Source organism: Synechococcus sp. W55.1 (genome assembly GCF_047461655.1).
Classification (GTDB): domain Bacteria; phylum Cyanobacteriota; class Cyanobacteriia; order Thermostichales; family Thermostichaceae; genus Thermostichus.
In genome coordinates this window covers 1-102,500 of the sequence record NZ_JANSHN010000010.1, presented here as the reverse complement: position 1 = coordinate 102,500, position 102,500 = coordinate 1, and the positions used below count along the sequence as shown (strand labels likewise).

General features: G+C 59.1%; 89 protein-coding genes, 1 tRNA gene and 2 pseudogenes (1 of these 92 running past the window's edge). 41 read left to right on the top strand and 51 right to left on the bottom strand.

Annotated elements, in window-relative coordinates; translation table 11 throughout:
* Together serA and NW816_RS06915 are read right to left on the bottom strand one after the other, a co-directional pair.
* On the bottom strand, positions 1-1,501 hold the 5' portion of the coding sequence (gene serA, locus NW816_RS06920) for a phosphoglycerate dehydrogenase (protein ID WP_414332254.1). It extends 80 nt beyond the left edge of the window; the window shows 1,501 of its 1,581 coding nt (coding positions 1-1,501); it begins with the start codon at positions 1,499-1,501; its stop codon lies off the left edge, out of view.
* Positions 1,502-1,733: 232 nt separating this feature from the next.
* Entirely contained in the window at positions 1,734-1,970 is a 237-nt protein-coding gene (locus NW816_RS06915; protein WP_011429589.1) for a DUF3148 domain-containing protein, read from the bottom strand.
* A gap of 717 nt (positions 1,971-2,687) precedes the next feature.
* On the opposite strand from NW816_RS06915, the gene NW816_RS06910 reads away from it, so the two are divergent.
* The 5 genes from NW816_RS06910 to NW816_RS06890 all read left to right on the top strand — a co-directional run bounded on the left by NW816_RS06910 (position 2,688) and on the right by NW816_RS06890 (position 6,799).
* The gene (locus NW816_RS06910; RefSeq protein ID WP_414332365.1) at positions 2,688-2,909 is read left to right on the top strand and encodes a DUF2949 domain-containing protein; all 222 of its coding nucleotides are present in this window, start codon (positions 2,688-2,690) and stop codon (positions 2,907-2,909) included.
* On the top strand, positions 2,890-3,972 hold the full coding sequence (gene mazG, locus NW816_RS06905) for a nucleoside triphosphate pyrophosphohydrolase (RefSeq protein WP_414374718.1): 1,083 nt from the start codon (positions 2,890-2,892) through the stop codon (positions 3,970-3,972). The genes NW816_RS06910 and mazG overlap by 20 nt, the downstream gene beginning before the upstream one ends.
* A gap of 123 nt (positions 3,973-4,095) precedes the next feature.
* A complete protein-coding gene (locus NW816_RS06900; protein WP_414408676.1) occupies positions 4,096-5,133 on the top strand; it encodes an isopenicillin N synthase family dioxygenase in 1,038 nt (345 codons plus the stop codon).
* A 125-nt stretch (positions 5,134-5,258) separates the two neighbouring features.
* Positions 5,259-6,200 carry a transglutaminase family protein gene (locus NW816_RS06895; protein ID WP_414408675.1) on the top strand — a complete coding sequence of 314 codons (942 nt, stop codon included), beginning with the start codon at positions 5,259-5,261 and terminating at the stop codon, positions 6,198-6,200.
* Between the two features lie 92 nt (positions 6,201-6,292).
* Positions 6,293-6,799 carry a hypothetical protein gene (locus tag NW816_RS06890; RefSeq protein WP_011434437.1) on the top strand — a complete coding sequence of 169 codons (507 nt, stop codon included), beginning with the start codon at positions 6,293-6,295 and terminating at the stop codon, positions 6,797-6,799.
* Positions 6,800-6,808: 9 nt separating this feature from the next.
* On the opposite strand, the gene NW816_RS06885 is transcribed toward NW816_RS06890, so the two are convergent.
* Both NW816_RS06885 and frr read right to left on the bottom strand, forming a co-directional pair.
* Positions 6,809-9,526, bottom strand: a complete 2,718-nt coding sequence (locus tag NW816_RS06885) for a CBS domain-containing protein (protein ID WP_414408674.1) — start codon at positions 9,524-9,526, stop codon at positions 6,809-6,811.
* Positions 9,527-9,757: 231 nt separating this feature from the next.
* Positions 9,758-10,306 carry a ribosome recycling factor gene (frr, locus tag NW816_RS06880; RefSeq protein WP_011434435.1) on the bottom strand — a complete coding sequence of 183 codons (549 nt, stop codon included), beginning with the start codon at positions 10,304-10,306 and terminating at the stop codon, positions 9,758-9,760.
* A 238-nt stretch (positions 10,307-10,544) separates the two neighbouring features.
* On the opposite strand from frr, the gene NW816_RS06875 reads away from it, so the two are divergent.
* Positions 10,545-11,123, top strand: coding sequence for a hypothetical protein (locus tag NW816_RS06875; RefSeq protein WP_414408673.1), 579 nt, complete (start codon positions 10,545-10,547; stop codon positions 11,121-11,123).
* A 13-nt stretch (positions 11,124-11,136) separates the two neighbouring features.
* On the opposite strand, the gene recR is transcribed toward NW816_RS06875, so the two are convergent.
* Both recR and NW816_RS06865 read right to left on the bottom strand, forming a co-directional pair.
* Positions 11,137-11,736 (bottom strand): recombination mediator RecR, encoded by a 600-nt coding sequence (gene recR, locus NW816_RS06870; protein ID WP_414344525.1) that lies wholly within the window; start codon positions 11,734-11,736, stop codon positions 11,137-11,139.
* A 35-nt stretch (positions 11,737-11,771) separates the two neighbouring features.
* The gene (locus tag NW816_RS06865) at positions 11,772-12,107 is read right to left on the bottom strand and encodes a YbaB/EbfC family nucleoid-associated protein (RefSeq protein ID WP_011434432.1); all 336 of its coding nucleotides are present in this window, start codon (positions 12,105-12,107) and stop codon (positions 11,772-11,774) included.
* 219 nt (positions 12,108-12,326) lie between these two features.
* On the opposite strand from NW816_RS06865, the gene NW816_RS06860 reads away from it, so the two are divergent.
* Both NW816_RS06860 and NW816_RS06855 read left to right on the top strand, forming a co-directional pair.
* The gene (locus tag NW816_RS06860) at positions 12,327-13,223 is read left to right on the top strand and encodes a carbohydrate ABC transporter permease (RefSeq protein ID WP_414408672.1); all 897 of its coding nucleotides are present in this window, start codon (positions 12,327-12,329) and stop codon (positions 13,221-13,223) included.
* 18 nt (positions 13,224-13,241) lie between these two features.
* The gene (locus NW816_RS06855) at positions 13,242-14,750 is read left to right on the top strand and encodes a UbiD family decarboxylase (RefSeq protein WP_414408671.1); all 1,509 of its coding nucleotides are present in this window, start codon (positions 13,242-13,244) and stop codon (positions 14,748-14,750) included.
* Here NW816_RS06855 and NW816_RS06850 read toward each other — a convergent pair.
* A complete protein-coding gene (locus NW816_RS06850) occupies positions 14,747-15,958 on the bottom strand; it encodes an ABC transporter permease (protein ID WP_414408670.1) in 1,212 nt (403 codons plus the stop codon). The genes NW816_RS06855 and NW816_RS06850 overlap by 4 nt on opposite strands.
* Positions 15,955-17,328 (bottom strand): efflux RND transporter periplasmic adaptor subunit, encoded by a 1,374-nt coding sequence (locus tag NW816_RS06845; RefSeq protein ID WP_414329040.1) that lies wholly within the window; start codon positions 17,326-17,328, stop codon positions 15,955-15,957. The genes NW816_RS06850 and NW816_RS06845 overlap by 4 nt, the downstream gene beginning before the upstream one ends.
* Positions 17,329-17,506: 178 nt before the next feature.
* On the opposite strand from NW816_RS06845, the gene rplS reads away from it, so the two are divergent.
* The 4 genes from rplS (at position 17,507) to NW816_RS06825 (ending at position 19,728) form a co-directional block, all read left to right on the top strand.
* Positions 17,507-17,872: a 50S ribosomal protein L19 gene (rplS, locus tag NW816_RS06840; RefSeq protein ID WP_041437725.1), complete on the top strand. Its 366-nt coding sequence runs from the start codon at positions 17,507-17,509 to the stop codon at positions 17,870-17,872.
* A gap of 67 nt (positions 17,873-17,939) precedes the next feature.
* Positions 17,940-18,012 (top strand) — tRNA-Trp (locus NW816_RS06835).
* A 72-nt stretch (positions 18,013-18,084) separates the two neighbouring features.
* Entirely contained in the window at positions 18,085-18,903 is an 819-nt protein-coding gene (locus NW816_RS06830; RefSeq protein WP_414408669.1) for a tetratricopeptide repeat protein, read from the top strand.
* 402 nt (positions 18,904-19,305) lie between these two features.
* Positions 19,306-19,728, top strand: coding sequence for a hypothetical protein (locus NW816_RS06825; protein WP_414344534.1), 423 nt, complete (start codon positions 19,306-19,308; stop codon positions 19,726-19,728).
* A 151-nt stretch (positions 19,729-19,879) separates the two neighbouring features.
* Here the strand turns inward: NW816_RS06825 and pgl are convergent, their stop codons facing one another.
* The gene (gene pgl / locus NW816_RS06820; RefSeq protein ID WP_414408668.1) at positions 19,880-20,611 is read right to left on the bottom strand and encodes a 6-phosphogluconolactonase; all 732 of its coding nucleotides are present in this window, start codon (positions 20,609-20,611) and stop codon (positions 19,880-19,882) included.
* 86 nt (positions 20,612-20,697) lie between these two features.
* A complete protein-coding gene (locus tag NW816_RS06815) occupies positions 20,698-21,705 on the bottom strand; it encodes a phosphoribulokinase (protein ID WP_414330815.1) in 1,008 nt (335 codons plus the stop codon).
* A gap of 351 nt (positions 21,706-22,056) precedes the next feature.
* Between NW816_RS06815 and NW816_RS06810 the strand changes: the two genes are divergently transcribed.
* From NW816_RS06810 to NW816_RS06800, 3 genes are all read left to right on the top strand, one after another.
* On the top strand, positions 22,057-22,947 hold the full coding sequence (locus tag NW816_RS06810) for a ferredoxin--NADP(+) reductase (protein ID WP_011434421.1): 891 nt from the start codon (positions 22,057-22,059) through the stop codon (positions 22,945-22,947).
* 140 nt (positions 22,948-23,087) lie between these two features.
* Positions 23,088-25,736, top strand: a complete 2,649-nt coding sequence (leuS, locus tag NW816_RS06805; protein ID WP_414408667.1) for a leucine--tRNA ligase — start codon at positions 23,088-23,090, stop codon at positions 25,734-25,736.
* Positions 25,737-25,868: 132 nt separating this feature from the next.
* Complete coding sequence (locus NW816_RS06800; RefSeq protein ID WP_414357839.1) at positions 25,869-27,260, top strand: TldD/PmbA family protein; 1,392 nt, start codon at positions 25,869-25,871, stop codon at positions 27,258-27,260.
* 234 nt (positions 27,261-27,494) lie between these two features.
* On the opposite strand, the gene NW816_RS06795 is transcribed toward NW816_RS06800, so the two are convergent.
* The 9 genes from NW816_RS06795 to NW816_RS06755 all read right to left on the bottom strand — a co-directional run bounded on the left by NW816_RS06795 (position 27,495) and on the right by NW816_RS06755 (position 36,331).
* Complete coding sequence (locus NW816_RS06795) at positions 27,495-28,061, bottom strand: CHRD domain-containing protein (RefSeq protein WP_414408666.1); 567 nt, start codon at positions 28,059-28,061, stop codon at positions 27,495-27,497.
* 251 nt (positions 28,062-28,312) lie between these two features.
* Complete coding sequence (locus NW816_RS06790; protein ID WP_414408665.1) at positions 28,313-28,771, bottom strand: fasciclin domain-containing protein; 459 nt, start codon at positions 28,769-28,771, stop codon at positions 28,313-28,315.
* Between the two features lie 81 nt (positions 28,772-28,852).
* Positions 28,853-30,163: a CO2 hydration protein gene (locus tag NW816_RS06785; RefSeq protein ID WP_414408664.1), complete on the bottom strand. Its 1,311-nt coding sequence runs from the start codon at positions 30,161-30,163 to the stop codon at positions 28,853-28,855.
* 58 nt (positions 30,164-30,221) lie between these two features.
* Entirely contained in the window at positions 30,222-31,757 is a 1,536-nt protein-coding gene (locus tag NW816_RS06780) for an NADH-quinone oxidoreductase subunit M (RefSeq protein ID WP_414408663.1), read from the bottom strand.
* Between the two features lie 48 nt (positions 31,758-31,805).
* Positions 31,806-33,641, bottom strand: a complete 1,836-nt coding sequence (locus tag NW816_RS06775) for an NAD(P)H-quinone oxidoreductase subunit F (RefSeq protein ID WP_414408662.1) — start codon at positions 33,639-33,641, stop codon at positions 31,806-31,808.
* Positions 33,642-34,163: 522 nt separating this feature from the next.
* Positions 34,164-35,120: an NAD(P)H-binding protein gene (locus NW816_RS06770; RefSeq protein ID WP_414408661.1), complete on the bottom strand. Its 957-nt coding sequence runs from the start codon at positions 35,118-35,120 to the stop codon at positions 34,164-34,166.
* 144 nt (positions 35,121-35,264) lie between these two features.
* The gene (locus NW816_RS06765) at positions 35,265-35,555 is read right to left on the bottom strand and encodes a 4a-hydroxytetrahydrobiopterin dehydratase (protein WP_414389177.1); all 291 of its coding nucleotides are present in this window, start codon (positions 35,553-35,555) and stop codon (positions 35,265-35,267) included.
* 78 nt (positions 35,556-35,633) lie between these two features.
* Positions 35,634-36,170 carry a GNAT family N-acetyltransferase gene (locus NW816_RS06760; RefSeq protein WP_414331519.1) on the bottom strand — a complete coding sequence of 179 codons (537 nt, stop codon included), beginning with the start codon at positions 36,168-36,170 and terminating at the stop codon, positions 35,634-35,636.
* Between the two features lie 2 nt (positions 36,171-36,172).
* Positions 36,173-36,331, bottom strand: a complete 159-nt coding sequence (locus tag NW816_RS06755; RefSeq protein WP_011434410.1) for a hypothetical protein — start codon at positions 36,329-36,331, stop codon at positions 36,173-36,175.
* A 273-nt stretch (positions 36,332-36,604) separates the two neighbouring features.
* Here NW816_RS06755 and NW816_RS06750 point away from each other — a divergent pair, with 273 nt between their 5' ends.
* From NW816_RS06750 to NW816_RS06725, 6 genes are all read left to right on the top strand, one after another.
* The gene (locus NW816_RS06750) at positions 36,605-37,384 is read left to right on the top strand and encodes a cysteine hydrolase family protein (protein WP_414408660.1); all 780 of its coding nucleotides are present in this window, start codon (positions 36,605-36,607) and stop codon (positions 37,382-37,384) included.
* A gap of 45 nt (positions 37,385-37,429) precedes the next feature.
* Positions 37,430-37,894, top strand: a complete 465-nt coding sequence (locus NW816_RS06745; protein ID WP_011434408.1) for a cupin domain-containing protein — start codon at positions 37,430-37,432, stop codon at positions 37,892-37,894.
* Positions 37,895-38,143: 249 nt separating this feature from the next.
* Positions 38,144-39,817: a CocE/NonD family hydrolase gene (locus NW816_RS06740; protein ID WP_414408659.1), complete on the top strand. Its 1,674-nt coding sequence runs from the start codon at positions 38,144-38,146 to the stop codon at positions 39,815-39,817.
* 98 nt (positions 39,818-39,915) lie between these two features.
* The gene (locus NW816_RS06735) at positions 39,916-40,176 is read left to right on the top strand and encodes a DUF6761 family protein (protein WP_011434405.1); all 261 of its coding nucleotides are present in this window, start codon (positions 39,916-39,918) and stop codon (positions 40,174-40,176) included.
* A gap of 216 nt (positions 40,177-40,392) precedes the next feature.
* Positions 40,393-42,195 carry a glycosyltransferase family 39 protein gene (locus tag NW816_RS06730; RefSeq protein ID WP_414408658.1) on the top strand — a complete coding sequence of 601 codons (1,803 nt, stop codon included), beginning with the start codon at positions 40,393-40,395 and terminating at the stop codon, positions 42,193-42,195.
* 168 nt (positions 42,196-42,363) lie between these two features.
* Positions 42,364-43,824, top strand: coding sequence for a circularly permuted type 2 ATP-grasp protein (locus NW816_RS06725; RefSeq protein WP_414408657.1), 1,461 nt, complete (start codon positions 42,364-42,366; stop codon positions 43,822-43,824).
* Positions 43,825-43,845: 21 nt separating this feature from the next.
* Here the strand turns inward: NW816_RS06725 and NW816_RS06720 are convergent, their stop codons facing one another.
* From NW816_RS06720 to NW816_RS06700, 5 genes are all read right to left on the bottom strand, one after another.
* Positions 43,846-44,406: a gamma carbonic anhydrase family protein gene (locus NW816_RS06720; protein ID WP_414408656.1), complete on the bottom strand. Its 561-nt coding sequence runs from the start codon at positions 44,404-44,406 to the stop codon at positions 43,846-43,848.
* Between the two features lie 265 nt (positions 44,407-44,671).
* Complete coding sequence (locus NW816_RS06715) at positions 44,672-45,667, bottom strand: alpha-E domain-containing protein (protein WP_414408655.1); 996 nt, start codon at positions 45,665-45,667, stop codon at positions 44,672-44,674.
* Complete coding sequence (locus NW816_RS06710) at positions 45,661-47,520, bottom strand: hypothetical protein (protein ID WP_414408680.1); 1,860 nt, start codon at positions 47,518-47,520, stop codon at positions 45,661-45,663. The genes NW816_RS06715 and NW816_RS06710 overlap by 7 nt, the downstream gene beginning before the upstream one ends.
* A gap of 44 nt (positions 47,521-47,564) precedes the next feature.
* Positions 47,565-48,116 carry a cyclic pyranopterin monophosphate synthase MoaC gene (moaC, locus tag NW816_RS06705; protein ID WP_414355561.1) on the bottom strand — a complete coding sequence of 184 codons (552 nt, stop codon included), beginning with the start codon at positions 48,114-48,116 and terminating at the stop codon, positions 47,565-47,567.
* 92 nt (positions 48,117-48,208) lie between these two features.
* A complete protein-coding gene (locus NW816_RS06700) occupies positions 48,209-48,700 on the bottom strand; it encodes a Tic20 family protein (RefSeq protein WP_414408654.1) in 492 nt (163 codons plus the stop codon).
* A 311-nt stretch (positions 48,701-49,011) separates the two neighbouring features.
* Here NW816_RS06700 and NW816_RS06695 point away from each other — a divergent pair, with 311 nt between their 5' ends.
* The 3 genes from NW816_RS06695 to NW816_RS06685 all read left to right on the top strand — a co-directional run bounded on the left by NW816_RS06695 (position 49,012) and on the right by NW816_RS06685 (position 52,384).
* Positions 49,012-49,479: a hypothetical protein gene (locus tag NW816_RS06695; protein WP_414408653.1), complete on the top strand. Its 468-nt coding sequence runs from the start codon at positions 49,012-49,014 to the stop codon at positions 49,477-49,479.
* Positions 49,480-49,746: 267 nt separating this feature from the next.
* Complete coding sequence (hemH, locus tag NW816_RS06690) at positions 49,747-50,781, top strand: ferrochelatase (RefSeq protein ID WP_414408652.1); 1,035 nt, start codon at positions 49,747-49,749, stop codon at positions 50,779-50,781.
* Between the two features lie 244 nt (positions 50,782-51,025).
* On the top strand, positions 51,026-52,384 hold the full coding sequence (locus NW816_RS06685; protein WP_414408651.1) for a CCA tRNA nucleotidyltransferase: 1,359 nt from the start codon (positions 51,026-51,028) through the stop codon (positions 52,382-52,384).
* Here NW816_RS06685 and NW816_RS06680 read toward each other — a convergent pair.
* Positions 52,381-53,106, bottom strand: a complete 726-nt coding sequence (locus NW816_RS06680) for a response regulator (RefSeq protein WP_414355565.1) — start codon at positions 53,104-53,106, stop codon at positions 52,381-52,383. The genes NW816_RS06685 and NW816_RS06680 overlap by 4 nt on opposite strands.
* Before the next feature lie 392 nt (positions 53,107-53,498).
* Between NW816_RS06680 and NW816_RS06675 the strand changes: the two genes are divergently transcribed.
* The 4 genes from NW816_RS06675 to purH all read left to right on the top strand — a co-directional run bounded on the left by NW816_RS06675 (position 53,499) and on the right by purH (position 58,898).
* Positions 53,499-54,401, top strand: coding sequence for a 4-hydroxybenzoate solanesyltransferase (locus NW816_RS06675; protein ID WP_414399646.1), 903 nt, complete (start codon positions 53,499-53,501; stop codon positions 54,399-54,401).
* A gap of 189 nt (positions 54,402-54,590) precedes the next feature.
* Positions 54,591-56,084 (top strand): hypothetical protein, encoded by a 1,494-nt coding sequence (locus NW816_RS06670; protein WP_414408650.1) that lies wholly within the window; start codon positions 54,591-54,593, stop codon positions 56,082-56,084.
* Between the two features lie 136 nt (positions 56,085-56,220).
* Positions 56,221-57,012: a serine O-acetyltransferase gene (gene cysE, locus NW816_RS06665; protein ID WP_414331426.1), complete on the top strand. Its 792-nt coding sequence runs from the start codon at positions 56,221-56,223 to the stop codon at positions 57,010-57,012.
* A 152-nt stretch (positions 57,013-57,164) separates the two neighbouring features.
* On the top strand, positions 57,165-58,898 hold the full coding sequence (purH, locus tag NW816_RS06660; RefSeq protein ID WP_414408649.1) for a bifunctional phosphoribosylaminoimidazolecarboxamide formyltransferase/IMP cyclohydrolase: 1,734 nt from the start codon (positions 57,165-57,167) through the stop codon (positions 58,896-58,898).
* A 66-nt stretch (positions 58,899-58,964) separates the two neighbouring features.
* On the opposite strand, the gene NW816_RS06655 is transcribed toward purH, so the two are convergent.
* The 4 genes from NW816_RS06655 to NW816_RS06640 all read right to left on the bottom strand — a co-directional run bounded on the left by NW816_RS06655 (position 58,965) and on the right by NW816_RS06640 (position 61,953).
* A complete protein-coding gene (locus tag NW816_RS06655) occupies positions 58,965-59,795 on the bottom strand; it encodes a transporter substrate-binding domain-containing protein (RefSeq protein ID WP_414408648.1) in 831 nt (276 codons plus the stop codon).
* 103 nt (positions 59,796-59,898) lie between these two features.
* Entirely contained in the window at positions 59,899-60,255 is a 357-nt protein-coding gene (gene rplT, locus NW816_RS06650; RefSeq protein WP_414408647.1) for a 50S ribosomal protein L20, read from the bottom strand.
* 134 nt (positions 60,256-60,389) lie between these two features.
* Entirely contained in the window at positions 60,390-60,590 is a 201-nt protein-coding gene (gene rpmI / locus NW816_RS06645; RefSeq protein WP_414408646.1) for a 50S ribosomal protein L35, read from the bottom strand.
* A gap of 130 nt (positions 60,591-60,720) precedes the next feature.
* Positions 60,721-61,953, bottom strand: coding sequence for a class I SAM-dependent methyltransferase (locus NW816_RS06640; RefSeq protein WP_414408645.1), 1,233 nt, complete (start codon positions 61,951-61,953; stop codon positions 60,721-60,723).
* A gap of 144 nt (positions 61,954-62,097) precedes the next feature.
* Here NW816_RS06640 and NW816_RS06635 point away from each other — a divergent pair, with 144 nt between their 5' ends.
* From NW816_RS06635 to NW816_RS06625, 3 genes are all read left to right on the top strand, one after another.
* Complete coding sequence (locus NW816_RS06635) at positions 62,098-63,360, top strand: RNA-guided endonuclease InsQ/TnpB family protein (protein ID WP_414408644.1); 1,263 nt, start codon at positions 62,098-62,100, stop codon at positions 63,358-63,360.
* Between the two features lie 53 nt (positions 63,361-63,413).
* Positions 63,414-64,925, top strand: coding sequence for a glycolate oxidase subunit GlcD (gene glcD, locus NW816_RS06630; protein ID WP_414408643.1), 1,512 nt, complete (start codon positions 63,414-63,416; stop codon positions 64,923-64,925).
* A gap of 259 nt (positions 64,926-65,184) precedes the next feature.
* Positions 65,185-66,072: a hypothetical protein gene (locus NW816_RS06625; RefSeq protein WP_414355573.1), complete on the top strand. Its 888-nt coding sequence runs from the start codon at positions 65,185-65,187 to the stop codon at positions 66,070-66,072.
* Between the two features lie 13 nt (positions 66,073-66,085).
* On the opposite strand, the gene NW816_RS06620 is transcribed toward NW816_RS06625, so the two are convergent.
* The 4 genes from NW816_RS06620 to NW816_RS06605 form a co-directional block, all read right to left on the bottom strand.
* Positions 66,086-67,312: a DUF3326 domain-containing protein gene (locus NW816_RS06620; protein ID WP_414355574.1), complete on the bottom strand. Its 1,227-nt coding sequence runs from the start codon at positions 67,310-67,312 to the stop codon at positions 66,086-66,088.
* Positions 67,313-67,398: 86 nt separating this feature from the next.
* Entirely contained in the window at positions 67,399-68,934 is a 1,536-nt protein-coding gene (gene hemG / locus NW816_RS06615) for a protoporphyrinogen oxidase (protein WP_414408642.1), read from the bottom strand.
* Positions 68,935-69,052: 118 nt separating this feature from the next.
* Positions 69,053-70,441 carry a homoserine dehydrogenase gene (locus NW816_RS06610; RefSeq protein ID WP_414408641.1) on the bottom strand — a complete coding sequence of 463 codons (1,389 nt, stop codon included), beginning with the start codon at positions 70,439-70,441 and terminating at the stop codon, positions 69,053-69,055.
* A 218-nt stretch (positions 70,442-70,659) separates the two neighbouring features.
* Complete coding sequence (locus NW816_RS06605) at positions 70,660-71,475, bottom strand: GvpL/GvpF family gas vesicle protein (RefSeq protein WP_414355577.1); 816 nt, start codon at positions 71,473-71,475, stop codon at positions 70,660-70,662.
* Positions 71,476-71,708: 233 nt separating this feature from the next.
* Here NW816_RS06605 and NW816_RS06600 point away from each other — a divergent pair, with 233 nt between their 5' ends.
* On the top strand, positions 71,709-72,326 hold the full coding sequence (locus tag NW816_RS06600; protein ID WP_414355578.1) for a DUF3318 domain-containing protein: 618 nt from the start codon (positions 71,709-71,711) through the stop codon (positions 72,324-72,326).
* Here the strand turns inward: NW816_RS06600 and surE are convergent.
* Positions 72,258-73,040: a 5'/3'-nucleotidase SurE gene (gene surE / locus NW816_RS06595; RefSeq protein ID WP_414330243.1), complete on the bottom strand. Its 783-nt coding sequence runs from the start codon at positions 73,038-73,040 to the stop codon at positions 72,258-72,260. The genes NW816_RS06600 and surE overlap by 69 nt on opposite strands.
* Before the next feature lie 174 nt (positions 73,041-73,214).
* On the opposite strand from surE, the gene gap reads away from it, so the two are divergent.
* Entirely contained in the window at positions 73,215-74,231 is a 1,017-nt protein-coding gene (gap, locus tag NW816_RS06590) for a type I glyceraldehyde-3-phosphate dehydrogenase (protein WP_414355579.1), read from the top strand.
* A 59-nt stretch (positions 74,232-74,290) separates the two neighbouring features.
* Here gap and NW816_RS06585 read toward each other — a convergent pair whose 3' ends face one another.
* From NW816_RS06585 to NW816_RS06575, 3 genes are all read right to left on the bottom strand, one after another.
* Positions 74,291-75,577, bottom strand: coding sequence for an AmpG family muropeptide MFS transporter (locus tag NW816_RS06585; protein ID WP_414355580.1), 1,287 nt, complete (start codon positions 75,575-75,577; stop codon positions 74,291-74,293).
* A 190-nt stretch (positions 75,578-75,767) separates the two neighbouring features.
* On the bottom strand, positions 75,768-76,025 hold the full coding sequence (locus NW816_RS06580; protein WP_414334803.1) for a DUF3146 family protein: 258 nt from the start codon (positions 76,023-76,025) through the stop codon (positions 75,768-75,770).
* Positions 76,026-76,246: 221 nt separating this feature from the next.
* A complete protein-coding gene (locus NW816_RS06575; RefSeq protein ID WP_414355581.1) occupies positions 76,247-76,588 on the bottom strand; it encodes a DUF3155 domain-containing protein in 342 nt (113 codons plus the stop codon).
* Between the two features lie 829 nt (positions 76,589-77,417).
* Here NW816_RS06575 and NW816_RS06570 point away from each other — a divergent pair.
* On the top strand, positions 77,418-77,909 hold the full coding sequence (locus tag NW816_RS06570) for a DUF4168 domain-containing protein (protein ID WP_414355582.1): 492 nt from the start codon (positions 77,418-77,420) through the stop codon (positions 77,907-77,909).
* On the opposite strand, the gene NW816_RS06565 is transcribed toward NW816_RS06570, so the two are convergent.
* Positions 77,899-79,713, bottom strand: coding sequence for a response regulator (locus tag NW816_RS06565; protein WP_414408640.1), 1,815 nt, complete (start codon positions 79,711-79,713; stop codon positions 77,899-77,901). The two genes, NW816_RS06570 and NW816_RS06565, sit on opposite strands and share 11 nt — an antisense overlap.
* A 190-nt stretch (positions 79,714-79,903) precedes the next feature.
* Between NW816_RS06565 and NW816_RS06560 the strand changes: the two genes are divergently transcribed.
* The gene (locus NW816_RS06560) at positions 79,904-80,656 is read left to right on the top strand and encodes a hypothetical protein (RefSeq protein WP_414355584.1); all 753 of its coding nucleotides are present in this window, start codon (positions 79,904-79,906) and stop codon (positions 80,654-80,656) included.
* Positions 80,653-80,814, top strand: a complete 162-nt coding sequence (locus NW816_RS06555) for a hypothetical protein (protein ID WP_414355585.1) — start codon at positions 80,653-80,655, stop codon at positions 80,812-80,814. Before NW816_RS06560 ends, NW816_RS06555 begins: the two co-directional genes overlap by 4 nt.
* On the opposite strand, the gene lpxB is transcribed toward NW816_RS06555, so the two are convergent.
* The 9 genes and pseudogenes from lpxB to NW816_RS06510 form a co-directional block, all read right to left on the bottom strand.
* Positions 80,811-82,049: a lipid-A-disaccharide synthase gene (lpxB, locus tag NW816_RS06550; protein ID WP_414408639.1), complete on the bottom strand. Its 1,239-nt coding sequence runs from the start codon at positions 82,047-82,049 to the stop codon at positions 80,811-80,813. The genes NW816_RS06555 and lpxB overlap by 4 nt on opposite strands.
* On the bottom strand, positions 82,046-83,032 hold the full coding sequence (gene lpxA, locus NW816_RS06545) for an acyl-ACP--UDP-N-acetylglucosamine O-acyltransferase (RefSeq protein ID WP_414355587.1): 987 nt from the start codon (positions 83,030-83,032) through the stop codon (positions 82,046-82,048). Before lpxA ends, lpxB begins: the two co-directional genes overlap by 4 nt.
* A 259-nt stretch (positions 83,033-83,291) precedes the next feature.
* Positions 83,292-83,792 carry a 3-hydroxyacyl-ACP dehydratase FabZ gene (gene fabZ / locus NW816_RS06540; protein ID WP_011434327.1) on the bottom strand — a complete coding sequence of 167 codons (501 nt, stop codon included), beginning with the start codon at positions 83,790-83,792 and terminating at the stop codon, positions 83,292-83,294.
* Between the two features lie 182 nt (positions 83,793-83,974).
* The gene (gene lpxC, locus NW816_RS06535; RefSeq protein WP_414408679.1) at positions 83,975-84,856 is read right to left on the bottom strand and encodes a UDP-3-O-acyl-N-acetylglucosamine deacetylase; all 882 of its coding nucleotides are present in this window, start codon (positions 84,854-84,856) and stop codon (positions 83,975-83,977) included.
* 14 nt (positions 84,857-84,870) lie between these two features.
* Entirely contained in the window at positions 84,871-85,452 is a 582-nt protein-coding gene (locus NW816_RS06530) for a hypothetical protein (protein WP_414355589.1), read from the bottom strand.
* 235 nt (positions 85,453-85,687) lie between these two features.
* Positions 85,688-86,695 (bottom strand): annotated as a pseudogene (locus tag NW816_RS06525) (RRXRR domain-containing protein).
* Between the two features lie 190 nt (positions 86,696-86,885).
* Positions 86,886-87,968, bottom strand: coding sequence for an electron transfer flavoprotein subunit alpha/FixB family protein (locus NW816_RS06520; RefSeq protein ID WP_414408638.1), 1,083 nt, complete (start codon positions 87,966-87,968; stop codon positions 86,886-86,888).
* A 172-nt stretch (positions 87,969-88,140) separates the two neighbouring features.
* Entirely contained in the window at positions 88,141-88,965 is an 825-nt protein-coding gene (locus NW816_RS06515) for an electron transfer flavoprotein subunit beta/FixA family protein (protein ID WP_011433536.1), read from the bottom strand.
* 421 nt (positions 88,966-89,386) lie between these two features.
* Positions 89,387-90,301: an ABC transporter substrate-binding protein gene (locus tag NW816_RS06510; RefSeq protein ID WP_414408637.1), complete on the bottom strand. Its 915-nt coding sequence runs from the start codon at positions 90,299-90,301 to the stop codon at positions 89,387-89,389.
* A 495-nt stretch (positions 90,302-90,796) separates the two neighbouring features.
* On the opposite strand from NW816_RS06510, the gene argS reads away from it, so the two are divergent.
* Positions 90,797-92,593: an arginine--tRNA ligase gene (argS, locus tag NW816_RS06505; RefSeq protein WP_414408636.1), complete on the top strand. Its 1,797-nt coding sequence runs from the start codon at positions 90,797-90,799 to the stop codon at positions 92,591-92,593.
* 45 nt (positions 92,594-92,638) lie between these two features.
* Here the strand turns inward: argS and NW816_RS06500 are convergent, their stop codons facing one another.
* Positions 92,639-93,004: a hypothetical protein gene (locus NW816_RS06500; RefSeq protein WP_414408635.1), complete on the bottom strand. Its 366-nt coding sequence runs from the start codon at positions 93,002-93,004 to the stop codon at positions 92,639-92,641.
* 495 nt (positions 93,005-93,499) lie between these two features.
* On the bottom strand, positions 93,500-95,137 hold the full coding sequence (locus tag NW816_RS06495; RefSeq protein ID WP_414408634.1) for a hypothetical protein: 1,638 nt from the start codon (positions 95,135-95,137) through the stop codon (positions 93,500-93,502).
* Positions 95,138-95,444: 307 nt separating this feature from the next.
* Here NW816_RS06495 and NW816_RS06490 point away from each other — a divergent pair, with 307 nt between their 5' ends.
* Positions 95,445-96,473 (top strand): LysR substrate-binding domain-containing protein, encoded by a 1,029-nt coding sequence (locus NW816_RS06490; protein WP_414408678.1) that lies wholly within the window; start codon positions 95,445-95,447, stop codon positions 96,471-96,473.
* Here the strand turns inward: NW816_RS06490 and NW816_RS06485 are convergent.
* Positions 96,355-98,778, bottom strand: coding sequence for a hypothetical protein (locus NW816_RS06485; protein WP_414408633.1), 2,424 nt, complete (start codon positions 98,776-98,778; stop codon positions 96,355-96,357). The two genes, NW816_RS06490 and NW816_RS06485, sit on opposite strands and share 119 nt — an antisense overlap.
* A gap of 136 nt (positions 98,779-98,914) precedes the next feature.
* On the opposite strand from NW816_RS06485, the gene NW816_RS06480 reads away from it, so the two are divergent.
* From NW816_RS06480 to NW816_RS06470, 3 genes are all read left to right on the top strand, one after another.
* Positions 98,915-100,492, top strand: coding sequence for a cryptochrome/photolyase family protein (locus NW816_RS06480; protein WP_414408632.1), 1,578 nt, complete (start codon positions 98,915-98,917; stop codon positions 100,490-100,492).
* A 75-nt stretch (positions 100,493-100,567) separates the two neighbouring features.
* On the top strand, positions 100,568-101,110 hold the full coding sequence (gene nrdR / locus NW816_RS06475) for a transcriptional regulator NrdR (RefSeq protein WP_414408631.1): 543 nt from the start codon (positions 100,568-100,570) through the stop codon (positions 101,108-101,110).
* Between the two features lie 263 nt (positions 101,111-101,373).
* On the top strand, positions 101,374-102,189 hold the full coding sequence (locus NW816_RS06470; RefSeq protein ID WP_414408630.1) for a hypothetical protein: 816 nt from the start codon (positions 101,374-101,376) through the stop codon (positions 102,187-102,189).
* A gap of 29 nt (positions 102,190-102,218) precedes the next feature.
* Here the strand turns inward: NW816_RS06470 and NW816_RS06465 are convergent.
* Positions 102,219-102,398 (bottom strand): annotated as a pseudogene (locus NW816_RS06465) (hypothetical protein); the annotation flags it as partial.
* Positions 102,399-102,500 lie beyond the last annotated feature (102 nt).

Sequence of the window (102,500 nt, the reverse complement as noted above, 5' to 3'; positions counted from 1 at the left end):
CCAAGCTGAGCACCATCACTGCATCGCCGCGGATGATCTTGCGGCCCACTTGCATGCTGGCGATGTTGACATTGTAGGCTCCCAGCAAGGTGCCAATCCGCCCGATGATCCCCGGCATATCCCGGTGCAGGGTCATCAGCATGTTGGCGGAAGGGGGCACATTCACCGGGAACTCGTCGATCTGGGTGATCCGCACCTCTCGCTCCCCAATCAACGCCCCCGAAACCGAGCGGATCCCATTGGGGCCATGGGCAATCAACGTCAGGGATCCGGAATAATCTTTCAAAGAGGGATCTCGAGTTTCCACCACCCGGATGCCCCGTTCTTTGGCCTCAATGGAGGCGTTGACGTAGTTGACCCGCTCCCGCAGCGCCAGCGTCAAAAGCCCTTTGAGGGCGGCAATGACGATCGGCTGACCATCTTTTTCTGCCAGATCTCCCTGCAGGCGGATCTCCAACTGGTTGACGCGATCCCCCGCCAATTGGCCAACCAAGTTGCCCAGGGTTTCGGCCAAGTCCAGGTAGGGTCTGAGGTTTTGCAGCACCTCTGCCTGTAAGCCGGGGATGTTCACAGCAGAGCGGGCCGGCAGCCCCAGCAACACATCGCGGATCTGCTCGGCCACATCGATGGCCACGTTCACCTGGGCTTCTTCGGTGGAGGCCCCCAAGTGGGGAGTGAGCAGGACTTCCTTGCCCAGAGAAAACAGCGGAGAGTCCTTCAGGGGCTCGTTGGCAAATACATCCAAAGCCGCTCCGGCAATTTGACCGGATTTCAGGGCTTCATACAGGGCTTGTTCATCCACCAAACCGCCACGGGCGCAGTTGATCAGGCGGGCGGTCGGCTTCATCATGCGGAAGGTTTCGGCGTTGAACAGGTTGGTGGTTTCAGGGGTTTTGGGAACGTGCAAGGTGATGTAGTCCGATTCCTGCACCAAAGTTGTGAAGTCCACCAGGCGCACCCCCAGTTGCTCTGCCCGCTCCACGGACAGATAGGGGTCATAGGCCAGCAGCTTCATCCCCATCGCCTTGGCAATCTGGGCCACATGGGATCCAATCCGACCCAATCCGACAATCCCCAGCGTTTTTTTGTAGACTTCTACGCCGACAAACTCTTGCCGATTCCACAGGCCCGATTTCAGAGAGGCATTGGCATCAGGTATGTGGCGGGAGAGGGCCATCATTAAGGCAATGGCGTGCTCGGCAGCGGCAATGGTGTTGCCCTCTGGGGAGTTGACCACTAGGATCCCGGCTTTGGTTGCGGCAGGCACATCGATGTTGTCAACGCCAACGCCCGCCCGCCCGATGATCTTCAAGTTCGTCCCCGCCTCGATCACCTCTCGGGTAACCCGTGTACCGGAGCGCACCATGATGGCATCGTAGTTGGGGATGACCGCGATCAACTGCTCTGGGGTGAGCTGAGTTTGCACATCCACCTGAGCGACTTGGGAGAGAATGTCGATCCCCGCCTGATCGATGGGATCTGTGACGATGACTCTGGGCATAAGCAGCGCTGGTCTAGTGGGATGGAGGGCAGTAAGAAGCAGGGATTAGCGCAAGTTGAGGTGGATCTCACCGGCTGAGCCAAACTTTGACCCAACCCCAACCGGCACACCTTAATCTACCGCGAAAGTCCGCCGGTCAGTCGAAGGCTCGCTTCTGTGGAAAGCTGCCAGCTCCCAAAGGTTCTGAAGGCCGACAAACCCATCGAGCTGGCTCGGAGGAGAAATGGGCGCACTAGGACAGGGATCCCACCGGGGCAAGATATTTTCCGTCTATGAGAAAGATGCCATTGGCAAACTGCACGCTGTAGGTGCCCAACAGCCGTCGCTGCAGGATCACCCCTTGCTCGTGCAAGCGGATCAAATGGGCCGGGCGCAACATCGGCATTGGGTCAGCCGTTTTTAGGTAAGGAGGCATCTCCACCACTTGAACCGTTGCCCCCACCGGCAGTAAACCTTGGGCTTCAGACATAATGGGAGTCCATCCTGCAGCCGTTTCTAGCTTAGGTGACATACTCCTGCACTCATGCTGATGCAAAGCGCTCCGCGCCGCTAAAGCGAAAGAGTGCGAGCTTCAAGGACTCCGTCCCGCTGACGCGAACAGTGACTCCTGTTAAGGACATTTCCTGAGCTTTAAGAACGGGATGCCCCACCGCTCTCTGCTTATCATAGCGCAGGAATCTCCGCCTCTCATCCCGACTCCCATGCTGATACATAGAGGGCGGGACTTCTCGGCGGTCTAGCTAACCCGAGCAGGATGGCAGCCCCAGGGCGGATCCCAGAGGAGCCGAACAGATTGGATCCCTGAGCAGTTATTGTAAGATTTTTATCTAAATACCAGAATTAGTCAGATAAAAAAGTAACATCTTGCCAAGGCAAGTTGGTTTCTCCAAACAAAGAAGAAGCAGCCAGCCTTTCAGGGTACTGCCAACTGATCGCCAATCTGCTATCATACCATGACCTCTCGCTACCCATTTTTTGTGTCCTTGGATACAGAAACCTCATTTGCTGAGGCAATTTAGGGGTTTTCTTGCCGTGGAGCTGTGGGCACAGGGCTTGGTAAGCTCACCTGTGGCCTATTTGCCAGCCGGATCTTTGCCGAAACTCTGTAGGAGTGTTAAGAATAGTTACGTTAGTTTACTATCTTCTCAGTTTCATATTTGTCCTTCTTCAGCGCTGCGAAACGACCATGCTAGATCCCATTCCCCCCCCAGCCCTTGAGGAATATCTCTTGCAAACGGGCATCATCGACCGTTCTCAACTGAGCCTGGCCAAGAAGCTGCAACATCGCCAGCAAGGGCCGTTGCTGATGATTCTTTTGGAGTTGAGTTTCATCGATCTGGAGCAGCTCAGCCGCCTTTTGGATTTGGGCCGCACCTACCCTTTTGACCATGCTGCAAACGCTGGATAGTCTTCAGCCCGACTGGCAACAAGCTCTGGCTCGGTGGTCTACTGCGGAGCAGGGATCCCTACTGCTGAAAAGCTGTGGGGGAAAGGATCCGGCGGAGCTGCGCAGTGTTTTGCAACAGGTCTGTGCTCCTGTCCAGCCTGTTACGTTGTTAACGGAGGGCTTAGAGGTGGTGGCCGGCCCACTGACGCTGCAAAGCTGGGATCCCCAAGCAACGGGGCATTTTGCCCACCTCTATCTGGAGCGTTCCGCCTCTACCTCGCACCTGAGTCGTTTGGCGGCTGTTGTTGCTCGGTTGCGTGCCCCCGATGGATGTCCCTGGGATCGGGCCCAAACTCCGGAGTCTCTGACCCCCTACATTCTCGAAGAAGCGTATGAGACGGTAGCTGCCATTCGAGCCGGGGATCCGGCGGCGATTGCCGAAGAGCTGGGGGATTTGTTGTTGCAGGTGGTGTTGCAGTCTCAGATCTTTGCCGAGCAGAACCACTTTGATCTGGAAGCTGTGGCTGCGCGAATTGCCGATAAACTGATCCGCCGTCACCCCCATGTGTTTGGGGATGCTGTGATGGCAGATCTTCCGGAGTTGCACCGCTCTTGGGAACAGATCAAGCAAGGGGAGCGACCGGATCAAAGCCTTGGCCAAAAACTGCTGCACTATGCCCAAAGTTTGCCTCCCCTAATGGCTGCCCTGAAAATTTCCTGCAAAGTGGTGGGGGCAGGGTTTGAGTGGCCAACGGTGGAGGGGATCTGGGCCAAGATCCGCGAGGAAGAAGCCGAGCTGCGTCGAGAATTGGAGAGGGATCCCCCCGATCCAACTCGCCAGGAAGCCGAACTGGGGGATCTGCTTTTTGCTCTGGTCAACTTGGGCCGTTGGTACGGTTTGGATGCTGCCCAAGCTCTGGCCCAAACCAATCTGCGCTTTGCCCGTCGTTTTTTGCGCATGGAAGAGCTGGCTCAGGAACTGCTGGGATCCACGCCCGGCGGTGGCAAAAGCTCCCTTCTGAAAGGGCGCAGTCTCCAGGAGCTGGAAGTCCTCTGGCAACAGGCCAAGCAAGAGTATCCCTAGTTTCGTTTCTGGATGTGGGGTTGAGCCGGTGCCAGCTCTGAGGGGGTATCCGCCCACACAGTCTTGGGGCAGGTTTTCTTCGTAGGGTAGGAGCTGTTCTGAGCGCCTGTCTCTACGTCGGCCATGTCTCCAGTTTCTTCCTTTGAGCAAGCTGGGATCCCTTGTCTGGATTTGACCCCCTTTCGGGAGGGCACGGATCCGCTAGGGGTTGCAAAGGCTTTTGGGGCAGCCTTGGAGGAGGTGGGGTTTGTGGTGATCACAGGGCATGGGATCCCGGAGGCCATCATACAAACAGCCTACGAGAGAGCGAGGGCTTTCTTCGACCTGCCGCTGGAACAAAAAATGGAGGTGGTGACTCCGGATCGCGTCAAAAACCAGGGATACCTGCCGATTGGCATCGAAAGTGTAGCCGCTACCCGTGGGGCAGAGGTTCCCTACGATCTCTGTGAGGCGCTGGTGTTCAATGACCTGTTTCGGGAAGATCCACAACGGCCCCAAGCAGGGGTGGATCCGGATTCGGGCAACCTTTGGCCCACCCATCCAGCAGGACTGCGGGCTGCTCTTCTGGCTTATGATGCGGCTCTGCTTCAGCTCACCCAAACCTTGATGCGCATGGGCGCGTTGGCTTTGGATCTGCCGGAAACCTATTTTCTGCCTTTTATGGAGGGGAAAGGGGGAGTGCTGCGGGCTGTGCATTATCCTGAACAGGAGGTGGAGCCCATCCCGGGACAGCTACGCTATGGGGCTCACTCCGACTACGGTGGCTTCACGATTCTGCGACAGGATGGGGCGCCGGGAGGGCTGCAGGTGTACTCCAAAGCAGGAGAGTGGATTGATGTGCAGGCTGTTCCCAACGCCTTTGTCATCAACGTTGGCGATCTGCTATCCCGTTGGACCAATGACCGTTGGCGCTCCACGTTGCACCGCGTGGTCAATCCACCCCGATCGGCTTTCGGTTCCAGTCGCCGCCTGTCTTTGGTTTACTTTACAGCTCCTCGGGACGATGCTTGGATCGAATGCCTGCCCACATGCCAGAATGCAGCAAATCCCCCTCGCTATGCTCCTGTACAGGCTGGGGAGTACATCCGCTCTAAGCTGGAGGTTTCGATGATTGGGAAGGCAGGGCAAAGCTCTCCGAGATCTCAAACTCGGGATCCCTGAAGTCTAGAGATCTCGGGCAGACGATGCAACCGCTTCTTGGCTTTGATCTGGGAGCAGTTTGGGTTGCCTGATCTCGGTGCTCCTTTGCCTGTGATAAAACTCCTTGCCCGTCATTTGGCCAACCTGTGCAAATTCAGATCCGCCATCTCATCGAATATCGCTACAGTCGTCCAGTCCAACTGGAGCCCCATACGGTGCGATTGCGACCGCGCTGCGACGGGATCCAGACTCTCCTGGCTTTTGAGTTGCAGGTGGATCCGCAGCCGGTGGGCCAATCGGCGCTGGTGGAGCTGGAGGGCAACGCAGCAGTTCGGCTTTGGTTTGAGGATCCCACCGAGCATTTGCGCATTCAAACTCAGGCCACGGTGCTCACCCTGCGGGAGAATCCCTTCGACTATCTCCTCTGCGATTGGGCCACCCATCTCCCCATCGACTATCCCAGCACGCTGGCAGCTCAACTACAGCCTTATCTGACGGCTCAGGCGGATCCCGGCATCCAGGCCTTGGCCTGGGAGCTATGGGATCACGTGCAGGGGGAAACGACAGCTTTTCTGCCGGCGCTGAACCAGCGCATCTATTCAGAATGCCGCCACATCTTGCGGGAAAAGGGGGATCCCTGGCCTGCCGGCTTGACCTGGCATCGCAAAACCGGAGCCTGCCGCGATTTGGCCCTGGTGTTCATGGAGGTCTGCCGTACGGTAGGCTTGGCCGCGCGCTTTGTCAGTGGCTACCAGGTCAGCCCCTCACGGCCTTCGGGGGAGAGCAGGGGTGGAGAACCCCCAGAGCCTGTGCGCCGTCATTTGCACGCTTGGGCGGAGGTGTACTTGCCGGGGGCCGGTTGGCGGGGCTTTGATCCCACCCAAGGGTTGGCCGTGGCCGACGGTCATGTGGCTTTGGCGGCCAGCGCTTACCCCAGAGATGCCGCTCCCATTTACGGCCATTGGCTGGGCAAGGGCGTTCACAGCAGTATGAGCTACACCATCCACATCCAGGCGGGATCTTCTGCGCAAAGCCAAGCCCAGCTTGCTGCAGACAGCCTTAGCACTTCACCAAAAGTTTGGGGCTGAAGCCGTAGAGCTTCAACTTGGCCGGATCCCAAAGCGAAAATTTGAGATAGCATAGCCTAGCCAAGATCTAGAGAATCTGCCGAGGGATCCCGTTGACCCAGTCTATTGATGTCCCCACCAGCGTTGATACGTTTTTGCAGGAGTTGGCCGCCATTCAGCAAGTTGGGCCGAAGCGAGTGGCCATCCTGGGCAGTCGTCATGTGCCCATTACCCACCAGTATTTGATCGAGACCCTCAGCTATGCTTTGGCCCTCACGGGCAATCAGATCCTCACATCCGGGGCTATTGGCACCAACTTGGCCGTCATTCGGGGGGCGATGCGGGCGGACATGAAGTCCTTGACGGTGATCTTGCCGCAGAGTTTGGAGCGACAGCCGGCAGAGTCGCGGGCCAGCCTGGAGCAGGTGCTGCATCTGGTGGAGCATCCGGAAAACGACCATCTTCCCTTGGCGGAGGCCAGCCGCCTGTGCAACCTGGAGATCATCAGCAAGTGCCAGCAGTTGATCTGCTTTGTCTTCCACGACAGCGTCACGCTGCTGGATGCCTGCAAGCACGCCGAGGAGCAACACAAGTTGGTGACTCTCTTCTATTTCGACTGATTCGACCTTCTACTTTGGCCCAGCCTGTGGCAGGGGGAAGTGTTCTTGCAGCCAAGCTTCGGCTTCTGCCGGGGTGAGGAGTTCGCCGTTTAGGGTGAGATGGCGCAGTTGCTCCAAAATGGCTTGGAAGGGGCGACCTGGCTTGTAACCCAGACGACGCAGATCGTGGCCGTTGAGGAGCGGCTTCACCCAGTACCACTCCTGCAAATAGCGCCAGATCAGCCGCCGGGCCGGCTTGGGGGCGATCCCAGCCAACAAAATCACCGCCGGGATCCGCAGCCCCTGCAGCAGTTGCACCACCTGGGCCGGAGAGAGGGTGCCGGGATCCAATTGGGCCAACAGGGTTTGGTAATAGGAGGAATGGCTGAGGCGTTCGATGCCTGCTTGGGTGAGGTGGAGTTGGCTGGCCACCTGGGGGGCTTGGGGTAGGGTGAGGAGGAGAGCCTCTAGGCGCAGTTGCCAGATCTCCTGGGATCCCAGCTCAGGATAGCGGCGGCGAAAGTGATAAGCCCAGCGGCCCACCCGTTGCAACCGCCGGCACAGGGAGGGATCCCACTCCAGGTCGGGGTGAATACAGCGCAAAGCTCCCCATTCTGCCAGCCGCTCAAAGGCTTGGGGCCAATCGCGGGCTCCGAGAATATAGGCCAGCTCCTGCTTGAGGCGATCCCCGCCGACGGCATCGTGCAGACCACTGGCCACAGCAGCGCGGATCCATTTTTCTGTGGTCGAGTCCAGGGCGAAGCCCAGGCGCACCGCAAAGCGCACCGCTCGATAAATGCGGGTGGGATCCTCGATGAAGCTGTTGGGGTGTAATGCCCGGATGATCCCCTGTTGCAGATCCGCTTGTCCGCCGAAAAAATCCAGCACCTGTCCTCGCTGGGGGCCGTTGAGGCGCAAGGCCAAGGCGTTGATGGAAAAATCCCGCCGATAGAGGTCTTGCTGAATGGATCCCATGGCCACTTCGGGGGGAGAGGCCGGGTAGGGATAAAACTCCGTGCGGGCGCTGGCGATATCCACACAAAAGCCGCCTGGCCAGATCAAGGCCGCCGTTTGGAATTTGCCGTGGATCTCCAGCCGCGCTTCCGGGAAGCGTTGTTTGAGCGCTTGTCCCAAAATCAAGCCCCAGCCCGGGGGATCCTTCCCATCCAGGGCCGGAGAGTAGGGCCCATCCACCACCAAGTCCAGATCCAGCCGCTCCAGGTTGGGTGAGGGCTGCCGTCCCCACCGATGCAGCAGCAGATCCCGCACCGTTCCCCCTACCAGATACAACCTCAGGCCCTTTTCATCGGCGAGGCGGGCGGCCTGCTCCAGCAACTGTCGATGCCGTTCCGAAAGAGCGGCGAAGGTGAGATCCAAGGGGCAGGAAAGGGTGGGCAGAGCCAACTGGGGTGAGAGGGCCGGCAACTCGTGTAGGTGCCGCAACACATCGGTGCGAGTTACAATGCCCACCAACTGTCCATCCTGGAGAACCGGCAGGCGGCCAATATCCCACTGCACCATCAACCGCTGAATCTCCGCCAAGGGGGTGTCGGGGGAGAGGGTTTTCACATCGGTGGTCATGTAGCCCTTGACGGGGGCATGGCCAAACCCGTGATGCAGGGCGATATCGATATCCCGCCGCGAGATCACCCCCACCAGGCGACCTTGAGCGTCCACCACCACCAGGCCGGAATGGCCGTAGCGCAGCAGCACCCGCTGGGCCTCGTCGATGGTGATCTCCGGTCGGATGGTGCGCACCGGAGCCGACATCAAATCTTTGGCCGTCACCGGGGGCGGGATCCGCTCTTGGACAGCCTGCCTGAGAGCCGCCATGACTTGGGCCGGGTCGGGCAAAGGCTGCTCTGGGCTGGCTTTTAACGTGGCTGCTGCAGCACAATCGTGTCCACCGCCGCCGTAGAGGGCCATCACCCTGCCCAACTGGGCAAACTCCTGCCGCGCCCGCCCGATCAGGCTGAGCCGCTCCCCCTGCCGCGCCACCAAGAGCAGCACATCCACTCCCGTCAGATCCATCAGCCGCATCACCAGGCCGGCCAAGCCGGGCACAAACTCCGGCAGCTCCAGCAGCCATTCTCCCAGGCGATACTCCCCCACCTGCTGCACCTGCATCTGGGCCAACCCCTGGCTGAGCAGCTCGCGCATCTCTGGGGTGAGGCCATCCCCCAAAAAGCGCCGCAACAAGACCAGGTTCACCCCCTGATCCAACAGCCAGCTCAGGGCAGCAGCATCGCGGGCGGTGGTCTCCGGGAAGGTCAGGGATCCCGTATCCATGTGAATGCCCAAAGCCAGCGCCAGCCGCTCAAAAGGGCTGAGAGGGATCCCAGCAGCCTGCAGCCGCTCCACCAGCAAGGTACAGGTGGCCCCCACGGCCTCGATATGACAGTTCACCTGCTGCTGCGGCCAAAAGCCATCCGGTGGGGTTTCCGGATCCCTGAGGTGATGGTCGAAAATCTCGATTTGGGTGCCGGGGACGCTCAACCAAGCGGCAGCTTTTCCCAAGCGATCCGGATCGTGACAATCCACCACAATCCACCGCTGCACCTGTCCCGGATCCACAGAGCGCAGCTCGATGAGGGGAAATTCATCTCGGTACAAGGCCAAAAACTCCTGCACCCCCGGCAGGGATCCCCCGGTCAAGGCGATGCGGGCACCCGGATACAGGCGGGCCGCTCCCACCGCCGCCCCCAGGGTGTCGAAATCCGCCGATTGATGGCACAGGATCAGATCCATTGCGGCAAGAGTTGTCGTTTTCCCCCCTTCCATCCTGGCCTAAGCCGGGATCCCTCTTGTTGGAATTGGACGAGGAGAAACGAACGGCTGCCCGACTTCGAGGGGCAAGTGGAAACCTTGAAGTTTCGGGATGAGTGTCGAGTTTTGATCAAAAAATGGGGTCTTTAACCCCGTCCTACGGCTATGCAGAAGCAGGCCAGTAGCGTGGGGAGTTATGTCCACAAGGAGCTTTTACAGCGTCGTCAGCTCCTTTTCTTTTTCTGCCAGCAGCTCATCGATCTTTTTGATATAGCGGTCGGTCAGCTTCTGGATGTCATCCTGCAAGCTTTTGGACTCATCTTCAGACAGCTCGCCGTTTTTCTCCCGCTTGCGCACCGAGTCGATGCCATCCCGCCGGATGTTGCGGATTGAGACTCGCCCCTCTTCGGCTAGCTTGGCCACCTGTTTGCTCAACTCTTTGCGGCGCTCTTCCGTCAGGGGGGGAATGGTGAGCCGCACCACCTTGCCGTCGTTGCTGGGGGTTAGACCTAGGTCAGAGGCAACAATGGCCCGCTCAATGGCCGCCAGGGTCGAGGGATCAAAGGGCTGGATCAAGAGAGTGCTGGAGTCTGGCGTGGTGAGGCTGGCCAGGGCCTTCAGGGGAGTGGGCACGCCGTAGTACTCCACCTGAATCCGATCCAGCAGGCTGGAATTGGCCCGCCCGGTGCGTACCGTATTAAAGGAGCGCTGTGTGGCTTGCACAGCTTTGTTCATCAACTCCTCAATCTCAGCTAGCTCCACGGGGTTTTCCTCGCTTTCAAAATCAGTTTCCAGATATCAGGCTCTGGCAGCAAACCTGGCACCTCTACGGTGAGCCTGACCTCAATTCTACCGCCTTGTCTTAGGATCCCGTTCCTCAGAGCTGCACCTGCAGTCGGCGAATTTCTCGCCAGATGCCCCCCAGTGGGATGGTACGAGCTCAAAGCTTCCCCTAAACTGCTCTGCAGTTTACTGCACAACACAGGCACAACAAAGTTTTATGCTCTCTCGCCAAATTGGTTCTTCAACGGCCCTAACCTGGCTGATCGGCAGCTTGAGTCTCCTGGGTTTTGGAGCGGCTGCGGCAGCCTTGGAGTTGCAGATTGTGTCCCCCAACGCCTATAAAGTGCCCTACCTGGGAATTGATGGCGTCTTTACCCTGGATACGTCCCTGGAACAATCGGCCAACGATCCGCGCAATCCGAAGCGGGTGAAGTTCGAGAAGATGGAGTTTTTCTCCTTTTATGCCGACCTGGAAGGGAAAAAGCCCCTGGCGGAAAAATGTCGCTACGCCTATCGGGGGGCTGCGCCGGATCCCTTCTACTACCCCGATCGTTCCCTCAGTTCCATCTGGGATCTGTTTCAGTTGCAGCCTGGAGCAGACGCCAGTTGCGAGACCTTCACCTACGTGATTCTGCGGGCGCCCCACGGGGATCCGGTGCATATGCACCTGCGCTACGGAGGCCGCAACAGCAGCTTCCAGGAACTTCTGAATATCAGCACTCTGCCCGAGGATCCTGCCAACTTCAACCCCTGGTGGAGCACCTACTGCGCGGAGGGGGTAACCGGCTGCGATTGAGGGGCTGAGCGGCTCACAACTCCTGCCGCGCTTCCAAGGCACGGGCCAGGGTAACCTCGTCGGCATATTCCAGCTCGGATCCCATGGGCAGGCCGAAGGCCAGGCGGGTCATGCGCAAGGTGGGGGCAACTGGCTTCAGGTAATCCTTGACCACGTGCATGGTCACCTCTCCCTCTACACTGGGGCTGAGGGCGAAGATCAGCTCCTGCGGTTTTTCCCGTGCCACCCGGGCCACCAGCTCGCGGATGTGCAGTTGGTCGGCCCCGATCCCGTTCATGGGGGAGATGAGGCCGCCCAAAACGTGGTAGAGCCCCTTGAACTCGCGGGTGCGCTCCATCGCAATCAAGTCTTTGACGTCGGCCACCACGCACCACAGCAAGGGATCCCGCTGTGGCGAACGGCAAATCTCACAGGGATCCTCCGCTGACCAGTTGAAGCAGATGGAACAGTGCCGAACCGTCTGCTTGGCTTCCAGCAGGGCTTTGGCCAGGGCCTCGATCTCGCCGGCAGGCCGGTTGATCAAGTGGAGAGCTAGGCGCTGAGCGGTTTTGGAGCCAATGCCGGGCAGCCGTTGCAGCTCTTCGATGAGGCGAGCCAAGGGGCGAGTGTACATACAGAGTTAAGCAAGCGGGGTTAAGCAAGTGGGGCTCAACCCAGTCCCAACCCCGGCAGACTGATGTTTCCGGTCAGCTCTTCCATGCGTTTGCGCATCGTCTCAGCAGATTGGGTGTAGGCGTTCACCATTGCTGTCAGGAGCAAGTCTTCTACCACATCCACCGACTCCTGGAGCACTTGGGGATCCAGAGAGACTTTGAGAGGTTCTTGGTTGCCGTTGACCGTCACTTTCACCAGCCCATTGCCGGCTTCGCCGACGATCTCCATCTCTTCCAGCTCTTTTTGCAGCCTTTGGGCGCCATCGCGCACCTCTTGGGCTTTCTTGAGCGCTTCTTGGATTTTGCCGAAGGGGCCAAAGCCTCGAGTCATGGGATCCTCTCTTGGGTTATCCAGATACTGCTGTTCTACTCTACCCGTTTCCCCATCGCCGGTGAAAGCACTCGCAAGTCTGGGCAGAGGTGCTTGCACCGCTAACGCGACCGGTCTTCCTTAGGTTGCCCTTAACTCTGGCGGATTATCCTCTCAAGAGAAGCCAAAGATCGACTCAAAAGCCCATCTGCTCATCGGTGTTCGCCGTCTGGAGGTGCTATGGCTCAATTGTTGCAGGATCCCCGCTCTCAAGTGGCCCAGCCCAATTCAACTTGGGTAGAGCCTTCTCCCTGGCGTTGGCGGCGCTGGATCCCGGAGCGTTGGTATGTGCATTTGGGCCTGGTGCTGGCCTGCTTGGTTCTGGGATTTCCGGTGTTGTACGCCCTGCTCGTGAGCACCCAGAACAATGCCGAGGTGTTCCGCTATCAATTGACCTTTGGCTCCTCTTTTGCCTTCAACTGGCATCAGGTGATGGTGGCGCGGCACTTGGGCCACTACATGGTCAACAGCACCATCGTGGCGGTGGCGATCACCGTGGGCAAGACGGTTTTGTCGCTGCTAGCCGGGCTGGCCTTTGTGTACTTCCGCTTTCCCGGCAAAGGGCTGGCCTTTGGCTTTGTGCTGATCACGCTGATGATGCCCACAGAAATCTTGATCATTGCCCTGCTGCGGTTGGTCACCAACTTGGGCTGGGGATCCACCTACTACGCTTTAATCGTGCCCTTTCTGGCCAGCGCCACGGCCACGTTTTTGTTCCGCCAGCATTTTTCCAACATTCCCCGCGAGCTGGCGGAGGCGGCCCAACTGGACGGGGCCAACCCGCTGCAATTTCTCACCCAGGTGCTGATCCCCTTGAGCTGGAACGCCATCGGGGCGCAGGCGGTGATTCACTTCGTTTACGCTTGGAATATGTACCTGTGGCCCCGCTTGATCGTGCAAGGCCGAGAGCGACAAGTGGTGCAGGTGGGGCTGCAATCCCTGCTCAATCTGGATAGCTCGGCCTCCTATGGCCCCATGATGCTGGGAGCGATCATCGCCAGTATCCCGCCGCTGCTGGTGTTTATTGCGCTGCAGAAGCCCTTCATGAGCGGGTTAGCCCTCAATCGCGACAAGTAAGCCCTTAGGTTCCCTTTCATGCCCAGAGATCTACGCCGTTTTATTGCTCTGCTGGAATCCCGTGGTCAGCTCCGCCGCATTTCGGCAGAAGTGGATCCGGATCTGGAAATTGCCGAGATTGCCGATCGCCTCTTGGCCTGCGGGGGGCCGGCGCTGCTGTTTGAGCGGGTGAAGGGATCCTCAATGCCGCTGCTCATCAACACCCTGGGCACGGTGGAGCGCATTTGCTGGGCTTTGGGAATGGAGCAGCCTCAGGATCTGGAGGAACTGGGGAAAAAGCTGGCCCTGCTTTACCAGCCGCGGCCACCGCGGAGCTTTGCCCAGGCGGTGGAGTTGGGACAGGCGCTGCTTAGCGTCTTCAAAGCGAGACCCAGCCGGGATCTGATCCCTCCCTGTCAGCAGGTGGTGCGGCGGGGAGAGGAAGTGGATCTCACCCAATTGCCCCTGTTGCGGGTCTACCCCGGCGATGCCGGACGGGTGCTGACCTTGGGCCTGATGGTAACCAAAGACCCGGAAAACGGGATCCCCAACGTGGGGGTGTACCGCCTGCAGTTGCAAAGCCGCACCACCATGACGGTGCAATGGCTGTCGGTGCGGGGGGCAACTCGGCATCTGCGCAAGGCGGCAGCCCTGGGCCAAAAGCTGGAGGTGGCAGTGGCGGTGGGGGTGGATCCGGTGGTGATTTTGGCGGCGGCCACACCTCTGCCGGTGGATCTGTCCGAGTGGCTGTTTGCCGGTCTCTACGCCGGAGAAGGGTTGCACCTGGCCCAGTGTAAAACGGTGGATCTGCAGGTGCCGGCTCATGCTGAGATCGTTTTGGAGGGCACCATCACCCCTGGGGAAGTGGCCCCCGACGGGCCTGCCGGGGATCACATCGGCTACTATGGCCCCCGCAACGAGCAGGCCCCTCTGATTCGCTTCCACTGCTTGACCCACCGCCGGGATCCCATCTACCTCACCACCTTCAGCGGCAAGCCCCCCAAAGAGAACGACATGATGGCGCTGGCCCTGAACCGCATCTACACCCCCATCCTCAGGCAGCAGGTGCCGGAGATTGTAGATTTCTTTTTGCCGATGGAGGCGCTGGGCTACAAAGCAGCCATCCTCTCCATCGACAAGGCCTACCCTGGCCAGGCGCGGCGGGCGGCTTTGGCTTTTTGGAGCGCCCTGCCCCAATTTAGCTACACCAAGTTTGTGATCGTGGTGGACAAAGACATCAACGTCCGGGATCCACGGCAGGTGCTCTGGTGCCTGTGCTCGCGGGTGGATCCGCAGCGGGATGTGTTTATTCTGGCGGACAACCCCTTTGACACCTTGGACTTTGCCACCGAAAAACGGGGTCTGGGGGGCAAGATGGGCATTGATGCCACCACCAAAATTCCCCCGGAAACCGATGCTCCCTGGCGGGAGCCCCTCACTCCGGATCCAGAAGTAGCCCGCCTGGTGGATCGCCGCTGGGCAGAATATGGCCTGGCGGATCTCGATGGGCAGCCGGCAGATCCCCGCCTGTTTGGATACGAGCTCTAAGCCCGCAGGGCCTCAATGGGATCCAGTTGCGCCGCTTTGCGGGCCGGGAAAATGCCAAAGACTAGCCCAATCCCAGTGGACAGGGAGAACGCCACTCCCACTGCCACCCCATCGACTTGGGTGGCCAAGGGGGTGAACACCTGCACCGCCACCAGCAGGCCGCTGCTGAGGAGGATCCCGAGCACCCCCCCGGTCACGGCAATGAAAATCGCTTCGGCGGCAAACTGCTGCAAAATCTGCCGGCTATCGGCCCCGATCGCCTTGCGCAGCCCGATTTCATGGGTGCGTTCCGCAACCGAGATAAGCATCACATTCATGATCCCCACCCCTCCCACCAGCAGGGAGAGGGCCGCCGTGCCCGTCAGCAGCACCCGCAGCAGGCTCAAAATCCTGGCCGACCCATCCAGGAGCACTTTCTGGTTGCGGATGATGAAGTCATCTTCTCCCACCAATTGGTGCCGCTGGCGCAGCAGGTTGCGGATTTGGAACTCGGCAGCAGGCAGATCGGCTTCAGAGCGGGCCGAGACGAAAATCGCCGTCAGCTCTGTGCCGTAGGGGGAACGCCGCCCGACCAACCGATTGGCCACCACGTCCACCGGCAGAAACACTCCGGCATCGCTGTTGCCAAACACCGTCGGCTTCGAGCGCAAAGTGCCGATCACCTCGAAGGGCAAGTTGTTCAGCAGGACGGTCTCCCCAATAGCAGCGGCGGGATCCAGGCCGAACAACTGGCTGGCGGCATCGCTGCCCAGCACCACCACCGGGCGCTGTTCCTCGATATCCGAGGGCAAGAGGAAGCGGCCTGCCTCGATCTCTAAGTTCAACACCGACAAATACTCCGGCCAAGTGCCGGTGGCCTCATAGCGGCGATCCACTCCACCTCGCACAGCGCGCACATTGGTGCCCAGGCTGGGGACGGCTGCTGACACGGCAGGCACTTCCGCCGCAATAGCCCGTACATCCTCCAAGGTGAGGGGGCGGATGTTGCCGGCATCAGCTAGGCCCAAGTTGGCCGAAAAGACGATCAGCAAGTTGGTGCCCAGAGAGCGAAATTGATCCACTGCCATCTCTTGGGCAGCATAGCCAAATCCGGCAATGGCCACCACCGCCGCATTGCCGATGAGGATCCCGAGCATGCTCAGCCCGGTGCGCAGGCGATGCCGTCGCACCATTTGCCAGGCCATTTTGGCCGACGTTGCCAGGCTCATGGCTGTTGCTCCGCTCTTTTAATCAAAGTCTCTAGGTTCACCCCAGGAGGCAGGGCAGTAAAGACCCGATCCCCTGCCTGCAGACCAGAGAGGATTTGGGTAACTCCACCCTGAGTGATGCCCGTTTCCACGCGGCGATAGACAGGTTGCCGGCTTTGGGGATCCAGCAGGAGCACGCCTTCCTGGCTTTCCTCCCGGAGGATAGCCACTGAGGGCACCGTCAGAGCCTGAGGCTGGGGATCCCCAATGAAATCCACCGAAACAGTCATGCCGGTGCGCAAAAAGTCGGCCCCAGGCTCCGGTTCAACGAAGACCCGAAAGACGGTTACCTCTCGCACCACCACCGTAGCGGGTGCAATCCGCTTCACCCGCCCCTGCACCAGGCGGTCGGGGTAGGCCAGGGAGCGGATCTCCACCGGCTGACCCACCCGCACCTGGGCAATCTGGGCTTCTGGCACTTCTGCCCGCACCTCAATTCCCTGAGCCAGCGCCAAAATGGAACTGGAAGAAGCTGCGGTGGCATCGGAAGCTGCTGTTGTGGGAGCTACAAAGGATCCCACCTCGGCAAAGCGCTGCACCACCACACCGGAAAAGGGGGCGCGGACTTCGGTGTCAGCCAACCGGGATTGCCGTTGGGCCAGCTCGGCTTGTGCCTGGGCAATTTGGGCTTGAATTTGCTGTAGGGTTTCCGGGCGGCTCCCCAGTTGCAATCGCTCCAACTCCTGTTGAGCAGCTCGCAAATCCGCTTGCGCTTGTTCCAGGCGGGCCGAGCGTTGATCCAGCTCGCTGCGGGCTACCACCCCCGCCTGCACCAGGGCCTGGATGCGCTCTAACTCCCTCTGAGCCAAGTCCACCTGCGACCGGGCAGCATCCACCCTGGCCTGGGCCGCCGCGATCACCTGGGGGCGCTCTCCGGCCTGTTGCTCCGCTAGACGGGCTTGCAGCTCTTGAATGCGGGCTTGGGCTTGGCGAATGCCACTGGCGAGATCGCCGTAGTCCATCCGGGCCAATAACTGCCCTGCCACCACTTCATCTCCCTGATCCACCAACAGTTCCGCCAGGCGACCCGACTCGCGAGGGCTGACATTCACCTGGCGGAGCGGCTGCACCTGGCCGCTCACCCGCAGGCGTTGGGTCAGATCCACCACTTGAACCGGTACCGTCAATCTTTCCAGCCGTTCTGCCCTCTGCTGCTGCAGCTGACGCTGGATCAGGAGACCGCTGCCCCCTAGGCCGGCCAACAGCAAGCCCAGGAGCATCCAACCGAAGGGAAATCTCTTGGGGCGGGGTTTGCTTTGCGGCAGAGGCTGATCTGCAGGCCTGGGAGTAGACAGGGATCCCGTCTTGGGCTCATCGGTGTGCAGGATCACAAAAGTCTCCCGTTTGTAACAAAAGCTTTATCTTTGTCTAGCCTATTGGAAAAATGGGGGAAGCGTAAACACAGTCTCCCACCTCTTGAGCTCTATGTCGGCCAGCTCTGTACAAAAAACAGCGACGATTGTTACCATGGTTAACTGCCGGTAGTGCGGGAAGGCCATGAACGTTCGCATCAACGCTGAGGAGATCATCCGCTCCATTGAAGCTGCCCAGATGAAGCCGGATCTGCCGGAGATTCGGGTTGGGGATCAGGTACGGGTGGGAGTTCGCATTCAAGAGGGGGGCAAGGAGCGGGTACAAGCCTTTGAGGGCACGGTCATTGCCATGCGCCACTCCGGTATCAACCGCACCATTACGGTGCGCAAGGTTTTCCAAGGGATCGGTGTGGAGCGGGTTTTCCTCATTCACTCCCCGCGCATCGAGTCGATTCAGGTGCTGCGGCGGGGTAAAGTGCGTCGGGCCAAGCTGTTCTATTTGCGGGATCGGGTGGGCAAAGCCACTCGCATCAAGGCTAAGGCAGAGAGCCCAGATAGTTGAGGAACAGCTCCTCTGAAAATTAGGTGTACCTGCTACACTGGGTAAGCGGGTGTAACCTTTGGCCAATGCGTCCTTAGTTCAGTTGGTAGAACGTCGGTCTCCAAAACCGGATGTCGGGGGTTCGAGTCCTCCAGGGCGCGCTAACCATCAGACCCCCTTCTGTGGCGATGGCTTAAGGTGGAAACACCCCATCTGAGGTGGTTTTGGCGGCCATGAAGTCTGTCTCCAATGTCCTCTCGGCTCTGTTGCTGGGGCTGCTGCTTTGGTTGGGGATCCCTATCTGGCCTGGATCGGGTGTGGTGGCAACGGCAGCGAGCAACAGGGTAGATCACGAGATCGATCGACTGTTTGAGGAAGCCTTTGCTGCAACTCAGAGGGGAGATTTTGCCCAGGCGGAAGCCCTGTGGACTCAACTGTTGCAGATCCAGCCTGATAATCCAGCCCTGTGGAGCAACCGGGGCAACGCCCGTGTCAGCTTGCACCAACTGCAGGCAGCTCTGGAGGATTATGCTGAGGCCATTCGTTTGGCCCCTGAGGCACCGGATCCCTATCTCAACCGAGGGGCTGCTTTGGAGGGGTTGGGGCGGTGGCAGGAGGCGATTGCAGACTACGAACGAGTGTTGCAGTTGGATCCCAACGATGCGGCAGCCTACAACAACCGCGGCAATGCGGAAGCAGGGCTGGGCCAATGGCAACAGGCTTTGGCCGACTACCGCCGCGCTACAGAACTGGCTCCCGACTACGCCTTCGCTCAGGCCAACTATGCTCTGAGCCTCTACCAGGTGGGCGAAACAGAAGCTGCCCTGCGCTTGATGCGGGCTCTGGTGCGCAAGTACCCGAAGTTTCCAGATATGCGGGCTGCTCTCAGCGCCATTCTTTGGGCGCAGGGTCGCCAGGGAGAGGCTGAAAGTCACTGGGTGGCTGTGCAAGGACTGGATCCCCGCTACGCCGACCTGGAATGGGTGAAAACCGTCCGCCGTTGGCCACCGGCAATGGTGGCAGCTCTGGAGCGTTTCCTTTCTCTCAAGTAGTGAGGATCGGGATCGCGTCGGAGATACCCTGGGCCTTGGCTCTGCGCATTGGCGAAACGGTTGCTGGGGATCCCCGCAGCCAGAGTCTCAGGTTACATCCTGGCTGGGGGGATGGAGATTGCTAGATTGGGATCAAGCCGAGGGAGGATTCCGGCAGCAGGCTCAACCCAGAGCCAAGAGAGCGCAGAGGGATCCCAAAGGCTTTCAGCGAGCTGTGAAAAAAACTGTGTAAGGGATTGCTTCCTGCGACACCTTTTCGCCTTCTTCTTCGTCTGTTTCAGTCCTATCGCGGCGCGTGGTATCAACGTGAGTGCAATGGCTTGTTTCTCTCGCTCTTCTTCCTTCTTCCCTGATGGGAGAGGGAGGCTGCGAAATCACTGGAGCTGGGCAGGGCTGTTGCTCATGGTTCTGCAGCTTGGGCAACCCGCCGTGGCTCAGACGGAAACCCGAGTTTGGAGCGGAACCGGCCAAATTTTGAGCGGCCAGGGGCAGGGGGCGACGGTGCAATTGATCTTGGAAACGGGTGGCGGGCGTATCTGGAGCCAATCGGGGCCGGCTTTGGATGCACCCTTTTCCGGCGGCCATATTTCGGTAACCAGCGGTGATGGCACCTGGCAAATTCAATCGCAAGGGGATCAGTTGTTGGTCACCTTTTACCGCGGCGAGCAGATCATCCGCTGGCAACTGCGGCCCATGGGCGAGATCCCCAGCTCTTCTCCTTCTGCGCCATCCAGCTCCCTGAGCAGTGACTCCGCCCAGCCCGTAGCGCTGCCCGTCCAAGAGCTGGTGATTCCAGTACTGAAGAATTTGCCCGGCAACCCCTGAGGGATCCCTGCCCCGCCGGTTCTCGACCCATGAAACCTGGTGCGTTGGCCGCTGGGGCTATCAAACCTGTGGCCACTGGAATGGGCTGGGATGATTTTGGGGGCGGTGGGCCTGGGGATCCTATCCCATCGGCAGTTAGCCCGCCTGTTGTTTAGCTGAGCAGCGGGACACAGGGCAGGGGCAGTTGAGCCGCTGCCGCCGCATCCAGCAACCACAGCAGCCGTCCTCTGGGGTTTATGCGCTGGCAGGGTAGGTGGGCCTCGGTGGTCAGCGCCTCTTTCACGATGGGGGCTTTGTTCGCTCCGGTTACCAGGAACACCACCTGGGCTGCTTGGTTCAGAACAGGATAGGTCAAGGTTAGACGCGGCTCCTGCCCTTTTTGCCCCACTGTCACCCAGCGGTGCTGCACCTGCAGAGCGGCTGTGTCGGGAAACAAGGAAGCTGTGTGGCCGTCTTCCCCCACCCCCAGCCATACCAGGTCGAGAGAAGGGCACTCTGCACCGAAAATCTGCCGCAGGGTGGCCTCGTATTCGGCAGCATCGCGAAGGGGATCCCCCGCTTGGGTGGGCATAGGGAAAACTTGAGCCGCCGGGATCCCGATCTGCTGCAGCAGGGTTTCTCGTACCATGCGGTAGTTGCTTTCAGGGTGATCCGGGGGAACATAGCGCTCGTCTCCCCAGAACAGCCAGGTTTGTTGCCAAGGGATCCCTGGGGTTTGGGCCAGGGCAGCATACAGCTTCTTGGGGGTGCTTCCCCCGGCCAAGACCACCGTAAAGCGTCCCCGCTCGCGAATGGCAGCGGCTGACCGACCTTGCCAAATCTCGATGGCCCGTTGGATTAAGACGGGGCCCTCCGGAAAGATCTCCAACTGGAATCCCTGCATACACCGAAGCTCTACTGCCGACCTATGCTGAGTCAGCCGACCTGCACCAACACTTTACCGAAGGGATCCCCTAAGCGGGGCAAACACTAGGAAGCCACCGCCAGCTCTTTGGCTTCTGCCCGAATTTGCTCGTAAAGGGCGCGCAGCTTCAGGCCCACGATGACCTGGATCAGGCCAGAGCCATTGCGGGATCCCGGGTATTCCGGGTGCTTGCGCAACAGTTCCGTCAGCTCGCCATAGTAGCGGGTGGACAAGTTGCTCAGGTGGTTCTCGATGTAGATGACCTCTTCCAGCTTGTCGAAGGTGCCGTCGATCTCCAGAATCGAAACCGGGTGCTCGAAGTAGGTGGAAGGGCCATAGTGGAGGCGGATCCCTGGATAGGAACAAGTCAGCTTTTTGCCGCAGGGGATCCAATCAATGGTGGAGCCTTCGTCAAAGAGATAAACATGGTCGAAGTACTTCACCCCTTCCCGCTGGATCAGCCGCACCCGCAGTACTTTGTGCTCTGGATCCAGCTCCGGCAACAACTGGGTAGGCAAAACCTCAATGACGGCATCGGCGTACTGCTTCTGCACATCGACATAGGCTTCAAAGTCCGGGCGGCGAGCCTCGATTGAGCGCAACACATCTTCGTAGGTGTGGCCCCGCTCCGCCATGTCCCGCTTCACTTTCCAAGCAATCTTGATCTCTGGGGCCAGATCCAAGTACACCTTGAAGTCCAGCAGCTGGCGCACCCGCTCGTCATACATGGGATGCAGCCCCTCCAGGACGATGATGCGGTTGGGCTCCACCAGCTCCGGTGGGTCAATCAGCCCCGTCTCGTGGTTGTAGATGGGCTTCATCACACTTTGGCCGTTCTTAAGCGCCTTGGCCTGCTCGTACATCAGGTCGAAGTTGTTGGCGCGGGGATCCAGCGCCGTGATGCCCTTCTCTTTGCGCTGGTAGCGATCCAAGGAGTGATAGTCATCCAGACAGATGGTGGTAATCAGATCCCGGCCAAATAGATCCCCCAGCCGGCGTAAAAAGGTGGACTTGCCACAGCCAGAATCTCCGGCGACACCAATCATCACAACACGATCAGGACTGCTTGCCATGGGAACTCCTTGGGGACGGGCAGGGCAAAACTGAGAAAAAGGCTCTAGAAAGTTACCAACTGTTACGGTCTTGCATGATACCAAATAAAGCCGTTACATCACAAGCCGCTGGCAGGCCAGAGCTGTGGGCACCACAAGCAACAATTTAACAAAAAATCCATATTTTTGGCCGATGAGCTTGGCCGGGATTATTTTTCCGGGGTTGCCGCTCTCAGGACGGCCTGGGGGGCTGGCGAAGGTCGTCTGCTTCTCCTCTGACAAGTTCCATTTGAGCAGCCGGGCTGCTGTGGTGTTTGCTATTTTGCTATATGTAAACTCATTTCCTCCCAGTGCCAGGAGCAGATCGCAGGTATGGTTGCCAGCGCAGAAAAGCGAGAGGTTGTCGTCAATCTGTATCGTCCCAACGCACCGTTGATCGGCCACTGCGTGGAGACCTACTCCATTGTCGGTGAAGGAGCACCCGGACTGACTAAGCACATTGTGCTCAGCTTGCCGGATCCCAACTACCGCTACCTAGAAGGGCAAAGCGTTGGCATTATCCCTCCTGGCGAAGATGCCAAGGGCAAGCCCCACAAGCCCCGCCTCTACTCGATTGCTTCCACCCGCTTTGGCGATGATGGCGAGGGGCGCACCGTCTCTTTGAGCGTGAAGCGGGCTGAATATGTCGATAGAGAGACAGGCCAGCCGGGGGTGGGGGTCTGCTCCGGCTTCCTCACCGATTTGAAGGCGGGCGATGAGGTGATGATTACGGGGCCATCGGGGAAAACCTTCCTACTGCCCGAAGATGAGAACGCCAACCTGATTTTGATCGCCACCGGCACTGGCATTGCTCCTTTTCGCGCTTTCATCAAGCACCTGTTTGAGGAGGATCCCAACTATCAGGGCAAGATCTGGCTGTTCTTTGGGGTGCCCACCACTTCCACCTTGCTCTACCACGGGGATCTGGAGGCCTGGAAAGCCCAGTACGGGGATCGCTTCCGCGTCGATTACGCCATCAGCCGCGAGCAACAAACCCCTGATGGCAAGAAAATGTACGTGCAAAACCGCATGGCCGAGTACGGCGCCGAGCTGTGGGAGATGCTGCAACAGCCCAACACCTACACCTACATCTGCGGCCTCAAGGGGATGGAGGACGGGATCAACAACGTCATGGGGCCTTTGGCCGAACAAGCCGGTCAGGATTGGAGCAAGTTCCAGAAGGAACTGAAGAAAGCAGACAGGTGGCACGAAGAAACCTACTGATCCCTGCTTGTGATCCCTGCTTGTCGGTTTGTCAGCGCCAATAGGGATCCCGTTCCTTGCTTGAGAGCACTGGCGTGGGGAGTATGTCAAAATGCTTCTATCTCCCAGCGTGAGCGCTTTTTTCCCAGGAGCATCGAACCGTGGACGCGCGCTACAATCCCCAGGCCATCGAGAGCAAGTGGCAAGCCCACTGGCGTGAAATTGGGCTGGATCGCACCCCAGAGCTGAAGGACGGGAGCCGCAAATTTTATGCCCTGTCTATGTTCCCCTACCCCAGCGGCAACCTGCACATGGGGCATGTGCGCAATTACACCATCACCGATGTAATTGCCCGCTACAAGCGAATGCAGGGGTACGCAGTGCTGCACCCGATGGGCTGGGATGCCTTTGGCCTGCCGGCGGAGAATGCCGCCATCGACCGGGGGATCCCACCGGCCAAGTGGACCTACCAAAACATTGCCCAGATGCGGGATCAGTTGCAGCGGTTGGGCCTGTCCTACGACTGGGAGCGGGAGATTACCAGTTGTTCGCCGGACTACTACAAGTGGACGCAGTGGATCTTCCTGCAATTTTTGCAGGCGGGCTTGGCCTACCAGAAAGAGGCGGCGGTGAACTGGGATCCGGTGGATCAGACGGTGCTGGCCAACGAGCAGGTGGATGCGGAGGGGCGCTCCTGGAGATCCGGTGCCCTGGTGGAAAAGCGCATGCTCAAGCAGTGGTTTTTCAAAATCACCGCCTATGCCGACCAACTGCTGGCGGATCTGGAAAAGCTCTCCGGCTGGCCGGAGCGGGTGCGCACCATGCAGGAGAACTGGATCGGCCAATCGGTAGGGGCCAAGGTGATTTTCAAAACCGAGGCAGGGGACGAGCTGGCAGTATTCACCACCCGGCCTGATACCCTCTGGGGGGCCACCTTCATGGTGCTGGCGCCAGAGCACCCCTTGGTGGACAAGCTCACCACCGCCGAGCAACTGCAGGCCGTCAGAGCCTATCAAGCCCAGGCCGCTGCCCGCAGCGAGATCGAGCGCAGCGCCGAAGACCGGGAAAAGACAGGGGTTTGGACGGGATCCTACGCCATCAACCCCGTCAACCAAGAGCGAATCCCCATCTGGATTGCCGACTATGTGTTGATGGGCTACGGGACGGGGGCCATCATGGCTGTGCCTGCCCACGACCAGCGGGATTTCGAGTTTGCCCGCAAGTTCGGCCTGCCCATCAAGCGGGTGGTGCAGCCGCCGGAGGGTTCTCCGGCCTCAGCGGATCGCGCCAGCGGGACGGAGTCCTCAGAACTGCAGGCTGCCTGGACGGGGGAAGGGGTGATGATCAACTCTGGCCCCCTAGACGGGATCCCGGTGGGCAAAGGCCCAGGGCAAAGTGTGGAAAGGGCCATCGCCTGGCTGGAAGCCCAGGGGCTGGGGGAAAAGCAGATCAACTACCGCCTGCGGGATTGGCTGATCTCGCGGCAGCGCTACTGGGGTTGTCCCATCCCGGTGATCCATTGTCCCCACTGTGGCATTGTGCCGGTGCCGGAGAAGGATCTGCCGGTGCTCTTGCCGGAGGATGTGGAGCTGACGGGGCGAGGGGGATCCCCGTTGGCCCAGTTGGAGGACTGGGTGAAGGTGAAGTGCCCCACCTGTGGCGCGGAGGCTCGCCGGGAAACCGATACCATGGACACCTTCATCTGCTCGTCGTGGTACTTCCTGCGCTTCAGCGATGCCCGCAACGACCGAGAGATCTTCCGCAAAGACCGGGTGAACGCCTGGCTGCCGGTGGATCAGTATGTGGGTGGCATTGAGCACGCCATCCTGCACCTGCTCTACTCCCGCTTTTTTACCAAGGTGTTGCGGGATCGGGGGCTGCTGGATTTTGACGAGCCGTTCTCGCGTCTGCTCACCCAGGGGATGGTGCAAGGGCGCACCTACTACAACCCCAACAAGTCCGGCAAGGATCGCTGGATCCCGGCAGCTCTGGTGAAGGATCCCGACAACCCCACAGATCCGGAGACCGGCGAACCCCTGGAAGTGATCTATGCCACCATGTCCAAGTCCAAGGGCAACGGCGTGGATCCCGAGGAGGTGCTGGCCCACTACGGGGCGGATACGGCCCGCATGTTTATCCTCTTCAAGGCCCCGCCGGAGAAGGATCTGGAGTGGGACGATGCCGATGTGGAGGGGCAATTTCGCTTTCTCAACCGCGTCTGGCGGCAGGTGTACGAGTTTGTCGTTCGCGGTAGCGGGACGGAGTCCTTGCAGAGCGGGGCCCCAGAGCTGTTGCCGGCCAAGGTCGAGGTGGGATCCCTGACCAAGGCGGAAAAAGATCTGCGCCGGGCCATCCACACCGCCATCAAGGAAGTCAGCGAAGATCTGGAAAACGATTATCAATTCAACACCGCCATTGCCGAGCTGATGAAGCTGAGCAATGCTCTGGGGGAGGCCGGGATCCCGGATTCGCCGGTCTATGCAGAGGGGATCCGCACGCTGGTGTTGCTGATGGCGCCTTTTGCCCCCCATATTGCGGAGGAGCTGTGGCAGGCGCTGGGGGGCGCAGACTCGGTGCATCGGCAGTCTTGGCCCAGCTATGACCCGGCAGCGCTGGTGGCCGACACGGTGACCATTGTGATTCAGGTGAACGGCAAATTGCGCGGCTCGTTTGAGGCCCCTGCCGAGGTAACGCCGGAGGAGCAGGAACAGTTGGCCCTTCGGTCAGAAGCAGCGCAGAAATACCTGGAGGGGGCAACACCCAAAAAAGTGGTGGTGGTGCCGAAAAAGCTGGTTAACTTTGTCCTCTAACGGCGGGCCTGGCCAAAATGTTCCGCACTGCTGACACGAACGGGATCGGGGCTTTCACTCGGCGTGGCAGCTCATCGACTTTCCAGGATCGGGCTATGCTGGACTGAGGACTACACCCATCTCCCTGTTGCTATGCGAGACCTTCTGCGCGACATCCTTCGGGACTGCTCTGGCTTTGTGGAACTGCGCTACCACAGCAAGGTGTTCCGCAGCGTCACTGCCGAGAAGGGCCGCCTTGAGCGCACCGCGGTTCGTCGCCGTTCCGGAGTGGGGGTGCGGGTGTTGGAGGCCGGCACTTGGGGCTTTGCTGCCACCGGGGATCCCTCGCCGGCTGCCATTCGGGAGGCCATCGCTGAAGCTCGCCGTGCCGCCCAAGCCAGCGCCGACTACCGCAAGCAAAAACTGGGATCCCTGCCCAGTGTGCGGCTGGCCCAAGGGGAGTTCTGCGAGCCCGGTGTGGAGGAGGTGTTGAACAAACCGCTGGAGGCGAAGATCCAGTTGGCTTTGGAAACCGAGGCGCAGGCCCGGCAGGCCTCTCGCCAAATTAGCTCCGCCAGTTGCACCTACAACGAGATCTACGAGGAAAAAGCCATTGTCACCACCGATGGGGCGGATGTGGCCTTTCGTCTGGTGCGCCCCGAGCTGCGAGTTCAGGCGGTGGCCGAAGCTGCCGGCCAGCTCAGCAGTGGCTCCGAGGCCATTGGGGTAACAGGGGGATGGGATTGCCTGTTCCGCTCGCATCCCTTGCAGATGGCGGAAAAGGCGGCTGCTACCGCGGTTGATTTATTGTCCGCAGGCTACGCAGAAGGGGGATGGGCCACGGTTATTCTGTCGCCTTCCATCGTGGGGCTGTTGGTGCACGAGGCCATTGGCCACACGGTCGAGGCGGATTTTGTTCTGGCGGGTTCTGTGGCTGCCGGCAAGCTGGGGCAGCGGGTGGCCAGCGACTGGGTTACCCTCAAAGACTCCGGCCATTCAGAGTTTATGCCAGGGGCAGGGGGAACCCTTCCTGTGGACGACGAGGGCGTTCCTACCCAAAGCACCACCATCATCCAAAACGGCATTCTGGTCAGCTATCTCCACAACCGCGAAACTGCCGCCCACTTTGGGGTGGAGCCCACCGGCAATGCCCGCGCCTGGGAATACGCCGATGAGCCTTTGATCCGCATGCGCAACACCTTCATCGAGCCCGGATCCCAAACGCTAGAAGAAATCATCGCCAGCACTCCCGATGGCTACTTCCTGGATGGGGCCAGGAACGGGCAGGCGGACTCCACCGGCGAGTTTATGTTTGGCGTGGAGCGGGCCTACCGCATTCGCGATGGCAAGCTGGCGGAGTTGCTGCGCGGTGTCACCATCACCGGCAATGCTTTTGAGGTGCTGCAATCGGTGGATGCCGTCTCGCGGGACTTCCTGTGGGATTTGGGATCCGGCCATTGCGGCAAGGGTCAACCGGCCAAGGTGGATGCAGGCGGCCCCTACATTCGCTGTCGGGCCATTGTAGGTGGGCAACAACCTGTGTAGTTATTCCCTTGGCGCTCCACAGCTAGCCCAGAGGTGAAGCCTACAGCTCGCTCTGTAAAGGGGACTGGCAGGCCAGCTCCAGGACTACCGAAAGCTGCTGGCCAGGAGCTACACAGAAACTCTGTCCTGCCGGCACGACTGACCGTGGGGGAGTTCACAGAACAGCCAATCCGTCCGCAAAAATTAGGGATCCCCTCACCTGCGGGGATCCCAGATGGGGTACTGGATCAAACCTTAGCGAGGGAAAACCACCTGGGCTCGCAACTCGCCCGGCGGGTTGGCCTGCGTGTGAATGTTGATGTAGTAAGCTCCGGCCAAAAAGCTGGAGACTTGCTCAGGGGTGAGGTTGGCTTCCAGTCGGAAATTCCCCGACTGATTGCCTGGATTCGGCAACATGTTCAAGACAAAGGCCACCGGCCCTGTGGCCTGGGCGAAAGATTGTCCTGGCTGCGGCTGAGCAATGTGAATGTGCCCAGGGCCAAAATCAGCAATGGGTAGAAGTGGGGTTGTGAGATTTGTAAAGCTCCCCTGAACGGACAAGGTACGGGTGGTCTGATTCAAAGTGACAACGGCACTGCCGCTGGCGGAGCTGGGCACTGCTACTGGGGGAACCTCAGCACCTGGAGAAAGAGTCAAGGCGGCAGTGGACACCACGGCTCCCGGCGGAGCAGGAGGAGGGAGAACGGTAACTGAATCGCTGCCACCACCACAACCGCTGAGAAACAAGACAGCAACCAGGCAAAAGCCGCAAAAAGCCTCGAAAATTGAACGAGGCCGAAGGGCAAAACCGATCAACAACATGGAAAAAAGCTCCTCGGTCAGAGAACAGGCTAAATAAGGTACGTATCAGGCCAAGCTTCGGATTCATCTCCGGGTTTAAAAGACGGCGACATCACTGCTACCGAGAGACAAAAATCCCCACCCTGTGGGGGGCGGGGGATGGTGTAGACTGCACGCGGAGCAGAAATCTCTGACCGTACCCATTGGAAGGCATAGCCGGGGAGAGTGTTCACCAAGGCACTTTCCCCAACCTCCGTTCAGGATGGATCCGTTTATCCTCTGGCCGAGGCGGCCAAAGCAGAGTTCATGATCGGCCAGAACCAGTGGGGCCGCATCAGGATGACGGTGTCAATGACGTGGATGATGCCGTTATCGGCTTCGATGTCCGCTTGGATAACGGTGGCGTTGTTCACCTCGAACACATCCCCTTCAATGGTGAGATCGATGGGGGATCCCTCTACCGAGCCCACACTTTGGTACTTGGCCAAATCCGCCTTTTTCAGGCGACCGGGCACCACGTGGTAACACAAGATGCGGGTCAGTTGGGGGATGTTTTGCACCAGAGTGGTGATGGTGCCAGGGGGCAGCTTGGCAAAAGCCGCATCGGTGGGGGCAAAAACGGTAAAGGGGCCGGGGCTTTTCAAAGTATCCACCAGGTTTGCCGCTTTAACGGCAGTTACCAAGGTGGAAAAACCCTCAGCAGAGACCGCAATATCAACAATATCGGGCATGGCTGGGATCCTTTGGCTGGGAAGTTGCTGCTAACAAAGTTGCTGCTCGAAATGTTTTGGGATGGTTAAAGTTGCCATAGGCTAGCGATAATTCTGATCTTGGATGTAGGAAAGACGGGCGGCTTCTCGGATCCCGTATTCCGGTCGAGTGAAGCGATTGAGTTGGCCCTCAAAATAACGGCGATTCATCATCAAGTGCCGTGGATTTGGATCATCAAGGGGATACAAGAAAGCGGCCCTTCCCGCCTGAATCACGGCTGAGGTGACGTTGTACATGGAGCGCTGGAAGCTAACCCCCAATTGAATCAGCATGTCCTCTTCGCCGCGGCAATGCTTGCGATAATACTCCACCAAATACTGGGGCAAAAAGTGGTACATATCCTGGTGCAAGAGCGTGGGCGGGATCCCGGCGGTGCCCACCGGAAACTTATCGGCGTAGAGGATCCCGTAGTGAAAGTCCAACTGGTTGGTGGGAACTTCGTTGGCCTGGGCGTTGTAGGACTTAGTGCCGCGGAAAGGAGAGGTGCGATAAAACACGGCCTCTACATAGGGGAAGGCAGCCTCATATAGCCAGGTGAATCCTTTGGATTTGGGCACAATATCGTACCATTCTCCCCGAATACGCACGCGGTGGTAGATGGGTCGTCCGGCAATGGCGAAGATCCCGTTGACCAGAAAGTTCATCGCCTCCGGCACGCTGGTAATTTTGCCTTCATCGTAGAGATCGCTCATCTCAAAAAAGACCGGAGCCATCACCTCCCAAAACAGGCCCAACACCGAGTACATGGTGGCCTGGCGGCACAGCTCCAAAAACATATCGGGGAAGAGCTTGTATAGCCCCATCAACAAGGGGTTGCCCTGGCAATAGGCGCGGATGGCGCGGTCGGCATTTTGCTTGTATTCTTCGGAATCCATGTAGGGATCCAGCAAGCCCCCCATATCCCGGTGCCAGAGCATGGCCCGCATACATTCTTCGGCAAATTCCATGTTGATGCGGTCATGCCAGAGGTGATGCAAAATCCTGGGCAGCTTGCGCTTCAGCTCCCCCTTTTCCATAAACTCCAGCAGCTCGGGATGGGCCGTAGCCTGGCCTCGCCAAATGCGCAAATCCGCGTTATCCCCCGCGTAGTGGTTGGCCAGCTTCAGATACTCTTCAGGAATGATGAACTTGAAAAAAGGCAAGGGATCCACAAACACCTGCTCGGCAATGTAGAGCAGATCCCGCCAGTAGAAATCCATTGGCACGGCATAGGCTTTGTAGAGGCCGATAATTTGCATCAGGTTTTCCGGCGTATCCGGCAACATGGATCCCCCAGCCTCCAAGCGGTGGACTACATCCGCAAAAGGGTGGGTAGAAGGGGGCAGCTTGCGGGTTGTAAGGGTTGTCGTCATGGAAGAAGTCTCCAACTCTTCAAAAGTCCTGGCTCCATAGGGGGCATCTGCTGGGATCTCAATTCCTGGGAGTTTCCCGCTTGCCTGGATCGGCTCCAGAGAGGGTGATGGGGGCAAGGTCACCGGCTGATGCCAAGATAAGCGTTTGGGCCTGAGCCACCTGGGTGGATAGGGTAAAGGCCAAGGGTTGTGGCCATTTCACCAGGTTCATGGGCTGGATCCCAAACCAAACGATCAAGGCCGTCAAAATAAGCCCTGGGATCCGCTCCCAGCCATGCACGCGCGGGTAGTAGGCGGTGCGGTTGTCCAACCTGCCAAAGCAGGTGCGGTTCAGCAAAATCACAAAGTACACCGCCGTCAAGCCGGTGCCACAGATGCTGATCAAAGTGGGCAGAGGAAAATCTTGGTAGCTGCCCTGGAAGATCAAGAACTCCGCCACAAAGCCCACCAGGCCAGGGATCCCGGCGCTGGCCATCCCCCCCAAGATGAGCAGGGCGCTCACTGTGGGCAAGCCTCGCAAGGGGTTGAGCAGGCCGTTGAGTACGTTCAGATCCCGCGTTCCCACTTTGCGCTCCACCAAGCCCACCAGATCAAACAGCAGCGCCAAGATGAGACCATGGGAGACCATCTGCACCATCGCCCCGGTCAGGCTAATGGGGGTGGCTGCCGCCATGCCCAGCAAGATGTAGCCCATGTGGCCAATGGAGCTGTAGGCCACCATGCGCTTGATGTCTTTTTGGGCGATGGCTGCCAAAGCCCCGGACAACACGGCAATGGCTCCCCACCAGGCTAGGATCCCGCCCAGGTCGGCCCAAGCTTGGGGAAACAACTGCAGCCCAAAGCGAAACAGACCGTACGTGCCTAACTTGGAGAGGATCCCTCCCAGGAGGATGGCCACTGGCGGCGACGACTCCCCGTATGCATCAGGCAACCAGGTGTGGAAGGGGATCAGCGGCATCTTAATGCCGAAAGCCACGATCAAGGCCAACAGCGTCAAGGTCTGGGCAACAGGGCTGAGAGAGGTGATGCGGATCTCCAGCAGCTCAAAGCTATGGGGATCCCCCAGCCAGTAGAGGGCCAAAAACGCCCCCAACAGAAAGATGGCGGAGACGGCGGTATAAATCAAAAACTTGATGGCAGCATAATCCCGTTTGCCGCTGCCCCAGATGGAGATCAGCAGATAGATCGGGATCAGCACCAGCTCGTAAAACAAGAAGAACAAGAGCAGGTTCTGGGCGACAAAAGCGCCGTTGACCGACCCGCTCATGAGCAAAATGCAGCCGTAAAAGAGGTTGGGCCGCTTCACCTCTGGCTCAGCCGTCAGCACCGCAATCAGCGTGAGCAACCCGTTCAAAGCCACCATCAGCAAGGACAACCCGTCCAGGCCCAGGGAATAGCTCAGCCCGATTGACGGGATCCAATCCCACCGCTGCACCCATTGCAGCCCTCCCGCTTGCAGGTCAAAGTTGGCAAACAGCAGCAGCGAGATCCCCAGCAGGATCCCGGCCAAGGCCACCGCCAGCTTTCGCCCCCCCAAGCCCAGGAACAGGAGCAGGGATCCCAGGATCGGCAACACAATCAAGGCACTCAGCATGGTCTCTTTCCTCTTTATTCAAGGACTCCGTCCCGCTATCGCCCAAGCCTAGAGAATCAGCCAGCCCAGCAGGGCCACCCCCACGACAATCGTCAGCACATAGGCTTGCAACTGGCCAGAGGTGGTGTATTTCAAAACCTGTCCACCCGCCAATACCGCCAAGCTGGTTAAATTCACCAAGCCGTCCACCACATAGCGATCGAACAGGGCCGTGATCTCAGAGATGATGCGCACCACAAACACCACACTGGCCCGGTAGAGCTTGGGGGTGTAGAAGTCGTTGGCCAACAGATCCTGCCAGTCGGCCAAGAAGGCCCAGTCCACCGGTCGTCGCTGCGGACGCAGGTATAGCCAGGCTCCCAAGGCAATCCCCGTCAGGCTGGATCCCGTCATCATCCCGGTAGGGATCCCTTCCAGAGCGGGAATCAGACCCAGCGTCGCCAGGATCATGGGCATGTGCAGCGCCACCCCCATCGTGACCGTCATGGGCAGCATCATCGGCCAATGCACCTCCGGCGAACGCTCGCTCATCTGCTGCGGCTTGCCCCCCCAGATCAGGCCAAACACCCGTGTCAGCCCTAGGGCCGTTACAGCATTGGTGACCAGCACGACTGCCGCCCACAACCCCTGCCCCGATTGCACCAACTGCTGCCACAGATCCGTCAGCACCCAAAAGGAACCGAAAGGCGGCAAAGCGATGATTCCGGCCATTCCGGTCAAGAAGCACAGCCCTGAGATAGGACGCCGCGACCACAGCCCGCCCAGGTAGCGCAAATCCTGGGTAATGCTGTTCCAGATCACCGTGCCCGGAGCCATCACCAACAGAGCCATGGCCGGAGCATAGGTGAGCAGCAGTTGGTAGGCTTGCTGGGGATGACCGGTGCCCACCGCCACAAAAATCAAGCCCATGTAGGCACTCACCAGATAAGACAAAGCTCGCTTGGCGTCGACCTGGGCCAAAGCCACCAGGGATCCCCCCACCGCCGTCAAGCTGCCGATAGTCAGCATCACCTTCAGCACCGTTGGGGAAAGCTCATAGAGGGGTTGCAGGCGAATCAACACCCAGGCCCCCGTGCCCACCACCACTGCGTTCCGCAAAATCGAGGCCGGGATCGGCCCTTCCATCGCCTCATCTAGCCACAGGTGCAATGGGAACTGGGCACACTTGCCCACCGGGCCAGCCAGCAACCCCAGCCCCACCAGCGCAATCAAGGTCGGATCCACAGTGGCAGACCCCGCCTGCACCGCCTCAGCCCAAGCCGCCAAATCCTCAAACTCCCAGGATCCCGTCAGGGGATAGATGGCGATCACTCCCATCAAAAGCAACAAGTCACCGATGCGCTTGGTTAAAAAGGCGTCCCGCGCCCCTGTCACCACCAGCGACTGGTTAAACCAAAAGCCCACCAACAGGTAGGTGCCCAGGGTCAAAATCTCCAGGATCACGTAGCTGAAAAAGAGGGAGTCGCACAAAGCCAAGGCACACATCCCCCCCTCAAACAGGCCCAGCAGGGAGAAAAACCGCGCCCAGCCCCAGTCCATTTCCATGTAGCCAAAGCCGTAGATCTGGGCCACCAGGTTCAGCCCCGTCACCACAGCGCAGGCCCCCAGAGTTACCGATGACACCTGCAGCGGCAGCTCTAACATCAGATCCCCCACCTGTAGCCAGGGCAACCGAATGACCTGCGCCGGCTGATCCCAAATCGCCACCAGCGCTCCCACACTGTGAAGGAAAGCCACTAAGGTCAGCAGGGCATTCAAATAACCTGCCGGACGTGGTCCCGTGCGCCGGGTGATTCCTGGGGACCAGATCAGCGCTCCCGCCCACGCCACCAAAGCGTAGAGGGGAATCAGCCATGCAGTTGTGACCAGCCCGTTCAAGCTCATAATCCTCCTTCGGCCAGGGATCTTGGCCAAACTGGAACACTTGCTGAGATCCTGTAAAAAATCTTAAAAGGCATCTTAGCGGCGAACCGAGATAGATAAAAATTGAACTTTCCGATAAAAACTATAGACAAAAATCTATAGTTCAAGCAGGGGGAGCAGAATAACCTCTGTCGTTGTCACCCCCTCACTCTCTAAAGCGTAGATGGAAATGAACCCCTTGGGAACCTAAGGATTTGCGATTGTTTGGACACAGGGAATGATCAAGAAAACTGGGTTTAGCGCTCCGCACCGCCAAAGCGAAGGCCTACGGCCCGCTGTCGCGACAGAGCGGCTTTGTGTTATGGTACGGGTTGATCTCCGCCAACTTGAATATGGCGCAGTGTCAATAAAAAGTGTCTGGGAGTTCATCCCAGTAGTTGGGGCTATGGCATCCGCTAACGCAAACACGACCCCGTCCACCCCTTCTCCCAAGGTTGCTGCTCAAGCTGCTGTGAAATTGCCGAGAAGACTGAGAACAACGACTTAGAAGGGCGTCTTGACTTTGGGTTGCTTGACCTTCAGCTCGCGAATCCGTTTCAACATCTTCTGGAAATACTCCGCTAGGTAGTCCTCAAGAGAGGTCAGAGAGGCCAGTTCAATCCCCAGGGTTTCGCATACAGGCGTCATATCGGCGTGCATGGGTTCTTTGGCCGCGATCACCTCCACAAACGCCAGCCGGTCGGCAATGTTCCAGCTCCACTGAAAAAACTGCGCCACCTTGCGCGCCCCTCTCAGCAGTCCCAGCGGCATGGTGCTGACTTTGGCCTTTTTGCCGGAGAGCTGCTCGCACAAGGCAATGACTTCTCGAGCCGTCCAAGCCTTGGGCCCCACCAAGGGAAAGATTTGCTGCTTGGCAGCTTCTACAGTGAGAGCTCGCACCGCAAACCGGGCTGCATCTAGGGTGTCTAGGTAGGCCGTTGGCATGCCCTCGCCGGTTACCCAGACGATTTGTTCTTCCAAGATGGGGATGGCGTACTGGCCGATCAACCCCTGCATAAAGCCCGCCGGACGAAAAATCGTGTAGGGCATCTGGGATCCAACCAAATACTTCTCAATGTGATGCTTGAAATTCATCAGGGGCACGTTGGGATACTCGTGGTGGGCGCCCATGATGGAGAAAAAGATAAAATGCCCTACCTGGGCAGCCCGTGCCGCATTGATCAGGGCAACCTTGCCATCCCAGTCCACCTGACGGGCGCTGAGGGTGTCGGTCACCCGCACCGTAGCACAGTCGAGCACCGCCTCGATGCCTTCCATCGCGGAGTTGAGGGTGCTGGGCTGAAGCAGGTTTCCCACCTTCAGGTGAGCGCCCCATTCACTTAAGAAAGCAGCCTTTGCCGGATTTCGCACCAGACAGGTAACTTGGTGTCCCTCTTCGATGGCTCGGCGTACCACTTGACGGCCCAGCGTTCCCGTCGCCCCCACAACCAGCACGTTCATAAAATTATCATTTCTTAACCTTAGGCTTAGTCTATCAGACCAGCGCAACTCCCGACACAACCTTAGAGGCAGCAACAAACCAATGGGGATCCCTTGCCAAACCGGCTCTGAAGGGATCCCTAGAGTTAGGTACTGAGAAAGCGTTCAGCCGGCCAGCTCGTTCATGCGTTGCGCCAAGGTGAAGTCCAATTCCGTAATGCCCCCGGCATCGTGGGTGGTGAGATCCACCCGCACGCGGTTGTAGACATTGCTCCATTCGGGGTGGTGCCCCATGCTTTCGGCCACCAAGGCCACACTGCTCATCCAGCCAAAGGCTTCGACAAAGGAACCAAACTGAAATTGGCGATGCAGCTTTCCCTCCCGCAAAGACCAGCCGGGCAGTTTCTCCAGCTTGGCCTGGATCTCGGCTTCACTTAGCTTGACGGGTCTGGACATGGGCGTTCCCTCCGGTCGATGCCATCGTTTTCATCACGCTTTCATCAAAGGAGCAACTGAGAGCGGATCCCGGCTTATTCACAAAACTTCATGACCTTTGTATTCATGCTCTTCTACATGCGCGTCTATGGGCGCGGGGCTGAGCGGCTTGTACAACCAGTAGCCTTGTACAGCAAAGTGGGCCTGCTGATAGAAATGGAGGGCGGCTTGGTTGTGATGGTAAACCTGCAGGGTAATGGCAGCTAGCTGCTGCTGGGATCCCCATCGTTCCACCTGCTGAATGAGGGCCTTGCCCAGGCCCTGCCGACGATGGGCGGGATCCACCCAGAGCAGAAAAATGTAGGCTACCCGCCGATGGGTGGCTTGATCTGTGGAGATGCCGGCCCAAACACAGCCCACCGGCTCTGCAGTTTCTTCTTTCAAGATCCACCAGCAGGGGGTGCGGGGTGGGTCGAAGAGGCGATCCAGCGTCTCTTCTAGGTGATCCCAGTTGCTTTGCTCTGGAAAAGATTCCTGCAACGTGGCCTGCAATCCTCGTCTCACCCAGGGCCGATCCCAGGCTGAACCAATGCGCCAACGGTAACCGGCGGGCAAAGGGATCCCTTGTTCAGCCATCCTCAGGCATTTGCAGAAAGGGCCACAGGCGTCGCTTCTTCTAGAGGGGCAGGCTGGGCCATATCCTCCGGCAGAAACGAGCGAATGCTCACCACCACCAGGGTAAACAGAAACACCAGCAGGATGAGAGCGGGAAAGATATATTGCCGCAGGATGCTCATGCTTCTACATAATCATTTCAAGTTTCTACAGCATAGCGTGCAGGGAGGGATCCCTGGGCAGCTTTTCGGAAATCTCCTCGGTTTTTCTTCTCCTGATCTCCATCTCAGCCCCTATCGACTGACCCTGGGGGATCCCATGCGTTAATAAGGTGAGAAAGTGTAGCCTATGATTCCAAAGTGAGGTTGGCTGTGCATTAAGGTCGAGCGTAGTTGTGGGTCATCACTCAACTGCCCAACCTGATCCCACTGCTGCGCGACGCGAGCGGAGAATCCATGAGCACTCCCAATCGCCCCTTGAAGACCCTTGGGATCCCTCCCAATGCCTGGGCTGTGAATGCCGAAATGGCCGACCTCACCCGTCCGCCCTTGGATCCCCGGCCCATCCTGCTACCCACCTCCAGCAAAACCCTGCGCTTGGATCTGGCCAAGGCGGCGTTGTTGGTGATCGACATGCAAAACGACTTTTGTCATCCCGACGGTTGGCTGGCCAGCATTGGCGTCGATGTTACACCTGCACGGGCTCCCATCGGCCCTCTAAAAGCCCTGCTGCCCCGCCTGCGACAAGCTCAAGTGCCGATTGTGTGGGTGAACTGGGGCAATCGCCCTGACTTGCTCAACATCAGCGCCGGCTTGCGACATGTGTACAACCCCACCGGAGAGGGAGTAGGGCTGGGGGATCCCTTGCCTAAGAACGGGTCTTTGGTCCTCACGCGGGGCAGTTGGGGCGCTGCTGTGGTGGAGGAGTTGGAAGTCAAACCCGAGGATATCTGGGTGGACAAGTTCCGCATGAGCGGCTTTTGGGATACGCCTCTCGATAGCATTCTCAAAAACCTGGGGCGCACCACCCTCTTCTTTGCCGGTGTGAACATCGACCAGTGCGTCATGACCACCCTGCAAGACGCCAATTTCCTCGGCTACGACTGCATTTTGCTGGAAGACTGCGCCGCCACCACCTCTCCTGAATACTGTTTGCTAGCTACCCTCTACAACGTCAAGCAGTGCTTTGGCTTTGTCGCCTCCTCCTCAGATTTGCTCGCGGCTCTCCCCTGTTAGCACTTGCCCACTATTCACCCCTCATCTCTTGAGCGGAGGATCCGGATGCAAACGCTTTCCCGCTGCGTGATTCCAATTGTTAAAACCCCTGCCGATTATCAGGCTTTTCGCATCAGCCCCCACGATACCAATCGCCTGGCCATCGTGTTCGATCCTTCTCATGCTCAGATTTCTCTAACCTTTTGTGTGGAGATCTTCGATGAGGGAGGCAAAACCCCTCCAAATCGCCATCAAATGGCTGTGGAAATGTTTTTTGTTCTCAAGGGGGAAGGCCTGGCCATTTGCGATGGAAAAGCGGCCCCCATCAAAACTGGAGATAGCATTCTGGTACCGCCGACCGGTGTACATGAAATCCACAATACCGGCCCAGGCCGCCTCTACGCCCTCTGCTTCATGGTGCCCAACGAAGATTTTGCCGAGCTCATCCGCTCCGGCACTCCTGCGGACTTGGATGAGGAGGATTTGCAGGTGCTGTCGGGGGGCTGGAGAAGGGCATTTGCTGAGGCTTAGGCCTCAATGGCTCTGGGAGCTGTAGAGGTTGGAAGTCAGGGGTACTCCGACAAATCTTTTCCCAGGGTCTCTGTTTCCATAAATCCATAAAAGCCATAAAAGAGGGGTCTGGAGGGGGCTGCGTTTGCGCCAGCAGGCCGGAGATCAAGGGCAATACCAGGGAAGGGGCTCAAACTCTGGTGGGAGTTTCTCCCTCTCATAAGGGCTTCTGTTTTATCTTAGGAAGAATCCACCCAGGGATCCCTTAGGTTGTCCTTGGTTGGTATCCCTTTGGCAAGATCCGCTAGCCCAACCCAGGCCATGTTGCCCGTTCGCCCCCGCGAAACTGTTTCCATGTTCACCCGCGACGGGATCCAACTGGACGCGGATGTCTATCGCCCGCAAGGGGAGGGGAGCTACCCGGTTTTGCTGATGCGGCAGCCCTATGGGCGGGCCATTGCCTCGACGGTGGTGTATGCCCATCCCAGGTGGTATGCGGCCCAGGGGTACATTGTGGTCATCCAGGATGTGCGCGGACGGGGAACTTCCAAGGGATCCTTCTACCCTTTCCGCCATGAGGTGGAAGACGGGTTTGACGCCGTCAATTGGGCGGCTGCCTTGCCGGGGAGCAACGGCGTAGTGGGCATGTACGGCTTCTCTTATCAGGGCATGACCCAGCTGTATGCGGCTTCTACCCGTCCCAGCGCCTTGAAGGCCATCTGCCCGGCGATGCTGCCTTACGATCTCTATGCCGATGCCGCTTACCCAGGGGGGGCCTTTGCCTTCTACAACAACCTCAGTTGGGCCTTGCAACTGGAGACCGAAGGGGCGCGTCTCAGGGGGGATGCCAATGCCTACCAAGCGCTTTTGAAAGCTGCCCGCAATCTCCCCCTCTACGACCCTATCCCCCTCAAGCCGGGGGTGTTGCAGCAGTATGCCCCCCAATCCTATTACTTCGACTGGCTGGAGCACAGCGAGCCGGATGAATACTGGCGCAAGCTCTCTCCCCGTCTAGAGGTGGTGGATCTGCCGATGCTACACATTGCCGGCTGGTTTGACAGCTACCTGAGTGGTAGCCTGCGCCTCTACAAGGAAATGAGCGCCCGCAGCCAGAACCCTCAATACCTGATCATCGGCCCTTGGATCCATCTCCCTTGGGGGCGCAAAGTGGGGGCGTTGGACTTTGGCCCAGAGGCTGTCAGCCCCATCGATCGCCTGCAGGTGCGCTGGTTTGACCAGTTCCTCAAAGGCAAAGATACAGGGATCCTCCAGGAGCCGCCGGTACGCCTGTTCGAGATGGGATCCAACCGCTGGCGCGGCTTTGATGCTTGGCCTACCCCTGAGCCAAAAGCTTTTTACCTACACAGCACCGGCTTGGCTGCCCTTTCAGAAGCAGAGGGATCCCTTCGCCCTGAACCCTCGCCGACGCAACAATCGGATACCTTTGTTCACGATCCCTGGCGACCGGTGCCAGCCCTGGGAGGCCACCTGGCTCATCCTGCCGGGCCACAGGAGCGCTCTGCCCTCGACTGCCGCGCCGATGTTCTCACCTATACCACTCCGCCGCTGCAAGCCGAGCTGGTTCTGGTCGGGGACATTGCTGTGGAGGTGTACGCGGAGGCCGACAGCCCCAGTTTCGATCTTTGCGCTGTGCTCTCGGTGGTAAGGCCCGATGGGCAGGTGTATAACTTTTCCCAAGGCTATTGTCGCCTACGGGATCCCCAGCCCAGTACCCCCATTCTGATTCCCTGTCAGCCCACCTGTATTCGCATTCCTTGCGGTCATGCTCTGCGCCTCAGCCTTAGCGCGGCTTGTTTTCCGGCCTATCCTGTCAACACAGGCACGGGAATGCGGGAAGAGCGGCTGATTGAGGCCCGCATTCTCACCATCACTCTCCGCAGCGGTGGCGAGACGCCTTCGCGGCTGCACCTGCCCATGGCTTGAAGCCAAGAAGAGACCAAGCTTCGGGATCCCGTTCGCAATCCCCGCTTACAAAGAGACACCAAACGTTAGGATAGAAACAGGCAGGGCAAGGGAACACCATGTTGCAAGACCCAAAGTTGATCCGGCACTATCAGGCTTTGACCGATGCTCTGGTGGATACCTGGCAGCGGGGCTACCGGCGCACTGATGAGCTACGTCTGCTGGTGGATGGCTACCTGCTGGCCTTGCGAACTGGCAAACAATTGGAGCCCTTCGAGATCTATCGCATTGAGGACGAGGTCAACCGCTTCCTCTACGATCCGTCCAACTTCATAGATCCGGAATTGGAGCCAGAGGCGGAGCCGATGCGGGGTTATTGATTTTGTGAATCCCTGTTGGCGATCCCTAGAACAGGTGGGGCAAAGTTTTGATTCCAACCTTTTCTGATCTCCCCTCGCCCCTTGGGAGAAAGACTAGGGGGGAGGGCGCTGACTGAGTTCTGGTTTTGTCGAGCATCTTGCGCCTGGTAGGCTGAGAGGGATCGATTCGTTCCTGATTCCAGTCGTATCGGTTCTATGGCGGTTTGGGATAGGGTGATGACCTCCCGGCATCTGCCCCTGCTGGGATCCGGCTTGGGCTTGGGGGTAGCCCTGATCCTCTGGTACGGGGTGTTTGGCTACCACGTGCTGCAGATTGGCCTCTGGCTGCTGAGCATCCTGCTGGTGGGGTTGTATTGGGCGCAGTTTTCCCCGGCTCAACCCCCTTGGGATCCGACGCGGCTGCGCTGGCAACAGGAGCTGTTGCACCTGGGGCTGTTGGTGTTGGTCTTTGCCCCGATCTACCTCTACGACCTGCCCAACATCCCTTTTCAGATCAATACTGACGAGATTGTGATCACCTCCATGGCCCGTCGCGCCTCAGGGGTGCGCTATCCCGATATCTTTGGGCTGATGCCGGAGTATTTCTATTTCCCCCGCTTCATGTTCAGCCTCTTCGGCGGCCTGACGCGGCTGATGGGGGGGGTCACGCTGGTGAATGTGCGCACTGTGCATGCCGCCTTCGGGGTGATCACCATTTTGGTGGCCTATGGGTTCTTTCGCGCTTTTTGGGGATCCCGGCTGGCTTTGGCGGGGGCGGCCCTCTTGGGATCCAACCACGCCTTGCTGGGCATCAGCCGCATGGCCATGCGGGAAAACCTGATTGTGCTGGTGGAGTGTGCGGCCCTGGCCTTGCTCCTCAAGGGCGTGCGGGAAAAAAATCCCCTGTTGCTCTATCTGGGGGGAGGAGCGGCGGCTTTCTCCCTCTACGGCTATTTGCCGGGGCGGGTGGTGATCCTGCTGGGGTTGCTGTTTGGAGTTCTGTACCTGCTCCTGGGCCGGGAGGATCTCCGAGGAGAAAACAAGCAAGCTAATCCCCTCTGGGTCCTGGCCAAGCTGACAGTGCCGGCGGCGTTGGGTTTTTTTCTGGTGGCTGGGCCCATTCTGGTGGCTACGGTCACAGCACCCGCGGTGAGCGCGGAGTACTCTCGCCAACAATTTCTCTTTTTCCCGGAGGGGCGGGCCCTACAGCAGATGTGGGTGAATGCGGCTACCCCGGAGGAGGCGGTCTGGCGCAACATCTTCAACGGCCTGAGTATGTTCAACGACCCCGGCCAGCACGACCGCGGCTACATCTATCCCAACTACGGCCATGCTTTTGTGGATCCCTTGACGGGGGCTTTGATCTGGCTGGGGCTGGGATCCGGCCTCTACCGCCTTTTCAAGAAGCGCAGCCAGCCCCACGACTGGCTCTGTATCGGCAGCTTCCTATTTCTCTACCTGCTGTTTAGCTTGGCCATCACCAAAGCCCCCAACTACACCCGCCTGCTGGTGATCCTGCCCTTTGTAGCCTATCTAACCTTGGAAGGGATCCAAGTGCTGGCAGGTCTCCTGGAACGCTGGGGATCCCGGGCCGGGAGTTGGCTGCCGGCGGCGGCGATGGCGGGGGCAATCCTGCTGATTGGGGGGTGGAACCTGGCCATTTTTGGAGACTTTGTCCACAAAGGCTGGACGCAGGGCAACGATGTGGGGGCCACCGGGCGCTATGTGGCAGCTCGCCAAATGGATCCCGACTACCGCTTCTATCTGGCGGCTAGCACTGCCTACCCCTATTTCAGCTGGGGAGAGCCTATCTACTGGCAAAGTTGGATTCAATTTTTTGCTGGGCCGGAGCAGGAGGTGAAGGTTTTTTCCCCAGAGACGTTGCCCGGCCAAGACCTAGAACCGCCGTTTACCCTGTTCACGAATGAGGCAGTATGGGATCAGCAGGGGGCAGAGCTGCAACGGCGCTTTCCCAAGGGGCAGTTGCATCGGATCCCTGCCGAGCGGGGGCTATGGGCCTTTGAGGTGGCGGATCCCTAGAGCTCCCCCCCTGGTTTGGCCAACCCACTGTTCGCGGGACGGAGTCCTTTCGCGTCAGCGGGACGGAGTCCTTTCTTTTTACCAGGCTAAAAGTAGCTGAAAGCACACTATGCAGATCCAGAGCCGCCAACAGTAGAAGAAGATGATAGCGTTCCAGGGATCCCAGACGTGCGTTTTGATGCCTACGACCCGGGCGAGGGGTTTTACGACGAGCTGTTTTTGGGGCGTAACCAGCCCCGTCCTGAGGCGATCCCGCTGATTGAGCGCATTCATTCTCTGGAAGAAGGGGAACTGCAGCAGCGGCAAGCGGCGGCGCAGGCGGCCCTCTTTCAAATGGGGGTGACCTTCAACGTCTATGGCGATAGCCAGGGCACGGAGCGAATTTTCCCCTTTGACATCATTCCCCGCATCGTCTCGGCTTCCGAGTGGCAGCGGCTGGAGAAGGGCCTTAAGCAGCGCATCCACGCCCTCAACCTGTTCATCGACGATGTCTATCACGACCAGAAGATCCTTAAGGATGGGGTGATCCCTGCCGAGCTGATCGAAACGGCCAAGGGATTTCTGCGGCCCTGTGTGGGGCTCAACCCGCCGGGGAGAATTTGGTGCCACGTCACCGGCACCGACCTGGTGCGGGATCGGGACGGGACTTGGTACGTGTTGGAAGATAACCTGCGCTGTCCGTCGGGAATCTCTTATGTGCTGGAAAATCGGCGGGTGATGAAAAGCACCTTTCCCTCCCTGTTCAACACCATGGGGATCCGCCCGGTGGACGACTACCCTAGCCATTTGTTGGATACTCTGCTCTACCTGGCGCCGCCGCAACTGGCCAATCCAACGGTGGTGGTGCTCACCCCCGGCATCTACAACTCCGCCTACTTCGAGCATTCTTTCCTCGCCCAGCAGATGGGGGTGGAGCTGGTGGAAGGACGGGATCTGGTGGTGGCAGATGGCTATTTGCAAATGCGCACCACCAAGGGGCTGCAGCGGGTGGATGTGATCTACCGCCGCATCGACGATGACTTCATCGATCCCCTTGCTTTTCGCCCTGATTCCCTCTTGGGGGTACCCGGCCTGTTTGAGGTCTACCGGTCGGGGCGGCTGGCGATCGCCAACGCTTTGGGAACGGGGGTGGCGGACGACAAGGTGATCTACGCCTATGTGCCGCAGATGATCCGCTACTACCTGGGAGAAGAGGCCATTTTGCCCAACGTGCCCACCTACCTCTGCTGGGATCCTAAGGATCAGGCGTACGTACTGGAAAACCTCGACAAGCTGGTGGTGAAGGCAGCCAACGAGTCGGGTGGCTACGGCATGTTGATGGGATCCCAGGCTACACCGGCAGAGCGGTCTGCTTTTGCTGAGAAAATCCGCGCCCAGCCGCGCAACTACATCGCCCAACCCACCCTGTGCCTTTCTCGCGTGCCCACCTTGGTGGATCGGGGAGAAGGCCCCCGTCTAGAACCCTGTCATGTGGACTTGCGGCCCTATATCCTCTACGGCAAAGAGATCTACGTTCACCCAGGGGGGCTGACCCGCGTCGCCCTCAAGAAGGGATCCCTGGTGGTGAACTCCTCCCAGGGGGGCGGCAGCAAAGATACCTGGGTGCTCTGCGCGGATCCCGGCTGTTGAGAGACGGCTTGCAAAATAGGTTCAGAGCCGCTCGCCCGAACATCTGCTCCACTGACCAAGGCAGCTGGCATGCTGAAGCGCCAAATCCACGTAGTGCTGGGCGTGAAGGCGCAGTTGCTTGACCTCTTCCTCGGTGAGGGTGCGGATAACCTTAGCCGGGATCCCCGCCGCCAAAGAGTGGGGTGGCACAGACCGGGTGACCACTGCTCCAGCTCCCACCATGCTGCCTGCCCCGATGGTGACCCCGCTCAAGAGAACGGCCCCAATCCCGATCAGACATCCCCCCTCGATGTGGGCACTGTGGATGACCGCTCGATGGCCTACGGTCACTTCCTCGCCAACCAGGGTCGGCTGTCCGGGATCCCCGTGCAGGATGGCTCCATCTTGGATATTGCTGCGGCGGCCAATGACAATGGGCGAGAGATCCCCCCGCAGGATAGCCCCGTACCAGATGCTCACCGCTTCCGCAAGTTGGACATCGCCGATCAGTGTGGCATTGGCGGCAATAAAGGCTGCCTGGTCGATCCCTCTCGGCTGCTGCTCTAACCCCACTTTCCAAACGCCCTTGGCAACGGCTTCCATTTCCCCAATCCTACTGCTACCGGGGGTGCGGCAATTCCAGACCTGCCCCAGCGCTCCGCGCCGCCTCCAGTCCCAGAAAAAGAGAGGAGCCAGGGATCCAGAAAATCAACCCGTCCCTTTGCTCCTGTTTCACCATTGTCAATCCATTGCACAATAGCAATGAGATATAAGCAACACATTTGGCTCATTGTCGATAGCTGTGGAAGCGTTCGTTAGATTAATTTCTAACTCTTGTAGGAGAGGGGCTAGGGGTGAGGGATTTTAGCTAAGCCTGCCGTTGCAGCAGGGGAGAGGATTCAGACGGTTGCAAGGGGCGAATGGCAAAGAAAGTTTCGTAGATGCAATCGCCAACGTGGTTCATTTGTAGCTGCAATTTGTCGAGAAACTCATGTAAGCCCTGCTCCATAATGTCGTCGATGGTTAGGTAGTCCAGCTCAGAACGCAGGCGGCCCAAAGCTCGCTCGCTGGGATCCCGCCAGGTATCGGCTGGGGTGCCGGTGATTTGGTGCAGGGATCGATCCGCATGAATAAGACAAAACTGAATGGAGCGGGGAAATTGCCGATCCAAAATCAGGAAAGAGGCCACCTCTCTGGGATTGATGCGGTGCTGGCGGCTGTATTTCCGGTACATTTCATAAGCACTGGCCGACTTCAGCAAAGCAATCCACTGCAACTCATCCAAAGCCGTGCCCACGTACTGCAGAGAGGGCAGCAAGATAAAATACTTAACGTCCAAAATGCGCGCCGTTTTGTCTGCCCGCTCCAAAAGACGGCCAATCTGGCCAAAGTGCCAACCTTCCCCGTGGGTCATGGTGGCATCCATCACCCCGGCGAATAGGTGACTGGCCAGCTTCACTTCCGTGAAAAAATCATGGAGCTGACTCAGGTGGGGGCCTTGCTGAGCCGCTTCTTTGACCATCAAATAAAAGCGGTTGACCCGCTCCCACATTTCTGAAGAAATGACCTCCCGCACAGAGCGGGCATTTTCCCGCGCCAGCCGCAAACAGGAAAGGATGGAGTTGGGGTAATCCCTATCAAAAGCCAGGAACTGGATGACTGTTTCTTGAGTTGCCTGGCCATAGCGTTGGTAAAACAGCTCCTGATCCCCAGTGGTGTAGACAATGGGATCCCACTGCTGAGCGGTGCCGCTGGGCGAGTCGAGAATCAGGTTTAGGTTGACATCGATAAAGCGGGCGATGTTCTCGGCGCGCTCCACGTAGCGGTTGAGCCAGTAGATGGAATCGGCCACGCGACTCAGCATGCTGTTGCCTCCTCTGGAGTGTCTTGTCTCTGTGCTCCGTTCAAACCCAGCAGGCGGAGCAGCCGCCGCACCTTCACCAGCAGCACCCCCGTTAGGCCAGTCAGGATCCATCCTATCCAGTCGGCTGGGGTGCCCAGATAGCGCACCTCCACGCGATGATCCCCCGGTGGGATCCGCACCTGCAACAGTCCCACTCCGCTGTGCTCAGCAGACGTGAGGCGACCATCCACCTGTACCCGCCAAGCGGGGTAGTAAAACGTGCGCAGGACTACCCATTGATCCTGAGCAGTGGGGTTAACGGCCCGAAAACGACGGTAGCCATAGCGCCACTGCTCCACTTCCAACAGTGGCTCCAGATCGCTTTGTTCTCGTCCAAAGTTCACCATGTCGCCTTGCCACCGCAGCAGCGGATCCACCTCTGGGGGCGGCATGGGCAGGGTTGCTTGGCGAGGCCGGTATTCCAGCACATCCACCAGCGCCAGCCCATCGGGAAAGATCCAGTGCCAGTGAAGAAAAGCGATGCCCGGTCGCTGCTGGGGCTCATTGGGAAATGGCTTGGCTGCAGACAGCTCTTGAAAAGTTTGGATGGTCTGGGGGTCAAACCTGGCTCTGGACAAGACCTGCCAGCCCTGCCAGCTTTGTATCCCCATGGCCAGACCTATCCCCACAATCAAGAGGATCCTCAAGCCCTTTTGTCCCCACCCCCAGGCGGCCAGGGATCCCAACAGCCAGGGCACGGTTACCGCCGTCACCGCCATCCAGCGCCAAGAAAACTGAATGCGCCGCAGGGGCAAAATCCACTCGTAGAGCCAACCCAGCAGATCCGTCATCATCAGCAAGGCCACCAAGCTGGCCCCCAAGCTGTAGAGCAGGATCGCTTTGGCCAGGGGAGCATGGGATCCCAAGGCATCAAAGGACTCCGTCTCGTTAGCGCGAACGGAATGGATCGGGGTCATCCCCCTTGTCCTGCGGGCCAGCCATTCCCAGAAAACCAGGATCCCAGCACCCAAGACAACGGCTACCATCCAGAGCCAGTACCCTACCAGGCCGCTTTCAAACCAGTGCTGCGTCAGTTGTGGCTGGAGCCGGGTTAGCCCACTCAGCATCAGGCGATGTTGGGGCATGTACTCTTCGACAAAATTCACCAACTCCACCTGGATGAGGCGCTGATCCCAAAAGGCTGGCAGCAGATAAAACGCCGTCCACCCCAGCCCCAGCCCAAACCCCAAGTAGCAGCGCCCCACCCTGGGCCAGAGGGGATCCCAGCGGCCCAGCACCCAAGGCAGAGGCAGCCAAGTTAGCGTAAAGACCAGCAAAGTGGGCAAGTGAGATAGGGCCAACAGGCCGTAGCTAATGGCTAAGGCCACAATCGGCCAAAGGGACTGGGGCCGGCAGATCACCTGGACTGAGGCCCAGAAAATCCAGGGAGAGACAGCAATGGCCCACACTTCCCCCATTGCCCCCCGTTGGTAAATATCCACCAGCCAATAGGGGCCGGCCATACCCGCCAGAGCCAAAACCAGGGCCAGAGCCCAGGGGATGAGTTGCCGGAGAAGGGCATACAGCCCTGTCCCGAAGACCGCCATTGCCAAGCCCATGCTGGCCACCAAAGAGGTGGGCATGTCCAGCCCCAGCAGGCGAAACGGCAGAGGGGCCACCATGCACAGAGGGGGATAAAAAGCAAAGGTGGGATTGCCGTAGCCGAAGTTGGAATACTCTAGCCAGCGGGGGTAGAACTGCCCGCTGAAAAACTGTCGCTGATACTGAAAGGCCCAACTGAGGTTGAAGTGGGTGGAATGAGTGATGGGATATCCCTGGTGCAGCATGGGCCAGAGCAGCACCACGACTCCCACCAGCAACCCTATCCCAACACCCCTCTCCGGTTGGCACAACGCTTTTAGCATTTCTCGGCGTTGTCCCCATCCTCTACCTCGAAGGGCCCAGACTTCCCCCCATACTTGCGCAACAGCCGGATGTTTTCGATCACCATCGTCTTTTCCAGGGCCTTGGCCATGTCGTACAGGGTGAGGGCGGCCACGGAAACAGCCGTCAGAGCCTCCATCTCCACCCCTGTTTGGGCGTTGGTTTTTACTGTAGCGGTGATCAGAAAGCCGGGCAGATGGGGATCCGGATCCAGATCCACAGTGACGCTGCTCAAGGGGAGAGGATGACACAGCGGGATCAGATCGGCGGTGCGCTTAGCAGCCATGATCCCGGCCAGCCGGGCTGTTTCCACCACATTCCCTTTGGGCCCTTGACCGGCCAAGATGGTCTGCAAAGTCGTTTCTGACATGCGTACCTGTCCTTGGGCAGTGGCCAAGCGGGCAACCATGGGCTTGTGTCCCACTTCCACCATTTGTGCTCGGCCAGAGGCGTCCAGGTGGGTGAGGGCTTGCCCAACAAAGGACTCTGTCCTGCTGGCGCGACTAGAACTCGAATCCGATGGCACCCCGGCCTCCCACAATCCTTGAGAGCTGAAGAGTTGGCTTAGGCTCCGATGAGGTCGGCAAATCGGCAACCAGACCCGCAGGGACTTGACAACTAGTAGCGAATCCAGGCATAGGCGGCATCAGAGAGCACCGGCACCTCGGCATAGTGGCCGCGAATATTTTGCACCCAGGCGTAGACGGTGATGGCAATCACCCCCAAGAGAGCCGTGGTGGCCAAAATGCTGACCATCGCTGCCAGGCCAAGGTTGCTGAAGAGTATGCCAAACGCCTGCATCAGCACCTGCACCAAGAACAAGGCAATGTTGAGCAAGAGCGCCTGGATGGTGTTGAAGCGAACAAAATGGGCTACGCGGGTGTTGCGGATCACCAGGAACAGGAGAGCCAAAAACACCCCCATTCCCAGCCAGCCCGTGGCCAGGGGCACCAGACGAAACAGAGGCGCAAAAATGGGGATCAGCCCTGGCAGAGATTGAAACAACCCAGAGGGCAAAAAGCCCAAGGGCAGAGCCGATACCAAAGGCAGAAGGTAGGGAAGGGAACCCCACAGCCGATTGATGGGAGTGATGTCGCCGCGCCAGGTCATAATCCGTCGATCCCTATTAGGTGCAGTGGTCATTGAAGTGAAGTTTGCTTGTCGGTGCGCTTCCAGGATCCCCACCAGCTAAAGATTCAGAGAGAGAAAGCAACACCCAAGCCTTGGGCCTATTGTAGTCGATGGATTTGGGTGGCTCAACGCGCTTGGCCGCAAGCCGGCTTCTGCTTTCCAGTGAGCAGAAAAACTCGAGGCCAAAAGGTTCAGGGTGAGCGCTCCGATGAATCCAGGCTGATATAATCAACGGCAAATTCTGGCTGCATACCGGTTTTTCAGGTTCTCTACATTTTTCAGCTTCCACCATGAAGATTTCATCGTCTCCCGCTGCTCGCATCGTCGGAGCTTTTGTCTGGCAAGTTTGGTCTGGGCTCATTGGTTTTCTCAACGACCGTTTGTTGCCGGAGCGCTATCACATTCGGCCTGAAGCTTTGCCGGAGTGGATTACTCAGGTGTGGGCTGGCTATCTGCGCTATCGGGAAGCCTCTCGTCCGGGGGCGATCCAGTTTCGCGGCTTGACGGTGGATCCCAGCCGAGATCTGCGCTCAGCTCACCTCGGATCCCGTCCGCTCCGCTACCGCGGCTGCCCTGTGGAGACGGTTGCCCGCTCTGGGGATCCTTCTCCTACCGCCCAACCCATCCCTGAAAAGGCTTTTGTGCCCCCCTACTGGAGACTTCTTAATGCGCTGCGCTTGAAGTTGAGCCTGGCCGATATTGATCGCTACCCCGTCACTCCGGCCCTGCAGCGGGTTTACCGCGGTCAAGAGTTCTGACAGCGCTCTGCTCCTTAGCGGCAATGGGGTGTTGATGCCGGGGATCTCCTTGTGGGTGGGGATCCCTTTTTGGACTTTGTTCGCGACAGCGGGACGGAGTCTCCGGATTGGACTTGTAGGTTTGGGTGCGGGTGGTTTCTCCTGAGGGGAAAGCTGAGAAAGACTGCAAAAAAACTTAAGGTCACTTTCCCGCTGGGGGATAAGAGCCCCTACAGTGGATAAAGAAGAACATGGTGCTCCGCACCGCCAACGCGAATGAGCTTTGTTATGTCCAAAAGCGGCGTGCTCCTGCTGAACTTGGGGGGGCCAGAGACCCAGGCTGATGTGCAGCCCTTTCTTTACAATCTGTTCGCCGATCCTGAGCTGATCCGCCTGCCATTTCCCTTCTTGCAGCGGGCCTTTGCCTGGGCCATCTCCATGCTGCGGGCCGAGAAATCCCGTCGCAACTATGCGGCCATTGGGGGGGGATCCCCCTTGCGGCGCATTACTGCTGAGCAAGCGCGAGAACTGCAGGCCCACCTGGTGGCTGAGGGCTATGACGTGCCGGTGTATGTTGCCATGCGCTACTGGCATCCGTTGATCGAGTCGGTGGTGCAGCAGATCAAGTCGGATGGGATCACCCGCTTGGTGGTGCTGCCGCTTTACCCGCAGTATTCCATCAGCACGACGGGATCCAGCTTTAAGCTGCTGGATCGGCTCTGGGCTGAGGATCCGGAGCTGGCCCACATCGAGCGCTGCCAGATCTGCTCTTGGTACGATCAGCCCCAGTATGTGCAGGCGATGGCCAGAGGGATTCGGGAACAGTTGGATGGGTTTGCCGCTCCCGAGGGGGTGCATGTGCTGTTCAGCGCCCATGGCATTCCCGAAAGCTATGTCACCGAGGCCGGGGATCCCTACCAACAGGAAATGGAAGCCTGCGTGCGGCTGATCTGGCAGCAGGTGGGACGCCCCAATGACCACACCCTCTCCTATCAAAGCCGGGTGGGTTCGGTGCGGTGGCTCCAGCCTTACACCGAACGGGTCATCCCGGAGTTGGGATCCCGAGGTGTGAAGCAGTTGCTGGTGGTGCCGATTAGCTTTGTGTCGGAGCACATCGAGACCCTGCAGGAGATCGACATCGAGTATCGGGAGCTGGCCCATCGAGCTGGGATTGCCGATTTTCGCCGTGTGCCCGCCTTAAATACCGACCCTCTGTTCATTGCCGGCTTGGCGGCGCTGGTGCGGCCTCATCTGCTCACTCCGGGCTTGGCAGCTCCTGCCTTTGTCCCTGCTGCTGTGGGCGGCTCGCTGCTGGAGCGGTAGGGAAAAACTCCGGGCATTTTATGAACGCTGACGCGACCAGACGAGGGCGCTGCCTGCACATCCATAAGCAATCCCCCCTCAAGAGAGAAAAGAGCAGAGAGCAAAGAGAAGAGAGCAAAGAGAGCGTATCCTCACTTCTCACCTCTCACTTCTCAATCCTCACTTCTCACTCCTCTCGTTGCTCCGCACCGCTGACGCGAACAGGAAGTCTTGATTAGGAATGACCCTAGGCCCGAGGAAAGCCTTGCTGACGAAGTGGCTGCTGACCTATTTCTACCAATGGCTGCCTTTCCCCCAAGAGTGGCTGCCGCAGGAAAGCTATTGGGTAGGGGGATCCCTGCGGGATGCTTACCTGGCTTGGCTGCAGGGCCGTGCTGCTGGGGATCCCGCTCGCGACGGTGGGATGGAGTCCTCAGCGTCGGTGGATTTGGACCTGATGTGCGCTGTGGATCCCGTGGGCTGGGCAGCGGCAGTGGCACGGCGGTTGGGGGCGGGCTTTGTGGTGTTGGATCCCGAACGGCAGATTGCCCGCATTGTGTTGGCAAAGTTGACCGTGGACGTGGGGCTGCAGGTGGGATCCACCCCTGAGGCGGATCTGGAGCAGCGGGACTTCACCTGCAATGCCCTGGCCTTGGATCTGCAACGGGAGCAACTGCTGGATCCCACGGGCGGACAAGCCGATATTCGCCAGGGCCGGATGCGCATGATCCACCCCGACAACCTCAGCGCCGATCCGGTGCGGCTGTTGCGGGGTTATCGACAGGCAGCTCAACTGGGGTTTGTGCTGGATCCGGCTACGCAAGAGGCAATCCGGGAGCGGGCCCCCCTTTTGGCCAACGTGGCGGCAGAACGAGTGCGGGCAGAGGTAGTGGCCCTCTTGGAGGCAGGGATCCCCGGGCTGGCTCACCTACAGGGGGCGGTGGCGGCGGGGTTGCTGCAGGCTTGGCTGCCCCACCTGAAACCGGAAAGTCCGGGCTTCCCTCAAGCTCAGGCGGTGTGGGAGTGGGCCGAACGCTGGCGACCGCTGTATCCCCGCACGCTGGCAGAGCTGGCTCAACCTTTGGCGTCCTCACGCGAGCGGCGCGGCAAGCTGTTGACAGTGGTGCTGGCGGCTTTATTGTGGGATCCGGCAGGAACCAAGGCCTCCGTCCCACTGACACAAACGGCAGAAGGGGTGGAAGCCGAACTGGAACGGCTGCGCTTCAGCCGGGCGGAAATGCGGGCCATCCAAAAGCTGCACCATCTCCTGCCTCAGCTCCAGCTCCTCCTAACGGACTCCCCCACCCCTGCCCAACAGTGGCGGCTTTATCAACAGGCGGGATCCCTGTTCGGTGGCCTGGCGCTGTTGGCGGTGGCTACGGGCGGCGACCCTCAAAAGCTGGAGTCTTGGCTCAAACGCTACGAAGACCCCCAGGATCCCCTGGCCCATCTGGTGCCCCTGCTGGATGGCCGCGATCTGCTGCACAGCTTGGGGGCCAAACCCGGCCCCTGGGTAGGCCAGTTGCTGCAAGACCTCCAGGAGGCGCAGGCTTGGGGGCAGATTCAAACTCGTGCCGAGGCGCTCTCTTTTGCCCGCCGGTGGCGTGGCCAGCAAAAAGACTAGCCGAAGCGATAGCCGAAGCCGCGCACCGTCACCAAATACTCTGGGTTGCTGGGATCCAGCTCCAATTTTTCCCGCAGCCAGCGGATATGTACATCGACGGTCTTGCTGTCGCCCATGAAGTCGGATCCCCAGATGCGCTCCAGAAGCTGTTCCCGCGTCCAAACGCGGCGGGGATTGGACATAAACAGCTCCAACAGGCGAAACTCTTTGGGGGAAAAACTCACCTCAACGCCCCGCACCAACACGCGGCACTCCTGGGTAAACATACACAGATCCCCGTAGCGGAGCACCGTGGCATCGCTGGCTTGGGCCAGTTGTTGCCGACGCAACACCGAACGACAGCGGGCGATCAGCTCCCGCATGCCGAAGGGCTTGGTCAGATAATCGTCGGCCCCCAGTTCCAAGCCCACCACGCGGTCGGTTTCGCTACTTTTGGCCGTCAACATCAAGATGGGAATCGTGTTGCCCTCCCTGCGCAGCAGCCTGCATAGATCCAAACCGTTCAAGCTGGGCAACATCAAATCCAGGATCATCAAATCCAGCCGCTCAGCCGTATGTACCACCTCAAGGGCTTGCCGACCATCGGCGGCCTGTAAAACTTGATATCCCTGTTCTTCTAAAGCCAGGGCAACCGTTTCCCGAATGGCATCCTCGTCATCCACCACCAGCAGGGTCTCCAGATGGGAAGCAGCTTCCTTGGCTTGAGGAAGTGGACCGGTCATGGAGAGGGTTGCTTCCATACAGAACTCCGTTGCGCCTGCACGCAAGTGCTCCGCACCGCCGTCACGAACGCGGAAGCGTCACGTAGCGATAACAGCCTCACAGGGTGAGAAGGGCAAGTGCCGCCACCGTCAACAGCAGCCCCCCGATAGGATATCAAACTTCCAGGGCAGGCCAATAAAGAGAACAGGGGCGGACTGACTTGCACAGGGCCTTGAGACGGCGAATGGAACCGAAAGGATTCCAAAAACCTGCAATTCAGGATGATTGATTTAAGATCTCTAATGTGGAGCCGCCCCTACCCACGCCTCATGGTGCTCTGCACCCCTCCCGCGAACGGCAACTCACGCTTTAAGGACTCCGTCCCGCTGTCGCGATTGGCCGGAAACCGGCTATGTCTGCTTCCCCTTCTGCACTCTGGGCCACTGGCGGAGCCATTCTGCGGCTGTTGCGCTGGCACAAGCCGGCAGGGCGACTGATTTTGATGATCCCGGCGCTGTGGGGAGCTTTTTTGGCCGGACGGGGAACGCCCCCTTGGCCGTTGGTCGGGATCCTGATTCTGGGCAGTTTGGCCGCCAGCGGAGCGGGCTGTGTCATCAACGATCTTTGGGATCGGGACTTAGATCCATTGGTGGAGCGCACCCGCCATCGCCCGTTGGCCAGCCGGGAGTTGACCGTTGGCGTCGGGATCCTGATGGCGGTGGTGAGTTTGGCCTGTGCGGCAGGGCTGGCGCTGTTTCTCAACCCGGTTAGCTTTGCCCTCTGTGTGGCGGCGGTGCCGGTGATCCTGCTCTATCCGGGGGCCAAGCGGGTGTTTCCGGTGCCGCAGTTGGTGCTGGCTCTGGCGTGGGGATTTGCCGTGCTCATCAGTTGGACGGCGGTGAGCGGCCAAGATGCCAACACACCCCTGTGGGAAGAGGGGCTGGGCTGGCTGTGGCTGGCCACGGTGTTGTGGACACTGGGATTTGATACCGTCTATGCTCTTGCGGATCGGGAGGACGATGAGCGGGCCGGGATCCATTCCAGCGCCCGTTTTTTCGGGCAGCGGACGCCGACGGCGGTAGGGCTATTTTTTTTGGGCACTGCCATCGCGCTGTTGGGGGTAGGCCTCAGCCTACGGTTGCATGGAGTTTATTTTGTCAGCTTGGCCATCGTCACTGTCCTCTGGGGCCGGCAAACCTGGCAGCTCCACCAAAGGAATGCCTCTCCCACCTTGTACCTGGCCATCTTCGGCCAAAATGTGGTGCAAGGGTTTATTCTGCTGGCGGGGATGATCGGCGGGTCCCTGCTGGCCTGAGGGATCCCCTGGCCTCTCGCATGGCCAGATGCCTCTCTGAAGAACGCCTTGCCCCTCAGCCGACGCTGGGGCTGCCTCTTTGGGAAGGGATCCCGACAAATCTCCGGACTGGCAGGGATCGGCCCAGGGCCAAAGGCAAACGGTAGAATGGGTCGATAATTAAAGGAAATTAAAGAATCCTAGCCTCCGATGGCCCCACTAAGCGGCGGTGAGCCTCCCTATGACATCCTTATCCTCTCAAACGGCCCTGGAGAGCTGACCACCTGGGTGCGTCCGGTGGTGATGGAATTGCGCCAGCAACTGCCTCAGGCACGCCTCTCCCTGGTGCTGTCCCCCTGCCCTCATGCTTCCGGGCAGGAGATGAAGATAGCCCAAGCGTTCATCGATGTGGATCGGGTGCAGGATCCCGATTTTTTTCTGGCTTTTTTGCTTACCGGCCAAACCGAAGAAGCCTGGGATTGGGCCAAGCGAGGGGTGGTGCTGTTCCTGGGGGGAGATCAGTTTTTTGCCGTCTGGATTGCTCGCCGCTTGCGCTATCGGCTGGTGGTCTATGCTGAGCATCAACCCCGTTGGCGGCCTTGGGTACATGCTTTCGCCGTGCGAACCGAGGCAATCAAACGCCGCTACGATGGCGGACGGCTGCTGGGCCACCCTTGGGCCCACAAAATGCACGTTGTCGGGGATTTGATGGCGGATGGCGTAGCCAGCGCTGTCTATTTGCCGGGGGTGCCCCTTTCCGGCTGGCTTGGCAGCAGATCTCCTGCCGCTGCCTCCAAACCCACGGCAGGCTTTTCTTCCCCAACCCAAGCCTTTGGCCTGCTCCAAGATGCATCTCCCAGCTCCATCGGCGAGGGGGAGCCTGTAAGAACTGCGCCAGAGAGAGTGGGGAACCGCTTCACCGATGAAGAATTGCTACCGCGCGGCTGGCAGCGTCTGAGCGATGAGAACCGCACCCACTATCAGGTGGGGCTGCTCCCAGGCTCCAAGCCAGCCAAGCTCTCCTTGGGGGTGCCATTGGTGTTGGCTGTGGCCGATGAGCTGCGACAGATGCTGCCGAATGTCCGCTTTGTGATCCCGGTGGCCCCAGGACAAACCCCCCAGTCGTTGGCAGCCTATGCCCATCCCAAGCTCAATCCCGATATGGCTTTGATCTATGGCACCTCAGCCATTCTGGAGCAGACCAATCTGGGATCCCAGTTTGTTACCCCCTTTGGCAGCACGGTGCAATTGTGGACAAGCTTCCCTGCCTATTCTGTGCTGGCCAACTGTGATCTCTGTCTGACCACCATTGGCGCCAACACCGCCGAGCTGGCCTATTTGGGGGTGCCGATGGTTGTGGTGATCCCTACCAACAAGCTGGAGGCAATGCGCGCCTGGGATGGGATTCTTGGCCTGTTGACCCGCCTTCCAGGCTTGGGCACTTGGCTGGCCCGCGCCGTCAACAGAATTGCTCTGCGTTGGCTAGGTCACTTGGCTTGGCCGAACATCTGGGCAGGGCGAGAGGTGGTACCGGAGTTGCGGGGCCACTTGCGCCCGGTGGCCGTGGCCGCACAAATGCGAGTTCTGTTGGAAGATCCCCAGCGCCGTCAGCAAATGCAGACAGAACTGCAGCGGCTGGGGGGAAGGCCGGGAGCCGCGCAAGCCATTGGAGAACTGGTGGCTCAGCAGTTGAGTAAAGGCTAGGGCAGAAGGCAATTTGCTTGAGCTCGACCCAGTGGAGAGTTGCGCGAGGAGCTCCCTTGGCGCGATTGGAGATCTCTCCTTGCTGCCGGCAAAAAGTGCTAAAAGGGGAGTGGAGGTTCCTAAACGGAGACCATTCATGCTGACGGAGGCCGAGCAGTCGGCGGTGGAAAGCCCCAAAACGGGGGAGGGCAATTCTCTCCCTGCTGGCAAGCCGGAGCCAAAACTGGGGTTCTGGCAGCAATTTTGGGAGGATGTTGATTGTGTCTTCGATCGGGATCCGGCAGCACGCAATCGCTGGGAGGTCATCTTCACTTATCCCGGTGTGCATGCTCTGTTTTTGCACCGCATCGCCCACTGGCTGTGGAAACGGCGCTGGTTTTTCCTAGCGCGGCTGCTCAGCTTCTTGGCTCGTTCTTTCACATTGATTGAAATCCACCCGGCAGCCAAGATTGGGCGGCGCTTTTTCATTGACCACGGCTGTGGGGTGGTGATCGGTGAGACGGCAGAAATTGGCGATGATGTTACCCTCTACCACGGGGTCACCTTGGGGGGTACCTCTTGGAACAAGGGCAAACGTCATCCCACCCTGGAAAATGGGGTGATTGTCGGCACGGGGGCAAAGATTCTGGGGCCGGTTCGCATTGGGGAAAAAGCTCGTATCGGAGCCAACGCGGTCGTGATTCAGGATGTAGCTCCCGGCATGACGGTGGTTGGGATCCCAGGCCGTGCGGTCATCCCGCCCCATCAGCGCCGCATCCCCGCCCATGGCATTGACCTGGATCACCATCTCATGCCTGACCCAGTGGGACGGGCTATCGAACAGTTGCTGCACCGTATCCAAGATCTGGAAGCCCAGGTGGCCCGCCTTAACCGGGAGCGGGAACAGGTCCGGCAGGATCAGGTGCGAGGCGAAGCAGAATATTCCTGATCCGTCCTGCTGATGCGAACGATCTGAAGATTTGTCTGAACCAGGTGGCTGGACAAGAGGGTCCAGCTTTCGGGGTATGCTGTGAGAGCGCTGGGCTGGGTATCCCGGCCAGCTTTTTCCTCTGGGCCCTTCTCTACTGGATAACGCCTCCAATGCCCCTTGCTACTGCGCAACGCTGTCGCGAACAGGATTCTGTACCGTTGGCTTTGTTGAGTGTATCCGACAAAACCGGACTGATCCCGCTGGCCCAGTCCCTCGTGCAAGAGCATGGCTTTCAACTGCTCAGCAGTGGGGGAACCGCCAAGGCGCTCTCAGAAGCTGGGATCCCGGTCACCCCTGTCTCTGCCTATACCGGCGCACCGGAGATCCTGGGAGGAAGGGTGAAAACGCTGCACCCCCGCATTCACGCCGGCATTTTGGCCCGCCTGGAATGCAGCGAAGACCGGGCAGACCTAGAGGCGCTGGGGATCCCTCCCATTTCCCTGGTGGTGGTCAATTTCTACCCCTTTGAGCAGACGGTGGCACAGGCGGGGGTATCTCTGGCGGCAGCTTTTGAGCAAATTGATATCGGCGGGCCCACTTTGGCGCGGGCGGCAGCCAAAAATTATCCCCACGTCACGGTGCTGACGGATCCCAGCCAGTACCCCCAGTATTTGCAACTGCTCTCCGGGGCCTATGGGGAAACAGAGCGGCTGGCGTTTCGCTTCCAGTGTGCTCGTCGGGCCTTTGAGCAGGTGCTGGCCTACGACCGCGCCATCGTCACCTACCTGGCTCGCCTGGAGCTAGCAGGTCCCTCCCAGTCCTCCGCAGCTGCCGCTGAAGACAGGTTTCAACTGCAAGGGATCCTGTGGCAACGCCTGCGCTACGGGGAAAATCCCCATCAAGCTGCCACTTGGTATGTGACGGATCCGGCTGCCCCCGGCTGGCACCGGGCTAAGCAGTTGCAGGGGAAGGAGCTGAGCTACAACAACCTGCTGGATCTGGAGGCGGCCCGTGCCCTGGCGGCAGAGTTAACCTTGTTACTCCGCAATGCTGATGCGACGTGGCCCACTGACGGGAAGGGCTCTGTGTCTTCTGGCTCTGCTCGGAGGGAGTTCTTGCAACCTGAACAAGCGGTGGCGGTGGTGGTTAAGCACAACAACCCCTGCGGGGTGGCCATTCGCCCATCGCCGGCTGCCGCCCTCGAGGCTGCCCTGGCTGCTGATCCAGTTTCGGCCTTTGGGGGCATCGTCGCCCTCAACCAACCCTTGGACGCAGAGACCGCCCGACGGCTGGTGGAGCCTTTTTTGGAGTGTGTGGTGGCTCCCGATTGCACTCCAGAAGCGGCTGAGCTACTGTCAGTCAAAAAGAACTTGCGGGTCTTGATCTTGCCGGACTTGTGTGTGGGGCCTGCCCAAACAATCCGCACCCTGGCCGGGGGCTTTCTGGTGCAAGACGCCGATTCACCTGTTGCTCTGCAACGCTGTCGCGACCAGGAACCGACGCAAACCGACAGCCCCCCTTCTTGGCAAGTGGTCACCCAGCGCCAGCCCACACCGGAGGAGTGGGCGGATCTGGAATTTGCCTGGATAGTCTGCAAACATGTGAAATCCAACGCCATTGTCGTCGCCAAGCAGAGGCAGACGCTCGGCGTCGGAGCCGGGCAGATGAATCGGGTGGGGGCAGTGGAGATCGCCCTCAAGCAGGCGGGATCCCAGGCGGCAGGGGCTGTTTTGGCCAGCGATGGCTTTTTCCCCTTTGCCGACAGTGTGGAGATGGCTGCCCAAGCAGGGATCCGCGCCATCATCCAGCCGGGGGGGAGCATCCGCGATGCCGATTCCATTGCTGCTGCCAACGCTGCCGGTATTGCCATGGTTTGCACCGGCATACGTCACTTTCTGCACTGAGCCCGCCTTTCTGCTCAAGAGAGAAATCTTCCCAAGAGAGACAAAGAGTAGGGAGTATCCTCAACTTTAGGGCAACCCCCAGGCTCTGGCCCGCTCTGCCAGCCAGCCCTCAGCCCGCAAATTCTCCAGTTCTCGGCGCACCCGCAGCCGCAATTCGGCGTGCTGCAGCCCCTTGGGCATGGCAATGCCCAGCCCCACCGTTGCCAAGGGGGATCCCAGAAATTGAAACTGTTGCTCCGCAGCGCTTTCGCGACGGGGATGCTCTGCTAGCCACCCTGCCAGCACCGAGCGATCTGCTGCCCACCCCTGCACCGCCCCTTTCAGGAGCAGTTCCGCCCCTTCTCGGTAGGAATCGACAGGCACCAACTCCACCCCTGGCAGGTATCGATTCAGCAGGGGAATGGCGCTGGAACCGCGCAAGACTGCAACGCGACCGCCCCGCAAGTCCGACCAGCTTTCCCAGTTGTGGGAACGAGCCACAACCAAGCTGGGGCCATCCTGATAGTAAGCAGAAGTGAACTCCACCTGGCGCGCCCGATCCGGGGTAATGCCGATCTGAGCAATGGCCAAATCCACCTGGCCGTCAGCCAGCACCTGCAGCCGCTCTACATTCGAGACCGGCACCAACTCCACAGCCTCTGCCGACCCCAATAACCGGGATCCCAGCTCTCGAGCCAGGTCGATCTCAAACCCCTGCAGCTCCCCTTGGGGAGTGCGAAACCCCAGCGGCCTCAGGTTGTCTTTTACGGCAACGCGCAGCCGCCCAGAATCCACAATCTCCGACCAAGGGCGGGCTTCCGCAGGGATCCCCGCCCCTAGGCAACCCAAAACCAGGCTGAATGCCAATAAAGGCTTCAGGAGCAAGAAGAGAGAAGAGGGAGGCCACACAGCACCCACTGGGGACTCCGTCCCGTTAACACGACACGATTGGAACCGCACCGCTGTTGCGAACGCCGATGCAAGCAGAAAACCCACTGGGGCAGGCAGGGATCCCATTGGCTCAGGCAGTGCGGGACTGCCGGGCTGCAGCAACCACTTGAGCGAAGGCTTCCGGATCCAGCATGGCCAAGCGAGCCAACATTTTGCGGTTGAGCTGAATGTCAGCTTTTTTTAGGCCATCGATGAACTCGTGGTAACGCAGCCCCTGGGCGCGGGTAGCCGCGTTGATGCGGGCAATCCATAGGCGGCGGAAATCCCGCTTCTTGCGGCGGCGATCCCGGTAGGCGCTGCGCAGAGCCTTCATCACCTGCTGGTTGGCGGTGCGGAACAGCTTTGAGCCAGCTCCCCGAAAGCCTTTGGCCAGCTTGAGGATCTTTTTGCGGCGCTTGCGGGCGACATTACCCCGTTTGACTCTCATGGCGGTAACTCAATACGAACTTAGACAAACTCAAACTGAAGGGTATCAAGGACTCCATCCCGCTAGGGCGAACAAAATCGCTGCCGTAAATGCCAGCCCCTGAAATCTTCTTGCCGGCGCGAGCAGGATCCCGGCTAGTGGGTGTTGGGCAACATCAGGCGCACATTGACGACATCCCGTTTGTCCACCAGGGCCACACCGGCCAATTTGCGTTTGCGCTTGGTGGTTTTGTGCTCCAGCAAGTGGTTGTGCCCGGCTCTGCGACGCATAAACTTGCCGCTGCCGGTCAGGCGGAAGCGCTTGGCTGCTGCCTTGCGGGTTTTGATTTTGGGCATGATGGTAACCCCAGAATACGCGGGGCCAGAGCTAAAGGTCACAGCCTTCTAGCATAAGCCATAGAAGAACAAGAGGGCAAATGCCGAGGACTCCGTTCCGCCGAGGCAAATGACAGCAGTCGAGAAACTCTCAAGAGACCGAGTTTTGCGGCTCCAGCAGCAGCACTTGCCAGCGCAGCAGGCGTTGCAGTTGCTCGAAGCTCAGGGGGCACTCTAGGCCAGCCTGGATCTCTTGGACGGTGCGGATCCCGTCCACCTGTTGGAGAAAGGCGAAGGCTTCTTCGCTCAGGGAGATGGCTTCGTAGGCGTAGTTGAAAATGCTCCGCCCCGGCCACAAGCCCAGGCAGGGGCTAAGGTGGGCGATGGCCGATGCTACACTTTCTGGGCTTGTCCATTCCCAGCGGCGGATGGGGGGCTTACCGAGAAACAGCTCGTAGTGGGCCACCACCGGATCCAGCAGCTCGATCAAGCGATAGCGTTCCGGCTCTGGCAGTTGAGCAGCTTGCGCCAACAGCGCTTCATCCTGGCCCAACACCCGCTCCAGCCGCCAAAACTCTGGGTTGGAAAAGCGTAAAAACTGCAGTCCAGAAGCCCGGATTAATTCAAACAGAGTCTCGATGGTGTAATTCACTTCCTGGGGGTGCAGGTACATATCGGCGAAGCATTCATCGTCCACGTTCTCAATGGCCCAGCGGGCACGTTCTTGCTGCTGGATGCGGTTGGTTTCCGGCAAGATCTCGAAAAGGCGACGGCCCACCTGGAGACCCCTCTGCAATTGCTCCGCCGAGGCGAGGGTTTGGTGTTCAGAACCTGTTACCAGCAGGCGGATGGCCTTTTGCATGAGGCGGATTTCGTGGCGGCCCAGCTCGCCGTATACAAACAGGTGCAGGATCCCGCCGGGAGCCAATTTGCCGGCCAAAGCCTGCAGCCCCGCCACGGGATCGGGCAGGTGGTGGAGCATGCCCACGCAGTTGATGAAGTCAAACTGCCCCGGCAGTTGGTCGATGTCGTAAACGTTGAGCTGGCGAAACTGCACCGGCGGTGCCTGGGAAGCTCGACAACGGGCCTCGGCAATCTCCAGGGCGCGGCTACTTAGATCAAAGGCCCAAATTTCTGCGTTGGGGTTTTGGTGGGCGATGTATTCCGTTCCCACTCCCGATCCACAGCCGGCATCCAGAATGCGCACCTTGCGCCGACCCGGATGGGATCCCGTACAAAAGGCATGGGCCTGGGGCCAGCTCCAGCGCCAATTCCACCCTGGCGGGGGAACAGTGCCGACGGGCTGCGGGGGGAAGGGGTAGAGCTCGTAGAGCTGCCGCACTTGGTTGAGGACTTGTTCGGCGCTGGGGGAGTTGGGCTGCATGGGCTATCCGTCGGGTTCGGGCCAGTCGCTAGCAAGACTATAGTGACCAAGAAAACTGGGTTTCAAGCCCTGCTCTAAGGCCTACGGCCCGCTGACGCGACTAGGGCGGCTTTTATCTCGTTAGACCTTTGCTAAGATGCACTCATGCGCGTCCTCGAAGCCAAGCTCCTCAACGGCACAGCAGCACAGTACCAAGCCCTGGACGAGGCCATCCGGACTGCTCAGTTTGTCCGCAACAAATGCCTGCGACACTGGATGGATAACCAGGGGGTGAACAGGGCCACGTTGTACTCCCTCTGCAAAGACTTGGCCAGAGAGTTCCCCTTCGCTCAGAAGCTCAACTCCTCTGCCCGACAAGCCAGCGCGGAGCGAGCCTGGTCTGCCATCTCTAACTTCTACCGCCGCTGTAAGAACCAGGAAGCCCGGAAGGGTTACCCCAAGTTCCAGAAACACTGTCGCTCCGTGGAGTACAAAGTCTCCGGCTGGAAGCTCTCACAGGATGGGATGTCCCTCACCTTCACAGACGGCTGCAATGCGGGTACTTTTGCCCTCTACTGCAACGGTGAGGCACGGCGGGACATTCTCACCCTGAAAATCAACCGGGTGCGGGTCATACGCAGGGCTGATGGCTACTACGCCCAGTTTTGCCTGGACGTGGAGCGCCGAGAGGAGGTGGAGTCCACCGGCCAGGCGGTGGGGCTGGATGTGGGCTTGATGCACTTCTACGCCGATAGCGATGGGAACAAGGTAGAGTGCCCCAAATTCTTGCGTCGTGCCGAAAGGAGGTTGAAGCGACAGCAAAGGAGACTGAGCAGAAAGTTTCGGAGAGGGGCCAAACCCCAATCCAAGAACTACCACAAGCAGCGGAAGCGGCTGGGCAAGGTGCATCTCAAAGTCCAACGCCAGCGTAGAGACTGGGCTGTGAAGCTGGCCCGGTGCGTGGTGGCATCTAACGATGTCGTGGTTTATGAGGACTTGCAGGTGCGGAACTTGGTGAGGAATCACCACTTGGCCAAGTCAATTCACGATGCCAGTTGGAGTTTGTTCACCGGGTGGCTGGACTACTACGGGAAGGTGTTTGGCAAGGTGGTGGTGGCAGTGCCACCGGAGTACACCTCGCAGGACTGTTCTCATTGTGGCCATCGGGTGAAGAAGACGCTCTCTACTCGCACTCACCAATGTCCGCGGTGTGGGGTGGTGATTGACCGGGATGTCAACGCGGCTATCAACATCCTGCGCCGAGGGCTGGAGCTGTTGGGTGAGGAGTGGAACAACGGTACCCAAGGGCATTGGGGAACCGCCTCGGAAGAGGGAACGCCTGGGGAGATGAGCACCGCTGTCGTGGAGGGGCAACCCAACATGGTAAGTGCTGTCGCAGAACCAGGAACCAGAATCCTCTGCCTCTAGGCAGGGGAGTATGTCAAAATATCCCTCCTAAAGCTCCTGCTGGGCCCACTGTCATGAAAGTGCTCCGCACCGCTAGCGCGAACGCTTCTGCTCATCCTCTACAGACCGGCCTCACCTTCGACTGGATCAGGCTGACGGCTGAGCTCAAAAAGATTCTGGATCCCCAGCGGGTGATCAGCAAGCCGGAGGAGCTGCTGGTTTACGAATGCGATGGGCTGGTCAGCTACCGGCAAAGGCCGGCGCTGGTGGTGTTGCCTCGCACAACAGAAGAGGTGGCGCAGGTGGTGAAGCTGTGCAGCCGCTACGGGGTGCCTTTTGTGGCGCGGGGATCCGGTACGGGCCTCTCAGGGGGAGCCCTGCCGGTGGAAAATAGCGTCGTCATCGCCACGACCCTGATGAAGCAGATCCTGGAAATCGACCTGGACAACCGCTGCATGGTGGTGCAGCCGGGCGTTATTAACACTTGGATTACCCAGGCCGTGGCCGCCCAAGGCTACTTTTATGCGCCGGATCCCTCTAGCCAGTCGGTTTGCTCCATCGGAGGTAATGTGGCGGAGAACTCCGGCGGTGTCCACTGCCTCAAGTACGGCGTAACAGCCAACCACATTCTCGGCCTGACGGTGGTGCTGCCGGATGGGGAGGTGGTGTGCTGGGGAGGCAAGATCCCGGAGATGCCCGGCTACGACTGGGTGGGGCTGTTTGTGGGATCCGAGGGCACCCTGGGCATTGCCACCGAGATTACCCTGCGCTTGGTCAAGGCCCCGGCTCAGGTTCAGGTTTTGCTGGCGGATTTTGACAGCGTAGAAGCGGCGGGAGCCACCGTCTCCGACATCATCGCTGCCGGGATCATCCCCGCCGGCCTGGAGATCATGGATAACTTCAGCATCAATGCCGTGGAAGATGTGGTTCAGTTGGGCTACTACCCGCGGGATGCGGCGGCCATTTTGTTGGTGGAGGTGGATGGGCTGGAACTGGAGGTGGAAGAAGCCAGCCAACAGGTGAGGGCGCTGTGCTTCAAAAATGGGGCGCGACAGGTGCAAGTCGCATCCGACCCAGAAGAGCGGGCGCGGGTGTGGAAAGGGCGTAAGGCAGCGTTTGCGGCCATGGGCAAGCTCAGCCCCAACTACTATGTCCAGGATGGGGTGATCCCCCGCAGCCGACTAGCCTTTGTCTTGAAGGAAATCGAGCGCCTCAGCCGCGAGTACGGCTATCCGGTGGCCAATGTGTTTCACGCCGGCGATGGCAATCTGCATCCCCTGATCCTCTACGACGAGTCAGTGCCGGGATCCCTGGAACAGGTGGAGAAACTGGGGGGCGAAATCCTCAAGCTCTGCGTGCGCCTGGGGGGCAGCATCTCCGGCGAACATGGCATCGGGGCAGACAAACGCTGCTACATGCCGGAAATGTTTACGCCTGCGGATTTGGAGAGCATGCAATGGGTGCGGCAGGTGCTTGATCCCCAGCACATCGCCAACCCCGGCAAGATCTTCCCTACCCCCCGCACTTGTGGTGAGTCAGCTCACGCCCACAGCCGACCGGAATGGCAAGAGATCCCAGTCTTTTGATTTTGAACGTGATATGCAGTCGTTTCAGGCTAGAGTGAGACGCCTGGGCTACTGCTCGCGCCAGCGGGACGGAGTCCTATCGCGCCAGCGGGACGGAGCGAGACAGAACTTTTCTACTCCTGCTGCTCGCAGCCTCGTCGCGACAGCGTTAGCGTTGCCCTACCGTAGGCACAGCAACAACTCCGGCAGAGGCAGGACAGAGTAGGATGCTACCTTGGCAAAGATTCTTTGGAGAGCAAGGATGAGGCAGCAGAGAGGAATGGCTCAGCACAAGAGGTGGGCGGTGGGCCTGCTGGCAATCTGGGTTTGGCTGAGCTGGGGGGTGGGGGCCTGGTCTGCTCCCCTTTGTCGGGATCCCCTCTTGCTGCGGCAGATCTTGGCAGCTCTGGGCCGCCCGGAGGTGAAGGTAGAGGAGGTGGCCCTTTTTGATTCGGATCAGTGCCTTGTCCAACTGGTGCTGGATCGTCAGGGGTTGAGCGGATCCCTGCCGCCCGAAATAGGCCAATTTCGCCGGTTGCGAGCCTTGTCCCTCAGCCACAACCAACTTTCCGGCCCCATTCCACCCGAGCTGGGGCAACTCGGCCAGTTGGAAAACCTGTTTCTCGATTACAACGAATTCTCCGGCTCCATTCCAGCCGAGCTGGGGCAGTTGCGAAACCTGCGCGGCCTGTTTTTGGATCACAACCAGCTCTCTGGGCCTATTCCCCCCCAACTGGGGCAACTGCACCATCTGGAAAACCTCATCCTGCAAAACAACCGCCTCAGCAGCACCCTTCCCGGCCAACTGGGCCAGATGAGCTCTCTCAAGGGCCTGTTTTTGGATCGCAATCAGCTCTCTGGGCCTATCCCCCCTCAACTGGGGCAACTGCACCATCTGGAAAACCTCTACTTGTCGGACAATCGCCTCAGCGGATCCCTGCCCCCCGAACTGGCCCAACTGAGTCAGTTGCGGGATCTGCGCTTGGCACGTAACCAGTTCACGGGAGAATTGCCGACCTTTTTGGCAGAACTGCCCCGACTGGAGCGGCTGCACATCGAGGGAAACCCCGGCCTCTGCTTGCCGGCTGCCCTATCCGAGTGGTTTGCCGGCCTAAACCCAGCGGATCCCCTGCCGGCTCCCATCTGCTCATGGACTCCGTCCCGCTAACGCGACCGGTAGCCTACTGGGACTCCGTCCCGCTATCGCGAAAGGACTCTGTCCCACTATTGTGCTCTGCACCGCTGTCACGAACGCAACAGCGTCGCGTAGCAATAACGGCGCAAGTGTGGGATCCCAGCTTGTCCCGGGTGGAGGAGGAGAGCCGTAGCGACGACCAGGCCACTCCTGCTCGGTGGGCCACCACCACTCCAACCGCCTCCAGATAGGAGGTTACCGACACATGAGGGATCCCCAACTGGCGGGGGTGCACCTGCATCACGGTGGTGTTTTCCTCGACGGCAATGAAAAGCGGAGGACGGGCAAGGACTCCGTCCGTTCGCGTCAGCGGCGGAGCATTGTGGTGGGGTTGCGACAGCATTGCGGAGCCATAACGGCTGGCCAGGTGCAGCAAGCCAGGCCCCCCAAAGGCAGTGGCCGGGGCGATGACGCTGTCCACCTGCTCTGCTGTCAGGTCACCCGGTTGGACGGGATCCCCGCTCTTGACAAATTGGGGAGCATAGCTGAGGCCCACCAAAACCGAAGGCAGGAAGGTAAACCCCACCTCTTCTGCGGCAGCGCGGGGGTGAACCGGCTTGGGGAAAGTCTCAGGGTAGAAAGCGGGGGCGTGGGCACAAGGGATCCGCAACTCCCGCACCACCAGGTGGCTGATCAGGGCTTCGACGCCGGCCAAGGGATCCACCCCCATTCCTTGCTCGTATTGGCTGAAGTCCAAGTCATCCGGAAAGCGGGCCACCACAGCAATGGCTTCTGCCCCCAGGCGAACCAGCTCCTGGGCAGTCTCCAAGAGAGCATCGGGCCGGGCTAGGGATCCCTGGCTGGCCCCGGAGGGGGAGAAGCTGACGGAAACGCCCAAGGGTTGGCGGGTCAAGCGCCAGGGGCCGATGTTGAGCCCCAAGGTGGCCTGAGCGGCTTGCATCACCTGCAGGTGGCGTTGTTGCAGATCAGGGGGGATCCCGGCATCCAGCACCACCCCAACACAGTTTTGGCGCACTGGCCGCAAATTCCACACTCCCGCACAGAACTGATCCAGGCCGTACCCTTCCACATACAACACATTCCCCATCGGCCAAAACAAACTGGCTCCGTTTAACACGTTGGGATGGGTGATGACCCGCTCTGCGGCTGCTGCCAGAGTGCGGGCAATGGGCAAGGCATCCCCGGCAAAGCCGCCAATGCGGGCACCAATGCCGGTGGGGATGAGCAGGAGGCTGGTGTAGGGGTGGCTCATAGTGCTCCGCACCACTGTCGTGAAAGTGCTCCGCACCACCATCGTGTTCGCGAAAGCGTCGCGTAGCGATAAAGTGCCCTGCACCGCTAACGCCGGACAGACAGGATCTGCTGGGCTAGGGCCTCGGCCCGCCGCACACAATCTCCCAAGGCCACGCCATCCAGGTAGTTGGCGCACACCCACACCCCTGGGGTTTGGTCGGCCAGGCTGGCCTGCAATTGGGCAATCCGCTGCCGATGGCCAAGCGTGTATTGCGGGATAGCTTGGGGCCACAGGCGCTCTCCCAGGCGGATGGGCTCGACAGGGCGGGTGAGCAGGATCTGGCTGAGTTCTGCATGCACAATTTGGGCCCGCTCGTCAGGGGAGAGCGCCGTAATGGGCGGGATCCCTTTCTGGCGGGCAAAAGCCGCATCGGTAGCTCCCCCGATGAAGCTGATCAGGCAGTGATAGCCCTGAGGAGCCCGCTCTGGGAAGAGGGAGGAGGCCCAGATGGTGCCCAGGGTGCGCAGGCCCTGAGAGCGAGGGATCAGATGGCCAAACCCTCGCAGCGGTTGGGGGAGGGCTTCTTCTGGATAGGCCAAAGCCACCACCGCCACAGGCGGGTAGGGAATTTCGGCCAGCAGCCGACTGGCTTGGGGGTTGAGATCCTGCAGGAGGGTGGCAGCGGCGTAGGCAGGGAGGGTGAGCACCACCTGTTGAGCCGCCACCCAGTGGATTTCTTCTGGGGCGTTGTGCTCCGCGCTGCTGTGGTGTATGGCAAAGCCCACCCGGTAGCCGGTTTCATCCCGCTTGAGATGCACAGCCCGCCAGCCCAGCCGCAGCGCACTGCCCAGTTTCTGGGCAATCGCCTCAGGTAGCTGCTGCAACCCCTGCCGCAGGTTACCCAGTTGGCCCCGCTTGGGAGGAGGCTGGATAGGGGAGTTGCCGCTGTCCTGGTGACGGGTTCGCGGGAGCGTCGCGTAGCGATAACGGCTGCGCAAAGCCTGCACAGCACCGGCAAAGAGGCTGCCGTAGCGTTCTTCCAAGCCGGCAATGCGGGGGAAGGCTGCCAAGGCGCTGAGCTGATCCGGATCCCCGGCATACACCCCTGAGGTGAAAGGTTCGACCAGCCGCTCTACCACCTCGGATCCCAGTTGCCGCCGGAAGAATTGCCGCACCGTTTCCTCTTTGCCCGGCGGTGGCGCGACAAACCCCAACAACCCACGTAAGGCCCGCAACTTGCCGCCCACGCTCAACAGCCGCGAGCCAATTGCCGCAGAAGGGCTCAGGGGCACCGGCAGCAGCTCTTTTTCCCAGTAGATGTAGCGGGGCAACTGGGCATCGGCCAGCACCAGGTGCTCCGCCAAGCCCACCTCGGCAATGAGGTTAAGCAGGGCGGGGACGGGGGTAAAGCTGTTGGGGCCCTCTTCCCAGCGATAGCTGTCTTTGGATTGGGTGGAGATACAGCCCCCCACGCGGGAGCTGGCCTCGGCCAGGAGCACCGGCTGGGTGGAGTCATCCCTGGAGGATAGGCCCTGTTGCAGTCGCAAGGCTAACGTTAGGCCGCTGATGCCCGCCCCGACCACCACCACCTCGGCCTGCGAGGGCTGCGTCCCGCTAAAGTGCTCAACAGAAGAGTTCATCTTTTGGGTTCCAACGGGGTTTTCAATCCTCAAGAGTCAAACAATTATGCTCTGAGCCGCTCCCCGTCCCACCAGCGCGTTCGCGTCAGCGGTGCGGAGCATTTTGGATCTATAGCAGCTAGCGCAGCACCCGAAATAGGCTGGGGATCCCGGCCACCTGGGGCAGTTGTTGGATCTCGGCCAGCGCCTGTCGGCAATCGGCCTCGCGGACGGTGTGGGTGAGGATGACGATCTCCGCCTGCTCTTGGTGACATTCCTTTTGGGTAATGCTCTCCAGGCTAACCCGGTGGCGGCCAAAGCAGGTGCCAATCGCCCCCATCACCCCCGGCTGATCCTGGGCCAATACCCGCACGTAAAACTCCGACTCCAATTCCGAGAGAGGGATCAAAGAGGCGGCAGCAGGAAAGCAGGGGAATCCCCACAGCGGATTGGGGGTATGAGCCCCCGTTTGCCGGTGGGCAATCAGGGTCAGCAGATCGCCGACAACGGCGCTGGCAGTCGGCCCCCGCCCCGCCCCCGGCCCCGACAGCACCACCTGACCCAAGGGATCCCCCTGCACCAGGACGGCATTGTCCACGCCGTTGATGTTGGCCAAGGGGTGGGTAGAGGGCAGAAGGGTGGGGTGAACTCGGATGTCCAAGGCCATCGTGTTGCTCCGCAACGCTGTCGCGACCGCCCCTTCCCCGTCATCCAAGGGCTCCGCCCCGCTAGCGCGAACAGGATGGGCCCTTGCTGCTCCGCAATGCTGACGCAACTGGGCGATGGCCAAGAGCTTGAAGGTGTAGCCCCACTCGCGAGCATAGCGAATGTCGGTAGGGCTGATGCCGCGGATCCCTTCGCAGGGGATGGCTGCCCGCTCCACAGACACCCCGAAAGCAAGGCTGGCCAAAATGGCGATCTTGTCGGCGGCATCCCACCCTTCCACATCGGCACTGGGATCCGCTTCGGCGTAGCCGCGGGCTTGGGCCAGAGCAAGGGCTTCCTCAAACGAGCTGGCCGCCTGGGTCATCTGGCTGAGGATGAAGTTGGTGGTGCCGTTCACAATGCCCCAGACCGCCTGGATGTGGCTGGCCTGCAGGGACTGTTGCAAGGGCTGCAGAATCGGGATCCCGCCCCCGACTGCCGCTTCCAAGAGCACCGAGACTTTGGCTTGGGCTGCCGCCTGAAAGATCTCCTCCCCGTGGCGGGCGATCACCGCTTTGTTGGCTGTGATCACCGGTTTGCCGTGGTCAAGGGCTTTTAAGATCAAGGTGCGGGCCGGCTCCAAGCCCCCCATCAGCTCGATGACCACGTCGATTTCCGGATCCGACACGATTTGCTCCAGATTGGTGGTCAGGCGCTCAGGCGGGATCCGCACTTGCCGTGGCTTGTCCAAAGAGCGCACCCCCACCGCCGCAATCTCAACCGACTGCAAGAGAGGATGCCGGGGTTGCTGCAGAATTTGCACAACACCCGTGCCAACCGTGCCCAGCCCCAATAGCCCAACTCGTTCGCGGTAGCGGCGCATAGCGCTTTAGACCACAACTCTTCCTTTTGCCTGCTGTTCCCGTTAGCGGGACGGAGTCCTTTGCCCTGTGAGGGCTCCGCCTCGCCAATGCAAACAGGAAGCGGACGGGATCCCCTCACCATTATCACGCTTGGATCCACGCTCTGCTAACGCGACCATGATCCGCATGCAGAGCACTTTGTTCGCGCTAGCGGGACGGCGTCCTTAGTTGGGATCTATCACCTGTCGGCCAGGGGATCCCGCAGGGCACGGACAAAGTGATAAGGGGGCAAAGGGGCGCTCCAATCCAGTTGCCAATGGGGGTGCTGAGCCAGCCAGGTTTGGGTGAGCTGAAGGGCGGCTTCCCACTCGGCAGGAGTGAGCAAAAAGTAGAGCCGCAAGGCCTCTCCCGGTTGGGGATCCACCCTTTGCACAGGCCAGGTGGAAGGCCAAAGCTGCTGTAGGGCTTGCTGCTCCTGCTCTTGCTGCTCTTGGGCTTGTCGTTGCTGGAGATAAGCTTGCTTGCGGGCCAAAAGATAGGCTGTTCCGCTCAGGGAGGACTGTGGCTCCGGTTGGGGCTGAGGTCGAACCCTTCCTTTGAGACAATACTCGGCCCGCCCCCCAATGGCTGCCAGGGCTTGTTCGTATTCCGCTTGCCGGGACAGCAGGTGGGATCCCAGCTTTTCTGCTGAGAGGAAGCAGGTGCCGAAGCGCAGGGGCAGCACCGGCATCTGGGCGAACAGTCGGCAGATCACCTGGTCGTGGCGCAGGGCAGAGCGCACCAACACCTCATCCGAGACTTGCAGCGACTCTGGATCCTGCATCGGCTCCACAGCAGCGGCAATTCGGCTGCCTGTCGGGGAGAACACCTGCACCGACCGATGGATCCCCTCGGTTTGCCGGATGAAGGGCAAAAGCTCTGGCGCTGGCTGCAGGAAGAAGGCGTACGTGTAAAGGGGGCTAAAGGATTCCGTCCCGCTACCGCGAACGGCACTCTGCTCATTCCCGTCAGCAGTACGGAGCACTTGGGGTTCTGGCTGAGCTGGGAAAGTCATGGCCTCAGATTTGAGACAGATAGGCTCGCCTTCCCAGTCTACGCAACCTAGGATTGGGATCTAAGGACTCCGTCCCGCTACCGCGAACAGAAACCCATGGAGTTCTACGGCCAGCCTGGAGATGCGATAGACTAACCTCGCATTGGTTCTACACAGGGCTGTGGTGTCGGGGGCCGGAACAGCGCCCGTGTTCAGGCGGGCTCCCCGCCTCAATGCCCCTAACAGGTGAGGCCATGAACAGCCGCCCAGATTTCAAATCCTTTGAAAAAGAAGAAACCGAACGGCTGCGAGATCTACTCCCCGCTTCCTTCCGACCCTTGATCAGCGTCGTTCCCCACTTCGGGGGTGAAGCCCTGCTCATCTCCCGCCGCAAAGCCCCTTGGCAGCCCCAGGGCACCATCGCCATCGATTTTCGCCGTTGGCAAGGGATCCCTCAGCCACAGCGGGATCTGTTGTTTCTGCGGGAGGTGGGCTGGCTGGACAATCGCAACTGGCTGCAGCCGGGGTTTTACCAGTCGCTGGCCTTGTTCGGGGGCATCACCACCGTGGCGGAGCTCTCTTTGCAGCACCCCTTTTCCGCTCTGTTGGCAGGTGGCATTACGGCTCTCTCCGTCCGGCAGATCTGGCAAAACCTGAACCGGGAGAGCGCCCATTTCGACGCCGATGAATTTGCCCTGCGCCGTGCTCAGTTTCGCGGCTACACCCGACAGGAGGCCGCTCAACACCTGGCAGATGCCATAGAACAGGTTCTGAAGCTGGATCCCACCGATATCCTGACGGCGCTACGGCTGCAACGGCTGAGAACCATTGCCCGCAACCTGGCTTCTACCCCCCCCAGCGGAAACGCCTGAGGCCAGTTGCACTTGGGTGATGGCCACCCGACCGGAGAAGCAGATGTCGGTATCGGTTTGGGGATCCCGAGCGCGCTCCGCATAGCGGCCCTGATAGCGAAACCACAGCGACTCTGCCCCATTTCCCTCGGCTTCCACCGCATAATCGAGCGGCAGGGGTTGGGTGCAGAGGGGACAATAGACCCGCTCCGGCAGAGGGGATCCGGCGGGCAAGTGAGGCAGGTTCACATTCCAAAACGCCCCCCTGGGCAGGGGTTGTTCCATCAGCTCCGCCAAGATTTCCCGCGTCCACCGCTGGGCTTGCTCCCAGTCGATGGGTTGGCCCCCTGCTCGGTATTGGGAAATGGCAATTCCCGGGATCCCCCGCATCGCCGCTTCCCGTACCGCTGCCACCGTTCCCGACAGGTACACATCCGATCCGAGGTTTCCCCCTTCGTTGATACCGGAAAGCACCCAATCCACCGCTGGGGCCAGCTTGAATAGGGCCACCCGCACACAGTCGGCAGGGGATCCCTCGACGGCAAAGGTGCGCTCGCCGCGGGCCAAGGCCCGAAAAGGTCGCCCCGTTGTCACCTGGTGGCTGCAGCCGGAAATCGGTTGGTGGGGGGCCACAATCCAACAGTGTTCTTCCGGGATGAGGGCGCTGAGGGCCAACTTGAGGTTGGCCAGCCCGGCAGCCTCGATGCCGTCATCGTTGGTCAGCAATACCTTCATTCCTACTTTTCCCTTCTGCCGGCAACTTCTTGGGTGAGTCCCAGTGGCAAATCTGGAGATCTTGGGTGCAAAAGCGATGGGGATCCCGTTCTTCTTCTACCCTATCCATAGGGGGTAGCGTCTCCCATGCCGCGTCCCTCGACCCACGGTATGAACTGACACTGGAGGATTGCGATGACCACACGGGTAGCCATCAACGGATTTGGTCGCATTGGGCGGGCCTTCTTGCGGGTGCTGCTGTCTCAGCCAGCTCGGGAGCTGGAGGTGGTAGCAGTCAATGACCTGACCGAACCCGACAACTTGGCCTATCTGCTCCAGTTCGACTCGGCCTATGGGCGCCTTCCCCAAACCGTGAGCGCGGTGGACGGGCATCTGCAAATCGGCAACCACCTGAAAGTCCGGGTTTTGGCAGAGCGGGATCCGGCGCAACTGCCCTGGAAAGATCTAGGGGTTGACCTGGTGGTGGAATCAACCGGCTTGTTCACCAAACGAGAGGGGGCGGCCAAACACCTGGAAGCCGGGGCCAAAAAGGTGATCATCTCTGCTCCCGCCAAAGGCCCCGACTTGACGGTGGTGATGGGGGTCAACGACGACCAATACGACCCGGAGCGGCATCACATCGTCTCCAATGCTTCCTGCACCACCAATTGCTTGGCGCCGCTGGCTAAGGTCTTGTTGGATCGCTTCGGCATCGAGACCGGCTTTCTCACCACTTGCCATGCCTATACCGCCACCCAGGCGATTGTGGATCGCCCGGATCCCAAAGATTACCGGCGGGGCCGCTCGGCAGCGGTGTCGATTGTGCCTTCCACCACTGGGGCTGCCACGGCAGTGGCCGAGGTTTTGCCCGCCCTGAGAGGAAAGATGGATGGCCTGGCGTTGCGGGTACCCACCCTGACGGGCTCGATCGTGGACTTTGTGGTGCGTACCGAGCAGCCCATCACCAGAGAAGCCGTCAACCAAGCCTTTGTCGAGGCTGCAGAAGGCCCGATGCGCGGCATCCTGGCCATTGCTCCACCGGAGATCGTCTCGGCGGATATCGTCGGGGATCCCCACTCTTCCATTGTGGATTTGGGATCCACCATGACCTTAGGGGATCGCACGGTGAAGGTGCTCTCCTGGTATGACAACGAGTACGGCTATGCGGCGCGGCTGGTGGATCTGGCGGCCAAAATCGGGGCTGCGCTGTAGGCGGCCATCCTTGTTGCGTTCAAGGCAAGGCTATTAGAACCGGATTTGCGGTGGGGCAGTTACGGTTCAGATGCGGTTGTGGCCGGGGTTGCAGGCGATGAAGGGGGGCCGAGCCACAGCAGGATCACCATTGCCGGAGCGGCTGTCATCGCCGTGATCAGATAAAACAAAGGCCAATTGACCGCAGCCGCCAAATAGCCTGACACAGCCCCGGCCAAGGTTCCCCCCACGGCAAACACACTGGTGAGCAAAGCATACTGAGTGGCACTAAATTGCCGGTCGCAGAGGCTCATCAAAAAAGCCAGAAAAGCAGCCGTGCCCATGCCCCCGGCCATGTTGTCGAAAATGGTTGCCCCCACCAGCAGCGGATAGTTTTGCCCCACCAACCCAATCGCTCCCAGGCCCAAATTGCCGATCCCTTGCAATGCCGCGAAGATGAACAGGCAGCGGTAGGTGCCGATGCGGCTGACCCACTCCCCCCCCACAAAAGCCCCCGCCAAGGTGGCCAACAAGCCTATCCAACTGCGGATAATGCCCAGATCGCTGGTGCTAAATCCCGTCTGCAACAAAAATGTAGGGGTCATTTGCCCTGCCAAGCTGTCCGGCAACTTGAAGCAGACCACAAACAGCAGGATTGCCCAGGCCAGGCGATGCCGCCAGAAAGATTGAAATGGCTCGAGGATAGCCGCCCGCAAAGAGGTAGGCTTGAGGGCGCTGTTTTCCGGCTCGGGAGCCAAAAACGAGGTGACCACCCCGATTGACATCAGCAGTGCCATGATCCCGTACACCTGCCACCAGGGCAAATAGTCCGCCAAGATCAAACTCACGCCACTGCTGACCAGCAGCGCGATGCGGTAGCCGAATACAAAAATCGCTACCCCTGCCCCCATCTCCCGCTCTGCCAAGATATCGGTACGGTAGGCATCCACCGCGATGTCCTGAGAGGCGCTCAAAAAAGCCACCAGCAACCCCACCAGAAAGATCGGGCGGGTGAAAACCGTGATTCCCGGCCAAGTCTGGGCCAGCTCTTCCCATCCCAGAGCTTCCAGCCAGGTTTGGGTCGGATCCTGAAAACCCAGTAGCCCTATGCTGAGCAGCAACAGCACTTGGGTCAGGGCCATCCACCCCCGCCGCCGACTGCCCCGCAGGGATCCCGGTGCCGGCAACAGAAATCGATCCAGAACAGGCGACCACAGGAACTTGAAGGAGTAGGGCAAATTGAGCAGGTTAAACAAGCCGATGGCAATGGTGGTCAAGCCCGCTTGGGTCAGCCAAGCATTCAAGGTGGTGTTGATCAACAGCAGCGGCAAACCCGAAGAAAATCCCAACAGCAGCAGGACGCCCATCTTGGAGCTGCCGTAGACCCCCAACATCCGCCTCAAGACGCTTGTCCCTGCCTCAATCATGACCAGCCTTCCCCACCATCCTGTCCATTCTCAGGGATCCCTGTATTCCCAGTCACCCTAACAGGTGCCTTCCAATGCTCAGCCCCGGTCTTCGGTGCTGGGCAAAAGCTCTGTGCAGCTTGAGAGGAGTTCACAAGCTGCTGCGAATTACAAACGAATAGTTGCTGCCCGGTTCCAGCAGATAGTCCGATTTTTCCAGAAAACGGCTCAAGGGCTCGCAAATCAAAGCCCGCCCCACAGAGGGTTCCACCTTGAGCTCCCCGGCCCGAAAGCACCAGCAAAAGCGCCAAACCCAACCGTTGGCGTTGACTTCCCCCTCAATGGCCCCCTCTTGCCAAGAGCGGCGGGTAATTTGGACATGGGCAGTGGTTTGAGGCAGTCGGCTCATCCGGCATCTCCCGACGAGATCCCTTGTAGGGTAGCGCGTGGTGCCCTTGCTGCCGCCAGCAGGTCGAGTATGGCGAGTGAGGCAGCAGGAGCTCAACCCGTGGGGAGGGATCCCGTACACAGGGTCAGTTCTTTCGATCTTCTGAGAGCGGCTGCAACAAACCCCCCAGGGTAGGGGGGCTGTTTCCTGAGCTCCTGCTAATAGGAAAAGCTGGTCAGAGGCTAGCGAGCGGCAGTTGCAAGAACCTTCGAGGATTTTTTCTCCGGCTTCTCAGCCGCAACCTCCGCTAGCAAAGCTCGCAGGCTGGGAAAAAGGAAGTGGTTTTCCTCGACATATTGCGCGCCGAACAACCCCTTCTCCGCCCAAAAAAACCGATCAACGGTATGCTCATTTCGCCGCACCAAAATCAGCGCGGGGGGCTGAATAGACTTTTCCTGAATATACTTTCGAGCAGCGGTTACAGACTTCTCTTCACCACTGTCCAGATTAAATTGAGGAATGTGATCTAAAATTTTGCGCCCTTCCAGACGACGGCGACTCTTACGCTTTCTTCTCCTAACCAATGTAAGCCTCCTGTAGAAGGATGACCGAACAACCGCAACCGCAAAGAATATATCAGCGCTGCTTAAGAAAAGCAATAACTTTTACCCATTTTTGTTATCATCTTTTACAAAGGCAATAAAGACAGCAGTCGCCCTCAAAGCCCTTGAAGGGTTACTTATGGACGCGCCCAAAAAAATCTAATCGGGAACCTTTCTCCGAACAAAAAACCCTCCAACAATCGCCTGCAAAGAGAGCTGGCGATTGGGCGTTTGCTAGGTTGACTGCTGATATTGATAGGGGATCCACGGGCTCTGACACCTGCGAAGAAAGTCAGATGCCGATGTGGGAGATCCGCATCAAATCTGGCCCCTAGCCTAACATTAACAAAAACGATACTCAACAGAACATATACCTAAGCTCAGCTTCAAGACAACCCCCTTTGGGCTGAAGTGCTAAGTCAATTGCCAATGCTGCAAGTCTGGAGCTGCTCAACCGAGGAGAGAAAGGGGCACTCCGGTGCCGGGCTACCGTTGAACAGCGCATGTAAGACTGTACAACCAACTTCTTGTTTCTACAAGAGATCCACTGCAGATCCCCAGCATGTCCACACAGCCCTTTCGCGAGTTCATCCTGGGAGCCCTGGAGTGAGGAGTTCTGGTACCGTAGGGATTGGATAGATCCCGCGCCAGGTGACCGGCAAGCTGGAATGGGCTTGATGGGCTGCCAGGACTGCGCTGAACCGATTAGACGGAATTCAGGCATCTTGCTAGCCTTACTTCAGGCTTGGCTGCGCCTCAAGGACTTAAGTCTATTTGGGTTTATCTTGTCTGGGTCTAGGGAGTTTTGGGCATGATGAAATTTGGATTGCTGATGGGTCTGGGACTCAGCCTGGGATCCCTGCCGGTTTGGGCACAGGGAGCAACCCCGCTGCCTAGCCCTGCTGCCACTGCTTCTCCAACTTCGGGGGAGGCTCCGGCCACAGCAACTCCTAGCCCTCTGGCATCTCCGACTCTAACCCCAGAGCAAGTCACCGATGCCCAGGTGGAACAGTTGGTGCGGATTTTGTTGGAGTTGGATCCCCTGATTCGGGAAGCCAGCGCCCAACTGCGGGAAACCCAGAACGAGGAAGAGTACGAGCAAATTATGCGGCGCACAGAAACCCAAGCCAGCCGCATTGTTGAAGAGCAAGGGCTGACGGTGCTTCAATACCGCGAATTGATGACCTTGGCCAACGAAAATCCCGTCCTCAACCAGCGGGTTCGTGTGCGCTTGCAAGAAGTTTTGCAGGAAGGGGAAGCTTCCAACTCTCCAAAGCCGGCTACCCCGACGCCTACACCCTAGGCTGAGCTGGCTTGCCTTGGCCAAAGGCAGGGAGAACCTGAGGCAGCCGCAAAGTAAAACAGGTGCGATTGGCCTCGCTGTTGAGGTGAATGCTTCCTTGCAACAGGCTTACCCGCTGCTGCACGAGGGCCAACCCCAACCCTGTCCCCCCTTGCCGCCAGGGATCCACGCTGGGCACCCGATAGAACTTCTCGAATACCCGCTTTTGTTCTTCTGGAGGAATGGTTACGCCGGTGTTGAGGACTTGGATTTCCAGGTGGTCGGGATGGTACATGGCCTGAAGGCTGATCAGGTGCTCAGCAGGGGTGAATTTACATGCATTTTTCAGCAATTCCGCCAGCACCGACTTTAGCACTCCCGGCAGAGTAAAAATGGCAGGCAGTTCTGGAGGGATCCCAAGGCTGGAGCGCTGATGGTGACTATGGGCCTCCTGAGCAAAGGGCTCTGCGATCTGGGGCAACCACTCTTTCAGCTCCAACCAGCAGGGCTGCTGTGAACCGTTCGCGTTAGCGGGACGGAGTCCCTTGAGCACCTCTAACTGCTGCAGTTCCAGCAGATCCTCGACCAGTTTGATCTCCCGCTCGCATTCGTTGTCCAACACCTTCAAGTACTGAGAGATCTTGGCCGGATCCGGGGATCGGGCAGCGCTCTGAGCAGGCAGCAGAACGGCGCTGAGCAGGCGGATGGCCATTTTCATGTTGGAAAGAGGAGTGCGCAGCTCGTGGGACACCGTGCTAAGGAAGTCATTTTTTAGGCAATCCAGCCGCTGCAATTCCTGTACCTGGCGCTCCAGTTGGGCGGTGCGGGCCTGTACCTTTTCTTCCAGGGTGCGGTTCAGCTCCTGAACCTGTTGGAACAATTCCGCCTGCTGAATGGCAATGGAGAGGTGATCGGCCAAGGCCAAGATCAGATCCTGATTGGTGGCCAACCAACCGGGACGTGCCGTTTTCAGTTGCAGGCACAGGCTGCCCCAAAGGGTGGGGTGGGCCGAGTCAGATTCGGGGCTTTCGCCGCCGTAGAGCGGTACCAGCAGCCAACTGCCAGGATAGGCTTTGGCCATGGCGGAGATGTAGACCCAGCCTTTGGCTTGGTCGGCTGCCTCCAGCAACACCACTTTCCCCTGCTTCAGTTGCCGGGCAATGGGGCTTTCGGAATCGGGGATCTGACAACCCAGATAGCCGTCGGGCTGAGGGGGATATTCGGAGACAATGCGCCAATGCTGTTGCTGAGGCCGATAGATGCTGATGCTCACCCGATCCGCCTCTAGCAGATGGCAAATCTCGCGGGTGGCAACGGCAAAGATCTGATCCGACTGCAGAGAGGTGCGAATGGCCCGGACGACACGGTTTAGGGCTTGCTCGCGGGCCGCCTGTTGGCGTAGGTTCAACAAGTTCTGGCGGGCCTTGAGCAGGTGTCGGATGCGCTGACGCATCACCGGCCAGTGAATGGGCTTGGTAATGTAGTCGCTGGCTCCGGCAGCAAAGGCTTTGTCTACGGAAGCTTGATCCTCGAGCGAGGTGATCATCAAGCAGGGTAGATCCGCATCCAGAGCCTGCAAGCGTTGGCAACACTCGAACCCATCCATGCCGGGCATGAGGGCATCCAGCAGGGCAATTTGAGGCTGAGTTTGACTGAAGAGCAGCAGGGCTTGGTCGCCGTCTTCGGCCTCTGCCACTCGATAGCCTTCATGAACCAACAGGTGGGTCAAGTACCCGCGTATGAATGGGTCGTCATCGGCCAGCAGCACCGTCGGCGAAGCATTTGGCAACGGATATCCAGAACTGGGGATAGGTGGAGATTGCACAAAATTCACTCCACAGAGTTGGCCGTTCGCGACAGCGGTGCAGAGCACTAAGGCTTTTTTGCACGCAAAAGGGATCCCTGACCCCTCTCCAGCCTAGTCTATCGCGACAGCGGTGCGGAGCACTTTAAAACCCCAAAGCGTGAGGGGATCCCTTGGACAGACCTATTTCCGTCAGGATCGGCGAGGTGGTGTGAGGAGTTGCCGTAACGGTTTTGGAAGCGGATCCGGTTCAGGTGGGGGGCTATCCTGCACTGTAACCTACCAAGGCTATCGCTTTGATATCGGTGGGCACCGCTTTTTCTCCAAGTCGGCGGAAATTGAGGCCCTGTGGACGGAAATTTTGGGCTCGGAAATGCAGGTTTGTCGGCGGCTTTCCCGCATTTTTTATCGAGGTGTTTTCTTTGATTATCCGATTCGACCTGCGGATGTCTTTGCCAAACTGGGGCCAGGGTTTACCAGTCTCTGTCTGCTCAGCTACCTAAAGGCGCGCCTCTTTCCCAGGCTCAATCCCGTATCTTTTGAAGATTGGGTCATCAACCAGTTTGGGGAACGGCTGTACCGCACTTTTTTTAAGACCTACACCGAGAAGGTGTGGGGGATCCCTTGTCACGAGATCAGCGCCGACTGGGCAGCCCAGCGGATCAAGGGTCTGTCGATGGCTTCTTTGATCCGTAAAACCTTTTTCCCCAACCGAGAGGGGGTGATCAAAACCCTGATCGATCGCTTTCGCTATCCTCGCCTAGGGCCAGGCCAGATGTGGGAGCGCGTTCAAACCTTGCTGGCAGAAGCCGGGCAGCCGGTACAACTGGATCGCAAGGTTACAACCAAGGCTATCAAGCTCACATCCAGACCATTCGGGCCTTTTTGGAAGAGGCACTGCCCAATTTGCAGGTGGCAGGTCGCAACGGCATGCACCGCTATAGTAACCAAGATCACGCCATGATGACGGGCCTCTTGGCCGCTCGCAACATTGTGGCAGGGGAACGGCGCTACGATGGGTGGCGGGTCAACCAAGATGCTGAGTATCTGGAAGAGGAGGATTCGACAGCGGCCTTGGCGGGAGGACGGGCCGTGCCCCAGGTGCTGGGTCGCCGGAGTTAGCGGCGGAAGGGATCCTGCTTCGATCCAGCTTCGCCATCCAACACCTCTAGGATGGCCTTGGCAGCGCGAGCCAGAACGCCGGGTTCTCCTAGGGCTGCCCGCATCGCGGCGTAGTCGGCCTGCAGTTGGGCTTTGCGTTCGGGCCGAGTTAGCAACTCCAGCGCCAGTTGGGCAATCTTCTCTGGCTGGGCCTGCTCCTGCAGCAACTCCGGGACAATGGGGCGCATCTGCACCAGGTTGGGCGGAGACATGAAGGGCACCGACACCCTCAGCCAATGGCGGGCGATCCAGAAGGTGAGGGGGTTAAGGCGATAGATCACCACCTGGGGGATCCCTAAGATGGCCGTTTCCAAGTTCACCGTGCCGGACTTGGCCAACACCAAATCAGCCGCTGCCAAGGCGAGGTGATGGGCTTTGTGGGGGGAGAAGAAGGGCAGAGCTTGGGGATCCAAAAGGGTGAGGTTTAACCCAAGACGGTGGGCAGCCCGCGCGATTGGGGCAGCAAAACGGGGCGAGGCCAAGGGCACCCAAAACTGCACTTGGGGCAGGTGAGCTTGCAGCAACTGGGCCGCCTTGAGCAGGACAGGCAGAACCGAGCGCAGCTCTTGCCGCCGCGAAGCCGGCACCACCACCACCACTGTAGCCTCGGCAGGGATCCCCAACTGGGCTCTGGCTGCAGCACGGCTGGGCACAGCGGCCAAAATATCCAACAGGGGATGGCCCACATACTGGACATGGGCTCCTGCCGCCGCGTAGTAGCGGGCTTCCTCAGGGAAAATTGCCAACATCAGCCGCATCTGCTGGGCCAGTTGGTAGGTGAGGCGGGCGTCCTGCGACCACACCCACTCTTGGGGGGCAATGTAATAGACAGCAGGGATCTGCCGCCGTTGCAGCAGACGGGCAATGCGGCTGTTGACGCCGATGTAGTCCACCAGCACAGCCACATCTGGCGGGTCTTGGGCCAAAAAGCGGCGAATCTTCCATTCCGTCCAGAGGGCGGGGCCGATAAAGGGAAGAGCCTCTAAAATGCCAACGGAGCTGATCTCGGTAGTGCGGTGCAATAAACGGGCCCCGGCAGCAGCCATGCGCTCCCCTCCCACGGCGGTGATGCGCAGTTGAGGGCGCTGGCGCAGCAATTCTTCAATCAGATGGCCGGCCTGCAGATCCCCTGAGACCTCGCCCGTGCAGATGAACAGGTGGCTCACCAGAGCTACACTCCCGACCGCAGTTCTCAATCATCCAGCTCTGAAGTGCTCCGCATCGCTGTCGATAAGGAATCTTCCCCTCTCCCGCGTAGGGCCGGCAGAGGGCCTCGTCGTTGCGGCTGCGAGAGGGAGTCTTCCAAAAATTGCAGCAGATGTTGCAGGGATCCCGTCTCGTCCACCCACTCTTTCCCCTGCAGAGAAAGGATGTGGCGCTCTCCCTCCGCACCGCCGCTACGAACAACACACAGGCTGCTGCGCAGCGTTTGCAGCGCTTTTTCCAAAGGCAACCCTGAGCGGTACAAAAATCGGTAGACCTGCCGCAGCAAGGGCAGGGATCCCTCCATCCCTTTGGCTCGCCGCAACCCCACCAAATTCAGACCGCGAATGCGGGCTGGATGTCCTTCCACCAACATGTAGGGGGGAACGTCGCGGTCAACCCGGCTCATCGCCCCCACCATGGCCAAGCGCCCGATGCGGGTGAACTGGTGGATCCCGACCATGCCGCCGATGCGGGCTTGAGACTCGATGTGGATGTGGCCGGCCAAAGAGACAGCATTGGTAATCACCACCTGATTTTCGATGACGCAGTTGTGGGCGACATGGGTGTAGGCCATCAGCAGGTTGTGATCTCCGATCAGGGTGGCTTCCCCTTCATTGGTGGCCCGGTTGATGGTGACAAACTCGCGGATGCGATTGCCTCTGCCGATCACCACTTGAGAGGGGGCGCCGCTGTACTTCAGATCCTGAGGCTCGGTGCCCACAACTGCTCCCGGAAAAATGTGGTTGTCCTCGCCGATTTCCGTCCAGCCATCGATCACCACATGGGCTCCCACCACCGTATGGGCAGCGATACGAACATGCTCGCCGATCACCGCATACGGGCCAACCTGCACCGTCTCGTGTAGCTCAGCTTTCGGATGGATCACCGCGGTGGGATGAATCCGCTCGCGTGAGCGGTGCGGCGCACTTGCAGAGGCGTTGGGAGTGGATCCCGCTGAAGCGAACGAACTCATTTCCAACCTAGCCAGCAACTGTGGTTACGCTCCCAACCCCGCGAAGGATCACCAAGGCTTGACTCCGGGGGAGATCAACCTTAGAGCTACGCTCCGCCATCGTGACCAATAGGCTGCCACCCCAACGCAGCAATATGTCTACCGTATCCCGACAGAAAGGCGCAAGCAGTCCCCGAGCCATCTCCCTATGCCAACACTTTATCTCAATTGGTGAGAAGACCCACAGCAGAGCGCCTCTCGGATGGCCGCTGTTGGCCCATCAATCCACCAGGGAAAACATCAGTTCCCCCTCGGTCACCAGTTGCCCTCCCACCTGAGCGCGGCAGAACATCTTGCCAATGCGCCTCTGGCGAATGGTGAGCAAGTCGGCAGAGAGCAGCAGTTGATCCCCCGGCAGCACCGGGCGGCGAAAGCGAACACCATCGATCCCGGCAAACAGGGCCAAGCGCCCGGCCACGTCCGGCAACTTGGTCAACACGATCCCCCCTATCTGGGCCATGGCCTCGACGATTAGGACGCCGGGCATGATGGGTCGGTTGGGGAAATGCCCTTGAAAAAAAGGCTCGTTGAAGGTGACGTTTTTCAGGCCCACCGCCCGTTGCCCCGGTTGATACTCCACAACCCGATCCACCAGCAAGAAAGGATAGCGATGGGGCAAGATCTCCAAAATCTGCTCCGTTGTGAAGACGGGGGGAGCGGTTGCCAATTGAGCGGCTGCTTCAGCCGAGAGAAGGGGAGGAGGAGAGACATCAGAGGACATGGTGAACCCGTGGAGACAGAAGACAAAACTGAAACCCCGGATGGGGAGGAAGCAGGCCAGAACTCAGCCAAAAGAGCACCCAGGGATCTACGGAGAAGAGATCAAGAGATTCCAATAGAGCGGATCCCCTTGAAGAAAAGTGCTCGGCACCACTGTCGCACCTGAGGATGGCAGGGTTGTGGCTACGCAACCGGATCTCTTTCTCCCCCTTGCTCTTCATGGATCAGCAGGGATCCACTCTTGAGCAACTGCTCGGCCAAACGGTGGTGCAGAGCATGGCCCGCTTTGTAGGCCACAACATGCCCCTGCAGTCGGCAGCCCAGGAGGCTGAGATCTCCTAGTAAATCTATCAGCTTATGGCGCACCGGCTCATCTGGGTAGCGCAGTGGCCCCAACCACTCGGTCTGGCTACAGACGATGGCATTTTCCAGGCTGCCCCCCTGGATCAGCCCCCGTTCCCGGGCCAGCTCCACATCCTGCTGGCGGGCGAAGGTGCGGGCCGGTGCAATGGACTGGACAAAATCTGGCCCGTTCTCCCTCCAGCTCAACCACTGTTCTCCAATGGGGCAATCGGCGAAATCGATGCCATAAGTAAAGCGGGCTGTGGGATGGGGGAGAGCGCTGACGAAAGCTTCCCCCGCCCAGGCAGTAACCGGCTCTTGGATCACCCCCAGCAGGGCCGGCTGATCTTGGGCTTGGATCCCGGCTTGGGCAACGGCCTCCACAAAAGGCAGGGCAGAGCCATCCAGAATCGGCAGCTCTGGCCCCTCCACCTCGATGCGGCAGTTGTCAATGCCCAGGACGTAGAGGGCGGCCAACAGGTGTTCCACCGTCTGCACTTGAACCGGGGGGGATCCCTGCTGCAGCAGGGTGCAGAGATGGGCAGGGGCCAGGGATCCCAACTGGGCCGGGATCTCAGGGGATCCCGGTCGATCCACCCGCACAAACACCCGACCGCTGCCGACAGGAGCTGGATGCAGGCTGCAGCGAATCGGCAGGCCGGTGTGCAGGCCAACGCCTTCCAGAGAAATAGAGCTGGCTAGGGTGTGTTGCCGGCCTCTCATCATGCTCCGCACCGCTAGTGCAAACGCTCTTGGCCCCGGTCGAAAACGCGGTAATACAGCTCCCGATAGCCCACGCGCAGGTTACTGCCGGCATCTGCCAACTTGGCTTTGTGACTGCGGGTGCCGTAGGCGCTGAACACCTCGTAGGTATCCCCTTCAAAGAAAAAGGAAGAGACATCGGACACCTCTTCGCCCCCCAGCAACTGCCAGCGCCCCTGGCGAAACTGCAGCCGGTAGTGGGCTCTATCCAAGCTGCCGGAAGGACGATCGATCATGGCGTCGATGCTGCCCTCGTAGAAGGGCTCTGCACCACCATCGTGAACCGACACCTCCACAGCGATATCTCGGTAACGGCAGTTGGGCCGGTTGCACAGGCGAATTGAGCGCATGGCCTCGGCAATGGCTTCCAGCCGCTGCCGCGCTACGGTCAGGGAAAGGTGCTCTATACCCCCATCGCGAGCGAGCTGGGGCGACACCTGAGCCGCCTCTGCCACTGTGGAGGGCAACGAATGGGCAGCCAACGCCGGGGATCCCCAGCAGCATCCCACCAACACCAGACAGATCAAGCTCAGCCAACAACGGTATGCGGATCCCATGAACACAATCTATGACCAAGAAAACTGGGTTGCAAGCCCTGCCCTAGGGCCTACGGCCCGCTGACGCGACTAGGGCGGCTTTGTGCTATGGCGCAGTGTCAACAGGAAAAGTATCTGGGAGTTCATCCCAGCAGTTGGGGTCATGGCATCCCCCACCACTCGCAAAAGTGGTGTAGCCCAGGAAGTGGGAATCATCCTGCAACCCGGAAAAGAATCCCTGCCCTTTAGGTCGGCTTTATTTGTTTCTTCTGTAGAACCTCCAAGAACAGAAGCTCAAACACTTTACGTCTTCTTTCCTGGCGCTCTGGGTTAGCCTTTTCCCATCCTCCAACCGATGCAGACTTACTCTTCCAGCAGAACTGCCTCCGACAAAGGTGAGCCCAAACTTGGGGTGGCGCACTAAACTACCCCGCCTCAAACCTAAGCTCAGCATACCCCCGTAGGAAAGTCTTTTCCCACCTTTGCCCGGTTGCAAACGATGCAGTTGACGACGATGAAACCGCAGAGGAACGACCATAAGCATCTGCTGATTGTCCGGCTGCAGGTGCCCCCCGGTCACGGAGTTGGCTAACACCCACGCATCCACGCAGTGGGCCGCAAACACTTCGGCGGTCTTTTTGTTGGTTTTCTGCAAACCCAAGGCATCCCGCATCTGCTGGGTTTCCCACCCTGAGCGGGTTAGTACCTGTCCCAGATTGGCTAGCTGCCGATAGAACCATTGCTTACCCACCTCTGAGGGAGAGAAAGACACGTCCCAGCGGCGCTTGCCACGGGTCTTCGCCTTAATGTCCTCAACCACAAATACGGATACGGGAAACAACTGGCTTAGCCACCGAGCCAGACGTAGCTTCCACTGCCAGCGAGCCTTGGTGGAAGGGGGCAACCCACCCCTGGCGCGATTAAACCTGGGTTGACGACAGGGCGTTTGGCGATACCGTCGCGCTCGACGCATGATGCGCCGTTGTTCGACATGCTCCTTCACCCAGGTGACCGCGTCCGCTTGGAGGTTCAGGTAGGTCTGTGCGGCGGATTTAACCGACCACCCCTCTTTCTTGCTCCCTGGGTCAATGCCGACGGCTATGGGTTGGGTTTGCCGGTCAGAAGGCTCCACGTTAAGCCGGACTCAAAACACCCCTCTCTTCCAAAAGGGAGTAGCCTTGCCGGTCTTAATCCACCTTCTGGCTCGACTGGGTGTGGTCGGCATGAGCGGGTTTTGGTTGTGGTCTACGACAGGCACAAACATGCGGTAAGTCTCCTACTCGGAGTATGTACGTCCCTTCGCCACTGACCAACGTAGAGGTAGCCAACTAGGGAAGCATTCGCTACGTACTGTGGGCTGCCACGCCCAGTCGGCTCAGTCCCCTTCAATCGCCCTCCATGACTGGGTTGCTTGGGCAGGCTAGTCTTTCCTTGCCCTTGGGGTTTCAGGCTGGCTAGACCTTACTTCCACAAGCCCCCACCTTTAGCTGGGGGTACTTGACCTGCTGGATCTGACGGATCAGTTCGGGTACCACCTGGTAGAGATCCCCGACGATACCGTAGTGGGCAAATTTGAAGATGGGGGCAGAGCTGTCTTTGTTGATGGCGATGATCGTCTGGGATTTGTCCATGCCCACGCGATGCTGGATGGCTCCGGAAATGCCGCAGGCAATGTAGAGCTGAGGTCGGACGGTCTTGCCGGTTTGGCCCACTTGATGGGCGTAGGGGATCCACCCAGAATCCACGGCCTTGCGGGAGGAGCCGACGGCGCTGTTGGGGAAACAAGCGGCCAACTCCTTCAACAGCTCAAATCCCTCTGGGGATCCCAGCCCGTAGCCGCCGGAAACAATTACCTTGGCGCGGGTGAGATCCACCGCCTGGGACAGGTTGCGCACCGTTTCCACAATCTGCAGGCTCAGGTCGCCGGGATCCAAGTTGACCGGCACCGGGATCACGTCCCCCTGGCGGGATCCATCCCAGGGCAGAGGCACCATCACCCCTGGGCGCACCGTGGCCATTTGGGGGTTTTTCCACGGGCCGAGGATGCGGGCCTTGAGAGATTCGCCAAAGCTGGGCCGGATGGCGTAGAGGCAGTCGGGGAAGAGGCCAGACTTGCTCGGATCTTTGCTATTGGTGTACTCGAAGGGGCCGATGTCCAATTCGGTGCAGTCTGCCGTCAGGCCGGTCTCCAGGTGGGCGGCCAAGCGAGGGGCCAGATCTCGCCCGGTGGTGGTGGATCCCAGCAGGATGGTGTGGGGTGGTTGGGGCCAGCTTTTGATCAAGTCTGTGATCACCCGGCGGTAGGGCAAGGTGCGGTATTCGGCCAACTCCGGATGATCGGCAATGAAGACTTGATCTGCCCCGTGGCCGATCAGAATTGGGGGCAAGTGGGCAATGTTGTATCCAAGCACAAGAGCGCTCAAGGTGGCTCCCAGCTTATCGGCCAGCCGCCGCCCGGCCCCCAACAACTCTAAGCCAATGGGCTGCAGTTCCCCGTTCACCTGCTCGGCGAAGACCACTATCCGCTTGCGATCCATAAAACTGTGACTCCTAGGTTGAGATCGGGATTGAATCGGGTTGGGGTTGCGACGATGCCAGCAGAGTCCTTCTGGGTCAACTTTTCACCGCAGCCAGCTGGCCTGGGGTCGATGATCAGACAGTGATGATTGAGGGGCGATGGGGGGCCGGTGGGACGCAAGATGTAAAGATCTAGGAGGTTGCGGCGTAGCGGGAGAGGTCAACGGCCTGAGTTAGTTGGTTGACCAGTTGGGGGACGGATTGTCCCTGAAAGACCTGACAGTTGCCGCCAATTTCCCCCACTTTTTCGGTGGCAGCCACGATGGTTGGGGATCCCTTGAGACCGCAGCGCTCCGGGTCTGCCCCCACATCGTCCAAGTTGAGGATCTGGATTGCCTCGGCCCGTGCCATTTCATCCCGCATTAGCCGCTGCACCCGCTGCACACCCCGTAGAGTGGGGTAGGCCAAACGCCGAGCGGAATTGGCCACCGTAATCAAAACCGGCAGGGGCACCATTACGATTTGGGATCCCCCTTCGATGGCCCGCCGCGCCACCAGGATCCCATCCCGAATCTCGAAGGCTTCGCAATAGGTGACCTGAGGGATCCCCAATCGCTCCGCCAACTGCGGCCCCACCTGGGCCGTATCGCCGTCGGTGGTCTGGAGCCCGCAGAAGATCACATCGGGCCGGCCAGCATAGCGAACCGTCTGGGCCAGAGTATAGGCAGTGGCTAGGGTATCGGAAGCGGCCAAGCGGCGGTCGGTCATCAAAATACCCCGATCTACCCCGTGGGCAATGGCCTCGTAGAGCACCTCAATGGCCGGGGGTGGCCCCATTGTAATTGCCGTTACTCTCGCCCCGTGTTGCCGTTTGGTTTGCAGAGCTGCTTCCAGTGCATAGCGATCAAAAGGGTTTAACATCCGCTTGGCCTTGGCGCGATCGATCGTGCCGTCACTGTTGATGCCGGCCTTGGCGTTTTGATCGGGAACTTGCTTAATCAGAACAAAAGTTTCCAAGGGCCTAAACTCCCTAGTGATCCCCTCCAGGTTAAAAGGGATCCCTGGGCGCCACACACTTATTCAGCTTTTTTTCGGGATCGGAAAAGCCACCCCGGCATTAAGCCCTCATAAGCTGCCTTTCCCAGCACATTGGTTTCCCAAGTTTAAGTAACCTTAAACAAAGTTTGAGATATTTCCTCACTGCTCTGGGTCGCTTGCGGTTCTCCCCTCAAGAGAAATTTGGGCTCCCTCCTGTGAACAGGACAAGCTTTGGGAATATCTCGCTTGGATGACAGAGCCAATCGCGACAGCGGGCCGTAGGCCTTTGAGCTACGTCTCTCACCGGTCATCGAGAAAAGTTGACCAGCTGTCAGGAAGGGCTAGCTGTCTGCAAAAGTCAACAGACAGAGGCCTCAAAGTTGGTACCGGATCATCCAGATCAGCCGATCATCCGCTCGGATTTTGGGGGAAGCAGGCTGTTGTCAAACACTTTCTTCAAAGGGGGCTTGCTAGACAAGCCAAAGCCATCCACCACCTGAGCAATTGAGGTTTCCATACGCGCGGGCACCACATCCCCCAAGCCAATTTCTCGCACCTCATCGGTAACAAACAGGCGCGGCATGGCCAGGGCGAGGCGCAATTTCTCAGTTGCCATATCCAGCACCTGCCCCTCGGCTTTGGCTTTGTCCAGAAGGGCCAACATGTTGCCATCGGTGTCGCGGATGGTGTCTTGCCAACCCTTAACATACGCCCGCAAAAAAGCTTTGAGCTGCTCCGGTTTTTCCTGCAGCAATTGCACACGAGTGATGAGCGCATTGCCGTACAGCTCAAGGCCATAGTCGTTGTAAAGGAAAGCCGTGATGTCCTCCAAGCTGACGCCGCCCCGCACCAGATTGGGCATGGCTGAGGTCATAAAGCCGCTGATGGCATCCACCCGACCTTGGATGAGGAAAGGTTCGCGCAACTGCGGCTCCATAGTTACCCACTCCACCGAGCCCGGATCGATGCCGACTTGCTTGGCAAAGACCGGCCAGAGCCGACGCGGCGCATCCCCTGCCGGTGCTCCTAGCTTCTTGCCCGCCAGTTGGGCCGGCTCCCCAATGCCCTTATCTTTCAAGGTGTAGATGCCAAAGGGAGAGCGATTGAAGTGGACATAGATCGCTACCAAGGGCACGTCCGGATTTTTGGCATTGAACTCGATCATGGAGTAGGGATCCCCTTCCCCCAGGTCGTACTGGCCAGCGGCAATCTTGGTGATGGAATCGGCGGAGCCATAGCCGCGCTCGTAGGTGACCTCCAGCCCCTCTTCGGCGAAGTAGCCCTTCAAGATCGCCGTTACAAGGGGGGTATCCATCGAAGAGGGCAACCAAGAGAGGGTAAACTTCAGGGGCGTCAGTCCCTGGGAAACCAGAAGCGGCCCGCGGCTCTGAGCCCTCGCCTTTAGCCCTCCAACGGCAACCCAAGAGGCAGCCGCAGCAGCAGATTGAAGGAATTGACGACGCGACGATTTCGGGATGGACATACTAGTAAACTCCACAGCAGCTGTCTCAGCAGAAATCCGCAAGCGGGAAGGCGAGCATTACCGCCAAACAACTTAGCAAAGCAGAGTTAAACTTTTGTATTCGGTGATACTTTGTACCCAAAAGCTTGGCCTAAAGCTCTGTCCCGTCAATTTGTCAGAGCCATCTTCGCAAAGCAGGCGAGCAAAAGCAAAAAGCAAAGTTTGGCTGGAGGAGCATCTATTCTTTTGTCAGATTTTGTCAGAGCCGGTTGGCTGTCGATATGATGATGCTTTTACTGCCCCAGGCATCCCTGGAACCTCTCTCGACGTCTGCCGACACGAACAGCCATGGCCACTCAACCCGTATCCACCTCGCTGATTCGGTTTCTCACCGCCGCCGTAGCCGAGAGCATTCGACGGGCCTCAGAGGCGGGGCAACTGGGATCCCTGGCCCCCCAGCAAGCCACAGCGATTGCCCCCGTGATCCAGATCCCCAGCGACCCTCGCTACGGCGATTACGCCTGTCCCACCCCCCTGGGCATGGCCAAGCTCTGCCGCCTAGCACCGGCCCAGATCGCCCAAACCCTGCAAAAACACTTGGATCTGCCGGACATCGAAACTCAGGTGGCGGGAGGAGGGTATCTCAACTTCCGGCTGGGGGATCCCTTTTTGGCCAAGCGCTTGCAAGAGCTGCTGCATCTGGGAGAAAACTTCGGCAAAACAGCCATTCCCCATCCTGAGCGCATTCTGCTGGAGTTTGTCTCCGCCAACCCGACGGGGCCTTTGCACGTCGGCCATGGGCGCTGGGCTGCCGTTGGCTCTACGTTGGCCAACTTGCTGCACTGGACGGGCCACCAGGTGGAGCGGGAGTTTTACATCAACGATGCCGGCAACCAGATGCGGCTCTTGGGCCAGTCTCTGGAGGTGCGGGTGCGGCAACTGCAGGGGGAAGACATCGCTTTGCCGGAAGATGCCTATCACGGCACCTACTTGATCGAGATGGCCCAACGTCTCTTGGAGCAGGTGAAAGCCGGGATCCGCCCTCTGCCCACCACCTTGGAGGAATATATTGATTTGGCCTACGGGGAAATGCTGGCCTGGCAGAAGCAAACTCTCCAGCAATTGCGCACCGAGTTCGATCACTGGTTCAGCGAACGCCGCCTGCACACCCCGGATCCCGAGACGGGCCTGAGCGCCATCCAACAGACTTTACAGGAGCTGGAAGAACGCGGCTTTCTCTACAGGGCCAAGGCTCCCCGGGGTGAGGATCCCAAGCCAGGGGCAGAAGAAGCCGTTTATTTCAAAACCCAAGAGTTCGGTGACGACAAGGATCGGGTGGTGCAAAAAGCCGATGGGTCTTTTACCTACCTGGCCGCCGATATTGCCTACCATCGGGATAAAGTGCAGCGAGGATATCACCGGCTGATCAACATTCTCGGCTCGGATCACCACGGCTATATCGGTCGTTTGAACGCAGCGGTAGGAGCTTTTAGCCCGGATGTCAAGCTGGAAATTTTAATTGGCCAATTCGTCAAACTGTTTAAAACTGACCCAGAAACCGGCGAGAAAACCGAAGTGCGCATGTCCAAACGCACCGGCAATTTTGTCTCATTAAATGACTTGATCGAAGATCCGGAAATTGGAGTGGGAGCCGATGCGACCCGCTGGTTTTTGCTCAGCAACAGCATGGACAGCCCCATCAACTTCGATCTGGATCTGGCCGTCAAACAAACCTTCGACAACCCGGTGGTGTATGTTCACTACAGCCATGCCCGCTGTTGTACTCTGCTGCGGCGGCTACAGGAAGAAGAAAAGGTTCAACTGACCAGCAAAGTCTCTTTGAATGAACAAAACAGACTGCCCTACAAAGAGCCGGAAGAACGCACCCTGTTGCTGCGCCTTTTGGCCCTGCCGGATGAGCTGATCGCCGCCGCAGAAGAGCGCGCCCCCCACAAGATCATCCGCTACACGGAAGCCATTGCTGCCGATTTTAACAAGTTTTACGACACCTGCCGCATTTTGCCCCTTATAAAAGAGGATCCCCCCTTGGCTCAGGCTCGCATTCAGTTGGTGCAAGCTACCCGACAGGTTTTGTTTAACCTGCTCACCGGCATCCTCGGCTTAAGTGCGCCGGAGTCTATGTAGGTATAGTGTCAGGCGAATCGCAGCAAGACCCAGGCAAGATAACTGCTAGGTTTCGACTCGATGCGCACGCAGTAGCAAGTTGGTTCCCAAGCCCTCTTGGGCCATCCAAAAGGCGCAGATCCACCACGAAACTCCATCTTGGCGATAGAGGCCATAGGTGAGGGGGTAGGGCTGCAAAATCTCAATCATCTGTGCTAGGGGTGACACTTCAGCGGCATAACTTGCCCACACCTCAGCATCAAGGGCCTCACAAGTGTAATCCGAGGGGAAGTATACGTGGCTTGCTTCCAGGCTAGGTTGGTCGGTCAGCAACAATTGAGCGGGATCCGAAGACTCACAACCTAAGCGATCGCCGATCTGAAAGGTAAGTTGAAACAGGCGGTTAACAATATCAAACTGCTCAGGAGTCATAACTGCTCAATTGAGGCTGGGATCAACTTGGGCTGGAGGGAGTTGGGAGCTGGCTTAATTTTAACAAAACATCAAACAATGCTGTTCTGGATTGTCGTAGCTGACACAGTTGGAATTTGCCTACCCTGCTGTTGAGTAAAGCCTCTTCTACTCAAGAAATAAGGAGGAATATATTTTTCAGTTTAGGATGAGACGCCTGGGCCACTGATCGCGCTAGCGGGACGGAGTCCTATCGCGCCAGCGGGACGGAGTCCTATCGCGCTAGCGGGACGGAGTCCTTGAAAAGCTTTTTGATCCCCTGCATTACTGCTCCGCAACGCTGACGCGAAGACGCGACGACGCGACCAACGTTTTAGATGTGGATACAGTGTCCTAGTTTGAATCGAAACGACCACAAAAGGCAACATCTGGCAAACCAACTCTGTTCTGAGGCGGGTTGTAGATCTTAGACCTGACATGAAAATTGGTGGACAGGAGATCGGGTTAGGAGGGGTGCTAGAGCTGGCAAGTTCGGCGGCTGCGCTCCATTTCAGGCTCGATCCAAGAGAGGGCAAAATGGCTTACACAGGGCAACTGCGGAAAGCGGCGGGCCAGCTCTGCCATTTGCACTTCTAGGCTGGGGCGCTGTCGTTGCGACTGTCCCCATAGGCCGGCGATGGCCGGACAAACGAAGGTTTGGGGAGAAGCTACGGCCAAAACCTGCTCCACCTGCTGGGCTACACAAGTGGCATCCTCACACCTGGCATAGGACATTGGGTGCCATTCCATATCCGGATCAAAGCGATCCCAGGGTTGTAGTCGAGCGTCGAATCCTTCTCCTACTGCCTGGTTGCCTTCTGGGAAGAAGACAGCCCCCGCCGGGATCCCCAGCCTCTGGGCGGGTTGGGCGGCCTGCTGTAGATAATCGAGAACGCCGTAGCGGGCAAACTCGACGCTCAGCTGCCAAAGCTGCTGCTGCCAACGTTCTTGGCGAAGAGCGGCCCTGGGAGTCGGGGTGGGATCCCCCAATGGCTGCGGTGACTCCAATGAGTTGATGGAGGACAAATCTCCGCTCCGCTGCTCAGTTGCTGTGCTGTCTCTCTGGGCACCCCGATCCAAAAGCTCTAGGGAAAGCACCTGCTGAGGATTGGGCCAGGGATCCCCTGGCTGACGCCATCTGGGTTCCTCGGCGTAGGCGGCATCCAACTGCTGCACATCCCTCACCGTCACGTAGCCCTGGCTCAAATAGCGCTCCAGCAGCGCCCGACCCGCTGGATTTTCTGCCAAATCGAGGTAGGCTTTCCGAGCGGCCTCTCCGTGAATCCACAAGTCTCGGACAGTGGCCGCCACGCTGGATCCCCCTGAGCCACGCGGATAGCGAATGTAGTCGAAAAGGATCCCATCTGGCTGTCGCTGTAGGATGCGGCGGACTAACTCGGCAAAATCCCGCCGTGCCAAGGGATGAAAGGGATCCACAAATACCTCGCCAGGACTGCCCAGGTCTTCCGAAAGGGCTGTAGCGGGATCCAAGACGGTGGTGATGCCGCGACCGTTGCGGGCCAGGGCCACCTGTCGATCGGGCCGTTGTCCGTAGCTGTAACCGAAATTGAGGGAAAACACCCAGGCATAGGCAGATAAGCCGCGGCGTCGTGCCGCCTTCAGAGCCAGATCCAACAAGTCGGCGTTGGGCTGTAAGCTGGGCCAGATCCCCCCTGCGCCATCCGGCAAAATAGAGCGGCCATCGTAAAAGGTCTCGATAAAGACGCGGTTGTAGCCCAGGTTTACCACTTGGTCGAACACCTGATCCAACACGCCCGGATTGGCATCACAGGGATGCAGACGTACCCAGATGGCCTGGATCTGGGGCCAGCGTTGGCTGCGGCAGGCGATCAAGGCAGCGCCATGTTCGGCCAAAACTTGGGTGTACTCGGCCCAAGCAGCATTCGACTGGGCAGCCTGCTGGCGCAGTTGAGCCTTGCGCGCTACCTCCTCGGGCGGCTGTCGGCAGTAGGCGTCGAGCCGAGCAGCCAAGTGGGATCCCCTCTGTTCCGCACTGTCTACGGAACCAGAGCTGGGGAAAAGGGAATGGCCGGGCCACAAGAACTGAGCCTGGGCCGTGATTCCGGATCCCAGCAATATCAGTGCGCCCAGCACACCCGCAAGCCAGCGGCTCCCTTTGTTTTTTGGCAGTCTCAGCACCCTCAACCTCCACCGAGAATGGCCCCGATCGTACTCTTCTCCTGCCCAGAGAGCGGCTATTGGAAAAAAACAGCCGCCTGTGCCCAGACCGGCGCAATCCCTTGGTCGATCTCTACCTTAAGTCCGAGTGGTAGGGGGTTGCTCTTCGGTTTTGCCCCTTCCGCCACTGTGACCGTCAGCCAGGCTCTCATGGGGATCTCGCCAAAAGGCATAGATTAGCGCTTATGATTTAGTAGTAAACCTTTAGCTTTTCTTGATGTCCATGAAGGCCATTACCTTGCACCAACTGCAAATCTTCGAGGTTGCCGCTCGTCACTTGAGCTTTACCCGCGCTGCAGAAGAGCTTTACCTGACCCAGCCCACGATTTCCATGCAGATCAAGCAATTGAGCAAAGCTGTAGGGTTGCCGCTGTTTGAACAGGTGGGCAAGCGGCTGTATCTCACCGAAGCGGGGCAAGCTTTACACCAAACCTGCGAGAAGATTTTTGAACAATTGAATCAATTTGAGATGACCCTTGCCGACCTGAAGGGGTTAAAGCAGGGACGGCTGAGCATTGGAGTGGTCACCACTGCCAAATACTTTATTCCCCGTCTTCTGGGGCCATTTTGTCAGCAGTATCCCGGCATCGACGTAGCTCTCAAGGTGATCAACCGCCAGCAGGTTTTGGAGCGGATGAGCAACAACATGGACGATCTCTACGTGATGGGGATGCCGCCAGAAGATCTGGACGTGGTGGCGCAACCTTTTCTGGAAAATCCCTTGGTGGTGATGGCCCCCATTCATCATCCGCTGGTGGGCCAAAAGCGGATCCCTCTGGCGCGCATTGCCCAAGAACCTTTTTTAGCCCGTGAACCCGGCTCCGGCACCCGCATGGCTGTAGAGCGGCTCTTCGACAAGCATAACCTGAAACTCAACATCCGCATGGAGATAGGCAGCAGCGAAGCCATTCGCCAGGGCATTGTGGGTGGATTGGGCATTTCGGTTTTGTCTCAGCATGTGTTGGCCTTGGGGGGGTGGCAGCATCATCTGGCTATTTTGGATGTGGAAGAGTTTCCCATTCGGGGGTTCTGGTATTTGGTCTATTTGCGCTCTAAGCGTCTTTCGGTGGTGGCCAAAGCTTTTGCCGACTTTCTTCTTTCCCAGGTTTCGCAAATGGAGCTGGACTTTGTGGCTAAAGGGCACCACAAATCCAATTCAAGTCCCAATCCTGAACTGTTTTCTGGCAAAGAGGCTGAAGCACAGCCGAGAGCTCTTGTCGCAACCCCCGGATCCCCTCAAAGTCGTGAGTGAACAATACTCGCAAAAACCCCAGGTAAGCCCGCGCCCACTCGTCTTCCGGATCCAGCTCGACGATCTGTTGAAAATGCAACTGAGCTGCTTCTGGTTGTAACAGCGCCGCCAACATCAAGCCCAGTTGGTAGTGGCTTTGGATTTGCTGGCTCGGTTGGCCTTGGGCAGCAGCCTGTTGCCGTTCCCCCTCCAGCAGTTGCCGTACCAGGATGCGATCTGGATCCGTCAAAAAAGTCGGGTATTGCAGGGTTGTCCAGGCATTGAGGTAAAGGGAGAGGGCCTGCAGATCCCCAACAGCGGCAGCTCTGGCCGCCCTGCGGAGAGGAAGTAAGGGATCCGTTACAAGGGGGGATCCCTCCTTCGGGAAGCTCGACAGGGATCCTCTCCAGGGTTGGCGTAGGGAATGGCGGGTCCCTTTGGGCAACTGCCATTCCAGATGGAGAAGGCCCCCCTCCGGGAAGTCGGTTGTGAGCAGCATCAAGATCTCTTCCACCAGCCAGCCGCCCGTTAAGTTGAGCTGCAGGCGATTCTGCCCCAACACCCAGGCCCGCTTCTCCAAAACCCGTCCTTGCCCGTCTTCCAGCCGCGCCCAGACCAGCGTTTGGGCCAAGTTCTGAGCTGGGCCTTGCCAGCGTAACTTCCAGGCGGGGATCCCCAGCTCCGACAGCGTCTCAACCTCCACCAGCTCCACCTCCCCAGCTTCCAGAGGCCACTTCTGCACCGTCACTCTTGGCATGCGAGGGAAGTAGGTGTGCAGCCGACCCAAGGTAGGCAACTCCACCGCCGGATCTTGTCGCCAGTCTGGGCTGCTGCGCAGGTGCTGCCGGATCTGCTCCTTAGTCGGGCCATAGGGGCCGATAATCCCCTGTTCCCCTTCCGCATCCACAAACCCATCCAGCAAGGAGAGCTCCAACTCGGGCCAGGGGGTTTGCCCGGCAGCGCGGAACGTGACCGGCCAGCGCTGGAGAGCTGCTAAGTAGGTGAGGGTTTCGGAAGAGATCAGCTCTGTATTGGGGAGAACTCCCAACGTGGTGGTCAAGCCTGGCTGGATCAAGGATTGGATCCACTGCGTCAGCTCCTGTGTGGGGTGCTGCCCCTGCCAATGCATTTGGATCCCCTTCCACAGAGGAGCCACGCCTGGGGTAAGGGGCTGGCCTAGGCTGAGTAAGGCCAGGGATCCCAGACCTACGCCTACCCAGCCTCCCCCTCTCCAGCCCCAAGGATCCCTCCGCTTCCCCAACCGCCGGCAAGCCTTTTGGATCCCGCCTGCTGATAACACCGCCAAGAGGGGCAGCAAAGGTAGGGTAAAGCGCACATCTTTGATATCCACCAGGGTGTAGAGAAGGTAGCCGGAACCGTAGGTGGCCCACAAAACTGCCTCTCGCCTGTCCAGGGATCCCCACAACGTCAGCAGCGGCAGCCCACACAGAAAAGGGCTCATCTGCAGGGGCAGAAAGCGCAAGTAGGTGGTCCACCAGCACAGGGATCCAGCCGCACAGGTGATGTAGTAGTGGGCCGTACTGGCATAGCCCCACCCATTGCTGAGCACAAACAGCCAATTGGCCCTGTACCAAGGCCAGCACAAAAGCAGCGCCACGCCCATGCCCAAGGTCAGATGGGCCAGCCGCACCAACCAAGGGATCCTCTTGCCCGGCAACAGCGGGATCCCCAGCAAAGGCAACAGCAAAAACAGCACCCCCGTCCACTTGGTGAGCAACACCGCTGCCACTCCCGCCCCCACTCCCACCGCCCCCCGCCAGGAAGGCTCCTCCCCATAGGCCCACAGCGCCCAAAACGCCAAGGTTACCGCTACCACCAGTGGCAGCTCCAGCATGTAGACATGGGCCAAAGCCGTGATCCCCGGATAGAGGAGCACCAACGCCGCCGCCAGCCAGCCCACTTCCCCAGAGCGATAGACCCGCTGTCCCAGCCGCTGCGTTGCCAGAACCAGCACCCCCAGCAACCCCAAGTTGAGCAACTGCCCGTCCGCCCGGCTGAACGGATGTAGAACTGCCAAGGGGATCCCCAGCCAATAGGCCAAAGGGGGGTAGCGCTGGTTCAAATGCAAAAACTGCTGCCCCCACAGCCCATCCCAGCGAAACCGTCCCAGGTGAAGCCCAAAAGCCTGCGCCTGCAGCAGATGCTGCGCCTCATCCCACGCCGGCGGCAAGGGATCCGTCCAATTCCAGATCACCAGCAGCAGCAGGGCCACCATCCCCAGCCCGGCCCACCACCGCAGGAAAGGGATCCCCGGCCTGTGGGGTCTCTCCGGCAATGTCTCTCTCTCCTCGTCTGTACCGTTCATGCTTTGAAAACAATCCGCAGAGATTCAGCAGACATTGGGATCCCTTGCAACTGCCACCTGGCCTTGCCCCCCAGAGCTAAACTCAACCTGTGTCATTCTCAGCGCTCCTCCCATAGACCGAGAGCTTCAGCATCCCATGATCGCTCCATCTGCCGGCCCAGAAGGGGTTTGGATCCTTGCGGATCAACTCCACCCACAGCAATCCGCCCTCGCTTCCCTCTCGACCCTATCCCCAGACCGAGTTCCCGTCATTCTCATCGAATCTCACCGGTGGGCCAGCTCCCGCAACCACCATCAGCAGAAACTGGTGCTGGTCTGGTCGGCCATGCGTCACTTTGCCCAAGAACTGCAACAGCGGGGCTACCCGGTCACCTATGTGGAAGCGGAAGGCTTTGCCGAGCCGCTGCAAACCTGGGCCAAGCAGCATCAACTGCAGCAGATCCGCCTCATGCAGCCCGCCGATATTCCCGTCCGAGATGAAATAGAAAAGCTGAGATCCACCCTCCCTTGCCCCCTCCTGATCTTGGAAAACAACCACTTCCTCTGGACAGCTGATCAATTTATCGAGTGGGCCTCAGGCCGCAAGCGCCTGCTTCTGGAAGACTTTTACCGCGAAGGGCGAAGACGCTTCCGCATTCTCATGGATGGCCCCAAGCCCCTGGGCGGGCGCTGGAACTACGACCGGGAAAACCGCCATCCCCCCAAACCCGGAATGCGCTACCCCCAGCCCCTCACCTTCCCCCCCGACGCCATCACCCAGGCCGTGATCACAAAAGTTAAGCAACACTACGGCCATCACTTCGGATCTCTAGAAGGATTTGGCTGGGCCGTCACCCGCGCCCAAGCCCTGCAAGTGCTTGATCACTTCATCCACGAGCGCCTGCCCCACTTCGGCCCTTGGCAAGACGCCATGCAAACTGGGGAAGACTTTCTCTACCACTCCCTGCTTTCCCCTTACCTTAATCTGGGCCTGCTCACCCCCCACGAAGTCATTGCCGCCGCCGAACGGGCTTACTATCAGGGTGGGATCCCCCTGTCCTCCGCCGAAGGCTTCATCCGACAAATCCTGGGCTGGCGAGAGTACATGCGCGGCTTCTACGAATACCAAATGCCCAACGGCTATGCCCAGAAGAACTTTTTTGACCACCGCCGACCCCTGCCCCACTTCTTCTGGACCGGCGACACCGACATGGCCTGTCTGCGGCACACCCTGGATCAGATTCGCCGCCATGGCTATGCCCACCACATCCAGCGGCTGATGGTTCTCAGCAATTTCGCCCTCATCAGCGGCATCCAACCCCAGGCAGTGGAAGCGTGGTTTCAGGATGTGTTTATCGACAGCTACGACTGGGTCATGCAGCCTAACGTCATCGGCATGGGCCTTTTTGCCGATGGGGGCATGCTCTCCACCAAACCCTATGCCGCCTCCGCTCAGTACATCCGCAAAATGAGTGACTACTGTCGCCATTGCGGCTACAATCCCAGCGAAAAGGTTGGCGCACAAGCCTGCCCCATCAATACGTTGTATTGGGATTTCCTGTTGCGTCAGCGATCCCTCTTAGCCCCCTTGGGCAGAATGAAATGGGTATTGATCCATTTGGATCGCATGGAACCGGAGCTGAAGGCCCAGATCCAGGCGCAAGCCGCTGCTTGGTGGGATCCCTTGCAATCTGCACTCGACGAACAGAGTCCATCTCATTTGCAATCTGTCTAAGCACCAGAAGATTAAGCATCCGGTAAAATTGAGGCACCCTCCTACCCACCTGTCGCTTTGTAAGGATTGCAAGCCATGAAATGTCCCCGCTGCAGCAAACAAGAAATCCGAGTTTTGGAATCTCGTTCGGCAGAAGGCGGCCAGAGTGTGCGGCGGCGGCGAGAATGCATGTCCTGTGGCTACCGCTTCACCACCTACGAGCGCATCGAGTTCATGCCCATCATGGTCATCAAACGAGATGGATCCCGCGAAAGTTTCAACCGCAACAAGATCCTGCAAGGGGTGATGCGTGCCTGCCAAAAAACCCCCGTCACCGTCAGACAGATGGAAGAGCTGGTCAATGAGATCGAAGAAAAACTGCAATTGGAAGATGCCCAAGAGGTAACCAGCCTGCGCATCGGCGAGATGGTGCTGGAGCGCCTGCAACACCTAAGCGAGGTGGCCTATGTGCGTTTTGCCTCTGTCTACCGCCAGTTTCAGGGTATAAAGGACTTTGTCAACGAGCTGGAACAGTTGGAACCACCGCTGCGACGGGATCTGGAGCGGCTGCTGCGGGACTCCTCTGCCTCAAATTCCGAATCTCCTGGTTCTCCAGACTTGGTGGGAGAGTATTCGTGACGTGGGAACGACAGCGCAAGCCGGCCCTCCCTGGAAGCAGCGGGGAAATGGCGCTTGTGGGCGGGAAAAATTGCTGTGAAGGGATCGCCCATTCCAAAGGCTTAGCGGTATGCTTGGGGTAGTAATTGCGGCTTACACTAACGCTAGAGCTGCACGCCTTTAGATTGCCGGTGTTCAGCACTATCCTTGGAGATCCCTGATATCTTGGATCCCTCTGTGTCAAGCTGTTCCAGCCCCCCGTCCTTCCGAGTCGATCCCAATTTATGCAATACGATTTTCGGGGTTCTAACCCCTCTGGCGCTCGCAACAGCAACGGTAACCCCGGTGGTTTGCCCCGCAGTGGCTTTCGCTCCCCTGCCGCAATGGAGACCGGGCCAGGGGTGGTGCCAATTCAGGTGTATCAACAAGTGGCCGAAGAGTTGGAGTCTGCCCGTCAGCAGGTAAGCCTGCTCTCCTCCGAAAACCAGCGCCTGCGTGCTCTGCATCAGCAGTTGTCCGGAGAGATCGCTGCCATCACCCAAGAGTTCCAGGGGCAATTGGGCCACACCTTGAAGCGCCTACAACAAATCGGTCTGCGGTTTGCTGACGCGGGCGGCCAAGCTGCCCCAGTCTCTGAAACCTCTTTCCGACAGGACAACCCGACTGCCAATCCCGGCCAACCGGAGGCCCCGCCCAGCTACGATTTTTTGAATCGCCTCAAGCGCCGACAGGCCCGCAACGAGACCCCCTCCTTCTCATCCAGCGGCTTTGCCCCCTCCCCCTTCGATTCCCTTCGCCGCTCTCAACCTTCCACCCACACCCCTGCCGAGCCCTACCCCCGCACCGGCTACCAGGTTCCTTCCCTGGACGAGTTGATGCAGGATATGAGCGGCCCGGATCCCTATCTCGGTGAAGCAGACTCCTCGGCCTATTCCGCCGGCATTTATCAGCGGGTACGGGAGCAACATCACGGATCACAGGGCTCTGCCGTACTTTGGATGGCTGCTGCAGTCGTCTTGGTCGTCGGATCGTTTGGGTTGGGATTTGTAGCCGTGCAGCCCTTTTTGCGCAACAACCCACCGTCCGTGCAGGCACCCTAAGAGCTGTTCACAGGATGCCCCAAAACTTGCTAGGTTCTGTTGGTCTTTATATTTGTATATTTGAGCCAGAAGAGAGCACCTGGGAAGTCGAGAAAGCTCAAGAAGTTCCTGGCCAACTTGTCAAAACGAGAAAACAAATGCCGATACTGCTTCAGCTTCTGAAAAAAGCACTCTACTGGGTGCCTCTCTCTGTAAACATGCCGGTCGTAATCTTGCACCACCCTCCTCTTCTTCCTAGGTTGTGTTGATCTTTCATTTGAGCCAAAAGAGAGCACTGACGAGATAGAGAAAACTCAAGAAGTTCCTGGCCA

Excerpts from the sequence above, each read along its gene's own strand:
- NW816_RS06675 (WP_414399646.1), top strand. The coding sequence starts at position 53,499 with ATGTCTGCTTCCCCTTCTGCACTCTGGGCCACTGGCGGAGCCATTCTG.
- mazG (WP_414374718.1), top strand. The coding sequence starts at position 2,890 with ATGCTGCAAACGCTGGATAGTCTTCAGCCCGACTGGCAACAAGCTCTG.
- NW816_RS06600 (WP_414355578.1), top strand. The coding sequence starts at position 71,709 with ATGAACAGCCGCCCAGATTTCAAATCCTTTGAAAAAGAAGAAACCGAA.
- NW816_RS06485 (WP_414408633.1), bottom strand. The coding sequence starts at position 98,778 with ATGAACGGTACAGACGAGGAGAGAGAGACATTGCCGGAGAGACCCCAC.
- NW816_RS06610 (WP_414408641.1), bottom strand. The coding sequence starts at position 70,441 with ATGCGCCGCTACCGCGAACGAGTTGGGCTATTGGGGCTGGGCACGGTT.
- NW816_RS06670 (WP_414408650.1), top strand. The coding sequence starts at position 54,591 with ATGGCCCCACTAAGCGGCGGTGAGCCTCCCTATGACATCCTTATCCTC.
- NW816_RS06865 (WP_011434432.1), bottom strand. The coding sequence starts at position 12,107 with ATGACTCGAGGCTTTGGCCCCTTCGGCAAAATCCAAGAAGCGCTCAAG.
- hemH (WP_414408652.1), top strand. The coding sequence starts at position 49,747 with ATGTCCAAAAGCGGCGTGCTCCTGCTGAACTTGGGGGGGCCAGAGACC.
- NW816_RS06850 (WP_414408670.1), bottom strand. The coding sequence starts at position 15,958 with ATGAGCCTGGCAACGTCGGCCAAAATGGCCTGGCAAATGGTGCGACGG.
- NW816_RS06900 (WP_414408676.1), top strand. The coding sequence starts at position 4,096 with ATGTCTCCAGTTTCTTCCTTTGAGCAAGCTGGGATCCCTTGTCTGGAT.
- NW816_RS06800 (WP_414357839.1), top strand. The coding sequence starts at position 25,869 with ATGCGAGACCTTCTGCGCGACATCCTTCGGGACTGCTCTGGCTTTGTG.
- NW816_RS06695 (WP_414408653.1), top strand. The coding sequence starts at position 49,012 with ATGAAGATTTCATCGTCTCCCGCTGCTCGCATCGTCGGAGCTTTTGTC.
- NW816_RS06500 (WP_414408635.1), bottom strand. The coding sequence starts at position 93,004 with ATGACTCCTGAGCAGTTTGATATTGTTAACCGCCTGTTTCAACTTACC.
- NW816_RS06910 (WP_414332365.1), top strand. The coding sequence starts at position 2,688 with ATGCTAGATCCCATTCCCCCCCCAGCCCTTGAGGAATATCTCTTGCAA.
- nrdR (WP_414408631.1), top strand. The coding sequence starts at position 100,568 with ATGAAATGTCCCCGCTGCAGCAAACAAGAAATCCGAGTTTTGGAATCT.
- NW816_RS06625 (WP_414355573.1), top strand. The coding sequence starts at position 65,185 with ATGGCTCAGCACAAGAGGTGGGCGGTGGGCCTGCTGGCAATCTGGGTT.
- NW816_RS06745 (WP_011434408.1), top strand. The coding sequence starts at position 37,430 with ATGCAAACGCTTTCCCGCTGCGTGATTCCAATTGTTAAAACCCCTGCC.
- NW816_RS06715 (WP_414408655.1), bottom strand. The coding sequence starts at position 45,667 with ATGCTGAGTCGCGTGGCCGATTCCATCTACTGGCTCAACCGCTACGTG.
- NW816_RS06580 (WP_414334803.1), bottom strand. The coding sequence starts at position 76,025 with ATGAGCCGACTGCCTCAAACCACTGCCCATGTCCAAATTACCCGCCGC.
- NW816_RS06640 (WP_414408645.1), bottom strand. The coding sequence starts at position 61,953 with ATGCAGCCCAACTCCCCCAGCGCCGAACAAGTCCTCAACCAAGTGCGG.
- NW816_RS06765 (WP_414389177.1), bottom strand. The coding sequence starts at position 35,555 with ATGTCCAGACCCGTCAAGCTAAGTGAAGCCGAGATCCAGGCCAAGCTG.
- fabZ (WP_011434327.1), bottom strand. The coding sequence starts at position 83,792 with ATGTCCTCTGATGTCTCTCCTCCTCCCCTTCTCTCGGCTGAAGCAGCC.
- NW816_RS06760 (WP_414331519.1), bottom strand. The coding sequence starts at position 36,170 with ATGGCTGAACAAGGGATCCCTTTGCCCGCCGGTTACCGTTGGCGCATT.
- glcD (WP_414408643.1), top strand. The coding sequence starts at position 63,414 with ATGAAAGTGCTCCGCACCGCTAGCGCGAACGCTTCTGCTCATCCTCTA.
- NW816_RS06490 (WP_414408678.1), top strand. The coding sequence starts at position 95,445 with ATGAAGGCCATTACCTTGCACCAACTGCAAATCTTCGAGGTTGCCGCT.
- NW816_RS06750 (WP_414408660.1), top strand. The coding sequence starts at position 36,605 with ATGAGCACTCCCAATCGCCCCTTGAAGACCCTTGGGATCCCTCCCAAT.
- NW816_RS06875 (WP_414408673.1), top strand. The coding sequence starts at position 10,545 with ATGCTCTCTCGCCAAATTGGTTCTTCAACGGCCCTAACCTGGCTGATC.
- argS (WP_414408636.1), top strand. The coding sequence starts at position 90,797 with ATGGCCACTCAACCCGTATCCACCTCGCTGATTCGGTTTCTCACCGCC.
- pgl (WP_414408668.1), bottom strand. The coding sequence starts at position 20,611 with ATGCAGGGATTCCAGTTGGAGATCTTTCCGGAGGGCCCCGTCTTAATC.
- NW816_RS06795 (WP_414408666.1), bottom strand. The coding sequence starts at position 28,061 with ATGTTGTTGATCGGTTTTGCCCTTCGGCCTCGTTCAATTTTCGAGGCT.
- recR (WP_414344525.1), bottom strand. The coding sequence starts at position 11,736 with ATGTACACTCGCCCCTTGGCTCGCCTCATCGAAGAGCTGCAACGGCTG.
- NW816_RS06585 (WP_414355580.1), bottom strand. The coding sequence starts at position 75,577 with ATGGGCGTCCTGCTGCTGTTGGGATTTTCTTCGGGTTTGCCGCTGCTG.
- NW816_RS06570 (WP_414355582.1), top strand. The coding sequence starts at position 77,418 with ATGATGAAATTTGGATTGCTGATGGGTCTGGGACTCAGCCTGGGATCC.
- NW816_RS06810 (WP_011434421.1), top strand. The coding sequence starts at position 22,057 with ATGGTTGCCAGCGCAGAAAAGCGAGAGGTTGTCGTCAATCTGTATCGT.
- NW816_RS06770 (WP_414408661.1), bottom strand. The coding sequence starts at position 35,120 with ATGAACGTGCTGGTTGTGGGGGCGACGGGAACGCTGGGCCGTCAAGTG.
- NW816_RS06480 (WP_414408632.1), top strand. The coding sequence starts at position 98,915 with ATGATCGCTCCATCTGCCGGCCCAGAAGGGGTTTGGATCCTTGCGGAT.
- NW816_RS06860 (WP_414408672.1), top strand. The coding sequence starts at position 12,327 with ATGGCTCAATTGTTGCAGGATCCCCGCTCTCAAGTGGCCCAGCCCAAT.
- lpxC (WP_414408679.1), bottom strand. The coding sequence starts at position 84,856 with ATGAGAGGCCGGCAACACACCCTAGCCAGCTCTATTTCTCTGGAAGGC.
- NW816_RS06680 (WP_414355565.1), bottom strand. The coding sequence starts at position 53,106 with ATGACCGGTCCACTTCCTCAAGCCAAGGAAGCTGCTTCCCATCTGGAG.
- NW816_RS06775 (WP_414408662.1), bottom strand. The coding sequence starts at position 33,641 with ATGAGCTTGAACGGGCTGGTCACAACTGCATGGCTGATTCCCCTCTAC.
- NW816_RS06830 (WP_414408669.1), top strand. The coding sequence starts at position 18,085 with ATGAAGTCTGTCTCCAATGTCCTCTCGGCTCTGTTGCTGGGGCTGCTG.
- hemG (WP_414408642.1), bottom strand. The coding sequence starts at position 68,934 with ATGAACTCTTCTGTTGAGCACTTTAGCGGGACGCAGCCCTCGCAGGCC.
- surE (WP_414330243.1), bottom strand. The coding sequence starts at position 73,040 with ATGAAGGTATTGCTGACCAACGATGACGGCATCGAGGCTGCCGGGCTG.
- NW816_RS06520 (WP_414408638.1), bottom strand. The coding sequence starts at position 87,968 with ATGGATCGCAAGCGGATAGTGGTCTTCGCCGAGCAGGTGAACGGGGAA.
- NW816_RS06755 (WP_011434410.1), bottom strand. The coding sequence starts at position 36,331 with ATGAGCATCCTGCGGCAATATATCTTTCCCGCTCTCATCCTGCTGGTG.
- NW816_RS06635 (WP_414408644.1), top strand. The coding sequence starts at position 62,098 with ATGCGCGTCCTCGAAGCCAAGCTCCTCAACGGCACAGCAGCACAGTAC.
- NW816_RS06790 (WP_414408665.1), bottom strand. The coding sequence starts at position 28,771 with ATGCCCGATATTGTTGATATTGCGGTCTCTGCTGAGGGTTTTTCCACC.
- rpmI (WP_414408646.1), bottom strand. The coding sequence starts at position 60,590 with ATGCCCAAAATCAAAACCCGCAAGGCAGCAGCCAAGCGCTTCCGCCTG.
- rplT (WP_414408647.1), bottom strand. The coding sequence starts at position 60,255 with ATGAGAGTCAAACGGGGTAATGTCGCCCGCAAGCGCCGCAAAAAGATC.
- NW816_RS06605 (WP_414355577.1), bottom strand. The coding sequence starts at position 71,475 with ATGACTTTCCCAGCTCAGCCAGAACCCCAAGTGCTCCGTACTGCTGAC.
- NW816_RS06730 (WP_414408658.1), top strand. The coding sequence starts at position 40,393 with ATGACCTCCCGGCATCTGCCCCTGCTGGGATCCGGCTTGGGCTTGGGG.
- NW816_RS06780 (WP_414408663.1), bottom strand. The coding sequence starts at position 31,757 with ATGCTGAGTGCCTTGATTGTGTTGCCGATCCTGGGATCCCTGCTCCTG.
- NW816_RS06825 (WP_414344534.1), top strand. The coding sequence starts at position 19,306 with ATGGTTCTGCAGCTTGGGCAACCCGCCGTGGCTCAGACGGAAACCCGA.
- NW816_RS06720 (WP_414408656.1), bottom strand. The coding sequence starts at position 44,406 with ATGGAAGCCGTTGCCAAGGGCGTTTGGAAAGTGGGGTTAGAGCAGCAG.
- NW816_RS06915 (WP_011429589.1), bottom strand. The coding sequence starts at position 1,970 with ATGTCTGAAGCCCAAGGTTTACTGCCGGTGGGGGCAACGGTTCAAGTG.
- NW816_RS06555 (WP_414355585.1), top strand. The coding sequence starts at position 80,653 with ATGATGACGGGCCTCTTGGCCGCTCGCAACATTGTGGCAGGGGAACGG.
- cysE (WP_414331426.1), top strand. The coding sequence starts at position 56,221 with ATGCTGACGGAGGCCGAGCAGTCGGCGGTGGAAAGCCCCAAAACGGGG.
- NW816_RS06855 (WP_414408671.1), top strand. The coding sequence starts at position 13,242 with ATGCCCAGAGATCTACGCCGTTTTATTGCTCTGCTGGAATCCCGTGGT.
- NW816_RS06470 (WP_414408630.1), top strand. The coding sequence starts at position 101,374 with ATGCAATACGATTTTCGGGGTTCTAACCCCTCTGGCGCTCGCAACAGC.
- NW816_RS06815 (WP_414330815.1), bottom strand. The coding sequence starts at position 21,705 with ATGGCAAGCAGTCCTGATCGTGTTGTGATGATTGGTGTCGCCGGAGAT.
- NW816_RS06885 (WP_414408674.1), bottom strand. The coding sequence starts at position 9,526 with ATGGATCTGATCCTGTGCCATCAATCGGCGGATTTCGACACCCTGGGG.
- NW816_RS06700 (WP_414408654.1), bottom strand. The coding sequence starts at position 48,700 with ATGACCTGGCGCGGCGACATCACTCCCATCAATCGGCTGTGGGGTTCC.
- NW816_RS06510 (WP_414408637.1), bottom strand. The coding sequence starts at position 90,301 with ATGGATACCCCCCTTGTAACGGCGATCTTGAAGGGCTACTTCGCCGAA.
- lpxA (WP_414355587.1), bottom strand. The coding sequence starts at position 83,032 with ATGAGTTCGTTCGCTTCAGCGGGATCCACTCCCAACGCCTCTGCAAGT.
- NW816_RS06785 (WP_414408664.1), bottom strand. The coding sequence starts at position 30,163 with ATGACGACAACCCTTACAACCCGCAAGCTGCCCCCTTCTACCCACCCT.
- NW816_RS06735 (WP_011434405.1), top strand. The coding sequence starts at position 39,916 with ATGTTGCAAGACCCAAAGTTGATCCGGCACTATCAGGCTTTGACCGAT.
- purH (WP_414408649.1), top strand. The coding sequence starts at position 57,165 with ATGCCCCTTGCTACTGCGCAACGCTGTCGCGAACAGGATTCTGTACCG.
- NW816_RS06620 (WP_414355574.1), bottom strand. The coding sequence starts at position 67,312 with ATGAGCCACCCCTACACCAGCCTCCTGCTCATCCCCACCGGCATTGGT.
- gap (WP_414355579.1), top strand. The coding sequence starts at position 73,215 with ATGACCACACGGGTAGCCATCAACGGATTTGGTCGCATTGGGCGGGCC.
- NW816_RS06530 (WP_414355589.1), bottom strand. The coding sequence starts at position 85,452 with ATGGGATCCGCATACCGTTGTTGGCTGAGCTTGATCTGTCTGGTGTTG.